Raw genomic sequence first — 115,343 nt, 5'->3', positions numbered from 1 at the left:
GGACGGACGAGACCGGCCACCAGCTCGGCCACGGCCAGCGCGCAGGCCCCCGCGACGAGACCGGCCGTGGCGCCGGGCCACGCCCTGCTGATGATGGTGCGGAAGTTGCTCACGGAGGGGATTCGGAGACCACCGTGCCGCGGATGGGTCCCTCATCCGAAGGAGTGGTAGTCGTCATGTTCCTTGACAACGGGGTCCGTTGGGAGCGGCGAGAGTCGTCAGGAAGGGCGGGACCCGTCGGGAGCGGCGGGAGCCGTCGGGAACGGGGAGGCCCGTCGGGAACGGCGGGACCCGTCGGGAACGGTGGGACCCGTCAGGAACGGAGAGGCCGTCAGGAACGGAAGGAGCCACGCACCGCGCGGGAGAGTGGGAAGGGGCTGCGGGCGGCCGTGGTACCGGCCACCCGCAGCCGACCCCTCCCGGAGTACGGCTCTGCGTGCGGAAGCGGCCCGGCGCCGCTTCCGCCCGTACCCCGGTGGGGCCACCGGCCCGCCCCACCCCCATGGGGTACGGTCCGGAGTCCTGTACTGCCGGTCGGGCGCTCCCGGGGCACCGCCGAACGCGGGGTCCGGCGGACCGGCGACGCCGGCGGCGGTGCCGCGGGCGCCGACCGGGGCGGGGACGGGGACCGGGACCGGGACGCGGGGACCGACACCGGGACTTCGCGGCGGCCCCGCACCCGGTTGGGTCCGAACGGCCGCGTTCCCCCGATCGGACGAGCGGCGGACCCGATAGTGACGAAACGGCACCCATCCGCACGCGTGCCCGCTCCGAAGAACGTGCACAGACACCCCGGCTCCGAGCACCGGGCGCCCGCCCCGCCCGCCGACCAGGGCTCCAGAGACGAAGGACCAGCATGCGACGGACCGCCCCGCCCCGACCGGCCCCGCCCGACGGCCCCGCCAGGGCGTGTTCCGGCACACGCCCCGGGCCGCACCCGGCGGAGGACATCCGGTGAACGGCCCCCTCCCCTTCCGCCGCACCGCGGGGAGCGCCGCCGCCCCCGAACTCCCCGAGGTCATGCGGCGGGTCGCCCAGGGCGACAAGGAAGCCTTCTCCGTCCTCTACGACGCGCTCGCCCCGACGGTCTTCGGAATCGTGCTCAGGATCGTGCGCGACCCCGCGCAGTCCGAGGAGGTCGCCCAGGAGGTCATGATCGACCTGTGGCGCCGGGCGGCCCGTTACCGGAGCGACGCCGGACCGGTCACCGCCTGGGCCGCCACCATCGCCCACCGCCGGGCGGTGGACCGGGTCCGCTCCGCCCAGGCCGCGACCGACCGCGAACACGCCCGGGCGGTCCGCGACCACCACACGCCCTACGACGACGTCGCCGAGCAGGTCGAGACCCGGCTGGAGAGCGAGCAGGTCCGCCGGTGCCTGCGCGGCCTGACCGAACTCCAGCGCCAGGCCGTCACCCTGGCTTACTACGGGGGTCTCACCTACCGTGAGGTCGCCGAGACCCTGCGCGCTCCTCTTCCCACCATCAAGACACGCATGCGCGACGGGCTCGTCCGGCTCCGCGACTGCATGGGGGTGACCACGTGAAACACCACGCGTCCGACATCCACACCCTCGCCGGCGCCTACGCCCTCGACGCCCTCGACACCGGGGAGACCGGCGCCTTCACCCGCCACCTCGACCGGTGCGAGGCGTGCCGGCACGAGGTGGCGGAGTTCCACGCCGCCACCGCCCGCCTCGCCGCCGCCACGGCCAAGGAACCTCCCGCCGCGCTGAAGCGGCGCACCCTGGACGCCGTCGACGGCGTCCGGCAGCTGCCCCCGCGGCTGCACGCCCCGCCCACGGCGGCGAGCACCGGCGCTCGGCTGCGCCGCAGGGCCCTGCCGCTGGGACTCGCGGCGAGCCTCGTCACCGCCGCGGTCCTCGCCGGACTCGCCGTCCGGCAGCACCAGGAGGCCGACCGGGCACGGCAGGAGGCCCGGCAGGTCCGGCAGAGCCTCGACGCCCTCAGCGGCGTCCTGGCCGCGCCCGACGCCGGCACCGTCCACGGCAGAGCCGCCAACGGCGCGCTCGCCACCCTCGTGAGCTCCAGCAGCCGGAACGAGGCCATGTTCACCGCGACCGGTCTCCCGGCCCCCGCGCCGGGCAGGACCTACCAGCTGTGGCTCCAGCACGACGGCACCATGCGACCCGCCGGCTTCGTCCGCGGGGACGGTTCCGTCCTCGTCGACGGCGATCCCGCCCGCGCCACCGCCCTCGGCCTCACCCTCGAACCCTCCGGAGGCTCCCCCCGGCCCACCACCGTCCCTCTTCTCGTGCTGAGGATGCCCGCCTGAGGCCCCCGTGGCCGGGCGGGACGGGCCGACGGTCACCGACCGCCGCCTCCGGGGGTGAACGGGCCGGTCGCGGGGGCCACGCACTTGTCGACGACGGTCTCCCGGCCGGCCGCCGTGCCCTTCAGGCAGAGCCGTCCGCCCTTCTCGCGCAGGTCGAGGAAGAACTGCGTGGTCGCACCGGACTGCTTCACGTCGTGGACGCGTTCGCCGGCGTAGCCGAGGCCGTTCAGGATCGCCCCGACCTTCGCGGGGGTGGGGCTCGCCAGTTCCAGGAGGGCATCGGCGATGCGCTCCTCGTGAAGGTTGCTCGCGCACCAGTCACGCGCGTTCAGCTTCACGTCCGGTCCCGCCGCGGGCGCGGTCGGCACGAGCGCGTCGGCCGGCGCCTCCGTTCCGGGCGGTGCCGCCGCCGGGCTCGGAGGCGCCCCGGCCGGGGAGCCCGGAGGGGGGCACGACCGCTCGATCCGCTCCTGGATCTCCGCGAGGGCCGGAGCGGGCCGCCGGCTTTCCACGGCCTCCGTGCGCACGGTCGGCTCTCCGCCGGCGGTCGTCTTCACGGTGCCGCACGCGCCGAGGGCCAGTACGGCGAGAGCCGTCATGGCCGGGGTGAGCCGGGGGCGGCGCGAGGAACGGGCGAACGGGCGGGCCGGGGAGGACAGTCGTCTCATGTGCACAGCTTCTGATCGGACCGCCCCGCCCCCGTGAGTACGCGTACTCACGGGGGCGGGGACGGGCACTCAACCTCGACGGGACGCGCCCCCGGGCTCCAGCGGGCCGCACCGGGAACGGCGAGCGCCCGCACCCCGGTCACTCCGGCAGCAGCCGTTCCAGCATGAACCGCGACGCCGGGTCGGGAGTGATGGTCAGCGACTGGACGCGGTAGCGGCCCGGCGGCAGTTCGACGCGAAGCGTCTCCGGCTGCCGCCGTGCGTCCCACAGGGAGTCGAGGATCCTGTCGGCCTCGTAGGCGGCGTCGGTCAGGACGTACCGCCCCCCGAGTTCGAGGGAGAGGGCGTCCTTCCATCCGTCGGCTGCCATGGCGGCGTGGACCACGGGCAGCAGTCCCGTGTCGTCGTCGGCGTAGCACCAGCGTGCGAATGTGAGGGGTTCGGCGAGCCAGGTGACGGACAGCGGCTCGGCACCGAGCGTCAGGACGTCGCGGCCGACCAGCCGCAGGGCCGAGACGTACTCGTCGATCACCTCGTCGGCCTCGGTCCCTTCCCATGTCGGGAGGAGTTCCTCCGGGATGAGCGCGTAGCGGGCGAAGTCGGTGCCGTCGAGCCAGGTAGCCATGCGGCGGATCATCACACCCGCGTCTGACAAGCGTCGAGTGCGGCCGCGAGATGGGATCAGAGGGGCTCGGCCGTACCCGGCCCCTCTACTGTGCCAGTTCGCCGGAGACATAGGGAGGAGAAGCCCAGGGCTGGAGACGGCCTTGCAGCCAGTCAACGTAGACGACTGCCCAGAACCCCGACCTCGTGGAGGCGCCCTGTACGGGCAGCGCGACCAGGAGCCCTCCCTCTTGCACCCGATGGACTGGGGCGCCCCCGCCATCTGGCAAGCGACGAGGGTTACTCCACGTCGACCCCGTATCCACGTACGAGGGTCTCCAGACCATGGTCGTAACCCTGGCCGACGGCGCGGAAGCGCCACCTCGGGCCCCGGCGGTAGATCTCGGCGAGGAGCAGGGTGCGTTCGCTGGTGGCGGCGTCCAGAGTGGCCTGGGCCGTGGCCGGAGCGTCGACGTCCGGTGCGAGGGTCACCTGGACGGCTCCGATGTCCCCGAAGGTGGCGGCACCGTCGATGGCGGCGGCGATCGCGATCCTGTGGGCGGCGGGCGGCAGCGCCGCGAGGTCGACGGCGATGGTCTGCTCCGTCGGGCCGTCGCAGAGGAGACGGATGGCTCCGTCGGGGCTTTCCGGCGCGCTGTAGAAGACGAAGTCCCCGTCGCTGGAGACCTGCTCGTCCTCGTCGAGGACGAAGGCGACGACGTCGATCTCGCAGTTCGTCTGTTGCGCCCAGGAGGCACTCACGTGCCAGCGGCCGGCGGTGGGGAGGGTGGGGAGATCGATGACTCCGCCGCGCGGCAGGACGTCGGTCGTCGCACCGCCCTGGGCGGGGACGTCGGCAGCCTCGGAGGCGGGGGATCCGAGCCATCCGTGCGCGTGGATCGGAAGCCTCAACGCGGTGATGCGGGTCATGCGGCGGTCGAGTTCGCCCCCGGGAAAGAGGACGACGTCGGTGACGCTCGCCGAGAGGTTGATGGCGGCGGCCCCACCCAGCTCGACGACCCTGGCCCGGGCTGCGGACGCCTCCTCGTGGGTGCCGCCAAGGATCAGTACCCGCCGACGGCCGAACGGCTTGGCGGAATGCTTGGGCTCGGGTCGCCTGGGCGCCGGCACGTCAGCGACAGCTGTGGTCGCAGCGGGGGTCGGCGTCGGCGTGGTGGGCGGTGTGGCCGGGGCCGCCGCTTCCGGGGTCTTCTTCGGAGTCTGATTCTCGTGCGGTGTTCCGGAACGCACCTCCCCCAGCAGCTTGAGGAACGCGTGCTCGTCGATGACCGTGACGCCTTCGGCGATCGCGCGCCGTGCCTTTGCCGAGCCCGAGGCCGCGTCGTTGGTGACGAGAGCACTGGTGTGCCGACTGACCGACGACATGATGTTCAGGCCCGCGGCGACGGCCCGGGCCACCAGCTCGGCCCGGGAGGTCGCGGTCTCGCCCGTGATGGCGATCTTCATGCCCTGGACGAGCGGATCGCCGGGTGTCAGGCGACCCGGATTTCGGTAGGTGCACGGGGTCTTCGGCGGATTCGGCGCGAACTGGGGATCCTGCCGGGGAGGGCAGGGCACCAGCGGCAGCGGGAGGTCCAGCCGTGCGGCTTCGGAGAGGGAGGAGCGGAAGATTCCCGCGAGGACGCGCGTGTCGTCCAGCGCGTCATGAGCGCTGGTCTGCGGCACGCCGTAATGGGCGGCCAGCGACGCCAGGCTGAGGTCGGCGGCGGGCGGTTCCACACGCCGGTTCAGGGCCAGGGTGCACAGCCGCTGGGTGACCGGGAGATAGAGCCGGGCGCGGGCGAACTCATGGGCCAGGAAGTCATAGTCGAACTGTGCGTTGTGGGCCACCATGACGCGGTCCTGCAGGAGCGCTCCGATCCGTCCGGCCACCTGCTCGAAGGCCGGGGCGCCGCTCAGCCGTTCCGGGGTCAGGCCGTGGATGTGCACGGGGCCGGGGTCGCAGCCCGGGTTCAGCAGGGTGGAGTACGCGTCGGTCTGGCTCCCGTCCGGCCCGAAGGTCAGCACCGCGATCGAGAGGATCCGGTCGCGCCGGGCGATCAGGCCGGATGTCTCGACGTCGACCAGAGCCCAGTCGTACGCGTAGTCGGGCAGGTGTGACACGTCGAGCGTGGCAGCGAGAGACATGACGGTAAGGATGATCCCGGCATGATCGCGGCTTCAACCCGAATGGCGATTTGTCCCCTTGGTCCTGTCGAGAGATCGTCTCGAAGCTTCGGGCCGTTTTCGGACCGAACGGCGCGAAGATCACTTCTGGCCGGTTCCAGCCAGACAGGGCGAGCCGTCCGGGCCGTCTCCCCGGCGATCCCGCTACCGACCGAAAACCACACCTGACCAGCAAAAAGGCCCCTCCCGGAGGAGGGGCCCGCTGTGCGCCCCCGGCAGGACTCGAACCTGCGGCCAAGTGCTTAGAAGGCACCTGCTCTATCCACTGAGCTACGGGGGCCGGGTGGTGATCGTGCGGCGGGAGCCCCTGGTGGGTGGGGTGGGGCCTCGCCGGGACAAGGATAGGGCTCCGTTCGCCTTGGCCCGGTTGCTTCACCTGCGTGGCACGATGTGGAGGTTCGGTGAAGCGGAACGATAATCGCAGGCAGGTGCGATTCGCGCAGCGCTTTTCGCATCGCTCGGGGCGGGTGTTGTGCACTCGTTATGCCCGGGGTTCCGGTCGCCGTCCTTTTCCTCGGCGCGCAGGGCCCCCATACGCTTCAAAAACACTCATAAATTGGGCATTCTTCGCATGTGGTGACCTTGGACGAACGGCCTCAGCTGATCGACGCACTTTCCGCCCTGCGCGACCGTGTCGCCGCCGTGCGTCTCCCGCTCCCCCTCCCCGACGCACCACGCGCCCGCCAGAACCGGACCGAACTGCTGGCCCAGCTCGACGACTACCTGGTCCCCCGCCTGAAGGACCCCGGCGCCCCGCTCCTCGCCGTCGTCGGCGGTTCCACCGGGGCCGGGAAGTCCACGCTCGTCAACTCCCTTGTCGGGCGGCGCGTCAGCGAGGCCGGGGTGCTCAGGCCCACCACCCGGACGCCCGTCCTCGTGTGTCACCCCGAGGACCACCACTGGTTCGCCGGAACGCGCGTCCTCTCGCAGCTCACCCGCGTGTGGCTGCCCCAGGCCGACGAGGACCACCCCGTCGAGGAACCCGCTCCCGAGGAGAACGCCCTGCGCGTCGAGACGGCCGCCGCCGTGCCCCGGGGCCTCGCCCTGCTCGACTCGCCCGACATCGACTCCCTCGTCGTGGAGAACCGTCTCCTCGCCTCCGAGTTGATGTGCGCCGCCGACATCTGGGTCATGGTCACCACCGCCTCCCGGTACGCCGACGCCGTGCCCTGGCACCTGCTCCGTACCGCCAAGGAGTACGACGTCACCCTCGTCACCGTCCTCGACCGCGTCCCCCACCAGGTCATCGGCGAGGTGTCCCGCCAGTACGGGGCGCTGCTCGACAGGGCGGGGCTCGGCGACGTGCCCCGCTTCACCATCCCCGAGCTGCCCGAGTCGACCGGCGGCGGCAGCGGACTGCTGCCCGACAGCGCCGTCGCCGCCCTGCGCGGCTGGCTCGCCCACCGGGCCGGGGACCCCGCCGCCCATCAGCAGGCCGCCGACCGGACCGCCTCCGGCGTCATCGACTCCCTCGACACCCGGCTGCCCGAGCTGGCCGGCGCGGTCGCCGCCCAGTACGCCGCCGCCGTCCGCCTCGGCGGCGTGGTCGAGACCGCCTACCGCGAGCAGGGCCGACGCGTGCGCAAACAGCTCGGCCGCGGCGCCGTCCTCGCCGGCGACGCCCGCACCCGCTGGCGCGCCTACCCCCGCGACAGCACCTCCGAGGAGCTCCTGGACGCCCTGGCCGAATCCCTCGCCGCCCTCCTCCACTGCGCCGTCTCCGCCGCCGAGGAGCGCGTCCGGGACGGCTGGCGCCACGAACCCGCCGCCGACGCCCTCGGCCCGGTGCGGAGCTGCGCCGACCGGGAGACCGGGGAACGGATCGGCGTGGAGGTGCGCCGCTGGCGCCGCGTCCTCGAAGAGCTGGCCGAGGAGGAGGTACGGAACGTCGAACGCCCCGCCGGCGCCCGCGGCGTCCTCCCCGAGGCCGACACCGTCGCCGCCCTTCTCGCCGCCTCCCTCCTCGGCGGACGGCGCGCCCGGCCCGCGGGCGAACGCCTCGCCGAACTCCTCGGCGCCCGGACCGCCCTGCGACTGCGCGACAAGGGCGGCGAACTGGTCCTCGCGTACGTCGACCGCGTCCTGCACGCCGAGCGCGACCGGCGTCTCGCCCCCCTCGACGCGCTCGACGTGACCCCCGAGCCGCAGGCGGAGCTGATCGCCGCGCTCTCCGTACTGCAGAAGGAGAAATGACGTGTTGCTGGACGACAGCCGGGAGAAGAACCCCGGCCGGGAACGGGGTCGCGAGCGTTCGGGAGAGGGGCGCGCAGCGGGTTCCGGGCATGATCGCGGACGGTCGGCGGCCGACCGTGAAAGGGATTCCGGAAGGGGCCGCGAAAAGGATTCCGGACGGAACCGCGAAGGAGCTTCCGGGCGGGACCGCGAGCGTGCGGACGGTGGCCGCGAAGGAGCTTCCGGACGGAACCGGGGAGAAGCTTCCGGACAGGACCGCGAGTACGCGGACGGTGTCCGCGAAAAGGATTCAGGACAGGGCCGTGAGCGGTCGGGCGACGGGCGCGGGAGCCGGGGGCGCCCGGACGGCGGCCGTGAGGGGGACCGGGACCGGGGCCGCTGGGACGACGGACTGATCGCGCGCCGCGCGGCCGAACGCGCGGTCACCCCGGAGGAGCCCCCGGGCGGGACGGGCGGGGGAGCGGACGACGAGGAGGACGCGCTGCCTCCCCCCGGCGGGCACTTCGACGGCCCCCTCCGCGCCCGCCTCGACGCCCTCCACGAGCTCGTCGGCCTCTCCCGTGCCCGCGTCGAGAGCGACGTCCTCGCCGAGGCCGGACGGGTCCTCGACGAGGCGGCCGCCCGCCAGCGGCTCTCCTCCCGGCACACCGTCGTCGCCATCGCGGGACCCACCGGAAGCGGCAAGTCCACGCTCTTCAACGCCTTCGCCGGCGTCCCCGTCTCCGAGACCGGGCTGCGCCGCCCCACCACGTCCGCCCCCCTCGCGCTCAGCTGGTCCGAGGGCGCGGCCGGACTGCTCGACCGGCTCGCCGTCCCCAACCGGCTGCGCCGCCGGCCCCTCGCGGGCGGCACGGCCGACACCGGGCTCCAGGGCCTCGTCCTCGTCGACCTGCCCGACCACGACTCGGCGATCACCTCCCACCGCGACCAGGTCGACCGGGTCCTCGGCCTCGTGGACGCCGTCATCTGGGTCGTGGACCCCGAGAAGTACGCCGACGCGATCCTCCACGAGCGCTACCTGCGCCCGCTCGCCGGGCACGCCGAGGTCACCTTCGTCGTCCTCAACCAGATCGACCGGCTCGGCACCGAGGCCACCGATCTCGTCCTGGACGACCTGCGCCGCCTCCTGGACGAGGACGGCATGGCGCTCGGCGAGCACGGGGAGCCCGGTGCCACCGTCCTCGCCCTCTCCGCCCTGACCGGCGAGGGCGTCCCCGAGCTGCGCGAACTCGTCGCCGGGTTCGTCCAGGAGAAGACCGCCCCCGCGCGCCGGCTCGCCGCCGACATCGACGCCGCCGCCACCCGGCTGCGCCCGGCGTACGTCACCGAGGGACGCTCCGGCCTGGACGAACGTTCCCGGGACGCCTTCACCGACCGGCTCGCCGTCGCCGTCGGCGCCCAGGCGGCCGGCGAGGCCGCCGAGCGGGTCTGGCGCCGGGGTGCCATCCGCGCCTGCGGCACCCCCTGGCTGCGGCTCTACCGCTGGTACGAGCGGCTGCGCGCGCACGGTTCCACCGACCCGCGCCTCGTCTCCCCGGTCGAGGACGAGCTGACGGCGCGCCAGCGCGTCGAGCAGGCCGTGCGGATCGTCGCCGACGACGCCTCGCGCGGGCTCCCGGCGCCGTGGGCGCAGGCGGTGCGCGAGGCGGCGGCGCGCGGCGCGGAGGGGCTGCCCGAGGCCCTGGACGAACTCGCCGTCTCCATGGGGGACCCGGTGGCCCGGCCGCCCCGGCCCGCGTGGTGGCCCGCGGCCGTCCTCGTCCAGGCGCTGATGACGCTTCTGCAGATCTTCGGCGCGCTCTGGCTGCTGGGGCAGATCATCGGTGTCGTGGAGCCGGGGCTGCTTCCGCCGGTCCTCGTGATGATCGCCGGCATCGCGGGCGGCCCGCTCGTCGAATGGGCCTGCGAGGGCGCGGTGCGGGGGCCGGCCCGCCGGTACGGACAGGAGGCCGAACGCCGTCTGCGCGAGGCGGCCGCCGCCTGCGGCCGGGCCCGGGTGCTCGACCCGGTCGCCGCCGAGCTGGTGCGGTACCGGGAGGTGCGCGAGCAGTACGCCACGGTGGTGGGCACGCGGCCACCGGCCCGGATCGTGGGCGGAAGCCGCTCCGGTACGACGCGGTTCGGAGCCACGCGGGCGGGGGCGCGGGGGCGATAGGGCGTGTGTGCCGGGCGGACTGTGCTTTCGGCACACGCCCTGGACCGGGCCCCGTCGTGCGGGCGCGGTCTGCCGCGCCCCCGCCCCCGTGCTCTCCGTCTCCGTCTTCCTCCCGCCTCGCTTCACCCTTCCGGGCGAAGGAGTTGTCCCCCGGCGCGGAGTTGTCCACAGGCGTGAGCGGGATGTGCCGGTCCGCCCCAGCATGGTGTCCATCCGGAGGACGGTCCTCGCGGGGACGGATGGAGGCGGATCATGAACGAGACGACGGTGACGCTCGTCGGCAACGTGGCGACGGCGGTGGAGTACCGGGACACGGTGACGGGCGGGACGGCCCGGTTCCGTTTCGCGGTGACCGCGCGCCGCTGGGACCGGGAGCGGGGCACGTGGAGCGACGGGGCCACCAGCTTCTACACGGTGTCGGCCTGGCGTTCCCTCGCGGCCAATCTCGCCGCCTCGGTCTCGGTCGGGGAACCCCTGGTGGTGCACGGCCGGCTGAGGGTGCGGGAGGACGACCGCGACGGGCAGCGCAAGACCTTCGTGGACGTGGACGCGCTGGCCGTGGGCCACGACCTGAACCGGGGGACGGCGGCCTTCCGGCGCGCGGCGAGGACGGAACGGCGGTCGCGGCCGGACCGGGAGCCGCACTCCGGCCCCCTCCCCGATGCCGGCCCCGGTCGTCCTCCCGTTCCCGAGCCGGACCCGTGGACGACGGCGGTGGCGGCGGTGTCAGCGGTGTCTGCGGTGCCGGGCGCGGCCGGGGAGGCGGTGCCGGGCACGGCCGGGAAGGCGGCTGCGGAGGCGATGGCCGGGCCGGTGTCCGGGATGGGGACGGAAGCGGGGGAAACGGTCGGAATCGATGCGGTGCCGACGGAGGCCGTGGGGAGGGAGGAATCGGGCGCGAAATCCCGGTTGGTGACGACTGGTTGACCTTGTGTCATAACGATTTGTCGACCCGTCAACCGTCCGTGATAACGATTCCGATTCGGAATGGTTATCTGGTCGTATGCCCGGGCACCAGGGGGCCTTTCGTCCCTAGGATTCCCGAGTACTCATGCGGCACGTGCGCCCATCGAGTCTGTGAGTTGTTGGCGTGCGCTCCCCCCACGCGGATCAACGCTGGTTCGCGGAGCCGCTCGCCCGGAGGGGAATTCCATGTTTTCAGTTCGTGGGCGGGGCACTGCGCGCCGCCTCGCCGCTGCCACTCTGGTCTCGGGGCTCGTCGCCACCGGCGCGATAGCCACCGCGGGACCGGCCGCGGCCGAAGACGGCCCGGCCGGCAACGGCGGCGCCACCGCGGTGCTCGGTCACCTGAAGATCTACGCCGAGGTCCAGGTCATCGACAAGGTCAACGGCAAGGAGGAGGTCTCCACCCCCGACGGCGGCCTCTTCGAGATGAAGGTCGACAACGGCGGCACCCTGCAGACCTACTGCATCGACTTCCGGACCGACGCGATCTACAAGAACAGGTACAAGGAAGTCGGCTGGGACCAGTCGTCGCTCCACAACAACCCCGACGCGGGCAAGATCCTCTGGATCCTGAAGAACTCCTACCCGAACGTCCCGGTCGGGTCGCTCGCGGAGAAGGTCAAGGCCAAGGGCCTGAACGAGAAGACCGCCGCCGCCGCCACGCAGGCCGCGATCTGGCACTTCTCGGACAAGGTCGAGGCCAAGCCGACCAACAAGCAGGCGCAGAAGCTGACCACGTACCTGATCGAGAACGCCCAGGCGGTGGCGGAGCCCAAGCCCTCCCTCAACCTGTCCCCGTCCTCCGTCTCGGGCAGGCCCGGTGAGCGTCTCGGCCCGATCAAGGTCGGAGCCGGCCTCCCCAAGAGCGGCGACGAGAAGAACCCCGTCGCCCTGTCCGTGGCGCCGGGCGCCGCCGCCGGCGTCGGCATCGTCGACAAGGACGGCAAGGCGGTCACCACGGCCAAGGACGGCGACGAGATCTTCGTCGACGTCCCGAAGGGCACCGCCGACGGCGGCGCCGAGATCAAGGCCGAGGTCACCACCCAGGTCCCGCTCGGCCGCGCCTTCGTCGCCGCCGGCGACGACCCGAGCCAGACCATGATCCTGGCCGGTTCCAGCAACTCCACCGTCACCGCCGCCGCCAGCGCGACCTGGGCGAAGAAGGGTGCGGTCCCGGCCGTCACGGTCGCCAAGGACTGCGCCAAGGGCGGCCTGGAGGTCATCGCCTCCAACGAGGGCGACGAGGACTGGACCTTCGACCTGAAGGGCACCTCGTACACCGTCGCCGGTGGCGAGACGAAGACCATCGCGGTCCCGCTGGCCGAGGACGAGGCGTACAACTTCACCATCACGGGCCCGAACGAGTTCAAGAAGACCTTCGAGGGCGTCCTGGACTGCAAGACGGCCACGCCCGGCCCGAAGCCCAGCGAGACCCCCGGCACCGAGCCCTCCGCCACGGCCACGCCCTCCCCGTCCGCCCCGGCCGGCACCACCGGCGGTGACACCACGGGCGGCACCACCGGCACCACGGGTACGACCGGCACCACCGGCGGCGGCGACCTCGCCGAGACCGGCAGCTCCAACGCCACCCCGATGATCGCCGGCATCGCCGCCGCGCTCGTCGTGATCGGCGGCGGCGCGGTGTTCTTCCTCCGCAAGAAGAAGACCGCCGGCCAGTGAGCCGGGGCCGCAGGTGCCGGGCCCGTGCCCGGCACCCGGCCGAAGCTCCCCCCGCGGAGTGAGGTGCGTCACACGGCGCCCGTTCCGTGACCCCCGCACGACCCCGGACCGCGCCCGCGGCCGGGGTCGTCGCACGTCCGGGCCCCGGAAGGCCCCGGGCCGCCCCTCCCGCCGTCCGCTCCCCGGATCACCGGTTTCCACCCGGGGGCGGTGGTCAGGCAAGATGGGTGTATCTGCCCACTCACTCTTTGCCGGACGGTTTCTCTTGGCTGAGTACATCTACACCATGCGCAAGGCGCGCAAGGCGCACGGCGACAAGGTCATCCTCGATGACGTGACGCTGAGCTTCCTGCCCGGTGCGAAGATCGGTGTGGTCGGCCCGAACGGCGCCGGTAAGTCCACCGTGCTGAAGATCATGGCCGGCCTGGAGCAGCCGTCCAACGGCGACGCGTTCCTCTCGCCCGGCTACTCCGTCGGCATCCTCATGCAGGAGCCGAAGCTCGACGAGTCCAAGACGGTCCTGGAGAACGTCGAGGACGGCGTCTCCGAGATCAAGGGCAAGCTCAACCGGTTCAACGCGATCGCCGAGGAGATGGCGACCAACTACACCGACGAGCTCATGGAGGAGATGGGCAAGCTCCAGGACGACCTGGACCACTCCAACGCGTGGGACCTCGACGCCCAGCTGGAGCAGGCCATGGACGCCCTGGGCTGCCCCCCCGGCGACTGGCCGGTCACCAACCTCTCCGGTGGCGAGAAGCGCCGCGTCGCGCTCTGCAAGCTGCTCCTGGAGGCCCCCGACCTCCTCCTGCTCGACGAGCCCACCAACCACCTCGACGCCGAGTCCGTGAACTGGCTGGAGCAGCACCTGGCCCAGTACAAGGGCACCGTCGTGGCCATCACCCACGACCGGTACTTCCTGGACAACGTCGCCGAGTGGATCCTCGAGCTCGACCGCGGCCGCGCCCACCCGTACGAGGGCAACTACTCCACCTACCTGGAGAAGAAGGCCGAGCGCCTCAAGGTCGAGGGCCGGAAGGACGAGAAGCGCCAGAAGCGCCTCAAGGAAGAGCTGGAGTGGGTCCGCTCCAACGCCAAGGGCCGCCAGGCCAAGTCCAAGGCGCGTCTCGCCCGTTACGAGGAGATGGCGGCCGAGGCCGACAAGATGCGGAAGCTGGACTTCGAGGAGATCCAGATCCCGCCGGGCCCGCGCCTGGGCTCCGTCGTCGTCGAGGTCGAGAACCTCTCCAAGGCGTTCGGCGAGAAGGTCCTCATCGACGACCTCTCCTTCACCCTGCCCCGCAACGGCATCGTCGGCGTCATCGGCCCGAACGGCGCCGGCAAGACCACGCTCTTCAAGATGATCCAGGGTCTGGAGACCCCGGACTCCGGCTCCATCCGGGTCGGCGAGACCGTCAAGATCTCGTACGTCGACCAGAGCCGCGCCAACATCGACCCCAAGAAGACGCTGTGGGCCGTCGTCTCCGACGAGCTGGACTACATCAACGTCGGCCAGGTCGAGATGCCGTCCCGGGCGTACGTCTCCGCGTTCGGCTTCAAGGGCCCGGACCAGCAGAAGCCGGCCGGCGTGCTCTCCGGCGGCGAGCGCAACCGCCTCAACCTCGCGCTCACCCTCAAGCAGGGCGGCAACCTGCTCCTCCTCGACGAGCCGACCAACGACCTCGACGTCGAGACCCTGTCGTCCCTGGAGAACGCGCTCCTGGAGTTCCCGGGCGCGGCCGTGGTCGTCTCCCACGACCGCTGGTTCCTGGACCGGGTGGCCACGCACATCCTGGCGTACGAGGGCGACTCGAAGTGGTTCTGGTTCGAGGGCAACTTCGAGTCGTACGAGAAGAACAAGATCGAGCGCCTCGGCCCGGACGCGGCCCGTCCGCACCGTGCCACGTACAAGAAGCTGACCCGAGGCTGAGGTCGGTGACCAGGCACCTCTACAGCTGCCCCCTGCGCTGGTCGGACATGGACGCCTTCGGGCACGTCAACAACGTCGTCTTCCTGCGGTACCTGGAAGAGGCGCGGATCGACTTCATGTTCCGGCTGGCGCCGGGGGACGGCTCCCCCTCGTTCTCCGGCGGGTCCGTCGTGGCCCGGCACGAGATCGACTACCTGCGGCCGCTGGTCCACCGGCACGAGCCGGTGACCGTCGAGTCGTGGGTCACGAAGATCGGCGCGGCGTCGCTGACGATCGCGTACGAGATCAAGGACCCCGACGTCGTGTACGTCCGGGCGTCCACGGTCGTCGTGCCCTTCGACCTGGAGGCGCAGCGGCCCCGGCGCATCACCGCCGAGGAGCGCTCCTTCCTGGAGGAGTACGTGGACGACGGGATGACCGCCACCGCATGACCGTCCTCGCGCCGCTGCACTTCGCCGACGCCAGGGAGGCGGCGGCGCTCGCCGCCTTCCTGACCCGGCTCGTCCACTACGACCGGGCCGCCGCCGTCCGCCTCCAGGGCGGCGGCGGGGCGCTGGCCGTCTTCGGGCGGCCCCCGTCGTTCGAGGTGCTCGCCGTCCGCACGGCCCGGCTCGCCGACGCCGCGGACCTCGACGTCACCGTCTCGGCCGGCGAACTCCTCGACGGGATCGAGGAGTCGGCGGGAAAGGCGGTCGTGCCGGACTCCGTCACCGGCCCGCCCTGGGCGGGCGTGCTGCCGCCGCGCGCCGGCTGGCGGCCGGTCGCCGGACTGCCGGACGCCGCCGGGATGCGGGGCGCGGTGGCGGCGGCCGTCGCCGAGTTCCGCGCCCGGGACGAGGAACTGCCCGGGGAGCGGCGCACCCGGACCGAGCGCGACCGGATCGGCCGCGAGATCTGGTCCCGGACCCTCGGCACCACCGGTCTGCCCCTGCGGGCCGTCCACGCCGCGCACTCCCTCGGCTTCCTGCCGCCCTCCGACCCGGACGCCGCCGTCGCGCTGTTCGCCGCCGGGCCGTGGCTGCGGCTCCGCACCCCGTACGGCTCGATCGCCCTGCGCACCGCTCCCGTGTCCCTGTCCGTCGCCCCCGGGCGTCCGGCCCGGCCGGCGGGCGGACCCACGCCGCCGGACGGCTCCACCGGTTGAACCGCCGGACTCACGCCGCCGGACGGCTCCACCGGTTGAACCGCCGGGCCCCCGCCGTGGCGGCGGCCAGCAGGAGCACGGCGAGGACCGCCTGGACCCATGGTGTGCGGGCGCCCGCCAGCACCGGTTCCACCCGTTTCCGGGGGTCGTAGGACACGCGGACCTTCCCGCCGTCGGCGGCGAGGCGGCGGTCCTCCGTGAGGGACGAGGGATAGCCGCCCGGACAGCGCAGCGCGTGGACGTACTGCGTCCTGGTGGCGCCGCCCTCGCCGACCGAGGTGGAGCTCTCCTCCCGGACGTTCACGACGGCGCAGTCGGCGACCGCCCCGCGCGCGGCGGTCCGGTCGGCGACGGCCACCGTCAGCAGGAGCGCGGCGACCAGCGCGAACGCGCCGAAGAGGCCCATGGCCCCGTCGACGAGGCGGTGGTACGCCACCCCCGCCGCGAGGACGGCCGCCCCGCCGGCCGCGACCGCGACCGCGACGGGCGGCGCGGAGTCGCCCCCGAAGCACCAGGCCGACCAGGCGTAGAGCGCGGCCGCGCACAGTACGGGCAGGGCCACGACCCCCCAGGACCGGACCTTCCGTGCCGGGTCCGCCGGCTCCGGCGAGCCCACCGGTTCCGCCCGGTCCGCCCGTCCCGCCGGCTTCGACCGGCCCCTCGGCTCCGTGGATGACATGGACATCACCTCCGGGGAGTGGGACGCGCGCCGCCGCCCCCCGGTTTCACCGGAGCCCGCGCGCCCCGGCCGGTCAGCGCTCCGCGTCGTCCGGCCAGACCCCGATGTGGTCCTGCTCCAGTTCGAGCGCCACGCGGTGCTCCATGCCGAGGGCGTGGGTGTACTCCGCCGGGAGCTGGAGGCGGCCCGCGCGGTCGAGCATCGCGTACTCCCGCGCCACCAGGGACTCCTGGCCCTGGTCGTCCACCTCCGTGCGGCGCAGCACCTCCGAGGAGGTGCGGCCGTCGCGGATGGCGACCGTGCGGCGCACCTCGGAGGCGACCGCCTGGTCGTGGGTGACGATCACGATCGTCGTGCCCAGCTCCTCGTTGGCGCGGCGGAAGGCCGCGAAGACCTGCTCGCCGGTGGCCGAGTCCAGCTCGCCCGTCGGCTCGTCGGCCAGGAGCACGGCCGGGTTGTTGGCCAGGGCGACCGCGATGGCCACCCGCTGCTGCTGCCCGCCGGAGAGCTGGTGCGGCCGCCGGTCGCGGGCCTCCGCGATGCCCAGCATGGCGAGCAGCTCCTCGGCCCGCTCCGCCTTCTGCCGCGCCTTCGACCGGCCCCGCAACTGCATCGGCAGCGCCACGTTCTGGGCCGCCGTCAGGTACGGCAGGAGGTTGCGGGCGGTCTGCTGCCAGACGAAGCCGACGACCTCGCGGCGGTAGCGCAGCCGCGCCCGGCCGTCCATCGCGAGCAGGTCGCACCCCGCGACCCGGGCCGCGCCGGCGGTCGGCACGTCCAGGCCCGCCAGGATGTTCATCAGCGTCGACTTGCCGGAACCCGACGCGCCGACCAGGGCCATCAGCTCGCCCTCCTTCACGAGGAGGTCGAGCCCCTGGAGCGCCTGCACCTCCACCCCGTCCGTGGTGAAGATGCGGACCAGCCGGTCGCAGGCGATGAGCGCGTCATGACCGTACGAGGGCCGGTCGCGCCGTGCCGTCGCCCGCCGCTCCAGCTCCTCCAGCGTGGCGTCCGGGGCGGTCCCCGCCGCTCCGTCCCGGGTCCCGGTCTCCGTCATCGTGCGTCTCCTGCCCTGAGTTCCTTGATCGAGCCCCTGCGCCCCGCCCACCACGCCTGCCCGGCCGCCGCAAGCCCCGTCAGGACGACGACGGCGAGGGCGGGCACGAGCAGCGACCACGTGTCCGCCCGCAGCGGGGCGCCGTCGAGCGGGGCGAGGCCCGGGGCGGTCGCGAGCGCCAGCTGGAACAGGTCGATGCCCGGCGCGAGCAGCGGCACCGTCGCCCAGCCCACCAGCGTGCCGCCGAGCGCCGCGAGGAACGCCTGCGGCAGCGCCTCCAGACCGAGCAGCCGCCGCCCCTGCCCGCGGGTCAGGCCCATCGTCCGCAACCGCGCGAGCAGGGTGTTCCGCTCCGGGGCGTTCTGCAGGAGGGAGAGCAGCACGGCCACCACGGCGTAGCCGGCGCCCACGCCGATCGCGCCCAGGTAGATCCGCTCGGCGCCCGACTGGAGCGGCGAGTCCACGTAGGTGTTCCGCTTCTCGCTCCGCGTCGCCACCGCGAGGGCGTCCGACGTCGCCTTCACCGTGTTCCGCAGCGCGGTCCCGTCCACCGGCCCCGTGACGAGCAGCGCGGTGGCCGCCCGGCGGGTGAGGTCGGCGCCGTTGACGAGGAGGAAGTCCTCGCCGGGCAGGGCCGGGGTGGACGGCCGGACGCCGACCACCTTCACCCGGAACGTGCCGGCCGCCGCCACGATCCCCAGCGGTTCGCGGCCGAGCCGTTCGGCGACCGACGGCGAGGCGATCGCGGGCAGCACCCGGTCGGTGTCGCCCGTGGCGCCCTCGCCGCCCTTCCCCGTCGAGGCGAGCAGCCCCGCCGGGAACGGGCCGAAACCGGTCCGCTCCGCGAGCCGGGTGTACGAGGCGGGATCGACGCCCACGAGGACCGTGCTCATCGGCGGGGCGGAGGTGCCCTCGTGGGACGGCAGGTCCACCCCGTACTCGATCTGCACGGGCGCCAGGTCCCGCACCCCCGCCGTGCCGCGCACGGCCTCGGTGAGGTCCGCCGGCAGCGGGGTCCACTCGACGGAGCCGCCGATCCGGGCGTCCGCGCCGGTCGCCAGGAGCGCCGCCCGGTCGCGGGCGTCGGCGACACCGGCGAGGACGGAACCGCCGAAGGCCGCCGTGGTCAGCGCGAGGACGAGGGCGAGCAGCGGGAGCGTCCCCGCCGAGGGCGAGCGTCCCGCGCGGGCCAGGGCCAGCGGGCCGACCGCCCCGCGCAGCCGCCGGGCCGGGCGGCCCAGCCACCGCAGCGGCAGCGGATAGACCCGTACGAGCACCGTGGCGGCGATCAGGCCGACCAGGACGGGAGCCGCGCTCACCAGGTGGTCGTCCGCGTCGCCCGTGCCGCGCAGCCGCAGCGAGACGACCGCGCCCACGGCCAGGACGAGCAGGGTGAGTTCGAGGACCGTGCGGCGCCGGGAGGGGCGCGCGGTCAGCAGGTCGTCACGGCCGCCGTGCGGGCGCGGGCGCCGGTGCAGCACGACCGCCCGCAGCGGCAGGACCAGCATCGCGACCAGGGCGACGACCGAGGCGGCGAGCAGCGAGGGCCCGAGGGGGACCCCGCCCGTCCCGCCGGTGGGCGGCCGGACGGTCACGACCGCGAGGACGAGGGCGAGGGCGGCGGCCGGCAGGACCACCGCCGAGGTCTCGCCGAGCAGCCGCAGGCCGATGCCGGTGAGGGAGGCGCCCCGGGAGCGGAGCAGCGACAGCTCGCCGTCGCGGCGGGCGGCGAAGAGGCCGCCGGTCATGGCGAGGACGACGGCGGCGACCGCGCCGATGCCGAAGACGGCGACGGCCACGACCGAGTCGATCGCGTCGCGCATCGAACGGTACGAGCCGAGGATCTCGTCGAGACCGGTGGCGAGGGCGCCGTTGCCCCCCATGACCTCGCGCATCCTGACCAGGTCGGGGCCGGCGGCGGCGGAGTCGAGCGCGGCGGCGAGCCGGTCGGTGTCCCGGCCGGTGAGGTGGTCGGCCGTCGGCATGAACCGGAAGAAGGTCTCCTGTTCGCCGGTGGTGGCGGACACCACGGGCGCGGAGACGGGGGAGAGGATCAGCGCCGCCTGCCAGTAGCGCTTCACCTCGCCGTTGACGAAGACGGTGGCCAGCGCCGGGGTCCGCAGCAGCGGCTCCACCGCCCAGTACGCGGTCTCGGGGCCGCGCGGTTCCACGATGCCGGTGACCGTGACGGCGATCTGTTCGCCGCCGGTCCGGCTCGGCACGTGGACGACCGAACCGGGCTTCAGGCGCAGGGACGCGGCGGTCCCCGGGGTGACCACCGCCTCCGGGCGGGAGGGGGTGCCCCCGGCGAGCCGGCCCTGCCGGAGCGTCGCGTGGCGGGTCAGGTCGGACGGGCCGGAGAGCACGAACTCCGGGGGGATGCCGTCGGGACTGGGCAGCCACGGATCGAGCGCCGTGAGCCGGTCGAGCGTACGGATGCCGTGGACGCTCTGACCGGGGTCGGTCCGGATCGGGGCGGGCAGCAGGGTCCGCAGCGCGTCGCGCTGTTTGCGCAGGACGGCCGGGGACAGGACCTCCTCGTACCGGGACGGGCCGATGAGGGGGACCGGCGAGGTCAGTTCGAGAACGCTGTTGCGGGGCGCGGCGGACGCGATGTCGTGCCGGAGGCCCTCCGTCTCGTACCGGTCGACGGCGCGCGGCAGCGCCGCCGCGAGGTAGGCGGTGACCAGGACGAGGAGCGCGAGCGACGCGGCGGCCCGGGGCGCGGTCCGCAGCCGGGTCCGCACCCAGGGCGCCACGGTGGGGGCGGTGCGGACGGGTCCGTCGGGCCGGGAGGGCCCGGAGGACCGGGGCCGGTGCCGGAGCATGTCGGGGGCCTTCCTGCGTGCGTCGGACTTGTCGGTGCCGTCCCCGTGCGGGGCGGTGCCGTCCCCGTGCGGGGCGGGGGCGCGCTTCCCGCGGGGGTCTTCCGGGGCCGGGGGAGGGGTTCCGTCCGCGTCCGGCCTCCCCTCCGCGTCCGGCTTCCCGCCCGCGTCCGGGGACCCCTTCCCGTTCCTGTCCGGCCCCGGCATCACTGGACCCCCTGGTGGCGCAGGGTCACGACCGGGTCCGTGCGGCGCAGGGCGATGGCGGCGACGATGGCCAGCGGGAGGACGGCGACCCCGGCGACCAGCAGGGCGACCCGGCCGAGGGGCAGCTCGACCAGGACCGGCGGGACGGGCCGGGCGGCCTGGCCGGTGAGGACGACGAGCGGGACGACGGCCCGGACCAGGACGGCCCCGAGTCCGATGCCGACGAGCAGGCCGATGACGACGAGCAGTCCCTGCTCGGCGGCGATCAGCCGGGCGAGCCGCCGCTGCGGCGTGCCGAGCGCCCGCAACACCCCGAACTCGGCCGACCGTTCCCGCATCGCGCCGGCCGAACCGACCGCGAAGCCGACGGCGGCGAGCGCGGCGGCGGCCGCGGCCACGGCCATCAGGGCCGCGTGGGGGCCCGCGCCGAGCGGGTCGCCCAGGAGTTCGGCGGCGATCTCGTCCCGTACGAGCACCTGGGACGGGTCCGCGTCGGGGCGGGCCCGCAGGGCCGCGGCGACCTCGTCCGTCCTTCCGGGAGCGGTGGTCAGCCACCACTCGGTGGCCGGCAGGGTCGAGACCCCGTCCCCGGTACCGGCCAGGTACTGGTTGACCGAGGCCAGGTCGAGGAGGATCGCTCCGCCGTCCTCGGGGGTGGCGACGGGCGTGGTGGCGGAGACCGTCCGGGCGCCCGGCCCGGTGGTCGGCAGTTCCCCGACCACCCGGCCGACGGTGACGCGGAGCCGCAGGCCGTCGACGGTGACCTCGACGAGTTCGCCGGGCTTGGACCCCGTCGCCGTCATGAACGCCTCGGTGACCACGGCGGGCAGCCGCTCGGGCGGCTTCGGGGCGGGTGCCTCCATGCGCAGGACGTACGTCTCCGGGGGCACGCGGAAGTCCCCGGCGCGCGCCCCGGTGACCGCGAACGAGACGGAGTACGGGGCGGGGCCGCCGCCGGGTCCGGCCGTGCCGGGGCTGCCGCCCGCGACGCTCTCCTTGCGTCCCTCGCCGTTCTCGGTCTGCTCGACGCCGAAGGACCAGGCGGCCAGGACCCCGGCGGGGGCGTGCGCGCGCGTGCCGCCGTCCGCCCCGGTGGTGGCGAGGCGTTCGACGTGGACGGTCCGGGTGTGGTGCGCGCCGTCGGCGATCCCGCCGTCGAACTCCAGGCCGGTGAGGGTGAGCAGGCCGCCGGAGCCGCGGCCGCCGGCGCCGGGCTCGGCGGTGAGGGCGCCGAGGTCGAGGGCCAGCCGGTGGACACGGTCGTCGGAGGGCAGCGTGCCCAGGGTCCGCCGGTAGGGGACGCCGCTCGGGTCCTCCAGGACGGCCGTCACCCGGGAGTCCCCGCTGCCGGTCGGCGCGGTGGCCCGCAGGTCCACGGTGAGCGCGCGGGTTCCGGCGGGCAGCGGGAGCCCGGGGCGGGTGCCGGCCCGCGGAGCCAGGGGCGCGAGCAGGGCCGGGGCGTCGGTGCCGGCGAGGTCGGGGCGGAGCAGCAGGCCGCCCGCGGCTTTCCGGGTGTCCACGGCGAGGACGGTGGCGTTCCTGCCGGCCACGTCCGTGGTGGCGCGGTGCACGGGGGCCACGGCCTCGACGCCCGGTACGGCGCCCAGCTGCTCGGTCCGCGTGGGTTCGCCGGGGCCGGCGCTCAGGACCCGGACGTCCGTGCCGGTCCGGAAGTCGGCCTGGTCGCGCTGCGAACGCTCCCACGAGCCGCTCTGTCCGATGGCGAGCATGCCCATCGCCACGGCGAGGACCAGGAGGAGGACGGGGCCCGCGCCGCGCAGTGGCCGGCGGCTGAACTGCCAGCCGGCGAGGGCGGCGGAGAGCCCGCGCCCGCCGGCCGCCCGCCGCTCGGCCAGCTTGGCGGCGGGCGGCAGCAGGCGCAGCGTCAGGACGGTGCCGGCGAGCAGGGCGAGGGCGGGGGCGGCGACGAGCACCGGATCGACGGAGCCCCCGCCGGTCTCGTCCGCGCCGAGGGTGCCGCCGGCGGCGCCGGGCCGCTGGAGCTGCCAGTACGCGACGGCGGCGACGGCGAGGAGGCCGAGGTCCGCGCCGGCCCGTACGGGACCGGGCAGCGAGGACGAACGGGCCTTGCGCAGGGAGACGGCGGCACCGTCGCCGGCGGCGAGCGCGGGCGCCACCACGGCCGCCGCGCAGCACAGCGCCACCAGGGCGGCGACCAGCCACACCTGGAGCGAGGGCGAGGTGTCGACGCGCACGCCGAGCGAGGAGAGCGCGGACCGTTCGGCGAAGAGCCGGGTCAGCGGTCCGGAGAGGAGCGGGGCGGCGAGCGCGGCGGGCAGGGCGAGCAGCAGCGCCTCGGTGGCGGCCAGCCCGGCGATCCGGCGCCGCGAACCGCCGCGGGCCCGCAGCAGGGCCGTCTCCCCGGAGCGCTCGGTGCTGAGCAGCCGGGCGACGAGCAGCAGCGCGTACGCGGCGAGCAGCACCAGCTGCACGGCGACGATCAGCAGGGTGGAGCGGGAGACGAGCAGGGCCCGCGCGGTCTGGTCGAGGACGCCGGGGAGCGCGGTGGACACCGAGACCGTCGTGCCGAACGCGGCCCGGTTCTCGGCCAGCGCCTTCGGGACGTCGGTCGCGGCGGCGCGCAGGGAGTCCATCCGGTCGGTGGTGAGACCGGTGAAGTCGGCGGAGCCGAGCCAGGTGGTCTCACCGGGGCTCAGCGCCCCGGAGGCGAGGACGGCCGGGTCGGTGAGCAGCGGGCCGTACGTCGTGAACGCCACGGTCCGCACGCCGCGCCCGCCCGCCGGGTCCAGCTGCCAGTACGGGTCGGTGGTGGCGAGGGGCCGGTAGACGCCGGTGACGCGGGCCCGCACCCGCCGGTCGGTGAGCCGGTCGGCGAGGTCGAGGACGGTGCCGGGGGCGACCCGCAGCCGCCGGACCGCCTCCTCGGGCAGCGCCGTCTCGATCGCGCCGCCGGTCCGGACGGCCGAGGGCCAGGCCCCCCGCACGAGCGCGAGCCGCGAGCGGTCGAGCGCGGCGAAGTGGGCCAGGTCCGGGTCGCCCTTGCGGGCGTCGGGCGGCTGGAGGTCCCGGGGCAGGGCGTACGGCCCCGAGCGTTCGAGCCGCTGTACGGTCACCGGCAGCCCGTCGAAGGTCTTCCGCGTCCCGTCGAGGACGGCGGCGTCGGCGTCCGCCCGCCGGTCGGGGGGCACCTGTCCGCCGACGAGCAGCGAGGCGGCCGCCGCCGACCGGCCCCGCAGGCCGGCCTGGAGCGAGGCGTCACCGATCGCGCCGGAGAAGGCGGCGAGGGCGGCGAGCACCGAGGTGGTCAGGAGCACGGAGAGCAGCGCCGCACCGAGCAGCAGCCGGTGTGCCCTGACGCGCAGAAAAACGAACCCCGTCACCCATCCCCCTGGCCATCACGGTCACGGTGCGCGTGTCGAACGCTTTCCGAACGCTCCCGAAAGACTTCCCGGATGCTTTCAGAGGGGACGGCTCGGTGGAAACCGCTTGCGGACCCACCTTGATGGGATTGTGACCGTTATCCGGCGCCCCGACTCCGGAATGCGCCCGTCCGGCCCTCGGCGTTGCCCCCGGTGGTGCCCTTTCGTACACGCGGCGCCGCCCCCGGCCGTGCCGTGCGGACCGCGCGGCCCGCGCGGCACGAGAGGAGCTCGCGGCCCGAGGGAGGCTCAGCCCGCCGTGTTCACCATCGAGGCGGCGGCGTACGTGAAGTAGCGCCAGAGCTCCGCCTCGTGCGCGGGCGCGAGGCCGAGTTCGTCCAGGGCGGTCCGCATGTGGCGGAGCCAGGCGTCGTGCGCGACCCGGTCCACGGCGAACGGGGCGTGGCGCATGCGGAGGCGGGGGTGGCCCCGGTGCTCGCTGTAGGTGCGGGGGCCGCCCCAGTACTGGATCAGGAAGAGGGCGAAGCGCTCCTCGGCCGGACCGAGGTCCTCCTCCGGATACATCGGGCGCAGCAACGGGTCCGCCGCGACGCCCTCGTAGAAGCGGTGGACGAGACGGCGGAAGGTCTCCTCGCCGCCGACCTGCTCGTAGAAGGTCTGCTCCTGTACGGCTTCCCCGGGAATCTCGTTCACCGTTCCATCGTCTCAGATGCCCGGCCGAGGACCGGAGGTCTAGGACCCCCGGCCCCCCCCGGGGCCCGGACGGCGGTCAGCCCAGGCGGATCGTGATCGTGGTCCAGGCGCCGACGTGCACCCGGTCGCCGTCCTGGAGCTGGACGGGGACGTAGGGCTGGATCGGCTCCTCGCCGCCGTTGATCGTGGTGCCGTTGGTGGAGTTCTGGTCCACCACCGCCCACGAACCGTCCGGCTGCTGCACCAGCACCGCGTGCTGGTGCGAGACGCCCGGGTCCTCCGGTGGCACCGACAGGTCGATGTCGGGGGACTCGCCGGTGGAGTGCCGGCGGCGGCCCACGGAGACCTGGTTGCCCTGGAGCGGCAGGTGCCTGTCCGGCGAGTACGCGGGCAGGTTCAGGCCCGTGGCCTCCGGGCCGCTGCGCTGCATCATCGCCATGAAGTACGCGCGGTCCGGACCGATGACCGCGGTCCAGTTCCGGGGCGGCCGGTGCTGCTGCGGCGGGTCCTGCTGATGGTGCTGCTGGTGCGGCGGCCCCTGGTGCTGCTGGGGGTCCTGGTGCCGGGGCGGCTGCGGCGGACCCTGCTGCTGGTGGTGCTGCTGGTGCTGCTGCGGCGCCTGGTACTGCGACGCCTGGTGCTGCGGGGCGGGCGGCTGCTGCGGAACCCCGGGCGGCGGCCCCTGATGCTGGGGACCCCGGTGCGGGGGCTCCTGGTGCGGCGGCGGGCCCTGGCGCTGGGGGTCCTGGTGCGCCGACGGGGGCGGCAGGACCCAGTCGTCGTCCGCGCGCGGCTGCGGCGGCGCGGGCGGGGCCGGGGCCTGGGCGGACGCCCGGTACGCGGGCGGCTGCTGCTGCGGAGTCCGGTGGTGGGTGGGCTCGGCGCCCAGCGGCTCGGCACCCAGCGGTTCGGCGGGCCGGTTGACCTGCGAGGGCCGCGAGCCCTGGTAGCCGAACGGGTCCGGCTGCTGCTGCGGCGGTCCCGGCGGCGGGGTCTGGAAGCCCGGCGGCAGGTTCGGGCCGGGCGGCGGTCCGGGCCGGCGCGGCGGGGAGTCGGGCGGCGCCACCGGCGTGTACGAGGTCGCCGTGTTCGTGAGGAAGTTCCAGCGGCACTCCTCGCAGAACGGCGCCATGTGCTCGCGCGGCGTACGGCACTGCGGGCAGAGCTGCGCCTGGGCCGTCGCGTTCGGGTCGCCCCCGGGGCCGAAGCCGCCGGGAGCGCCCGGCGGAGGGCCGGCCGGGGGCCGGGGGGAGCCGGGGTGTCCGTACGCGGGGGGCGGCGGGGGAGGCGGCGGTACGGCACCCGTCGGCGCGCCCGCCCCGGCCATGCGATGGCCACAGACCTCGCACCAGTCGTCGGAGACCGACTGGTGTCCGTTCGGGCAGGTCGGCATGTCGGTGCTTCCCCCTCTCGTCGTCCGGCCCGGTGGCCGGGCTACCTCTTGACGCGAACGGTCTTCGTGGAACGGGTCTCGAGTGTCATCTCGTCCGCGTCGGCGACCTTCGCCTTCAACCGCACAGTACCCGCCGCCGCGTCGACCACGTCGACCACCTTCGAAAGCAGTTTCGCCGTATCCGCGTTGCCGGAGGCCGCCGCGAGCTGCACGGCGCGTCCCAGTTTGGCCGTCGCGCCGTCGTGATCACCCGATTTGCGGGCGTCCAGGCCCTCCCTGATGGCGTCCGCCAGTTCGGCCTGGCCGGTGTAGTGCGCGACCTGCGGGTTGATCGACGTGGACATCGCCAGGTCGTCCGTCCACACCGCCCGCACCAGCCCCTGGGCCGACGGACGCGGTTCGCCGCCCACCGGGTCCGGAACGATCAGGGAGACCCGGGCGGCGAGCATCTCCTGGCCGACCGAGGCCCGCGGGACCCGCACGCTCACGTGGTAGTCGCGGGACTCGTCGCCCCACGAGCCCGTCGGGTAGTCCCCGGCGCGCGGCCCGGCCCCGGTGCGTCGGCCGGTGAGGTCCTCGACCGTCGGCGCCACCTGCTTCACGAACGCGATCTCCACCCCGACCGGCGTCCACAGCCGCAGCGCCACGTCCGCCACGCCCTTGCCCATCGCCTGTTCCATCATGGCCGTGAAGTCGGCGGCGAGACCGGCCGGGTCGGCGACGATGTCGGCGGTGCCGAGGAGGGCCGAGGCGATCCCGGTGACCTCCTTGACCTCCCAGTCGGTGCCGACGCCCCGCGCGTCGCAGGTGAACCGGCCGGCGCAGGCGTCGAGCGCGGCCCGCAGTGCCTCCGGCGACTCGTGCTCGTTGCGCCCGTCGGTGAGCAGGATGCCGTGCCGGATGGTGAGTTCGGTGGAGGAGAGCAACCGGTCCGCGAGCCGCAGCCAGGTGCCGATCGCGGTGCCGCCGCCCGCGGAGAGCCGGCGCAGCGCCTCCTTGGCCTCGTCCCGGGTGCGGGCGTCGGCGACGGCGAGCCGCCCGTTCCCCGGGTAGACCTCCTTCGCCACGTGCGTACCGGCGACGACGGCGAAGGAGGTGCCGTCGCGCAGGGTGTCGACGGCGGCGGCGGTCGCCTCCCGCGCCCCGCGCATCTTGGTGGAGGGGTACTCCATCGAGCCCGAGCAGTCGACCATGATCACGACGCCGGCGCCGCCGGAGTCCCCGGTCCCCGCCGGGCCGCCGGTGCCGCCGCCGGTCGAGGTGACGGTGACGATCGCGCTGACGTCCCTGCCGCCCTCCGGCAGGAACTCGTTCTGGTAGACGTCCACCGAGAACCGGGGCGCGGTCGGCTTGGAGAAGTTCGCCATCTGTTCGGCTCCTCGGGCAGGGACGGCGGGGCGGGAGAGGGGAGGGGCGGGACCGGGCCGTTCAGGCCGGGCCCGCTTCCCGGGCGGGGAAGGGGAACGGGACGAGCGCGACCGTGATGTTGTCGTGGCCCCCGCCGTCCAGGGCGTGGCCGACCAGGACCCGGGCGCCGTGCAGCGGGCGGTCCGCCGCGTCGGCCGGGACGATCCGGGCCATGTCGTCGGCGCCCTCCGCGTAGTTCCACAGGCCGTCCGTGCAGACCACCACCACGCCGGAACGGTCCGGCTTGAACGCGGAGGTGTGCGGGTCGAGTTCGTACGCGTCGGCGCCGAGCCAGCCGGTGATCGCGTGGGCGCGTTCGTCCGCGTACGCCTCGGCCTCGCTCATCAGGCCCGCCGCGACCATCTGCGCGGCCCACGAGTCGTCCTCGGTGAGCCGGACGGACGGGACGCTGCGGTCGTCCGGCACCCAGTAGGCGCGGCTGTCGCCGACCCAGCCCACGACGAGCAGGCCGTCCGCGACGACGGAGCCGACGATGGTGCACGCCGGGGCGTTGCGCCGGGTCTGCCCGTCGTCGCCCCCGGGCTCCTCCGCGAGGGTGTTGACGGCCTCGGCGGCGGCGACGATGGCCTCGTGCATCGCCCGGCGCGGGTCCGTGCCCCGGGGGAGCGCGGCGAGCAGCGAGGCCCCGGCCGCCTCGGCGGCGGCGGCGGAGGCGTCGTCGGGCCGGGTCGCCGAGGAGACGCCGTCGCAGACGATGGCCAGGGTGGCGGGAGAGCCGTCGGGCAGGGTGGTCGCGGAGACCGTGAACGCGTCCTCGTTGCGGTGGTGGCGCAGCCCCCGGTCGCTGACGGCGGCCACCCTTTCCAGCTCCCGTTCCACGTGGTCGCGTTCGCGGGGCTGCGCGTGCCCGCAGTTCTCGCAGTACCCGTCGGCGTCCACCCGCCCGGCCCGGCAGGCCACGCAGAACGCGGGGTGCGCGGCGGGAGCGGCCGGGGCCGGGTCCGCCCGCACGGCGGCGCGGGGGTCGGGGGCCGCCAGTTCGAAGTCCCCGCCGGAAGCGGAAGCGGGGACGGGGGCGGGCGCGCCGGGAGCCGGCCGGGCGCCGGGCCCGGCTCCGTCCGCGCGGCCCTCCGCCGCGGGCAGGTCGCGACCACCGGAGTCGGTGCCCGGCAGGTCCCCGGGGTGCTGGGTCGCGGTCGACAGCGAACCGGGGTCGCGCGACGGCGCGTCCGGCCAGGTCACGGGGGTCCCGATCGCCGCGGTCGGGCGGTCGGGCCCGGCTCCGGCGGCCGGTGCGGCCGACAGGTCGTGACCGCACGCCCCGCAGAAACGGTCACCCGCGTCCAGCGGTTCCGCGCAGCCCGGACAGACGGCGAGTCCGTGCGACGGCTTCGGCTTCTGGGACATCCTCACACCCACGTCCGGGGGCGGAAACGGTTGGCCCGCTCCACCAGTTCGATCCTCTCCTCGCCCCGCTGGGCGAGCCTGGCCAGCACCCGGTACGAGCGTTCGAGGGCGAAGCGCAGTCCGCGCTCGTCCAGCTCGCTCCCGAGCAGCAGCGTTCCGCCGCCCGGTGCCGCACCGGGACTCCCGGAGAGTACCCAGTCGAGGGCCGTCCCGAGGACCTCCGCCGTCAACCGCTCCCGGCGCACCGCGTCCAGACCGAAGCCCCGGAGCGCCGAGACCTGCGCCGCGGCCGCCGTCAGGTCGGGGCCGAGCGGCTCGGACGGCGGGCGCCGCCGCAGCCGCGCCCGCACGGCCGCGACCCGGGCCGCCGTGTAGTGGATCGACACCTCCGGGACGGACTCCAGGGTCCGTACGGCCCCGGCGCGGTCGCCCGCCGCGAGCCGCACCCGGGCGAGTCCGAAGGCCGCGCTGACGAAACCGGGGTCGGTCGACCACACCAGGCGGTAGTACTCGGCGGCGTCGTCCGGCCGGCCGAGCACCTCGGCGCAGATCCCCAGGGCCAGCTTCGGCGCGGGCTCGCCGGGGAAGGCGTCGTACACCGCGTCGAAGGCCAGGGCCGCGTGCTCGTGGTCCCCGGCCACCAGGGAGGTGACGCCCCGGTACCAGACGACCCGCCAGTCGTCCGGGTCCCGCTCCTCCAGGCCGGCCAGGGTCCGCGCGGCGGACGACAGGTCCCCCAGCTCCAGCTGGGCCCGCAGGGTACGGAGCCGCAGCTCGGCGGAGGGCGCGGGCGCGGCCCGGAGCGCGCCGAGCAGTTCGCCCGGCGCGGCGGCGGCCAGACCGGCGAGGAAGCCGGCGTTGGGGTCGTCCGGGTCGACGCGCGGCACGGGCAGCGCGAGCGCGGTGGCGGGCGCGTCGACCGGCGCGAGCAGTCCCCCGAGACCGGTCTCCGGCGGCGCGGCACCGGCGCCCGCCGCCCGCGCGGCCCCCCGCCTCCGCCGGGCGCCCAGCAGGGAGACGTCCTGCGTCTGTTCGGCGAACAGGGTGGTGTCCGTGACCCGCGTCTCCGTGCCGAACAGCGTCGAGAGCGCCGGGCGCGGGCGCCCCGTCCGGACCGCCACCACCTCGCGCAGGACGCCGGTCAGCTGCTCGGCCATCTCCTGCGCGGAGGAGAACCGGCGGGCCGGATCCGGATCGGTGGAGCGGACCAGGAAGCGGTGGAACGACTCGTACGTCCGGAAGACCGGAACGTCCTCCGGGTCGGGCAGCGAGTCCGCGAAGACGTTCGTGTAGCCCTGGAAGTCGAAGGTCATCACGGCGAGCGTGCGCGCCACCGTGTACAGGTCGCTCGCCACCGACGGGCCGGTCTCGGCCACTTCGGGCGCCTGGTAGCCGACCGTGCCGTAGATCGCCGACTCGTCGTCGTCCATCCGCCGGACCGCGCCCATGTCGATGAGCTTGAGCTGGTCCTCGGTCTGGATGGCGTTGTCCACCTTGAAGTCGCAGTACAGCAGGTTCCGGCTGTGCAGGTGCCCCAGCGCCTCCAGGGCCTCGATCCCGTACGCACACGCCTGCTCCACCGGCAGCGGGTCGCGCCGGCCGTCGGGGGCCCGCCGTTCGTTGGCGATCTCCTTGAGCGACTTGCCGCCGACGTACTCCATGACGATGTAGCCGTCCAGGGAGCCGGTCCGCTGGTCCAGGTGCTCGACGAAGTTGTAGATGCGGACGATGTTGGCGTGTTCGATCTCGGCGAGGAAGCGGCGTTCGGAGATCGCCGCCGCCATGGCGTCCTGGTCGCCGGTGTCGAGCAGGCCCTTGAGGACGACCCAGCGGTCCGAGACCGCCCGGTCCACGGCGAGGTAGACCCAGCCCAGGCCGCCGTGCGCCAGACAGCCCGCGACCTCGTACTGGCCGCGGACGACGTCCCCGGCCCTCAGCTTCGGCACGAAGGAGTACGGGTGCCCGCAGCCGGTGCAGAAGCCCTCCGTGCGGCCCGGCCGGTAGCCGCGCGCGCGGCCCACCGGGGCCCCGCAGTCGGAACGGGAGCAGAAACGCTTCCGCTCGGGGACCTCGGGGTTCTCCATCACGGCGGTCCGGGGGTCGGGGCGCGGCACCCCGGGCATCGTGACCAGGCCCGCGCCCAGCCGGTTCCGGGCGGACCGCCCGGCCGACGCGCCCGAACTGCGCACCGACACCGAGCGGCCCGCGGAGGCCCCGGACAGGGAGCGCGAGAGGCGGCCGGAGACCGGCCGGCGCGAGGTCGAGGAGCCGGACGAGGCCCGCGAACCGGTCCGGGACGAGGCGGAGTCCGGTCCGCCGGCCCCCGTGCCCGTGCGGGAGGACCGGCCGGGCGCGGCCACACCGGTCGGCATCGAGCCGATCTCACCGCCGGGCGCGACGACCGGCGCGAGCCCGCAGGTGTCGCAGTACAGCTCGCCGCCGCCCATGTCCTCGTACGCTCCGTCGCACGAGGGGCGCTGGCAGCTCCCCCCGCCCTTCTCCCCGTTCACCATCGCCGTCCTCCCGCGCCGTCCACGTCTTCCGTGCTCCCCGTGTCCTTCGCGTCACCGGGCCCGGACAGCACCTCGGCCACCGCCCGCTGGTAGCGCAGGACGGCCTGCTCCGCGACCCGCAGGTCGCAGGGCGCGCTCCACAGCATCCGCCGGGCCGCGTCGTACCGCTCGACGAGCAACGGGTCCTCCGCCGCGCCGAGCCGCGCCACCTTCGCCCGGTACGCGTCGAGCCGGCCGCGCAGCTCGGCCCGGACCGCGAGCGGCGCGGTGACCGCCGTCAACGACGCGCGGGCCCGCTCCAGTTCCTCCTCCGCCTCCCGTTCCAGGGAGTCCAGGAGCGGGGAGAGCCGGTGCCACCGGGCGTGTCTGCGGTGCTCGGCGGCGGCGGCGAGCCGCTCCTGGAGCGCGGTCGGCGGCCCGCTGACGGCCGGCACCTCGGAGGCGGCGATCTTCGCCAGGACCTCGCCGCGCGCGGCCCGCGCCTCGGCGAGCGTCCGGTCCGCCCGCGAGAGCACGTCGCGCAGCCGGAGGAGCCGTTCCTCGGAGTCCTGACGGACCGCGAGGACCGCCTCGATCTCGCGCCGGACGTCCTCCAGGGCCAGGGCGGCGCGGTCGTACCGCGTGGTGTCGGGCCGGCCCCCGCCCGGGGCCGAACTCCCCGCCGCCGGGCGCCAGAAGGCCAGCGGGTCGGTCACCACCCGGGAGCGCAGCCCGGTCAGCTCGGCCGTGATCTCCTCCAGCTCGTCCCCGGCCGGGTGCTCACCGGGCCGTACGCCCACCGAGTGCGCCAGGGAGCGGGTCCGGCCCAGTTCGGCGGCGAGCAGGTCTATCCGGGCGGGCAGCGCCGACCAGACGGCGTCGGCGGTGACGACCAGGTCGAGCGAGGAGGCGTACAGCTCGTTCATCCGCCGGACCAGCCCCTCGAGCGTGAACCGCTCGGTGAGCAGCGCCTGTTCCCCCGCCCCGCCCGGGACGAGGACGCTCTCGCCGCGCAGCCGTTCGGTCAGCTCCGCCAGCTCCTCCCGGCCGGGCCAGCGGCGCCGCGCGCGCACCTCGCGGGCGTCCCGCAGCGCGGCGGTGTACACGTCGAAGCAGGTCCAGAGCAGGGTGATGGTCCGCTCCGCCGCCGCCCAGCGCTCCCGGGTGACGCCGGTCAGTTCGGCCCCTTCGAGGAGTCTGCGGCCCGCGTGGTCCTGGAGTGCGAGGAGCGAGTCCTCGACCGCCTTGTGCTCGGCTCCGAGGCGCGCCAGCACACGGTCCACCTCGTCCCGGTCCATCACCGGCCCAGGGGGTCCCGTGACGCCCATCGGTCACCTCTTCCGCCCTGTGCACAGGGGCTGTTCGTCGGGGCTGTCCGCGGCCCGGTGCCCGGGGCCGCTCGTCCATCGGCGCTACTTGTACGGGATTTCGGGTGGTCCCGTTATGTCGGGCAGGTCCTCCTTCAGCCACTTCTCGTACGCCTGCTGCCAGGGGCCCCGCCGGTAGCCCTCCAGGACGTGGTTGACCCGGCGCACCAGGTCGTCGTTGCCCAGTCTGACCGCCACCCCGTAGTACCCCTCCTGGTCCTTGGGGAACGGCCCGCCCTTGAACGCGAGCGTCGGGTCCTGGGCGACCAGGCCGGCCGCGAGGGCGTCGTCGGTGACGATGGCGTCCACCTCGCCCATCTGGAGCCGGACCAGACAGTCCAACTGGTTGGGGACGGTCAGCAGGTCCTCGTCGTTCTTCGTGCCGTCGCCCTTGTCCTTGTAGAGCGCGCCGTAGGACTCCTTCTCCAGGGTCTCGTGGGCGATGGATTCCTCCGCGGTGCAGACCCGCCTGCCGCGCAGCGAGGAGTCGTAGCCGGTGATGCTCCGGTCGGACCGGGGTGCCAGGACCTGCTGCTTGACCCGGAAGTAGGGGGTGGAGAAGGCGACCTTCCGGAGGCGCTCGCAGGTGATCGTCATGGTGCGCACGACGAGGTCGACCGCTGCGCTCCTCAGGGCGGTGTCCCGCTGGTTGGTGGGAATCGCGCGGAGGACGAGGTGCCCCTTCTCGCCGAAGATGTCCTGGGCGACGGCCTCGGCCAGCGCGATGTCGAACCCCTCCAGGGCGCCCGTCTCCGGGTTCCGGTAGCCCCAGCGGTAGCTGGACTGGTCGACGCCGACGACCAGCTTCCCGCGGTTCTTGATCGCCCGGACCGCCGGGCCGACCTCGGTGGAGGGGGCGAGGGACTTCTCCGGGTCCCGGCAGGTGTCCGCCCTGACCCGTACGCCGGCACCGGCAGCCGTTCCGGACCCGTCCGTCCCGGGCGGGGCCGCGGCGCCGTTCCCGTCGTGCGCCGCCGGGAGCAGGGCGAGCGACCCGGCGGTGAGTGCGCAGGCCAGGGCCATGGCCGCCACCCCGCCCCAGCCACGCGGCCACCGCTCCGTCCGCCGCGCCGGCGGCTCCGTCTCCTCGGACACCTCTCCCCCTCTCACCGGTACTCCGACAGTCTGCGGTTGACGCCGAGCACGGCGCCCGCCGCTCCCAGGACCCCGAGGGCCGCCGCTCCCAGCGGCAGCGGCTCCAGCGCGTCCCGGGCGTCCTCGGCGGAGCGGGTGAACTCGGCCCGTTCGTGGTCGAGGGCCCGGTCCAGGGCCCCGTCGATCCGGCTGAAGGACCGACTGGTGGACTCCCCCGGTCCGACGGTCCGGTCGAGGGCGTCCTGGTAGGAGCCTTCGCGGTCCTTCGCGCGCGCGTCCTCGTGCCGCTCCTCCCACTCCGCCACGCGGCGGACGGAGTCGTCGACCGGGGCCCGCCCGGCCTCGTCGTCGGCGAGCCTCCCCGCCTGGGCGAGCGCCGCCTTCAGGGCGTTCATGCTCGCCGTGTGGTCCACCTCGTACTTGTCGTTCTTGCCGTCCTCGGTGAGGACGGCGCCCCGGGCGACCAGGGCCAGGTTCTCGTTGGCGCGGGCGGTGAGGGAGCTGATCCGGGCGGTGTTCAGGGCCTGGAGGGACTCCTGCCCGTGCGTCCGCGCGTCGTCCAGTCCGGCCCGGGCGACGGCGTGCGCGGCACCGAGCCAGAGCAGGACGCCCGCGGTGGCGGCGGTGGCGGCGAGCAGCCCGTGGTTGAAGACCCGGTGGGTGCGGAGGTACTCGCGGCGCTGGACCCCGCCGAGGGCGGCGAGGGCGAGGAGGCCGAGCGCGAGCGACAGGTACGGCCAGGCGCGGGCCGACCTGTCGTCCCGGTGGAGGCGCTCCGTCTCGGCCTCGTACAGCCGCTTGGCGGCGGGGAGCAGGACGGTGGTCATCCGGTGGTTGGCGTACCGCAGATAGGCGCCGCCCAGCGGCAGGCCCTGCCGGTTGGCCGCCCGGGCACGCTCGACGAGCCCCGTGTAGCGGGGGAGTTGCTCGTTGAGGATGGTGATCTCGCGGATCGACTCCTGCGAACCGCCCGTGTTCGAGGCGGCCTTGACGAGGAGCTGGGAGGCGGTGGCGATGTCCGCGTCGTACCGCTTCCGCGACGCGGTGGGCTCCAGGGAGCCGGCGAGGAAGCCACTGGCGGCGGTGGTGTCGGCTTCGGCCAGGGCGCGGTAGACGGAGGCGGCGTCGTTGCTCAGCAGCCGGCTGCGGCCGGCCACGTCGGTGGTGACGGAGAACCGGTCGTGGACCTCCAGGGCGGTGACGGTCCCGAACGCGACGACGAGCAGCGCCAGTACGGCACCGAGGATCTGGAGCCGGCCGGGTTCGGTCGTCGCGGCCGCCCGCAGCCGCTCCCGCCCCACGGCCCAGGCCCCGCGTCCGGCGGGCGGTGCCCCGGGAAGGACGGGTGAGAGCTGCGCGGGCACACCGACCGGGCGCGCGGGCGCCGGTGCCGTGCTCCGCGCCGCCGGTGCGGCGGACGCGTTCGGCTGGTGCGCCATGTGACCTCCCCCTCGGTCGTCGACATCGGCCGGTCCGCCCGGAGAACCGGCGGGAACCGGCTCCGGCGCAGAACCGCCCGGTCAGCAGTATGGCCGCGGGGAGCCTTCCGCACACCGGGATTGACGCGATCTTGTTCCTGCCCGCCCCCGCCGTGCCTCACGCCTCTTCCGCGTCTGCGGGAGAACCCCTCGTCATGAATACGCCTCCCGGCCGGGATCGGTTCCGCACCGGACATCGCTCGAACAGGTGAACCTGGGTGCCTCTCGGAGGGAATCCCGCACCCGGACCCCCGCCCCACGACGGCGGGGCGCCCCGCCCGACCGGCGGAAACGCCCCGCACCCCCCCGGGGAGGTCACCCCTCCCGTTCCCGCCCCCGGCGGCCCACCGTCCTCACGCCCCGTAGTGCTCCCGCAGCCGGGCCGCCGCCTCCGGCCCCTCCGCCCACTCGTCCAGGGCGAGGAGCCCCGCCCCCAGCACCGGCGGCGCCGTCACGAAACCGACCGCCGCCTTCGGCGCCCGCTCCGCGAAGAGCGCGCGGACGCGCTCCTCCAACTGCGGGTGGCGCGCGGCCAGCACGCTGCCGCCGAGGAGCACCGGGGCCGGCTCGCCGAGCAGCCCGAGCCGCCGGAGCGCCACCGTCGACATGACCACGACCTCCTCGGCCAGCCGGTGCACGAGCGCCAGCGCGACCGGGTCGCCCGCCGCGCTCACCCGGAACAGCACGGGCGTCAGCTCGTGCCGCCGCTCGGCCGGCACCCGGCCCAGGTGCAGCGCCTCGATCAGCGCGTACATCGTGTCCAGACCGAAGTGGGCGGGCAGCGCGCGCGACAGCTCGGTCGGTTCGCCGCGCCCGTCCTCGCCGCGCGCCGCGAACCACAGCGCCTCGTCGGCCATGCCGCCGCCGCCGCCCCAGTCCCCGGAGAGCTTCCCGATCGCGGGGAAGCGCGCGGTCCGCCCGTCCGGCGTCATCCCGACGCAGTTGATCCCGGCGCCGCACACCACGGCCACGCCCCGCGGCTCGTCGATCCCGGCCCGCAGTATGGCGAAGGTGTCGTTGTGCACGCGGACGGACCCGCTCCAGCCCCGGGACAGCACCTCGTCCCGGAGCGCGGTCTCCTCGACGGGCAGGTCGGCGTTGGCCAGGCAGGCCGTGACGTGCGCGAACTCCGGCGGGACACCGGCCTCGGCGCACGCCCGCGCGACGATCTCCGCGAGCGCGTCCACGGCCGTCCCCACCCCCACCACCGGGGGCTGGAAGCCGCCGCCGCGCGCCGCCCCGAGGACGGCACCGCGCCGGGAGACGACCGCCACGTCGGTCTTGCTGTTCCCCGCGTCGATCGCGAGGAGCACTCCGTTCACGCCCACGGGAGGTGCTCCCGGTTGTGGGCGATCAGCCGGTCCGTGAGGCCGTCGGCGTACGCGTACTGGCCCACCAGCGGGTGGGCGAGCAGCGCCTTGAACACCCGGTCCCGGCCGCCGCGCAGCGCCGCCTCCAGGGCCAGGTCCTCGTAGGCCGTGACGTTCGCGATCAGACCGGCGTACAGCGGGTCCACCGGCGCGACCGGCAGCGGCGCGGCACCGTGGGCCCCGACCGCCGCCTGCGTCTCGATGACGGCGTCGTCCGGCAGGAACGGCAGCGTGCCGTTGTTGTACGTGTTCACCACCTGGTACGGCGAACCGCCCCCGCCCAGCAGGGCGGCCGCCAGGTCCACGGCCGCCTCCGAGTAGAAGGCGCCGCCGCGCCCGGCGAGCAGGGCCGGCTTCTCGTCGAGCGCCGGGTCCCCGTACATCTCCAGGAGTTCCTTCTCCATCGCGGCGACCTCGGCGGCCCGCGACGGCTTGGTGCCCAGCTCCCGCACCACCTCGTCGTGCGCGTAGAAGTAGCGCAGGTAGTACGAGGGGACGACGCCGAGCCGGTCCAGGACCGGGCGCGGCAGCCGCAGGTCGTCCGCGATCGCGTCGCCGTGCTCGGCGAGCAGCCTGGGCAGCGCGTTCTCGCCCTCGGGGCCCCCGATCCGCACCGCCCGTTCCCAGGTCAGGTGGTTGAGCCCGACGTGGTCCAGGTGCACGTCCGACGGGGCCACGTCGAGGAGCGCGGCGAACTTCCGCTGGAAGCCGATGGCCACGTTGCACAGGCCGACGGCCTTGTGCCCGGCCTGGAGCAGCGCCCGCGTCACGATGCCGACGGGGTTGGTGAAGTCGATGATCCAGGCGTCCGGGTTGGCGCGCCGGACCCGCTCCGCGATGTCCAGGACCACCGGGACGGTGCGCAGCGCCTTGGCGAGGCCGCCGGCGCCGGTGGTCTCCTGGCCGACGCAGCCGCACTCCAGCGGCCAGGTCTCGTCCCGTTCGCGGGCGGCCTGACCGCCGACCCGCAGCTGGAGCAGGACGGCGTCGGCGCCCTCGACCCCGGCGTCGAGGTCGGAGGTGGTGACGATCCGTCCTTCGTGCCCCTGCTTGGCGAAGATCCGCCGGGCGAGTCCGCCGACCAGCTCCAGCCGGTCGGCGGCCGGGTCGACGAGGACGAGTTCGGTGACGGGCAGGGTGTCGCGCAACCGCGCGAACCCGTCGATCAGTTCGGGGGTGTAGGTGGAACCGCCCCCCACGACAGCGAGCTTCATGTGTGGTTCAGCCCTTCACTCCGGTCAGTGTGACTCCCTCGACGAACGCCTTCTGGGCGAAGAAGAAGACGAGGATCACGGGGGCCATGACCAGGACGGTCGCGGCCATGGTCAGATTCCAGTCGGTGTGGTGCGCGCCCTTGAAGGACTCCAGGCCGTAGCTCAGCGTCCAGGCGCCGGGGTTCTCGGAGGCGTAGATCTGCGGCCCGAAGTAGTCGTTCCAGCAGTAGAAGAACTGGAACAGGGCCACGGCGGCGATGCCGGGCCTGGCCATCGGGACCACGATCCGGAGCAGGGTGCGCAGTTCGCCGCACCCGTCGATCCGCGCGGCCTCCACGTACTCGTCGGGGATCGTGAGCAGGAACTGGCGCAGCAGGAAGACGGCGAAGGCGTCCCCGAACGCCATCGGGACGATCAGCGGCCACAGGGTGCCGGAGAGGTCCATCTGCTTCGCCCAGAACAGGTACATCGGGATGATCACGACCTGCGGCGGCAGCATCATCATCGAGATCACGAGGAGCAGCGACAGGTGCCGGCCGCGGAAGCGGAACTTGGCGAGCGCGTACGCCACGGGGACCGAGGACACCACGACGAGGACGGTGCCGAGGCCGGCGTACAGGAGGGAGTTCCTCCACCAGGTGAGGAAGCCCTCGGTCTCGAAGACCTTGACGTAGTTGTCCCAGTGCCAGGAGTTCGGCGTGAGGTCCCGGGTGAGCGCCTGGTCGTCGCTCATGAGGGAGGTCAGGAGGACGAAGACGAAGGGGAGCACGAAGAACAGGGCGGCGGCGACGCCGAGCGAGTGCACGGCGATCCAGTGCAGCAGGGCCTTGCGGCGGGCCCGCTTCCCGGCGGGGTCCGGGACCGTGGCGGTGGGGGTCATGTGCGGTCACCCGAGCCGATCAGGCCGCCGCGCCGGCGCATCAGGAGCGCGGTGAAGGCCATGGAGAGGACGAAGAGCACCAGTGCCACCACGCAGGACGCGCCGTAGTTGAACTGGCTGAAGCCGAGGCTGTAGACGAGCTGCGGCAGGGTGAGCGTGGAGTCGTCCGGGTGGCCGGGGACGAAGGTGACGCCGGAGCCGCCGATCACCCCCGAGGCGACCTTGGCGGCCACGATCGGCTGGGTGTAGTACTGCATCGCGCCGATGATCCCGGTGACGACGGCGAAGAGGATGATCGGCGAGATGTTCGGCAGCGTGACGTAGCGGAACCGCTGCCACGCCGAGGCGCCGTCCAGCTCGGCGGCCTCGTACTGCTCCTTCGGCACGTCGAGCAGCGCGGCCATGAAGATGACCATGAGGTCCCCGACGCCCCACACGGCGAGGAGCGTCAGGGCCGGCTTGGACCAGGACGCGTCGTTGAACCAGGAGGGGGCGGGCAGGCCGACCGCCTCCAGGAGCGAGTTGACCGGGCCGGTGCCGGGGTTGAGCAGGAAGACGAAGGCGAGCGTGGCCGCCACCGGCGGGGCCAGGTAGGGCAGGTAGAAGAGGGTCCGGAAGATTCCGGCGCCCCTCTTGATCTTCGTGATCAGCATGCCGACGCCGAGGCCGAAGACCACCCGGCAGCCGACCATGACGACGCAGAGCCAGAGGGTGTTCCGCAGGGCCGGCCAGAACTGCGGGAAGCCGGTGAAGACGTACGACCAGTTGTCCGTGCCCCGCCACTCCGGCGGGTTGAGGCCGTCGTACTTCATGAAGGAGAAGTACACGGTGGAGACGAGCGGATAGACGAAGAAGACGCCGAATCCGATCAGCCAGGGCGACATGAACGCCAGGGCGCGCAGCGCGTCGCGGCGGCGCCTGGCCCGTGCCGTGTTCCGTCCCCCGGGGGAGGGGGCGGCCGGGGCGGCCGCCTCCTTCGCGGGCAGGGTGTCCGTGCTCATGGGTGGTGTCCGGCCGTCACTTCGCCGCGGCGATGTCGCGGTCGATCTGGGCGGCCGTGTCGGCGAGCCCCTTCTTCAGGTCGGCGACCTGGCCCTTCTCGTACTGCTGGGCGAACTTCTGGAGGGTGTCCTCGTAGGAGGAGCCGTTGACCGCGCCGTCCGAGGTGCTGGAGGCGGGGTGCCGGGCGATGTCCAGGAAGGTCTTGAAGCGCGGGTCGAGCTTCAGCTTCGGGGACTTCAGCGCCTCCAGGGTGGAGGGGACGTTGCCGATGTCGTTGGCGAAGCCCACCACGGCGTCGGTGTCCGTGGTCATGTACTTGACCAGCTCCCAGGCCGCGTTCTGCTTCCTGCTCTGCGGCGCGATGCCCATGATCGTGCCGGAGAGGTAGCCCTTGCCGTACTCGGCCGCCTCGTCGTCGGCGACCGGCAGCGGCGCGACGCCGATGTCGAAGCCGACCTTGTGCTGCTGGGTGAACTTCAGCCGCCACTCGCCGTCCAGCTGCATGGCGACCTGGCCGGTGTGGAAGGGGTGCTTGGCGCCCCACTCGTCGCCGAAGGAGGTGCGGTACCTGTCGAGCTTCTGGAACCCGCCCAGGGCGTCCACCAGGGACTTCTGGTACGTCATCATCTTCGCGAACGCCGGGTCACGGGCGACGTTCGACTTGCCGTCCTTGTCGAAGTAGGAGTGCTTCCACTGCGACATGTAGTGCGAGAAGGAGGTCTCGTAGCCCAGGTAGTTCGGCATGAAGCCGAGCCGCTCGTAGGAGTCGCCCCTGGGCTTGGTGAGCCTCTTGGCGACCTCGGTGAACTCGCTCCAGGTCTTCGGCGGGGCCTCGGGGTCGAGACCGGCCGCCCGGAACGCGTCCTTGTTGTAGTAGAGCCCGTACGCGTCGGAGAGCAGCGGCAGGCTGCACCGCTTGCCCTCGAACTGGGTGTAGTCCCGCAGGACCTTCGGGAAGGTCTTCTCCAGGTCCAGCTTCGACTTCTCGATGAAGGGCTTGAGGTCCGCGAGCGCGCCCGAGGCGCAGAACTTGCCGACGTTGGACGTGGTGGACGAGGAGATGACGTCCGGCCCGTTCGACCCGCCCGCGCGCAGGGCCTGGCCGAGCTTGGCGTCGTCGATGCCGCCGACGGCCTTCACCTGGATGTTCGGGTGGGCCTTCTCGAAGCGGGCGACGTTGTCCTCGATCGCCTTGACCTCGGCGGGGTCCGACCAGCCGTGCCAGAAGGTGATCGTCGTCTTCGCGTTCGGGTCGTCGGCGGCCGCGTTGTCCGCGGAGCCGGTACAGGCTGAGGCGAGGAGCGCGATCGAGGCGGTGGCGGCGAGCGCGACGGCGGCTCTGCGCGGACGTACGGGCATGGTGGTCTCCCTGGGCGGAGGGGTGTGGGACGGGGGAGGTGCGGGGACGGGGGTGCGGCCCGCCGGGTCAGCGGGAGGTGTCGAAGACCTCGTCACGGGTGGCGGCGAGGGCGCTTTCGAGGGCGCCGCGCAGGACGGGACGGCGGGGTACGGAGGCGAGGACGAGGCGCGGCCGGGAGGCGGCGAGGTCGGCGAGTTCGGACTGCACGCGGGCGCGCAGCGGCTCGCCGCCGGCGACCAGGACGTCGCCGGACAGGACGATCAGTTCGGGGTCGAGGACGGCGACGACGGAGGAGAGCCCGATGGCGACGCGCTCGGCGTAGCGGTCCAGGAGGGCCGCGTACCGGGGGTCCCCGTCCGCCGCTCCGCCCGCGTGCGCGAGCAGTCCGGCCGCCACCGGCGCGTACGGCTGCTCGGGCGTCTCGATGCCGAGCGAGCGGGCGATCCGGGGCACGGCCTGCGCACCCGCCAGTTCCTGATAGCCGCCCGAGTTGGCCTTGGTGACCTGCCGTACGAGCGGGGTCCCGGGCACGGGCAGGAAACCGACCTCGCCGGCGCCGCCGGTGAAGCCCCGGTGGAGCCGCCCGCCCAGGACGAGGGCGGCGCCGATGCCCTCCTCGTTCCAGAGCAGGACGAAGTCGGAGTGGCCCCGGGCGGCGCCCAGGCGCTGTTCGGCGAGGGCGACCAGATTGACGTCGTTCTCGTACTCGAACGGCATGGGCAGGGCGGCGGCCAGTTCCTCCAGGAGGGTGGGGGAGTGCCAGCCGGGCAGGTGGGAGGCGTACCGCAGGCGGCCGGTGGCCGGGTCGAAGGCGCCGGGCGTGCCGATGACCAGGCGCCGCACCTCCTCGCGGGCGATCCCGGCCGCCCCCACGGCCCCGTCGAGCGCTTCGGTGACCTGGCGGACGACCCCGGCGGCGGAGCGTCCGGGGGTCGGCAGCTCGGCCTCGCCGACGATCTCGCCGGTGACGTCGGCGACGGCGGCGCGGACGCGGCGGGTGGTGACGTCGAGTCCGGCGGCGTACGCGGCGCGCGCGTTGACCGCGTAGAGCTGGGCGTTCGGGCCGGGGCGGCCCTCGGTGGTGCCGGTGGCGACGACGAGCCCGGCCGCTTCGAGGCGGGCGAGCAGCTGGGAGGCGGTCGGCTTGGAGAGACCGGTGAGCTTGCCGATCCGGGTGCGCGAGAGCGGGCCGTGCTCCAGGAGCAGGTCCAGGGCGGCCCGGTCGTTCATGGCCCGCAGCACGCGGGGCGTGCCCGGGGTTCCCGGAGTTCCCGGAACGCCCGGGACCCTCTGGGTCGTACCGGCCATGACGATCGCACCTGCCCTTGCACTGTTAGGAAAGTTTCCTATTGCGTGGGAGGAAAATAAGGCGCCCGTCGCGGAGCCGTCAATACCCGGGCACGTACAGGACCCCCGAAGGCAACCGAAGCGTTACCCGCAGGGGCCCGCGCACGGGAAGGCGGCCGGTCCCCCCGCGAGGGACCGGCCGCCCGGAAGGGGCCCCGGCCGGACGGGGACCGCCCGCCGGGAGGACCGGCTACTTGGAGAGGTCCGACCTCGGCAGCGGGGTCGCCGCCGCCGACTGGGGCGAGGACGTGTTGGCGAAGACCGAGGGCGCCGCCACGCCCGCCGACGGGTCGGCCGCCGCCTCCTCGGCCGGCACCGGGAGGCCGCCCACGATCCGGATGCCCGCCTCGTCCAGCCCCCGCTTGATCCGCCAGCGCAGCTCGCGCTCCACGCCCAGCGCCTTGCCCGGCATCGTCTTCGCCGCGACCCGGACCGTCATCGAGTCGATCAGCACCTCGTTGAGGCCGAGCACCTCCACCGGCCCCCACAGGCGCTCGTTCCACGGCTCCTCCTTCGCCATGGACTCCGCCGCCTCGGTGATCACGGACCGCACCCGGTCCAGGTCCTCCGTCGGCCGCACCGTCACGTCCACGGCGGCCGTGGCCCAGCCCTGGCTGAGGTTGCCTATCCGCTTGATCTCGCCGTTGCGCACGTACCAGATCTCGCCGTCCACCCCGCGCAGCTTGGTCACCCGCAGGCCCACCTCGACGACCTCGCCGGAGGCCACGCCCGCGTCGATCGAGTCACCGACGCCGTACTGGTCCTCCAGGATCATGAAGACGCCGGAGAGGAAGTCGGTCACCAGGTTCCGGGCGCCGAAACCGATCGCCACACCGGCCACACCGGCCGAGGCGAGCAGCGGTGCCAGGTCGATCTTGAAGGCGCCGAGGATCATCAGCCCGGCCGTGCCCAGGATCAGGAACGACGCGACCGAACGCAGCACCGAGCCGATGGCCTCCGAGCGCTGCCGCCGCCGCTCGGTGTTGACGAGGAGACCGCCCAGGGCCGTCCCCTCCACCGCCTGCGCCGAACGGTTCATCCGCTCGATCAGCTTCGTCAGGGCCCGGCGGACGGCCATCCGCAGGAGCAGCGCGACGACCAGGATGAGCAGGATGCGCAGCCCGGTGTTCAGCCAGGTGGACCAGTTCTCCTCCACCCAGGTGGCGGCGTTCGTGGCGCGCTCCGCGGCTTCGTCCAGGGTCACCGGCATGGGTTCGGGTTCGGTGGCAGCCGCCAGGGCGGACCAGGACACGGGACAACCTCCAGGCATCGCGTACGCAAGTCATCCACAGTAACGGGGCGGCGGGCGTGGTCCGGCAGCCGTGTTCGAGGGAGAGACGGACCTCACCCGGGCATGAAGGAGGTGATGCCGATGTGGCCGGGAACACCCCGGGGGCCCTCGCTCCGGTCCCGTCACGTGGTGGCGCTCCCGCCCGGCATGAGGAGAGACTGAGAGCAGTTCGTCCCGGCGCGAGCCACGCGCCGCCGGCGTCATAGGAGGCATGCGTGCCGCACGTCCTGGTCCTCAACGCGTCGTACGAGCCGCTCGGCGTCGTACCGCTCCGCCGCGCACTCGTCCTCGTCCTTGAGGACAAGGCCCTCTGCCTGGAGGAGTCCGGCGCCTTCCTGCACAGCGAGACCCAAGTCGTCCCCGCGCCCAGCGTGGTGCGGCTGAAGCGCTTCGTGCGGGTCCCCCACCGGGGGCCCGTTCCTCTGACCCGCAGGGCCCTCTTCGCCCGCGACGGCGGGCGCTGCGCGTACTGCGGGGGCGTCGCGACCAGCGTCGACCACGTCGTCCCGCGCAGCCGGGGCGGCACGCACGCCTGGGACAACGTGGTGGCGGCCTGCCGCCGCTGCAACCACGTCAAGGCCGACCGGCACCTGCGCGAACTCGGCTGGCGGCTGCGCCACCAGCCCGCCCCGCCGACCGGCCCGGCCTGGCGGATCATCGGGACCGGCCACCGGGACCCGCGCTGGCTGCCCTACCTGGAGGCGTACGGCGCGCGGGACGTGATGGCCCGGATCGACTCCGTCGCGGAGACTCCCGCGGGGGCGCTGGCGACGGGGTGAGCCGCCGTGCGCGCGTGCGGGGCGTGCGCGCGGAGCCTTCTCCGTGCGCACGCGGTCTTCCCCGTGCGCGGCGGTCCGCCGGCGGCGCGCCCCTCAGGGGGCGGGCCGCTCCTCCGGCGCGCCCGCTTCCGTGCCGGTGTCCACGCCCACGCCCGTGGCCGTGCCCGGAGGCGGGGGCGCGGCCGTGGCCGCCGGGGTCTTCGGGGCGGCCGTCGCCGGCTTCGCCGCGTCCGCCCGTGACGGCGCCCCCGGCGCCACCGCGTACGCCTCCACCGACCAGAGCGAGTAGCCGAAGCGGGTCGCCCGCTTCTCGCCCCGCACCCGCAGGAAGCGCGTGTCCGGCGCGTCCGTCCGGACCGACTCCCGGCCGCCCCGGCCGTCCGTGACCGCCGCCGCCGTGCGCCACGTCCGGCCGTCCGCCGAGACCTCCACGCGGTAGCGGGAGGCGTACGCGTCCTGCCAGCGCAGCACCACCTCTCCCAGCCGGACCGGCGCGGGCAGTTCGAGCCGCCACCAGGCCCCGTCCTCCGCCGGGGAGGACCAGCGGGTGGCCGGATCGCCGTCCACCGCCGCGGCGGCCGGGAAGTCCGGGGTCTCGTCGCCCGAGGAGGAGGCCGTCCCCGTCCGCGCCAGGTCCGGGCCGCCCGTCGGGGGGAAGGCCCGCACCGTGAGCACCCGCTCCTCGCCGGCGAAGGACACCGGCACCCGGTACGCGCCGACCGGCACGTCCGCCGCCACCGACACCTCCAGGGGGACGCGCGCCCGGGCGCCGCGCCCCACCGAGGCCCGCCCCGGCAGCCGGACCGTGATCCCCTTCGGGGCCCTCGCCGTCAGCGCGCCGCGCACCTCGTCCGTGCGGCGGTTCGTCAGCTCCACGTCCACCCGCCGCGCCGGACCGCCGATCACCGCGTCCGTCTCCGTACGGGCGAGGGCGACGCCGGCGCGCGGCACGTCCGCGAACCACGGCACCAGGGAACGCACCGCGGGCGCGGGCCCGTCGCCGTCCCACACCACCCGCAGCGCCTCGGCCCGCAGCCCCTTCGGCGCGGCCTGCGTCCACCCGGACGGCGACAGCGGGCCGAGCGGCCGCCAGCCCCCGCCGGGCACGTACGCCTCCACGCGCGCGCCCGCGCCCGCCCGTCCGTCCGCCGGGAACGGCTCGGTCATCACCGTCAGGGCCTCCAGGGGCCGCGCCCGGCCGAGACGCACGGTGTACGAGCCGGGGGCCCGCTCGGCCCGTACCGACCGGGCCCGGTCGGCGCCGGTCCAGGCCGCCGCCCCGGCCTCGGCGCGCGCGAGGAACGGGTCGAGCACCCCCGCCCCGACCGTCACCCGGCTCGCCCCCAGGGCCTTCCGCAGCGAGGAGAGCTCCCGCTGCGCCCGCCAGGCCGCCGCGCCGTCGCCGCGTTCCTGGGCGAGCAGCATGTCGACGGCCGTCTCGCCCGCCAGGCCGTACCGGGACAGCTGCTCCAGCCACGGCCCCGCCTCGTCGCCGAGGGCGCCGCCGGCGGTGGCCGCGAGGCGCTCGGGGGCGGTGCGCATCACGGTGAACGCGGCCCGCAGCCCGCGCGCCGTCCTCTCCCGCGCGCGCGTGTCCGGGACCGCCCCGGCGCGCGCGTCCCAGAAGGCGGCCAGGAGCGGCTTCAGATAGGCCGATTCGCCCGCCGGGGCGAGCAGCGAGGAGGCGCCGTTCCCGGCGAGCGCCCGCAGCGCCTCGCGGGCGGCCGGGTCCGGGCCCGCGAGGTCGTCCACGGCGGCCCGCCAGGACTCCTCCGGCCGGTACCCCCTCGGGTTCCACGCGTAGTCGGCGGCAGTGAAGAGCGGGACGCGGGAGGCGGCGGGCTGCTCCATGGCGAGGGCGAGGTAGGCGGCGGACCCGGCGGCCACGGCCGGTTCCCGGCCTGTCGCGGGCCCCAGGAAGAGCCGGTCCTGCGCGTAGTCGTTGACCGGGTAGTTGTCCATGGTGACCAGCGGGTGGCCCAGCGCCTCGCGCGCGCCGGCCAGTTCGCCGCCGGTGATGGCGGGCGGCACGACGCCGACGCCGGTCCACGCCACCCGCACGTCCGCGTCGAGCGCCTCGGCGAGCTTCGCGCGGTACGCGGTCGCCCCGTCCTGGTAGTACTCCGTCGGCATCACCGTCAGCGGGTCGCCGCCCGGGTGCCGTTCGGCCAGGTGCCGGGCCACGGCGTTCGCCACGCGCGCGTGGGCGCCGGCCGCCGCCTCGGGGCCGCGCCCGAAGGCGTCGGCGTCCCGGGAGCAGTGCCACTCGTCGTAGGAGGCGTCCTGGAACTGGAGCTGGAAGAAGCGCACGCCGAGCGCCCACATCGCGTCGAGCTTCCGCGTCAGCGCCGCCACGTCGGCGGCGGAGGCCAGGCACATGGACTGGGCGGGCGACACGGCCCAGCCGAGCCTCACGTGGTGGGCGCGGGCCCGTTCGGCGAGCTCCCGGAACTCCGCCCGCCGCCCGGCCGGGTAGGGCTCGCGCCACAGCGTCTGGCGGTACGGGTCGTCCCCCGGCGCGTACAGGTAGCGGTTCTGCTTGGTGCGGGCCAGGAAGCCGATCTGGGCGAGCCGCTGCTCCCGCGTCCAGGGGCTCCCGTAGAAGCCCTCGGCGACGCCGCGCTCGGCGGTGCCCGGCCAGTCGCGGACGACGACCCCGGGGACCTCCCGGCCGGTGCCGCCCGCGCCGCCGAGGAGCTGGCGCAGCGTCTGCACGGCGTGGAACAGGCCGTCCTCACCCGCCCCGTCCAGGACGACGGTGTCCCGTCCCCGGAAGCGCCCGGTCGCGAGCCGGTAACCGCCGTGCGGCAGGTCGAGGCGTTCGGGCACGCGCAGCGCGGTCAGCACCTCGGCGGCGCCCTCCCCGGAGGGACCGGCGGCCCGGACCACCGGGCCCCGGCCCGGGAGCCCGGTGTGGACGGTCCGCACCCCGGCCGCCCGCAGCAGCCCGCGCAGGGCGTCGAGGGCGTACGGGTCGGCGTCGGCGCTCGCCAGCAGCGTCACCTCGTCCCCGAGCCGTACGGAGGGCCCGGCGGCCGTCAGGGACTGCGGCCGGGGCCAGACGGCGGGCACGCGCGCGGGTGCCGTCCCGGGGCCGGCCGTGCCCGGTCCGGGCGGCGGGGCGGGCGCGGGCACGCGCGCGGGTGCCGCGGGCGCGGAGGCCACCGGCGGCTCCGGGGACGTCCGGGCGCCCGGGAGGGCGTGCGTCCCCGGGAACGCGCGCGCCTCCGGGGACGTCCGGCTCCCCGGGAGCGCGGACGCCCCGGGGAGCGCCTGGGCCGCGCCGGGGGCGCCGCCGCCGAGGAGGCCGCCGACGACGACGGCGACGAGGGCCGTCGCACCGCGCTTCCTGGGTCCGGGGCGCACGGGGTCTCCCTTCGACCGCTCCGCCGTTGGTCACGAGTCGGTCACGAGCCCACCATCCGTCGCACGCACGTGTCAACGCACAGGGCCGATGTGTCGGTTTTGCCCGGTGGGCCGTCGGCGGGGTGACGCCACTTCGTCCCCCTCCGCCGGTAAAACGAGGTGCGGTGGGTAGGTGTCAGAAGTTGCCCAGGCCCCACCCGACGAGACGAACCGGGAGCCCCCGTGACCACGACCGCCCGCCCCGCCGGAGGAATACGGCTTCCCCGGCGGTCGGCACCGGGCGGCACGCCGTCGTCCGCCGCGCCGCCCCCGCCCGCCGCGTCCCCCCTCGCCGGCGAGCCGCCGACCGCGGCGGCCCCCCCGACCAGTGAACCCACCGCCCTCGTCCGCGCGGGCGGCCCGGAGTGCCCCGGAGTGTGAAGTGACCCTGGCCCGTCTCGCCGCCCTGCACGGCGTCGCCACCGTCCACAGCCCCGCCGACGGCGGCGACGTGCCCGTGCCCGACGCCACCGTGGTGGCCGTCCTCGCGGCCCTGGGCGTCGACGCCTCCACGCCGGAGGCGGTCGCCGCCGCCCTCGACGCGGCGGAACGGGCCGCCCGCGAGCGCCTGTTGCCGCCCACCCTGGTCCACTGGCGGGCCCTGGACACGGACGACGGCCCCGGCCCGCGCGGAGCGGAGGGCCCGTACGACGCGCGCGCGGAGACCGATCCGTACGACGGGCCCGGGGCGACGGACCCGTACGACGGACGCGCCGGGGCGGCCCCGTACGAAGAGGTCGCCACCTGCGAGGGGTTCGCCCACCACGACGCCGCGGCCCCGTGGCGGGAGCCCGGCCTCCGCCCCCCGTCCGGCCTGCCGCCCGGCACCCGCCTCCAGGTCACCACCGAGGACGGCGCGGTCGTCATCGGGGAGGACTGGGCGCGGCTGCCGCTCGGCGTCCACACGGTCGAGGCCGAGGCCCCCGACGGGCGCACGGCCACCAGCACCCTGATCGTGAGCCCCGCGCGCGCCCCCGGGCCCGCCCGGCGCGCGTACGGGCTCCTCGTGCAGCTCTACTCGCTGCTCTCCACCCGGTCCTGGGGCATGGGCGACCTCGGCGACCTGCGCGAGCTCGTCACCTGGGCGGGCCGGGCACACGGCGCCGGGTTCGTCCAGGTCAACCCGCTCCACGCGGCCGTGCCCGGCGCGCCGACGGACCCCTCCCCGTACCGCCCCTCCTCGCGCCGCTTCCCCGACCCCGTCCACCTGCGGATCGAGGAGATCCCCGAGTACGCCCTGCTCGGTCCCGGGCACCGCGACGAGCTCGACCGGATCCTCGCGGACGCCGCCGAGCTGCGGGAACGGGTCCTCGGCAAGGGCGCCCTGATCGACCGGGACGCGGTCTGGGAGGTCAAGCGGCGGGCCCTGGAGCTGCTCGTCGCGGGCGTCGAGCCGGGTCCGGGCCGGCGCGCCGACTTCCACGACTTCCTCGCCGCGCGGGGCCGCGCCCTGGAGGACCACGCCACCTACCAGGCCCTCGCGGAGCGCCACGGCCCCCACTGGCGCGCCTGGCCCGAGGCGCTGCGCACCCCGCGCGGGGCGGAGGCGGCCGTGCGCGCCGACCCCGGCCTGGCCGCCCGGGTCGACTTCCACTGCCGGCTCGCCTGGCTGACGGACCGGCAGCTGGCCGACGCCGCCGGGGCCGCCCGCGAGGCCGGGATGGAGATCGGGATCGTCCACGACCTGGCGGTCGGCGTCCACCCGGAGGGGTCGGACACCTGGGCCTGCCAGGACGCCTTCGCGTCGGGCATGTCGGTCGGCGCCCCGCCCGACGCCTTCAACTCCCGGGGTCAGGACTGGGGCCTGCCGCCCTGGCGGCCCGACGCCCTCGCCGCCGCGGGCTACGCCCCGTACCGGGGCGTCCTGCGCGAACTCCTCCGCCACGCGGGCGCCCTGCGCATCGACCACGTCATGGGCCTCTTCCGGCTCTGGTGGGTGCCGGAGGGCCGCGAGCCCACCGAGGGCACGTACGTCCGGTACGACGCCGAGGCGATGCTCGCCGTCCTCGTCCTGGAGGCGCACCGCGCCGGCGCCCTGGTCATCGGCGAGGACCTCGGCACGGTCGAACCGGGGGTACGGGAGGAGCTGGCCCGGCGCGGGGTGTTCGGGACCTCCGTGCTCTGGTTCGAGCGGGACTGGGCGGGCACCGGCGCTCCGCTGCCCCCGGAGGAGTGGCGCGCGGAGTGCGTGGCCACCGCCACCACCCACGACCTGCCCTCCACCGCCGCCCGCCTCTCCGGCGACCACGTCACCCTGCGGCACCGGCTCGGGCTGCTCCCCGGCGGCCTGGAGCGCGAGCGGGCGGCGGACCGGACCGAGACCGCCGAGTGGCGCGGCCTCTTCGAGCGGCTGGGGCTGCTCCCGGAGGGGCCGGGGGAGGAGGCCGAGATCAGGGCCGTCCACCGCTATCTGCTCGCCACCCCGGCCCGGATGGTGGGCGTGTGGCTGCCGGACGCCCTGGGGGACCGCAGGCCGCAGAACCTGCCGGGCACCTGGGACGAGTACCCCAACTGGCGACTGCCGCTCGCCGGCCCCGACGGACAGCCGGTCACCCTGGAGCAACTGGCCGCCTCGCCCCGCGCGCACGCCCTGCTGAGCGAGCTGCACGCCCGTACGGCACCCCCGGGCGCGCGGCCCCTCCGGGCGTTCGCTACGTTTGCTCCGTGGACAAGAAGAACGCCCTGCGCGCCGGCTCCGTCGCGGCCGGTACGACGCTGATGATGCTGCTCATGTCGTCCCCCGCGCTCGCGCTCACCCGCGACGACGGTGACGACCCGGCCCCCAAGCTGGAGGTCGTCGAGACCCTCGGCCTGTTCGTGGCCGCCCCGCTGGTGCTGTTCCTGATCATCGCCGGCCTGGTGATGGTGCTCGACAAGTCCAAGAAGGTCTGACCCCTTCCTCCGTCTCCGTCGAGGGCGCCGCACGGCACGACATGCCGTGCGGCGCCTTCGCGCGTCTCCGGCCGTCCGTCACGCGGTGGCCGCGAGCAGCTTCCGCAGCAGTCCGGAGAGCTGTTCCGCCTCCTCCGGGCCGAGTGCCGCCTCCAGGGCCGCCCTCTGCCGCGCGAGGCCGTCCACGACCGCCAGGTCCACCAGCTCCCTGCCGCGCGCGCTGAGGGTGACCCGCAGTCCGCGCCGGTCGTTCGGGTCGGGGCTGCGGCTGAGCAGTCCTGCCTTCTCCAGCCGGTCGAGGCGGCCCGTCATGCCCCCGGTAGTGATCATCAGGGTCGCGGCCAGCTCGCGCGGCGAGAGCGTGTACGGCTCCCCGGACCTGCGCAGGGTCGCGAGCACGTCGAACTCCCCGAGGCCCATGCCGTAGGGCGCGTACGCCTTGTCCACCGTGCCGCGCATGGCCTGGGAGAGACGGTAGATCCGGCCGAAGACGGCCATCGGCAGGGTGTCCAGATCGGGCCGGACGGCCGCCCACTGGTCGGTGATGGCGTCGACGGCGTCGCGGGCCGGGCCGGGGCCCGGGGGGGTCGTGTTCATCCGTCCAGTCTCTCCTCGCGTGCCGTTCGTCGGCAAAAAAGTTGCTTGCGGATAAGTAGCTTAGTGCTAAGTTAATCAGCGCCAAGCCGCTTTGGCCTCCGGACCGGGCCCCTGCCCCCGGACCCGGCCACCGGCACCCGCACCGAGGGGAACCGCCATGTCCCGCAGAGCCGCCACCGTCGCGCTGACCGCGCTCGCCCCCGTCTCCTGGGGCTCCACCTACTTCGTCACCACCGAGTTCCTGCCGCCCGACCGGCCCCTCTTCACGGGCCTGATGCGCGCCCTGCCCGCCGGGCTCCTGCTCCTCGCGCTGACCCGCAGGCTCCCGCGCGGCGCCTGGTGGGGGAAGGCCGCCGCCCTCGGCGCGCTCAACATCGGCGCCTTCTTCCCGCTGCTCTTCCTCGCCGCCTACCGGCTCCCCGGCGGCGTCGCCGCCGTCGTCGGCTCCGTCGGCCCGCTCTTCGTCATCGGCCTCGCCGCCCTCTTCCTGGGCGACCGGCCGACCGTGCGGACCCTGCTCACCGCCGTCGCCGCCGCCTTCGGCGTCAGCCTGGTCGTCCTCAGGGCCGGGGCCGCGCTCGACCTCGTCGGCGTCGCCGCCGGGCTGCTCTCCGCCCTGTCGATGTCGGCGGGCACCGTCCTCACCAAGCGCTGGGGCCGTCCCGAGGGCGTCGGCGCCCTGACCCTCACCGGCTGGCAGCTCACCGCGGGCGGCCTGGTCGTCCTGCCCGTCGCCCTCCTGGCCGAGGGCGCCCCGCCCGCCCTGACCGGCACCCACCTCGCCGGCTACGCCTACCTCGCCCTCGGCAACACCGCGGTCTCGTACTATCTCTGGTTCCGGGGCATCGAGCGCCTCGGCGCCTCCTCCGCCACCTTCCTCGGCCCGCTCTCGCCCGTCACCGCCGCGATCATCGGCTGGGCCGCGCTCGGCCAGGCGCTCGGCCCGGTCCAGCTGCTCGGCATGGCGATCGCCTCCGGCGCCACCCTGGCGGGCCAGCGGGGGCCCCGCACCCCGGGGGTCCCCGTCCCCCGGACCCCCGGCACGGCCGGCCGCGCCGCGCCGGAACCCGCGGCGGTCACCGCCCGGGAGCGGTGACCGGGCCGGTAGGTCGCGCCCCGTGACCGAGTGGGGCGTCAAGAAGCTCCGCGCCCTCCGCGGCCGCGGCACCGTCACCGCGGCCGCGGAGGCCCGCCCCTGCCCCCCGGCCGTCTCGCAGCGGCTCACCCACCTCGCCGGACAGCTCGGCGTACGGCTCCTGGAGGCCCGGGGCCGCCGTGTGAGAACAAGGTCATGGACGGCCGGGAGACCCGCCGCCGGGTCCGGGACACCCACGACTGGGTCCGCTTCCGGCTCGCCACCCGGGGCGCCGTCCGCGCCGTCGAGGTCGACACCGCCTGCCTCAGGGCAACGCGGCGGACTGGATCGCGCTCCAGGGGCGCGACGGCGAGACGGGCGAGTGGTTCGAGGCCGTCCCCAGGACCCGCCTCCAGCCCGGCACCCTCCACCGCTTCACGCTGCCCGCCGGGGCCGTCGTCACCCACGTCCGCCTCGACGCCTTCCCCGACGGCGGCGTGGCCCGGATGCGGCTCCACGGCTCCCTGAGGGAACGGGGCGCGGCGGACCCGTGCGCCCGTTCCACCGCCCTCGGCGGCTGACCGGCCTCCGCCCGGCGGAGCGGTCGCCCGCCGCCGCCCGCCCGCCGGGCGGACCTCCACCCCGGAAGACACGACGAAGGGGCGCCCCCCGGGGGAGGTCGCCCCTTCTCCATGCCGCTGCCGGCCCGGCGGTCAGACCGCCGCGGCCGCGTCCGCCGCCTGCGCCTTCAGGGCGCGCTCGACGCCCGCGCGGCACTCCGTCACCAGACGCCGCAGCGCCGGGGCCGGCTCGTGCTCCTCCAGCCAGGCGTCCGTCGCGTCCAGGGTCTCCCGCGAGACCTGGAGCGCCGGGTAGAGGCCGACCACGATCTGCTGGATCATCTCGTGGCTGCGGGTCTCCGAGACGCCCTTGATCGCCGCGAAGTACTTCGCCGTGTACGGGGCGAGCAGCTCGCGCTGGTCGGACTGGACGAAGCCGCCGATCACCGCCTCCTGCACGGCGTTCGCCAGCTTGTCGTCCTCGACCACCGACGCCCACGCCTCCGCCTTGGCCGCCTCGGACGGACGGGCCGCCCGCGCGGTCGCCGCGTGCCGCTCGCCCGCCGCCGTGCGGTCGCGCTCCAGCTCGGCCGCGATCTCCGCCTCGTCGTAGACGCCGGCCGCCGCGAGCCGCTGCACGAACGCCCAGCGCAGCTCGGTGTCCACCGCCAGGCCCTTGATCGTCTCGCGCCCCTCCAGGAGGGCGGCGAGCAGATCGAGCTGCTGCGGGGTGCGGGCGGTCGCCGCGAAGGCGCGCGCCCACGCGAGCTGGTGGTCGCTCGCCGGCTCGGCCGCGCGCAGGTGCGCCAGCGTCGCCTCCGTCCAGCGGGAGAGCCCGGTCTCGCGCCACGACGGCGCCGCGTACAGGTCGAGGGCCGCCTTGACCTGGCCCTGGAGCGACTGCACCACGCCGATGTCGGACTCCTTGGCGATGCCCGAGAGCACCAGCTCCAGGTAGTCGCGGGCGGCCAGTTCGCCGTCGCGGGTCATGTCCCAGGCCGAGGCCCAGCACAGCGCGCGCGGCAGGGACTCGGCGAAGTCGCCCAGGTGCTCGGTGACGTTCGCCAGGGACACGTCGTCGAGGCGGACCTTGGCGTACGACAGGTCGTCGTCGTTGAGGAGGACGACCGCCGGGCGGGCCTTGCCGACGAGCTGCGGCACCTCGGTCAGCCCGGCCGCCGCGATGTCCAGCTCCAGGCGCTCGGTGCGCACGAGGCGGCCGGTCCCGTCCAGGTCGTAGAAGCCGATCGCGATCCGGTGCGGGCGCAGGACGGCCTCGCCCTTGGCGCCGGCGGGCAGCGCCGGGGCCTCCTGGCGGACCGCGAAGGCCGTGATGGCGCCGTCCGCGTCGGTCTCGATCTCCGGGCGGAGGATGTTGATGCCGGCCGTCTCCAGCCACGCCTTCGACCAGGAGGCCAGGTCGCGCCCGGAGGTCTTCTCCAGGGCGCCCAGCAGGTCCGACAGGCGCGTGTTGCCGAAGGCGTGCGCCTTGAAGTACGCCTGTACGCCCTTGAAGAACTCGTCCTGGCCGACGTAGGCGACGAGCTGCTTGAGGACCGAGGCGCCCTTGGCGTACGTGATGCCGTCGAAGTTGACGAGCACGTCCTCCAGGTCGTTGATGTCGGCCATGATCGGGTGCGTCGACGGCAGCTGGTCCTGGCGGTAGGCCCAGGTCTTCTCCGCGTTGGCGAAGGTGGTCCAGGCGTTCGGCCAGCGGGTGCCGGGGACGGCGGCCTGGCAGGCGACCGACGTGTAGGTGGCGAACGACTCGTTCAGCCACAGGTCGTTCCACCATTCCATGGTCACGAGGTCGCCGAACCACATGTGGGCCAGCTCGTGCAGGATGGTCTCGGCGCGCCGCTCGTACGCCGCGTCCGTCACCTTCGAGCGGAAGACGTACTGGTCGCGGATGGTGACCGCGCCCGCGTTCTCCATCGCGCCCGCGTTGAACTCCGGCACGAACAGCTGGTCGTACTTGGCGAACGGGTAGTCGTACGCGAACTTCTCCTGGAACCAGTCGAAGCCCTGGCGCGTGACGTCGAAGATGTGGTCCGCGTCGAGGAACTCGGCGAGCGACGGACGGCAGTAGATGCCCAGCGGGACGGTCTGCCCGTCCTTGCCCTCGTACGTCGCGTGCACGGAGTGGTACGGGCCGGCGATCAGGGCCGTGATGTAGGTGGAGATCCGCGGCGTCGGCGCGAACTCCCACACGCCGTCCTCCGGCTCGGGCGTCGGGCTGTTGGAGACGACGGTCCAGCCGGCCGGGGCCTTCACGGTGAACCGGAAGGTCGCCTTGAGGTCGGGCTGCTCGAAGGAGGCGAACACGCGCCGCGCGTCCGGCACCTCGAACTGGGTGTACAGGTAGACCTGGTCGTCGACCGGGTCGACGAAGCGGTGCAGGCCCTCGCCGGTGTTGGTGTACGCGCAGTCGGCGACGACCCGCAGCTCGTTGCGGCCCTCCTTCAGGTGCGGCAGGGCGATCCGGGAGTCCCGGAAGACGGCGGCGACGTCGAGGGCGTGCCCGTTCAGAACGGCCTCGTGGACGGCGGGGGCGACGAGGTCGACGAAGGTCTCGGCGCCCTCCTCGGCGGAATCGAAGCGGACGGTGGTGACGGACCGGTAGGTGCCGCCCTCCTGCGCGCCGGAGAGGTCCAGTTCGACCTCGTACGCGTCCACGGTCAGCAGCGCCGCCCGCTGCCGAGCCTCTTCACGGGTCAGGTTCGTGCCAGGCACCCGGTCAACTCCTCTGTTTCATGACGATGGGGCCCATCCTTCCACGGGGCGGCTCAAGGACGCACGGCGCATTTCCACGGCCCGTCGCCGCCGATCCGCAGCAGCCCGGGGCCCGGGACCGGGACGGACACGCGGACCCCGCCGGTCCCGCCGGCCGCGTCGACCAGCAGGTCCCGCTCCTCGTCGTCGTGGAGCGGGTCCGGCGCCGGGGCGTGCCGGTGCACGGTGAAGCGGGACGCGCCGAGGTGCAGGAAGTCCAGGACCGCGGCCGGCCCGTCGTAGCGCACCAGGTCGTGCGCCAGGCCCTCGACGTGGCTGTCGAACCGGCGCGCCCGGGAGAGCGGCAGCACCCGCAGCGTCCAGGGCGCGTCGGCCTCCACCCGCAGGGAGAGCGGGCGGGCGCGCGGGACGAGGGCGACCGTACGGGCGCGGACGTCGTCCTCGTACGCCGCGAGCAGGTACCCGGTGGGCCGCCCGTACGCGTCGCACGCCTCGACCGTGGTGGAGAGCGAGTGGTACGACTCGATCTCCACGAGCACCCAGCGGCCCGCCGGCAGGTCCGGGCCGCAGCGCACGGTCTCCCGCCCGCGCCCCCGGTACGCGGCGGGCCGGAACTCCCCGCCGTACGGGTCGGACGTCCGCGCGGGCGGGGCGGCGCGCGGCGGGGGAGGAGCGGGCGGCGGGACGTACCCGGGGCCCGGGACGGGAGGCGGCGGGGGCTCCGCCACGATCCCGAAGTCCGTCGCGAGCCCGGCGAGCCCCGACGCGTACCCCCGGCCGGCCGCGCGGAAGCCCCAGCCGCCGCCGTCGCGGCGGAACTCCCCGACGACGAGGGCCGTCCCGGTCGTCGCGCCCCCGAGCGGGCGGTACACGAGGGGCGCCCCGGCCGCGTCGGTGACCCGTAGGTCGAGACCGGGCACCCGTCCGAGGGCTCCCCCGTCGGCGGAGGCGGCGATCACGAGCCGCTCTGTCTCCGGCTCCACGCGCGCGAGGTCCAGCCACAGCCAGTCGGCGGCCGGGCTGCCGGGCGCGCCGGGGGCGGACCGCCCCAGGTGCCGCACGGCCCCGGACGGGTGCCGGGCGTGGTTGTAGAAGACCAGGTCGGCGTCGCCCCGCACCCGCTCCCCGGCCCCCAGGAGCAGCGCCGACACGTCCACGTCGGGCACTCCGCGCCCCGTGCGCCAGCCGACCGCCAGGTGGAGGGCCCCCGGGGGCAGCGGGACGTCGCCCCGCTCGGGTATCCGGTTCATGGGGGAACTCTGGCACGGACGGACACGCCGGAGGGGCGGCTTCCCCGACGGGACGCCGCCCCTCCGGGCGTACGCGCGGGTGTCAGCCCCGCAGCTCGGCCGCGACCAGCTCCGCGATCTGCACGGCGTTCAGCGCGGCGCCCTTGCGCAGGTTGTCACTGGAGACGAAGAGCGCGAGACCGTTCTCGACGGTCTCGTCCACGCGGATGCGGCCGACGTACGAGGCGTCCCTGCCCGCCGCCTGGAGCGGGGTCGGGATCTCGGACAGCTCGACGCCCTCCGCGTCCTTCAGCAGCTCCTGGGCGCGCTCGACGCCGATCGGGCGTGCGAAGCGGGCGTTGACCTGGAGGGAGTGGCCGGAGAAGACCGGGACGCGCACGCAGGTTCCGGAGACCTTGAGGTCCGGGATCTCCAGGATCTTGCGGGACTCGTTGCGGAGCTTCTGCTCCTCGTCGGTCTCGAAGGTGCCGTCGTCCACGATCGAACCGGCCAGCGGCAGCACGTTGAAGGCGATCGGGCGCTTGTAGACGCCGGGCTCGGGGAAGTCCACGGCCCCGCCGTCGTGGGTGAGCGCGGCGGCGTTCCCGGCGACGGCCCTGATCTGGCCGTCCAGCTCGGCGACGCCGGCGACGCCCGAGCCGGAGACGGCCTGGTAGGTGGTGGCGACGAGTGCGGTCAGGCCGGCCTCCTGGTGGAGCGGCTTGAGGACCGGCATCGCGGCCATCGTGGTGCAGTTCGGGTTGGCGATGATGCCCTTGGGGCGGTCCTTGACCGCGTGCGGGTTGACCTCGGAGACGACGAGGGGGACCTCGGGGTCGCGGCGCCAGGCGGAGGAGTTGTCGATCACGACGGCGCCCTGCGAGGCGACCTTCTCGGCGAGGGCCCTGGAGGTGGCGCCGCCGGCCGAGAAGAGCACGATGTCCAGGCCGGTGTAGTCGGCGGTGGAGGCGTCCTCGACCGTGATGCCGTCCACGACGGTGCCGGCGGAACGGGCGGAGGCGAAGAGCCGCAGCTCGTCGAGGGGGAACGCGCGCTCGGCCAGGATGCCGCGCATGACTGTGCCGACCTGACCGGTGGCTCCGACGATTCCGACCTTCACGGGGACTCCTCCGTGCTTGTGGGGCGTATGGGCGGGGTGCTGCCGGACCATGATGCGTGTGCTCACGGCCGGTTTGTCCAATCCATTGTCCAAGGGCCGGACGGCCCCGCCGTCCGGCCCGGCCGCGCCGCGGGGCCGCCCGCCCCCGGGCGCCGGCCCTACCCTCTTCGCATGAAGAGGGACGTGAGGGTGGCGGCCTACGCCGTGTGTGTCCGGGACGGGCGGATCCTCCTCGCCCGCTGGGTGGCGGACGACGGCACCAGGCGGTGGACGCTGCCGGGCGGCGGCATGGACCACGGCGAGGAGCCCGTGCGGACCGTCGTCCGCGAGGTCGAGGAGGAGACCGGGTACACCGCCGAACCCACCGTCCTCCTCGGCATCGACTCCATCCGCCGCAACTGGTCGCGCCGCCTCCGCCAACCCGGTGACTTCCAGGGCCTCCGGATCGTCTACGAGGCCCGGATCACCGGCGGCGAACTGCGCGCGGAGACCGACGGCTCCACGGACCTCGCCGCCTGGCACCCGCTCTCCGCCGTCCCCGGCCTCCCCCGCGTCGAACTGGTCGACATCGGCCTCGACCTGTGGCGCGAACGCCCCCCGACCGGCCGCTCCCGGCTCGGTGACCCGCTCATGCGGGACGACTGAGGGCGGACGGCCGAGAGCGACGGGGAACGACCGGCCCGGGAAGCGCCGCGCGGGGCCGCTCGGGCTCGCGGAGGGCCGGGGAGGGCCGGGGAGGGCCGGGGAGGGCCAGAGAGCGGTCCTCACCGGGGCAGGACGACGACGTACGCGGCGGGGGGCCGGTCCGCCGCGGCCATCAGGGCCGTGCGGACCACGGTGGCCTGCTGGTCCGCCGCCTCGCGCAGCTTGCGCGGGGTGAGGTGGACGACCGTGATCCCGAGCCGCTCCAGGTGCTCGCGCCTGCGGGCGCGCTCGGACCATTCCCCCTCGTCGTCCCGCCGGGGCGCCCGGGTGTCCAGCTCGACCGCGACCGCCTGGTCCGGCCAGTAGGCGTCCACCCCGCCCAGGTGCGGGCCGCCCGGCAGCCGCAGGTCCACGTTCCACAGCGGGTCCGGCAGGCCGAAGTCCCGCACCATCTCGTACAGCCGCTCCTCGGAGAGCGGGCGCCCCTCGGTGAGCAGCACGTCCACCGCGTCCGCCACGTACGGCCGGGAGAGCAGCCGCGACCGGCTCAGCTCCCTCACCACCGCGCCCGGTTCGCAGTGTCCGCCGCGCACGGCCTCGGCCAGGAGCGCGCGGACCTCCCCCGTCTCCGAGAGGCCCGCCACCGCGTCGGCGACGGCGCGGGCGACCGGGGCGACGGGGACGCCGGTCAGCTCCACCGGTTCCGGCGCCTCCGGGGCGCGCACCACCCGCACCCAGCCGGTCGAGCGCGGCCGCCGGGTGCGCGGGACCAGGACGTCGATCCGCTCCAGGGTGGTGAGCGGGGGAGCGGAGGGGAAGCGGTGCAGGGCCAGGGCGGCGAACCCGGTGATCATCGCCTCGGGCTCCTGGCGCGGCAGGGCGCCGGGCCCGCGGGCGTAGAGGAGCGCGGCGCGCAGCCGGTCCTCGCCGGTGGGCGGCCCGGGGTGGAGCAGGAAGACGCCGGGGAGGAGCTGCTGCCAGCCGCCGGGCCGGCACTGCGCGGCGACCTCGGCGGCGGGAATGCCCTGGGCCCTCAACTGGGAGGCGGTGGCGAGGCGTTGCGTACGGCCGGTGCGGGAGGTGAGGGGGAGGGGGCGGGGGGTGAGGGGGGCGTTGTGGTTCATGCCGGGGGTCTTCCGCTTCCGAAGGCTGCCCTAACCTCTGTTACGCATCCGTCGACAATCGGGGACAAGACCGCCCTAAAGGACGCGCGTTCGAATGCCGAGGGGCGGTGCACTCTTCTCCCCGCACCGACGAGGGGAGCTTCCCCACCCCGCACACGCCGGCGGGGGAGCTTCCCCACCGCGCACACGCCGGCGGGGGAGTTTCCCCCGCCCCCGCGCACGCCGGCGGGGGCCGCGGGCCCGGAGCCCGCGACCCCCGCCGTCCCCACCGGGTCAGACCGCCGCGCGGTCGCACTCCTGCGCGCGCAGCGCCCGCGCCAGGTCGTCGCGCGCCTCCAGGACAAGGCGGCGCAGCGCCGGCGCGGCCGACTCGTGGGCCGACAGCCAGGCGTCCGTGGCGGCCAGCGTCGCCGCGTCGTCCTGGAGCGCCGGGAACAGGCCCCGCACCACGTCCATGCCGATCTGGATCGACCGCTCGGCCCACAGGCGCTCGATCGCCGCGAAGTACTTCTCCGCGTACGGGGCGATCAGCTCGCGCTGCGAGGGCTGGGCGAAGCCCGCGATCGTCGCCTCGACGAGCGCGTTCGACAGGGTGTCCGACTCGACCACCTGCGCCCATGCCTGCGCCTTGACCGCCGCCGACGGGCGCGAGGCGAGCAGCCGCACCTGGTGGCGCTTGCCCGTCGCCGTGTCGTCCCGGGCCAGCTCCTCGCCGATCCGGACCTCGTCCGCCCGCCCGTGCGCGGCGAGCGGCGAAAGGAGTGCCCAGCGCAGCTCCTGGTCGACGTCCAGGCCGTCGATCCGCGCCGTACCGTCGAGCAGCCCCTCCAGGAGCTGGAGGTCGGCGTCCGTGGAGGCCGTCGCCGCGAAGAACCGCGCCCAGGTGAGCTGGTGCTCGCTGCCCGGCTCCGCCGTCCGCAGCTCGCGCAGCCCGCCCCCGGCGAGCAACCGGCCGCCCTCCTCGCGCCACTCCGGCGCCGCGTACAGGGTGACGGCCGACCTCACCCAGGCGTGCACCATCTGCAGGACGCCGATCTCGGTCTCCCGGCCCGCGAAGGCGAGCGCGACGGCGACGAAGTCCCGGGCGGGCATCAGCCCGTCACGGGTCAGGTTCCACAGCGCCGACCAGCACAGGGCGCGGGCCAGGGGGTCGGTGACGTCGCCCAGGTGCTTCCGCAGGGTGGCGAGCGAACCCTCGTCGAAGCGCATCTTGCAGTACGTGAGGTCGTCGTCGTTGACGAGCACCAGGTCGGGTCGCTCCTCGCCCGCGAGCGCGGCCACGACCGTGCGGGCGCCGGTGACGTCCGCCTCGGCCCGCGCGTACCGCGTGAGCGCGCCGTCCGCCCCCACCCGGTACAGGCCCACGGCCGTCCGGTGCGGACGCGGTTCGTCGCCCTCCTGGAGGACGGCGAGTTCGGTGATCCGGCCCCCGGCGTCGTAGGTGACGTCCGGCGCCAGGACGTTCACGCCGGAGGTCTGGAGCCAGGACCGCGCCCACGCCCGCATGTCGCGCCCGGAGGTCTCCTCCAGGATCGCGAGCAGGTCGCCCAGGCGCGTGTTCCCGTACGCGTGGCGCTTGAAGTAGCGGCGCGCGCCCTCCAGGAACGCGTCCCGCCCGGCGTACGCCACGAGCTGCTTGAGCACCGAGGCGCCCTTGGCGTACGTGATGCCGTCGAAGTTCAGCTTGGCGTCCTCCAGGTCGCGGATGTCGGCCGTGACCGGGTGGGTGGACGGAAGCTGGTCGGCGCGGTACGCCCAGGACTTGCGGTTGTTGGCGAAGGTCACCCAGCTGTGGGTGAAGCGGGTCGCCTCGGCGTTCGCGAAGGCGCCCATGAAGTCCGCGAAGGACTCCTTCAGCCACAGGTCGTCCCACCACACCATGGTGACCAGGTCGCCGAACCACATGTGCGCCATCTCATGCAGGACGACGTTGGCCCGCGCCTCGTACGACGCCTGGGTGACCTTGCCCCGGAAGACGTACTCCTCGCGGAAGGTCACCAGGCCCGGGTTCTCCATCGCGCCGAGGTTGTACTCGGGGACGAACGCCTGGTCGTACTTCCCGAAGGGGTACGGGAAGTCGAAGTTGTCGTGGAAGAAGTCGAGGCCCTGCTTGGTGATCAGGAAGACGTCGTCCGCGTCGAAGTGCTTCGCGAGGCCCTTGCGGCACATCGCGCCGAGCGGGATCTCCAGGTCGCCGCGCCGGTAGGTGTCGGTGACGTAGTGGTACGGACCGGCCACCACGCAGGTGATGTACGTGGAGACCGGGACCGTCTCCGCGAACCGCCACACCCCCTCGGCGTCCCGCTCCCCGGCGCCGTTCGACCAGACGGTCCACCCCTCGGGGGCGGTCACCGAGAAGCGGTGCGGGGCCTTGAGGTCGGGCTGCTCGAAGGTGGCGTACACCCGGCGGGCGTCGGCCGGCTCGTACTGCGTGTAGAGGTAGACCTCGCCGTCCTCCGGGTCCACGAAGCGGTGCATGCCCTCGCCGGTCCGGCTGTAGGCGCACCGCGCGTCCACCACCAGCGTGTTCTCGTCCTCCAGGCCGTCGAGGGCGATCCGCGCGCCGTCGAAGACCTCCGCCGGGTCCAGGGAGCGCCCGTTCAGGGTGACCGCGTCCACCGAGGGGGCGATCAGGTCCGCGAAGGTGCTCGTGCCCGTCCCCGTGCGGCGGAAGCGGATCGTCGTCACCGAACGGAAGGTGCGCACCGCCTCGTCGGAGTCGCCGACCGCCGAGCGCAGGTCGAGGTCGACCTCGTAACCGTCGACGGACAGCAGCGCGGCCCGCTCGCGGGCCTCGTCGCGGGACAGGTTCTCACCGGGCACGGTCACTCCTTCGTGGCGCGTTCGAAACAGCACCGATCCTCCCATGTGCCACTGTCTCCGGTGCACGGGAATGCCGCCGGGCACCCGCCGTGTTCCTCCCTTTCGGCACACCACCTTCTTTTCACGCGGCCGTACCGAGGAGTGACATGTCCGAGAACAGGACCACCGCCGACTTCTACTTCGACCCGCTGTGCCCCTGGGCCTGGATGACCTCCCGCTGGATGCTGGAGGTGGAGAAGCAGCGCCCGGTCGACGTGCGGTGGAAGGTCATGAGCCTGGCGGTGCTCAACGAGGACCGGATCGACGAGCTCCCGGAGGAGTACCAGGAGATGCTGCGGACCAAGGCGTGGGGCCCGGTCCGCGTCGTGATCGCGGCCCGGGAGCTGCACGGCGACGAGGTCGTCGGCAAGCTCTACACCGCGCTCGGCACCCGCTTCCACAACAACGGCGAGGGCCCCACCCGCGAGGCCATCGCCGGCGCGCTGAAGGACGTCGGCCTGCCCGAGGACCTGGTGGAGTACGCCGACAAGGACACCTACGACACCGAGCTGCGCGCCTCCCACAAGGAGGGCATCGACAAGGTCGGCCAGGACGTCGGCACCCCGGTCATCGCGGTGCCCGGCCCGGACGGCGAGGAGGTTGCCTTCTTCGGCCCCGTCGTCACCCCGGCCCCGCGCGGCGAGGCGGCGGCCCGGCTGTGGGACGGCACGCTGCTCGTGGCGTCCACTCCGGGCTTCTACGAGATCAAGCGCACCCGGACGGCGGCGCCGAGCTTCGAGTAGTCACCGGCCCCGTACGTACGGAAGAACCCCCGCGATTCACGTCATCGCGGGGGTTCTTCCTCGTTCCGCCCGCACGTGAAGGCTGAGAAGACGATCACGAGTGGGGCGACGGGGGGCCGGCGGCGGCCCGGCTCAGAAGGAGATCAGCGGGACCGAGGCCCTGGCGGCGCGGTAGCGCCTGTTCACGTCCTGCCAGTTGACGACCTGCCACATGGCCTCGATGAAGTCGACCTTCTGGTTCTTGTACTGCAGGTAGAAGGCGTGCTCCCAGGCGTCGAAGACCAGGATCGGGACCGAGCCCTGGCCGACGTTGCCCTGGTGGTCGTAGACCTGCTCGACGATCAGGCGGCCGCTGACCGGCTCGTACGCCAAGACGCCCCAGCCGGAGCCCTGGGTGGTCGCGGACGCCTTGGTGAGCTGGGCCCTGAACTTCGCGAAGGAGCCGAAGGACTCGGTGATCGCGTCCGCGAGGTCGCCGACGCCGTCGGCGGCCAGCGGCTCGCCGCCGCCCCCGTCCTTCGGGCTGTTCATGTTGTTCCAGTAGATGGAGTGGAGGATGTGGCCGGAGAGGTGGAACGCGAGGTTCTTCTCCAGGCCGTTGACCGCACCCCACTGGTCCTTGTCGCGGGCTTCCGCCAACTGCTCCAGGGCGTCGTTCGCGCCCTTGACGTAGGCCGCGTGGTGCTTGTCGTGGTGCAGCTCGATGATCTGCGGATCGATCACCGGCTCCAGCGCCGCGTAGTCGTACGGAAGCTCGGGAAGTGTGTAGATCGCCATGCGTCCGGCCCTTCGACTGCTCCTGCTTATTGCAACCTATGTGCAGGTGCAGGCTAACAGTAAATGCGGTGGATGGGTGATCGCTCTTTCACTCCGTGTTCCCGTGTTCTCGTGGCCTCGTGTCCCCCTCGCCGCGTACGGGTCCGGACACGGCGAATCCCCCGGACCGGGCGGGGTCCGGGGGCTCCGGGCGGATCGGGGGCGCGGTCAGGAGGCCCGGCGCTCCGCCGCCCTCTGGCGTACGAGGCCGACGACGGCGAGCAGGACGGTCAGGCCGCCCGTCGAGTACAGCTGCACCCGGGTGCCCTCCTCGCGGGCCATCAGGAAGAAGACCGCCGCCATGCCCGCCAGCGCCGCGCAGGTCAGGTACGGGAAGGCCCACATCCGTACGACCAGCTTCCCGGGCGCCTCGCGCTCGGTGCGGCGGCGCAGCACCAGCTGGGAGGCGGCGATGAAGAACCAGACGACCAGGATGACCGCGCCGATGGTGTTGAGCAGCCAGACGAAGACGTCGTCCGGCCGCCAGTAGCTCAGCAGGACGCAGCCGAAGCCGAAGACGGAGGAGGCGAGCACGGCCGGGCGGGGGACCCCGCCGGAGACGCGGCCGAGCGCCTTCGGGCCCTGGCCGCGCGCGACCAGCGAACCGGCCATCCGGGAGGCGCCGTAGATGTTGGCGTTCATCGCGGAGAGCAGGGCGACGAGCACGACCACGTTCATGATCTGCCCGGCGGCCGGGATGCCCAGGTGGTCGAGGGTGGCGACGTACGGGCCCTTCTCGACGACCGCCGGGTCGTCCCACGGCACCAGGGTGACGATGACCGCCATGGAGCCGACGTAGAAGAGGGCGATCCGCCACATCGCCGTACGGACGGCCTTGGCGACGCCCCGGACCGGGTGCTCCGACTCGGCCGCCGCGATGGTGACCGTCTCCAGGCCCCCGTACGCGAAGACCGAGGCCAGCAGGCCCACGATCAGTCCCTCGGAGCCGTGCGGGAAGAAGCCGCCGTCCCCGGCGAGGTGGGCGGTGCCGGGGGCGTCCGCGCCGGGCAGCAGGCCGGTGATCGCGAGCGCGCCGACGCCGAGGAAGAGGACGATCGCGCCGACCTTGAGCGCGGCGAACCAGAACTCGAACTCGCCGAAGTTCTTCACGGCCGCCAGGTTGGTGACGGTGAAGACCGCCATGAAGAGCGCGACCCAGGCCCACTCGGGGCTGCCGGGGAACCAGCCCGTCATGATCTGCGCCGCGCCGATGCCCTCCAGGCCGACGGCGACGCAGAGCAGGAACCAGAAGGCCCAGCCGGAGGTGAAGCCCGCCCAGGAGCCGAAGGCGCGCTCGGCGTGGACGGAGAAGGAGCCCGAGGCGGGGTTGGCGGCCGACATCTCGCCCAGCATCCGCATCACCAGCATCACGAGGACGCCGGAGAGGGCGTAGGCGATGACGATCGAGGGCCCGGCGGCGGCGATGCCGGCGCCGGAGCCGACGAAGAGCCCGGCGCCGATGACGCCGCCGAGGGCGATCATCGAGAGGTGGCGCTGCTTGAGGCCGGGGGAGAGCCCCTGGCCGGGGGGCGCGGCGTCGCCCTCGCGGTCGACGGGCGCGGGCGCGGTGGTCCGGGTCATGGGCCGCCCTGTTCACTGGCTGAGACGGGGGAACGCGCCTCAGTCTGGGCGGGCGCACCGCCGGGAAGGAACAGGTGTCCGCTATGCGGGCATGGGCTTCACGCAAGGTGAAGATCCGGTTCCGTTTCGTGCGCGCACCCGTGCGCGGGCCGGTTCCGTCACCGGCCCCGCCGCCCGGCCCCGCCCGGCTCCGGCTCCGTCACCCGGCCCCGTCCGGCCCCGGTTCCGTCACCCGGCCCCGCCCGGCCCCGTCACCCGGTTCCGGGCCCCTCCGCCGTCCCGTCCCGGTCCGCGCCCTTCGCGCGCCGCTCCCGCGCCCACGCCACCACCAGCACCGCCCCGGTCGCCGCCCCCGACCACAGCACCTGCGGCCGCGCGCCCCCGTCGCACAGCATCAGGACGAGCACCGCCCCCATCGCCGCGAGCGCCGCCCAGGTCAGCCAGGGGAAGCCCCACATGGGCAGCGTCAGCGCCCCGGGCGCCTCCCGCTCGATCCGGCGCCGCAGCCGCAGCTCCGAGACCGCGATCAGGCCCCACACGAAGAGCAGCACCGCGCCGACCGAGTTCAGCAGGTAGAGGAAGACGGAATCCGGCCACTTCAGATTGAGCAGGACGGAGACGAAGCCGAAGGCCACCGAGGCGAGCACCGCCCGGCGCGGCACCCCTCCGGCCGACACCGTGAGCAGCCCCTTCGGCGCCTCCCCGCGCTCGGCCAGCGAGAACACCATCCGCGAGGAGCCGTACAGGTTGGCGTTGAGCGCCGAGAGCAGCGCCACGAACACCACCACGTTCATGATCCGGCCCGCCGCCGGCACCCCGATCGCGTCCAGGACCGCCACGTACGGCGACTCGCCCGGCCGCATCGACGTCCACGGCAGCAGCGTCACGATCACCAGCATCGACCCCACGTAGAAGAGGAGGATGCGCCACACGGCGCTGCGCACCGCCCGCGCCACGTTCCGCGCCGGGTCGTCCGACTCGGCCGCCGCGATCGTCACGACCTCCAGGCCGCCGAAGGCGAAGACGACGACGAGCACGCCCGACACCACCCCCGACCAGCCGTTCGGCAGGAAACCACCCTGCCCGGTCAGGTTCGCGAGCCCGACCGGGTCCGTGTCCGGGAGCCATCCGACGATCGCGAGGACGCCCAGGACCAGGAAGAGGACGATCGCGCCGACCTTGAGCGCGGCGAACCAGAACTCGAACTCGCCGAAGTTCTTCACCGCCGTCAGGTTGGCGAGGGTGAACACGACCATGAGGACGAGGACCCACCCCCACTGCGGCACCCCCGGCACCCAGCCGTGCGCGATCCGGGCCGCGCCCGTCGCCTCCACGGCCAGGACCACCACGAGCAGGAACCAGTACAGCCATCCCGCCGAGAAGCCCGCCCACCGGCCGAGCGCCCGCTCCGCGTGCACCGAGAAGGCGCCCGAGGCGGGCATCGCCGCCGACATCTCGCCCAGCATCCGCATCACCAGCATCGCGAGCGCGCCGGCGATCAGGTACGAGATCACGATGGCGGGCCCGGCGACGGCGATGCCGGCGCCCGACCCCACGAAGAGGCCCGCGCCGATCACCCCGCCGAGCCCCAGCATCGTCAGGTGACGCCGCTTCAGCCCGTGGGAGAGGGGCTCCGGTTCGGCGGTCGGAGGGGACGGCGGGGCGTCGCGCATGGTGGGAGGCTCGTGTTCTCGGGAGGGGGTGCTTTATGGGGACTCCACAGTCTCCCCGTCAACGCCTCCCGGACGCAAAAGGGACGTCTCCTGACGATCGACCAGTGACGAGGGTCACGTGGCGCCCGGCGTGTGGACCGTTCTTTGTCGGAACTCCATGAAGCGGCCGCCTCCCGCTTTGTCGGCCGCTGACGGTGATCGAACGTTCACTCCTGGCATAGCGTCAACCTGTCCCTTCCACCCTCACCCCCGCGGAGTACCGATGAGCACCGCCGCCGCCCCCGTCCGCTCCCTCCGGGCGGGCACCGTCCTCGCCGACCTGATCCCCGCGAGCCGCGCCCGCGACATCGCCCTGGTCGTCGGCGGCGCCGCCCTCACCGGTCTCGCCGCGCAGATCTCGGTCCCGGTCCCCGGCTCCCCGGTCCCGGTCTCCGGCCAGACGTTCGCCGCCCTGCTCGTCGGCACCGCCCTCGGCGCCCGCCGGGGCTTCCTCTCCCTCGCCGTGTACGCCCTGGTCGGCATGGCGGGCGTCCCGTGGTTCGCCGAGGCGAAGTCGGGCTACGCGATGCCGTCCTTCGGCTACGTCCTCGGCATGCTCCTCGCCGCGACCGTCGTCGGCGCCCTGGCCCGCCGCGGCGCCGACCGCTCGGTGCTCCGCACGGCCGGCGCGATGGTCCTGGGCTCCGCGATCGTCTACGCGGTCGGCGTGCCCTACCTGGCCCTCGCCACCGGCATGACCCCCGGCCGGGCCGTCGCGGCCGGCCTCACCCCGTTCCTGATCGGCGACGCCCTCAAGGCGGCCCTCGCGATGGGCGTCCTCCCGGCCGCCTGGAAGCTCGTGGGCCGCAAGGGCTGAGCCCCGTACGCACGCGAAGAGGGCCCCGGCGGAACGCGCCGGGGCCCTCTTCACGTCCGTACGGACGCGGTTCTCGCACGCGGTGGCGCGGTCACCGCTCCAGGGGGGTCTTCGGGGAGGTCTTCGCGATCCGCTCCCTGACCAGCGCCACCGCGACCACGAGCGCCGCCACGAGCAGCGAGAGGAGGACCTGCTCCCGGGCGCTGCCGCCGTCGTAGACCATGTAGCCGAGGACGAAGACGATCATGCCGATCGTCGCCCAGGTCAGGTACGGGAAGAGCCACATCCGCACGACCAGCTTCTCCGGCGACTCGCGCAGGATGATCCCGCGCATCCGCAGCTGGGTCACGCAGATGACCAGCCAGACGAAGAGCGCCACCGCGCCGGAGGAGTTCAGCAGGAAGGCGAAGACGGTGTCCGGCCACTCGTAGTTGAAGAAGACGGCGACGAAGCCGAAGACGACCGAGCCGAGGATCGCCGCCCGGGGCACGCCCCGCTTGCCGACACGGGCGAACGCCTTCGGCGCGTCGCCGCGCCGCCCGAGCGAGAAGGCCATGCGGGAGGCGGTGTAGAGGCCCGAGTTCAGACAGGACAGGACGGCCGTCAGGACGATCACGTTCATGACCTGGCCGGCGTGCGGGATGCCGATGGAGTCGAGGGCGGCGACGTACGAGCCCTTCTCGACGATCGCCTTGTCGTTCCACGGCAGCAGGGTCAGGACGACGAGGATCGAGCCCAGGTAGAAGACCGCGATCCGCCAGATCACGCTGTTGGTGGCCTGGGAGACCGCGCGCTGCGGGTCCTCCGACTCGCCGGCCGCCAGGGTGACGATCTCGCTGCCCATGAAGGAGAAGACCACCATCAGCACGCCGGTGAGGATCGCGCCCGCGCCCATCGGGAAGAAGCCCCCGGTGTCGGTGAGGTGTGCGAACCCGGTGCCCGGGTTGTCCGAGCCCGGCAGCACCCCGAAGGCCGCGAGCAGGCCGACGACGACGAAGGCGCCGATGGCGACGACCTTGATGCCGGCGAACCAGAACTCGAACTCGCCGTAGGAGGCGACCGAGGCGAGGTTGGTGGCGGTGAGCACCAGCATCACGATCAGCGCCCAGCCCCACTGCGGCACGGCCGGGACCCAGCCCTCCAGGATCTTGGCGCCCGCGGTCGCCTCGACGGCGAGCACGACCACCCAGAAGAACCAGTACAGCCAGCCGATGCTGAAACCGGCCCAGCGGCCGAGGGCCTGGTCCGCGTAGGCCGAGAAGGAGCCGGAGGAGGGCCGGGCGGCGGCCATCTCGCCCAGCATCCGCATCACGAAGACGACCATGACGCCCACGAGGGCGTAGGAGAGGAGGATCGCGGGCCCGGCGGCGGCGATGCCGGAACCGGAGCCGACGAAGAGGCCGGCGCCGATGACGCCGCCGATGGCGATCATCGAGAGGTGGCGGTTCTTGAGGCCCGCCTTGAGGCCGTCGGGGGAGTCGGGCGTTCCGGGGGTGCCGGCCGTCCCGCCGTCCTTCGTCAGGGTCGGTTGCGTGTTCATGGACGCTTCCTCGTGTCTGGGGGGTGCTCGGGTCGCGAGCCCCGGTATTCAACCCCGTGGAGGGGGATGATCGGAATACCTCATTCCGGATTGTTGCGCGGACGGTCTCCCGGAGGGCGAAGGTCCGTACCGGGCCGGACGGAGGACCCGACCCCGCTGCCGGATACCCGGGTCCGGACGTGCCACACTCGGCTCCATGCGCGTCTACATCGGTTCCGACCACGCCGGCTACGAACTCAAGAACCACCTCGTCGAGTGGCTGAAGGCCCACGGCCACGAGCCCGTCGACTGCGGTCCCCACGTCTACGACGCCCTCGACGACTACCCGCCGTTCTGCCTGCGCGCCGCCGAGCGGACGGCCGCCGACCCGGACTCCCTGGGCATCGTCATCGGAGGCTCCGGCAACGGCGAGCAGATCGCCGCGAACAAGGTGAAGGGGGTGCGCGCCGCCCTCGCCTGGAGCGAGCAGACCGCCGCCCTCGGCCGCGAGCACAACAACGCCAACGTGATCTCGGTCGGCGGCCGGATGCACACCCGGGAGGAGGCGACCACGTTCGTGGAGATCTTCCTGAACACGCCCTACTCGGGCGACGAGCGCCACACCCGCCGGATCGACATGCTCACCGCGTACGAGAACACCGGAGAGCTGCCCCCGATCCCGGCCCACCACCCGCAGGAGCCGACCGCCTGATGCCCGAGGGGCACACCATCCACCGGCTGGCCGCCGACCACCGCGAACGGTTCGGCGGCCGGCCCGTGCGCGTCTCCAGCCCCCAGGGCCGGTTCGCCGACTCGGCGGCCCTGCTGGACGGTGCCGTCCTGGAGACCGCCGAGGCCCACGGCAAGCACCTCTTCCTGGGCTTCGCGGGCCTCGGCCAGGTCCACATCCACCTCGGCCTCTTCGGCCGGGTGACCTTCGGGGACGCCCCGGCCCCGCCGCCCGCCGACACGGTCCGGCTGCGGCTGGCGAACCCCGAGGCGTACGTGGACCTGCGCGGCCCCACCACCTGCGCCCTGATCACGGACGACGAGAAGCGGGCGATCCACGACCGCCTCGGCCCCGACCCGCTCCGGGACGGCGACGACCCGGACAGGGCGTGGCGCCGGATAACGAGGTCCCGCACCACGATCGCCGCACTGCTCATGGACCAGAAGGTCGTCGCCGGCGTCGGCAACGTCTACCGCGCCGAGGTCCTCTTCCGGCACGGCATCGACCCGTACCGCGCCGGCAAGGACCTCACGGCGGGGGAGTGGGACGCGATCTGGACCGACCTCGCCGCACTGATGCGCGAGGGCGTCCGGCTCAACCGCATCGACACCGTACGGCCCGAGCACACCCCCGAGGCGATGGGCCGGCCGCCCCGCGTCGACGACCACGGCGGCGAGGTCTACGTCTACCGCCGCGCCCACCTGCCCTGTCTCGTCTGCGGCACCACGGTCCGCACGGCCGGCCTGGCGGCCCGCAACCTCTTCTGGTGCCCCGGCTGCCAGACCCGCTAGCGGACGGCGCCGGTCCGGAGCGGGGGCACGGCGCCCCCTCCGCGTCGCCCTTCCGCGTCCCGTCACCGGGGTACCCCTACGCGACACCGGCCGGGATGGATAGGGTCCAGCCCAATGGGACACCGCACGGGAGTGGACACGTACGCGGCCCGGACGCGCAGGCGCGCACGCCGGGTCCGCACCGTGCTGCGCAGATCCGCCGTCGACCACTTCCGGGGGGACGGCGCCGACTGGCTCGCCTTCGCCGGTCTCCTCCTCATGATCCCGGCCATCGCCTGCGGCACCCTCCTGAACCCCGTCTGGTGCGCGCCCACCGCCCTCGCCCTGCCCATCGTGGCCGGCGGCCTGCTGCTGCGCCCCGCCAGCCTGCTCGGCCTGTACGCGGCCGCCGCCGGCGCCCTCATCGTCGAGTCCGTCGTCCTCGGCCCGTACACCCGGGGCCCCGCCCGGGTCACCCCCGGCACCGTCCTGGTCGTCGCCGCCTGCGGCTTCTTCGGACTCCTCATCGCCCAGTTCCGGGCCCGCGTCGGCGTGCCCTGGCGGCGCGGCGGCACCATGCTCTTCGACCTGCGCGAACGCATCCGCGTCCAGAGCGCCCTGCCCCGGCTCCCCGCGGGCTGGCACCGCGAGATGGCGCTGCGCCCGGCCGGCGGCCAGTCCTTCTCCGGCGACTTCGTCGTCGCCGCCCGCACGCACGACGGACGCACCCTGGAGGTCGTCCTCACCGACGTCTCCGGGAAGGGCATGGACGCGGCCTCCCGTTCCCTGCTGCTCTCCGGCGCCTTCGGCGGCCTCCTCGGCTCGCTCCCGCCGCACGGCTTCCTGCCCGCCGCCAACGGCTACCTGCTGCGCCAGGACTGGGACGAGGGCTTCGCCACCTCCGTCCACCTCGTCCTCGACCTGGAGTCCGGCGACTACGAGCTCTACTCCGCCGGGCACCTGCCCGCCCTCCAGCTCCACGCGGGCAGCGGACGCTGGGAGGAGAAGGCCGCCGAGGGCCCGCTCCTCGGCGTCTACGACGGCGCCGAGTTCCACCCGGTCAAGGGTTCCCTGCGCCCCGGCGACGTCCTCATGCTCTTCACCGACGGGCTGGTCGAGGCCGCCGACCGGGACATCGCCGAGGGCATCGACCGGCTCACCGGCGAGGCCGACCGCTGCGTCGCCGAGGGCTTCGAGGGCGTGGCCCGGCACCTCATCGAGGCCGTCGCCAAGGACGTCAACGACGACCGGGCGCTGCTGCTGATCAGCCGCCGCTCCTGACGGCCTCCCCCGGGCACGATGTGATCTTCCGCTCGACGGTTCGTCACCGGGCAGCGGGGGCATGGGGGTTGGTGGCACGATGGGGACAGCGGGGGGTGTTCCGGGACACGGACTCCCTGGTGGGCAAGGCGGGACCGACCGAGGGTGTGATCTGTTGTGGCCATTTCGCTGTCTGTGGTGTTGCTGTTGGCGATCATCATGGTGGTGCTGATCCGCGGGGGGAGCCTCAAGGGCGGTCCCGCCGTGGTCGCGGTCCTCTTCGGCTTCTTCCTCGCCTCCACCGGGATGGCCGACGACATCCAGCGCTTCCTGGACTCGATAACGCAGACGGTCGCGTCCATCAAGTTCTGACGGGCCCCGGACCGGCCACGGGCCCCGGACCGGCCACGGGCCCCGCCGATTCCGGCGGGGCCCGTGGCGGTGGGGTGCCGCGTGCCGTCAGAAGAAGACGACGCCGTTCCGGTCCGGTACGGACAGTGCCGCCGGGGTGCCCAGCGAACCGTCCTCGGCGGCCGGGTGGAGCAGCAGGGGCCCCGAGCGGCCGCCGCTGACCAGATCGCTCCGCCCGTCACCGTCCAGGTCCCCGACGACAGCCACGAGGGGACGCTGCCGCGCGGTCCAGCCGGACGCGGCGACAGTGGTCGGCGTCCCCAGGACCCAGGGCTCGGCCGTGCCGTACTCGAGGGGGAAGTACTCCAGCGTCCCCCGCCTGGCGTCCCGGGCCCAGAAGAAGGGCATGCCCGACTCGGCGGGCCCGTCCGAGAAGTGGACCGACTTCGCCGCCCAGCCCTTCGCGGCGAGGACGGACGGCTCGCCGACGCTCGGCCGGCCATAGGTGTTCAGGTCGAAGAGGAGGAGCCGGTCGCCCTCCTTGGCCAGCAGCAGGGAGCTCTCGTCCCGGCGGAACGCGACGTCCGTGACGCGCGACCAGTCGTAACCGGTGATCTCCACGGGAGCGCCGAAGCCGCCCTCGCCGTCGCCCGGGTGGACGAAGAGCTTCCCGTCCCGGAGCGCGACGACGTCGTTGCGGACGTCGTTGTCCAGGGCGGGCCCGTCCCGGTGGGTGATCCACCCCGCCCGCACGAGCCGCGCACCCGACCAGTCCCGTTCGTCCGCGACCACGGGCGCGGCGAAGCCGCCGCCCTCCAGGCCGGCCCGCAGCGTCAGCTTCCCGTCCGCGCCGACGCCGAGGAGGTCGGCGCGGCCGTCACTGGTGTAGTCGCCGAAGGGCTCGGCGAACGGGTACGCCACCCGGTACAACTCCTGGAGCGTCTCGGAGACGTTGCCCGCCCGGTCGACCGTCCGGGCGTGGAGGACCGTCGGACCGGGGCGTTCGGGCGAGGCGAAGGAGGCGGTCGCGGTCCCGTCCGCCCCCACGGGCGCCCACTGGCTGTCGCAGTCGTCCTCGGACACCCCTATCATCCGCTCCGGGTTGAAGCAGACGCCCTTCGCCTCGGTCCCCGGCGGCAGGCTGAACCGCACGGTGCGGACGACCCCGGAGGGCGCCCCCTGCGGGTACCGCTCGGCGTCCGTGAACGTGACCGAGGGGGCGGCGGGCGCCGTGTGGTCGGTCCGGAAGCCGCAGGGCGCGGTCCATCCCGAGACGCCGTCGGCGCCCTCGATCCGCGCCTGCCACCAGTACGGTCCCTCCGCCGGCACCTGGTCCCGCAGGACGGAGAGGCGGGCCGTCGATCCGGGAGAGGTGGAGACGGGGACGTCGACGACCGGTGTCTCCCCGGCGCCCTCCCGCCACACCCGGAAACGGGCCTCCAGGTGCTGCCAGGCACCGTCGCCCGCCACTCCGACGGACAGGCTCAGATCCGTGTTCCCCACCCACGGCAGCTCGCCGGCGGTCGCGCACCCGCCCGGCCAGAGCGTGGGCCCGGTCGGCGTGTACGGAAGCTCCGCGGCCCGCGCGGGCCCGGCGCCCAGCATTCCGGCCGCGCAGGCCAGCGCCAGCGCGGTCACCACGACCGGCCGTCTCGCCCTTCCCGTCCCGTTCCCCATGGAATTCCCCTCCCTCGATCCGATGATCATCAGAAGGAACATAGCGACTGCCCGGCCGGCCGCGTGGCGAATAAGGGAGGCGGGAAACGTCACCGGAGCGGCCCGGAGGAACCCGGAAACGACCACGGCCCGGATCGCGCGAGGCGAACCGGGCCGTGGACCTGTGGAGCGGGTGACGGGAATCGAACCCGCGTAGCTAGTTTGGAAGACTAGTGCTCTACCATTGAGCTACACCCGCACAGCATCGCGCCGCAGGTCACCAGGACCGCGGCACGAAGAGCATGGTAGCGGGTCCGCACCCCTCTTCGCACACCCGGAGCACGCTCCGCGAAAGAGGGAGCGCCGGACAGTCCCCGTGCATGTACCCTACGTGTCGCACCGACGGGGTGTGGCGCAGCTTGGTAGCGCGTCCGCTTTGGGAGCGGAAGGCCGTGGGTTCAAATCCCGCCACCCCGACCACGACGACCGTATGCCCGCCCCGGGCGTTCTTGATCATGTTGTGGCCGTCCTCCCGCTTGCGGTTACTATGCAAGCTGCGTGCCCGTGTGTCTTTCTGACCGGGCCGATCGGCCGGAACCGCTTCGCGCGGGCCCGGCGGAATCCAGGAATCAGCCACAAGGAGACCGAACCGTGAAGAGCGCCGTGGAGACCCTGAACCCGACCCGGGTTCGGCTCACTGTCGAGGTGCCCTTCGAGGAGCTCAAGGACAGCCTCGACGCGGCGTACAAGAAGATCAACCAGCAGGTCACGGTCAAGGGCTTCCGCAAGGGCAAGATCCCGGCTCGCGTGATCGACCAGCGGTTCGGCCGCGGCGCCGTGCTGGAAGAGGCCGTCAACGACGCGCTCCCGAAGTTCTACACCGAGGCCGTCAACGAGGCCGAGGTCAACCCGCTCGGCCAGCCCGAGGTCGACATCACCGAGCTGAAGGACGGCGAGCTGCTGGCCTTCACCGCCGAGGTGGACATCCGCCCGGCGATCGAGATCCCGGACTACTCCGGCATCGAGGTCACCGTCGACCCGGTCGAGGTCACCGACGAGGACGTCGAGAAGTCCGTGGAGCAGCTCCGCGAGCGCTTCGCCTCGACCTCCCCGGTCGAGCGCGCCGCCCAGGACGGCGACGTCGTCACCATCGACCTGGAGGCCAAGGTCGACGGCGAGGTCCTGCCCGACGGCGTCGCCAGCGACGTCTCGTACACCATCGGCTCGGGCGAGCTGCTCGACGGCATCGACGAGGCCGTCAAGGGCCTGGAGGCCGGCGGCGAGGCCACCTTCACCTCGCAGCTGAAGGGCGGCTCCGCCGAGGGCAAGGACGCGGAGGTCACCGTCAAGGTCACCGCCGTCGCCGCCCGCGAGCTTCCCGGGCTGGACGACGAGTTCGCGCAGATGGCGTCGGAGTTCGACACCCTCGACGAGCTCAAGGCCGACAGCCGCAAGCGCCTCGAGAACATGAAGCAGTTCGACCAGGCCACCCAGGCCCAGGAGCGCGTCCTCGACGAGCTCCTCAAGCTGGTCGAGGTCCCGATGCCCGAGAAGCTCCTCGAGGACGAGATCAACACCCGCAAGCACAACCTGGAGCACCACCAGCTCGGCCAGATGGGCATCGACCTCGCGAAGTACCTGGAGCTCCAGGGCAAGACCGAGGAGGAGTTCCTGGCCGAGACCAAGGAGCAGGCCGAGAAGGGCATCAAGACCCAGTTCATCCTGGACGAGCTGGTCAACCGGGAGAAGCTCGACGTCTCCCGCGAGGAGCTCACCGAGCACCTGTTCCGCCGTGCCGCCTCCTCCGGCATGAGCCCCGACCAGTTCGCCCAGGCCGTGGCCCAGGGCGGCCAGGTGCCGATGCTCGTCGGCGAGGTCGCCCGCGGCAAGGCCCTCGCGGTCGTCGTCGAGGCCGCCAAGGTCGTCGACACCAACGGTGAGGTCGTGGACCTCTCCGACGACGAGGACGAGGCCGACACCGCCGTCGAGGCCGCCGACGCCGACTCCCCCGAGAACTCCGAGGGCTCCGAGGAGAAGTAGGCCGGGGAAGCGGCGAGGGGCCCCGCGCCCCCGCCCGGTCCCGTCCCGCGGGCCCGTACGCACCGACCGTGCGTACGGGCCCGCGGGCGTACCGGGGGGCCTTCCGGGGACCCGGCGCGGGGCCGGGCCGGGAGGGCCGCGCGCGCCCGCCGGAAGGGCCCTGCGGCGCCCCAACTACCTTGCGCTCCCAGCGAACAGTTCGGGAACCGGGATGGCGTTGTCCCACCTGCGCGTTAGGGTCCATGAATACGGGGCAGTGCCCTCTGAACGAGACGCTGAGACGGCCCCGGGCCGTCGGAGACGAGCAGGTGGATACGTGACGAATCTGAAGCCTTACGCCGCGGGTGAGCCGTCCATCGGTGGCGGCCTCGGCGACCATGTCTACAACCGGCTGCTCGGCGAGCGCATCGTCTTCCTCGGCCAGCAGGTCGACGACGACATCGCCAACAAGATCACCGCCCAGATGCTCCTCCTGGCCGCCGAACCGGACAAGGACATCTACCTCTACATCAACAGCCCCGGTGGCTCGGTGACGGCCGGCATGGCCGTCTACGACACCATGCAGTACATCCCGAACGACGTCGTCACCATCGGCATGGGCATGGCCGCCTCCATGGGCCAGTTCCTGCTGACCGGCGGCACCCCCGGCAAGCGCTTCGCGCTGCCGAACACCGACATCCTGATGCACCAGGGCTCCGCCGGCATCGGTGGCACCGCCTCGGACATCAAGATCCAGGCCGAGTACCTCCTGCGCACCAAGAGGCGCATGGCCGAGATCACCGCGCACCACTCCGGCCAGACCGTCGAGGCGATCATCCGCGACGGCGACCGCGACCGCTGGTTCACCGCGGAGGAGGCCAAGGACTACGGCCTCATCGACGAGATCATCTCTGCCGCTTCGGGCGTTCCCGGCGGCGGCGGCACGGGCGCCTGAGCCCCGCCGGCCAGCTCAAGAGCCCCAGCCCACCGAACGCCACCAGGACGGTGAACACCCAGATGTACAACAACCTCTCCATGAGCGGCCTCCACACCGGCGCGCCGATGGACAACCGTTACGTCGTGCCCCGCTTCGTGGAGCGCACCTCGCAGGGCGTGCGCGAGTACGACCCGTACGCGAAGCTGTTCGAGGAGCGCGTGATCTTCCTCGGCGTGCAGATCGACGACGCCTCCGCCAACGACGTCATGGCGCAGCTCCTGTGCCTGGAGTCGATGGACCCGGACCGCGACATCTCGATCTACATCAACAGCCCCGGCGGCTCCTTCACCGCGCTGACGGCGATCTACGACACGATGCAGTTCGTGAAGCCCGACATCCAGACGGTCTGCATGGGCCAGGCGGCCTCCGCCGCGGCCGTGCTCCTCGCCGCCGGCACCCCCGGCAAGCGGATGGCCCTGCCGAACGCCCGCGTGCTGATCCACCAGCCCTCCGGCGGCACCGGCCGCGAGCAGCTCTCCGACCTGGAGATCGCGGCCAACGAGATCCTGCGCATGCGCAGCCAGCTGGAGGAGATGCTGGCCAAGCACTCCTCGACGCCGATCGAGAAGATCCGCGACGACATCGAGCGCGACAAGATCCTGACCGCCGAGGACGCCCTCGCGTACGGTCTGGTGGACCAGATCGTCTCGACCCGCAAGAGCACGGCCGCCACGGTCTGACGCTCGACCTTCCCCTGGCACGGTGCACACGCCCCGGACGGCCTCGTGGCCGAATCGCGACCATGTGAACCGTGCCAAGGGGGGCCCGAACGGGGGGCCCGGCAAGGTACCGTCGAATATGAGGCACCAGGAGTCGCTGAACCAAGCACTCCCAGGCGAAGGGGAAGCACCTCGTGGCACGCATCGGTGATGGCGGCGACCTGCTCAAGTGCTCGTTCTGCGGAAAGAGCCAGAAGCAGGTGAAGAAGCTCATCGCGGGACCCGGTGTGTACATCTGCGACGAGTGCATCGACCTCTGCAACGAGATCATCGAGGAAGAACTCGCGGAGACGAGCGAGGTGCGCTGGGAGGAACTTCCCAAGCCCCGTGAGATCTACGAGTTCCTCGAGGGGTACGTCGTCGGGCAGGAGCCCGCGAAGAAGGCCCTCTCGGTCGCGGTGTACAACCACTACAAGCGCGTCCAGGCCGGTGAGAACGGCGGCGCGCAGGGCCGGGACGACGCCATCGAGCTGGCGAAGTCCAACATCCTGCTCCTCGGCCCCACGGGCTCGGGCAAGACGCTGCTCGCGCAGACCCTGGCCCGGATGCTGAACGTCCCGTTCGCCATCGCCGACGCGACGGCGCTGACGGAGGCCGGCTACGTCGGCGAGGACGTCGAGAACATCCTGCTCAAGCTGATCCAGGCGGCCGACTACGACGTCAAGAAGGCCGAGACCGGGATCATCTACATCGACGAGATCGACAAGGTCGCCCGCAAGAGCGAGAACCCGTCGATCACGCGCGACGTCTCCGGTGAGGGCGTGCAGCAGGCCCTCCTGAAGATCCTGGAGGGGACCACCGCCTCCGTGCCGCCGCAGGGCGGACGCAAGCACCCGCACCAGGAGTTCATCCAGATCGACACGACGAACGTGCTCTTCATCGTGGGCGGCGCCTTCGCCGGCCTGGAGAAGATCATCGAGTCGCGGGCGGGCGCCAAGGGCATCGGTTTCGGGGCGACCATCCGCTCCAAGCGCGAGATCGAGGCGAGCGACCAGTTCCAGGAGGTCATGCCGGAGGACCTGGTGAAGTTCGGGATGATCCCCGAGTTCATCGGCCGTCTCCCCGTCCTCACCTCCGTCCACAACCTGGACCGCGAGGCGCTCCTCCAGATCCTGGTCGAGCCGCGCAACGCGCTGGTGAAGCAGTACCAGCGCCTCTTCGAACTCGACGGCGTGGAGCTGGACTTCGACCGCCCGGCCCTGGAGGCCATCGCCGACCAGGCGATCCTGCGCGGCACCGGCGCGCGCGGCCTGCGCGCCATCATGGAGGAGGTCCTCCAGTCGGTGATGTACGAGGTCCCGTCCCGCAAGGACGTGGCCCGGGTCGTCATCACCGCGGACGTGGTCCGCGACAACGTCAACCCGACGCTGGTGCCACGGATCGTGAAGAACGACGGCAGGCACGAGAAGTCGGCCTGACGGCACCACGTACGCGTGAGGGGCGCCCCGCCGGACCGGCGGGGCGCCCCTCACGCGTACGGCGCGTCAGAGCTTGACGCGCACCTCCTTGCGGAGACCGGCGGCGATCGCGGCGGTCCCGTCCACGGTGCCCGCCTTTCCGGCCATCAGCTCGGCGAGGTTGAAGTGCATCACGTAGCCGATGGTGCTGTGGTCGCCCCAGACGCACACGGGCATGACCACTTCCTTCGGACCGGCGCCCCCGGCTTCGGAGTCCGGCTTGTACTGCATCTCCTGGCACTTCATCACGGCGCCGTCGAGGCCCGCGGGCGTGACCGCCCTGGGGGTGCCGAGGACCTGGCCCTTGCCCTGGTCCTTCTCGGCCTTGGCCTTGAAGGCGGCGAAGACGTTGTCCACGACCTTCTCGGGATCGTCGATCTGGCCGTACGTGCCGCCGAACGCCAGCATCTTGCCGGCGAGCGGGTTGACCTTGTTCTCGGCCCGCCACGAGCCGCCGACGTCCTGGGGGTTCTTGACCCCGAGCGCCGCCGAGTCCGCGAGGGGATCGTTGTCCGACTTCTTGTCCTTGTCGGGTGCCTTCTTGTACTCGGTGAGCACCGTCTCCGGGGTGACCAGCTTGTGCGGGCCGTCGTCCGCGACGGACGAGCCGCCACTGCCGAGCACGAAGTACGCGCCCACGGCGATCGCCGCGACCACGGCCACCGCGCCGACGACCAGACCCGCCCTGGACTTCTTCGGGGCGGGCGGGGGCGGCGGGTAACCGCCGGGGCCCTGGGGGCCGCCGTACTGCGGCTGCTGGCCGTACGGGCCGGGCTGGGGCGGGTAACCGTACGGGGGCTGCTGCGGCGGAACGCCCTGCGGAGCCTGCTGGGGGTACCCGTAGCCCGGCTGGGCGCCGTACGGCCCCGGCTGCGGCTGCTGGCCGTACGGGCCCGGCTGACCGTAGGGCCCGGGCTGCTGGGGCGGCTGGCCGCCGTACGGTCCCGGCTGGTGGTAGCTCATCGACAGGTTCCCCTCACAGGATGTTTATGCCTGTCCGACATCCTGGCGGAACGATCGGGCACCCGGTGCGGCGGGGGCCACACCGTTACCGAACAATCGAGTTTCGGGGCACCGCCGCGTCCCCCCTAAACTGACCCCGTGACCGAGAACACTCAGCAGCAGACAGCGCCCACCACCGAACTGCCGACCCAGTACGCGCCGGCCGAGGTAGAGGGGCCGCTGTACGAGCGCTGGGTGGAGCGCGGGTACTTCGAGGCGGACGCGAAGAGCGAGAAGCCGGCGTACACCATCGTCATCCCGCCGCCGAACGTCACCGGCTCGCTCCACCTGGGCCACGCCTTCGAGCACACGCTGATCGACGCCCTCACCCGCCGCAAGCGGATGCAGGGCTTCGAGACGCTGTGGCAGCCCGGCATGGACCACGCCGGCATCGCCACCCAGAACGTCGTCGAGCGCGAACTCGCCAAGGAGGGCAAGTCCCGCCACGACCTGGGCCGCGAGGCGTTCGTCGAGCGGGTCTGGGAGTGGAAGGCCGAGTCCGGCGGCCAGATCGCCGGCCAGATGCGGCGCCTCGGCGAGGGCCTGGCCTGGAGCCGGGACCGCTTCACCATGGACGAGGGTCTGTCCCGGGCCGTCCAGACCGTCTTCAAGAAGATGTTCGACGACGGCCTGATCTACCGCGCCGAGCGCATCATCAACTGGTGCCCGCGCTGTCTGACGGCCATCTCGGACATCGAGGTCGACTACCAGGACGACGACGGCGAACTCGTCTCCATGGAGTACGGCGAGGGCGAGGACACCATCGTCGTCGCCACGACCCGCGCGGAGACGATGCTCGGCGACACCGCCGTCGCCGTCCACCCCGACGACGAGCGCTACCGGCACCTGGTCGGCAGGCGGATCAAGCTGCCGCTGACCGACCGTACGATCCCGGTCGTCGCCGACACCCACGTCGACCCGGAGTTCGGCACCGGCGCCGTCAAGGTGACCCCGGCGCACGACCCGAACGACTTCGCCATCGGCCAGCGCCACGGCCTCGAATCCATCGAGGTCCTCGACGAGCGCGGCGTGATCACCGCCCACGGCCCCTTCCAGGGCCTGGACCGCTTCGAGGCCCGCTCCGCGATCGTCGCCGCCCTGCGCGCCGAGGGCCGGATCGTCGCCGAGAAGCGCCCGTACGTCCACTCGGTGGGTCACTGCTCGCGGTGCAAGACGACGCTGGAGCCGCGCCTGTCCCTGCAGTGGTGGGTCAAGGTCGAGACGCTGGCCAAGGCCGCCGGCGACGCGGTCCGCGACGGGCGGGTCGACATCCACCCGGCCGAGATGTCGCAGCGCTACTTCGACTGGGTCGACAACCTCAACGACTGGTGCATCTCCCGCCAGCTGTGGTGGGGCCACCGCATCCCCGTCTGGCACGGCCCGGACGGCGAGCTGGTCTGCGTCGGCCCGGACGAGGAGCCGCCCACCGGCGAGGGCTGGACGCAGGACACCGACGTCCTCGACACGTGGTTCTCGTCCGGCCTGTGGCCGTTCTCCACGCTCGGCTGGCCGGAGCGGACGCCGGACCTGGAGAAGTTCTATCCGAACTCCGTCCTGGTCACCGGCTACGACCTGATGTTCTTCTGGGTCGCCCGGATGATGATGTTCGGCCTGTACGCGATGGACGGTCAGCCGCCGTTCCGCACGATCGCCTTCCACGGCATGGTCCGCGACGAGTTCGGCAAGAAGATGTCGAAGTCGTTCGGGAACACGGTCAACCCGCTGGACTGGATGGACAAGTACGGTTCCGACGCCCTGCGCTTCACCCTGGCCAAGGGCGCCAACCCGGGCGTCGACGTCCCGATCGGCGAGGACTGGGTCCAGGCGTCCCGGAACTTCGCCAACAAGATCTGGAACGCCACCCGCTTCGCGATGATGAACGGCGCGACCGTCGAGGGCGAGCTGCCCGCTCCCGAGAAGCTGTCGGCGGCGGACCGCTGGATCCTCTCGCGGCTGAACAAGGTCGTCGCCGAGGCGGACGCGTACTACGACGACTACCAGTTCGCGAAGCTCGCGGACGCCCTCTACCACTTCGCGTGGGACGAGGTCTTCGACTGGTACGTCGAGCTGTCGAAGACGACGTTCTTCGCCGGCGGCGAGCAGGCCCGGGTCTCGGCCCGCGTCCTGGGCGAGGTCCTGGACGTCGTGCTGCGGCTGCTGCACCCGATCGTCCCCTTCGTCACCGACACCCTGTGGACCACCCTCACCGGCGGCGAGTCCCTCGTCGTCGCGGAGTGGCCGGCCGACTCCGGGTTCCGCGACGAGGCCGCCGAGCAGGAGATCGGGCTGGTCCAGCGGGTCGTCACCGAGGTCCGCAGGTTCCGCTCCGACCAGGGCCTCCAGCCCGGCCAGAAGGTTCCGGCCCGGGTCGACGCGACCGGCACCGCGCTCGCCCCGCACGAGGCCGCCATCCGCCAGATCCTGCGCCTCCAGCCGGAGGGCGAGGGCTTCTCCGCCACCGCCTCCCTGCCGGTCGCCGGGGCCACGGTCGCGCTCGACCTGTCGGGCACGATCGACGTGGAGGCGGAGCGCAAGCGCCTCGCGAAGGACCTCGCGGCGGCCGAGAAGGAGAAGGCGCAGGCCAACGGCAAGCTCGGCAACGAGGCGTTCCTGGCGAAGGCGCCCGACAACGTGGTCGAGAAGATCCGCACCCGCCTCGCCAAGGCGGACGAGGACATCGCCCGCATCCAGGCCCAGCTGGCGAACCTGCCGCAGGCGTGAGGACGGCGGTGGGGGCCCGGAAGACCTTCCGGGCCCCCACCGCCGTGTCCTGCCGCGTCCCGGGGCTTCCGCCGTGCCCCGCCGCGCCCGTCGTGCTCCCGGGCCTCCGGCGGCCCCGGGACCCCCGCCCGGCCGTTCCGGCGCCCCCCGGCCTCTGCCCGGCCCGTTCGGCCCGGCCCGTTCCGCGCGTTCCGCCGTCCCGGAACCACCGAAAGGGGTGGGTCCGCCGTCCCGCCGGAGCGGCTCCGTAGACTGGGCCCGTGAGTGAGCCCCGCGATCCGTCCGACACGCCCGACGAACCGTCCGGCACCCCCGGTGCCCCCGGCACCCCCGACGCCTTCGACGAGATAGTCGACAACGAGACCCACCGCGACCCGGACCTGGCGGTCATCGAGGCCGGCAGCCGCACCCTGCGCACCCAGGCCGGACCGCCCCAGGGCGACCCCGTGCCGGGCCGCCCCGCGGACCCGGAGCTGGACGCGGCGCTGCGCGAGGTCGAGACCGAGCTGTCCACCCGCTGGGGCGAGACCAAGCTGGAGCCCTCGGTCACCCGGATCGCGGCCCTGATGGACGTCCTGGGCGAGCCGCAGCGCGCGTACCCCTCGATCCACATCACCGGCACCAACGGCAAGACGTCGACGGCCCGCATGATCGAGGCCCTGCTCGGCGCCTTCGAGCTGCGCACCGGGCGCTACACCTCGCCGCACGTGCAGACCATCACCGAGCGCATCAGCCTCGACGGCGCCCCGATCTCCGCCGAGCGGTTCATCGAGACGTACCGGGACGTCCGGCCGTACGTGGAGATGGTCGACGCCCGCGAGGAGTACCGGCTCTCCTTCTTCGAGGTCCTCACCGGCATGGCCTACGCGGCCTTCGCCGACGCCCCGGTCGACGTGGCCGTGGTCGAGGTCGGCATGGGGGGCACCTGGGACGCGACCAACGTCATCGACGCTTCCGTCGCCGTCGTCACCCCCATCGACCTCGACCACACCGACCGGCTCGGCGGGACCACCGCCGAGATCGCCGGCGAGAAGTCCGGGATCATCAAGCCGGGCGCGACCGTGATCCTGGCCCAGCAGCCGGCCGACGCGGCGCGGGTCCTGCTGAAGAAGGCCGTCGAGGCGGACGCCACCGTGGCCCGCGAGGGCATGGAGTTCGGCGTCGTCTCCCGCGAGGTCGCGGTCGGCGGCCAGCTCCTCACCCTGCGCGGCCTCGGCGGCGAGTACGACGACGTCTTCCTGCCGCTGCACGGCGCCTACCAGGCGCGCAACGCGGCGGTGGCGCTCGCGGCGGTCGAGGCGTTCTTCGGCATCGGCGCGCAGCAGGCCCGCACCCTGGACGCGGACACGGTCCGGCAGGCGTTCGCACGGGTGACCTCGCCCGGCCGCCTGGAGATCGTCCGCTCCTCCCCGACGGTGCTCCTGGACGCCGCCCACAACCCGCACGGCGCGCGGGCGACGGCCGAGGGCATCGGGGAGGCGTTCGGCTTCTCCCGGCTCGTCGGCGTGGTCTCCACGAGCGCCGACAAGGACGCCAGGGGCGTCCTGGAGGCGTTCGAGCCGATCTTCGCGGAGGTCGTGATCACCGCGAACTCCCACCCGCGCGCCACCGACGTGGACGCGCTCGCCGCGATCGCGGTCGAGGTCTTCGGGGAGGACCGGGTGGTCGTGGAACCGCGGCTGCCCGACGCCATCGAGACGGCGATCACCCTCGCGGAGGAAGAGGCCGAGTACGGCGGCGCGGGCGTGCTCGTGACCGGTTCGATCTTCACGGTCGGCGACGCCCGGCTGCTGCTCCGAAGGGGCTGAATCCCATGCGTACGCTCTGTTCCTCCACGCTCGTCGGCGAGTTCTTCGTCATCGGCTTCGCCGGGCTCGTCGCCATGAAGGACGACAGCCTGTCGATGTCCGCCGTCTGGTGGGTCTGCGGGGCCGCGATGGTCTTCTCCGTACTGCTGTGCGGGATGGTCACCCGGCCCGGCGGCGTGCAGCTCGGCTGGGCGCTCCAGATCGGCCTGATCGCCAGCGGCTTCGTCGTCCCGGTCATGTTCTTCCTGGGGGCGCTCTTCGCCGTCCTGTGGTGGGCCTCCGTGCACTACGGCCGGAAGGTGGACGGGATCAAGGCCCGCTGGGCCGCGGCGCAGGCCGCCCAGGCCCCGGCGGAGCCTGACGCTGCGTAATCGGGGCACGTGCGGGCCCTGTAGCCTCGGAGACCCGCACACCGCTTTCCCGAAGGAGTTCCCCCGTGAGCCAGCGCACGCTCGTCCTGCTCAAGCCCGACGCCGTCCGACGCGGCCTGGTCGGCGAGATCATCGGCCGCATCGAGCGCAAGGCCGGCTGGACGCTCGCGGCCCTGGAACTGCGCGAGCTGGACCAGGAGACGCTGGAGCAGCACTACGGCGAGCACAAGGGCAAGCCCTTCTACGAGCCCCTGATGGGCTTCATGTCCTCGGGCCCCGTCGTCGCGCTCGTCGTGGAGGGCGAGCGGGTCGTCGAGGGCGTCCGGCAGCTCGCCGGCCCGACCGACCCGATCGCCGCCGCGCCGGGGTCCATCCGGGGCGACTTCGGCACCATCGTGCGCGAGAACCTCATCCACGCCTCGGACTCCGAGGAGTCGGCGCTCCGCGAGCTGAAGATCTTCTTCCCCGGCCTCGTCTGACCGGACCCGCCCGGCCGGCCTCGTCCGACCGGGCCCGTCCGACCCGGCGTCAGCCCCGCGAGGACGGCCGAACGAACCACCCTGTGGGGCGACCGAAGGAATTTCGGTCGCCCTCAGGCATATGAACGCGGAACCCGGGAACGGATCGCCGCGTCCTGCCGTCACCTGTACACAGAGGTGGACCACCGCGCGGTATCCGGGCGGGCGGCACTACGATGGAAAACTCCACGCCGCACCACCCTCAGCCATGGGAAATCAAGGGGAACTCAATGTCGTTCATCGGCCGTGACATGGCTGTCGACCTCGGGACCGCCAACACGCTGGTGTACGTCAGGGGTCGGGGCATCGTCCTCAACGAGCCGTCCGTCGTCGCGATCAACACCAACACCGGTGGCATCCTCGCGGTCGGCGCCGAGGCGAAGAAGATGATCGGCCGGACCCCCGGCAACATCGTCGCCGTGCGCCCGCTCAAGGACGGTGTGATCGCCGACTTCGAGATCACCGAGCGGATGCTCCGCTACTTCATCCTCAAGATCCACAAGCGTCGTTACCTGGCCCGTCCCCGGGTCGTCGTCTGCGTGCCCTCCGGCATCACCGGGGTCGAGCGCCGCGCCGTCATCGAGGCGTCGACCCAGGCCGGTGCCCGCCAGGTGCACATCATCGAGGAGCCCATGGCGGCGGCCATCGGCTCGGGCCTCCCCGTCCACGAGGCCACCGGCAACATGGTGGTGGACATCGGCGGCGGCACCACCGAGGTCGCCGTCATCTCCCTCGGCGGAATCGTCACGGCGCAGTCCATCAGGGTCGCCGGCGACGAGCTGGACAACGCGATCATCCAGCACGTCAAGAAGGAGTACTCCCTCCTCCTCGGCGAGCGCACCGCCGAGCAGATCAAGATCACCATCGGTTCGGCCTTCGACCTGGACCAGGACGAGCACACCGAGATCCGCGGCCGCGACCTGGTGTCCGGGCTCCCCAAGACCGTGGTCATCTCCGCCGCCGAGGTCCGCAAGGCCATCGAGGAGCCGGTCAACGCGATCGTGGACGCGGTGAAGACCACCCTCGACAAGTGCCCGCCGGAGCTGTCCGGCGACGTCATGGACCGCGGCATCGTCCTCACCGGCGGCGGCGCCCTGCTGCGCGGCCTGGACGAGCGCCTGCGCCACGAGACCGGCATGCCGATCCACATCGCCGAGGACCCGCTGGACTCGGTGGCGCTCGGCTCCGGCAAGTGCGTGGAGGAGTTCGAGGCCCTCCAGCAGGTCCTCGACGCGCAGCCGCGCCGCTGACGCCGGAACACCACGGCACCGTGCCGGTGCGGTAGAACTGCCGCACCGGCACGGTCGCGGGAACACCCGCACCGGCCCCGCCCACGGACCGGCCCGCCGCACGGGGACGACCGCGCGGCGGAACGGACCACCCCGCGGAACAACCGCACCACGGAACGACCGAACCACGAGGAAAGGCACGGCCGCCGCACGTGAGGGACACACGAGAGAGCCGGCTGCTCCTGGTACTGCTGATCGCCATCGCGTTCGCGCTGATCACGGTGGACATCCGCGGCGGCCGGGAATCACCCGTCGACGGCGCCCGCAGGGCCGCGGCGGCGGTCTTCGGACCGGTCGAGAACGGTGTGGCCGCCGCCGTCGACCCCGTGGGCAACGCCATAGGGGCGGTACGCGACTCCGGCGAGCGGCACACCCGGATCGCGGCCCTGGAGAAGGAGAACGCCGAACTCAAGGCGAGGCTCGGCAGCGACGACCGCAACCGCAGCCGGCTGAACGAGCTCGACACCCTGCTCAAGACCGCCGGCGCCGGCCAGTACGGCATCAAGGGAGCCCAGGTCGTCGCCATAGGAGCGGCCCAGGGCTTCTCCTGGACCGTCACCATCGACGTCGGCGCCCGCGACGGCATCGAGCGGGACATGACCGTGCTCAACGGCGCCGGTCTCGTCGGACGCGTCACCACCGTCGGCCCCTCCACCTCCACGGTCCTCCTCGCCAACGACCCCGACTTCACCGTCGGCACCCGCATGGAGAAGAGCGACGAACTCGGCTTCGCCACCGGCCAGGGCAACAGCCCGCTCGTCGTCCAGCTCCTCAACGGCAAGGCCAAGGTCAAGCCCGGCGACCGGCTCGTCACCTTCGGATCGAGCGGCGACAAGCCCTTCGTGCCCGGCGTCCCGGTCGGCGAGATCGTCCGCGTCGACCCGGCGGGCGGCGGCCTGACCCGCAACGTCTACGTCCGCCCGTACGCCGGCTTCACCAAGCTCGACATCGTCGGCGTCGTCGTCCAGGCCCCGCGCTCCGACCCGCGCGACGCGGTCCTGCCGCGGAAGCCCGCGCCCGCGCCGACCGTCACCGTCACCGCCTCGCCGCCCCCACCGGACGGACAGCGGGCGGGACAGAAGCCGGACGGGGAACAGAACCAGGCCCAGAACCAGGGGGACGCGACACCGTGAAGATCAACCGCATCCTCCTCTCCGCCGCCCTGATCGTGGTGGCCCTGGTCGTCCAGGTCTCCGTCCTGGCCCGCCTCCAGCTCCCCGGCGCCGTCCCCGACCTCGTCCTGCTCACCGTCGTCGCCCTCGCCCTCGTGTACGGGCACGTCACCGGCGCCCTCGCCGGCTTCTCCGCCGGCCTCCTCGCCGACCTCGCCCCGCCCGCCGACCACGCCGTCGGCCGCTACGCCCTCGTGCTCTGCCTCGTCGGCTACCTCGTCGGCCTGGCCCGCCCCGAGAACGGCCGGACGACCTCCGCGGCCGGCCCCATGGCCGTCGTCGCCGCCGCGGCCGTCGGCTCCACGCTCCTCTACGCGGGCGTCGGCGCCCTCGTCGGCGACACCGCCGCCCGCCACGTCGGCCTGGGCTTCCTGCTGTTCACCGCGGTCCTGTACGACCTGCTCCTCGCGCCCTTCGTGGTGCCGCTCCTCATGGCCCTGGCCCGCCGCGCCGACAACGACCCGCTCGCCGACACCGGCGGCGGCACCGACGTCGCCTCCGGCTGGCTCTCCTCCGGAACCGGCCTGCGCATCGGCACCCAGCGCGGCGGCCTGCGGGTGAAGGCCGCGAAGAACCGCGCCTCACGGGCCGGACGCATCAAGGGAGTCAAGCGACTGTGACCGAGGGGGCAACGGCAGCATGAGCAACATCCCCGAGACCGGCCGGACCCCCCGGGTCCGGATCCGGCTCGTCGTCATCCAGATCCTCGTCTTCTCCCTGCTCCTCACCCTGGGGGGCCGGCTCTGGTACCTCCAGATCCGCAACGGCAAGGAGTACACGGACGAGGCCAAGAACAACCACGTCCAGCAGGTCGTCCAGCCCGCCGTCCGGGGCTCCATCCTGGACGCCCGCGGCGTCCCGCTCGCCGACAACGAGACCCGGCTCGTGGTCTCCGCGTCCCGCACCGAGCTGATGAAGATGAAGGACGACGGCAAGGCCGTCCTCACCCGGCTCGCCGGCGTCCTCGGGATGAACCCCCAGGACGTCATCAACAGCATCCGGCTCTGCGACTCCAAGACCCCCAAGCCCTGCTGGAACGGCTCCCCCTACCAGCCGATCCCCGTCACGGACGAGGCCACCACCCAGCAGGCGCTGACGATCCGTGAGAGCGCGGAGGACTTCCCCGGCATCACCGCCGAGCCCACCGCCGTCCGCCGCTACCCGGCGCCCGGCAAGGCCCGCACCGCGCAGGTCCTCGGCTACCTCTCGCCCGTCACCGACGACGAGATCAAGAAGGCCAAGGACACCGACTCGCCGTTCCTCCGCTCCGACCAGATCGGCCGCTCCGGGATCGAGCGCACGTACGACAAGGAGCTGCGCGGCAAGGCCGGCGTCACCCGCTACGAGGTCGACAACCTCGGCCGCGTCATGGGCCGGACCGAGTCCGACCCGGGCGTGGCCGGCTCCACCCTCGTCACCAGCATCGACGCGCGCGTCCAGGCCGTCGCCGAGTACGAGCTCCACGAGGCGATGAAGACCGTCCGCAAGGAGACCGACAAGGTCACCGGCCGCAAGTACGAGGCCGACTCGGGCGCCGTCGTCGTCATGGAGACCAAGACCGGCCGGGTCGTCGCGATGGCCTCCCAGCCCGACTACGACCCCAACGCCTGGGTCGGCGGCATCTCCGCCAAGGACTACGCCACGCTGACCGGCAAGAGCTCCAACTACCCGCTGCTCAACCGGGCCATCCAGGGCCAGGCCCCCGCCGGCTCCATCTTCAAGGTGGTGTCGGCCAGCGCCGCCGTACGGGCCGGGTACGACTTCAACGACAAGTACAACTGCAGCAGCTCCTACAGCATCGGCGGCCGCAGCTTCGCCAACTTCGAGTCCAAGGGGCACGGCCCCATCACCCTCGGCGACGCCCTCAAGTACTCCTGCAACACCGTCTTCTACGCCCTCGGCCACCAGGAGTGGCAGCGCGACGGCGGGCTCAAGCCCAAGAAGGACGCGAAGGACTGGTTCTACCGCACCGCCCGCGACTTCGGGCTCGGCGCCGAGACCGGCGTCGACCTGCCGAACGAGGTGACCGGCCGCATCCCCGACCGCCGGTGGAAGCAGAACTTCTGGGCGGCCAACAAGGACGTCTGGTGCAAGCAGGGCAAGAAGGGCGGCACCTACGTCCAGCAGATCGCCTACGAGAGCTGCCTCGAAGGCAACCAGCTGAAGGCGTACGACAGCGTCAACTTCGCCATCGGCCAGGGCGACGTCCTCGTCACCCCCATCCAGATGGCCACCATCTACGCCGCCCTCTCCAACGGCGGCACCCTCTACAACCCCACCGTGGGCAAGGCCGTCATCAGCCCCGACGGCAAGAAGGTCCGCGAGATCGAGCCCACGCCCCACGGCAGGCTCCCGATCAGCGCCCAGACCGTCCGGGACCTCGACAAGGGGCTGCGCTCCGTCGTCGAACCCGGCGGAACCGCCGCCTGGCGGTTCGGCGGCTGGCCCCAGGACAAGATCCCGATGCGGGCCAAGACCGGCACCGCCCAGGTGTACGACAAGCAGACCACCTCCTGGCTGGCCACCTACACCGACGACTTCACCATCGTCATGACGATCTCCCAGGGCGGCACCGGCTCCGGCGCCGCCGGCCCCGCCGTGCGCAACATCTACGACGCCCTCTACGGCCTCGACGACGAGGGCAACCAGGACCTCCGGCGGGCCCTGCTGCCCCACCCGCAGAAGACCCTGCCGAAGATCAACCGCTACGGCACCATCGACGCCCCCGCGGTCAAGCCGTACGACCCGGCGTCGCAGAAGGTCGACCCCGCGAAGAAGGCCGACCCCGCGAAGAAGGGTGACGGACAGCCGCCGCTCGCGGGCCCGCCCCCCGTCTGGAGGGACTGACCCGATGACGACCCGCACCGACTTCTCCGTCTCCCGTTACGCCCCCCGGCGCGGGCCGCTGGTGAAGCTCACCGCCCGCGACTCGGTGCTGCGCCGCCTCGACTGGCCGATGCTGCTCTCGGCGCTCGCGCTCTCCCTCATCGGCTCCCTGCTCGTCTGGTCCGCCACCCGGGGCCGCACCCAGCTCAACCAGGGCGACCCGTACTACTTCCTCTTCCGGCACCTCCTCAACACCGGCATCGGCCTCGCCCTGATGGTCGGCACGGTCTGGCTCGGCCACCGCACCCTGCGCGGCGCCGTGCCGGTCCTCTACGGCATCTCGATCCTGCTGATCCTCGCCGTCCTCACCCCGCTCGGCGCCACCATCAACGGCGCCCACGCGTGGATCGTGATCGGCGGCGGCTTCTCCCTCCAGCCCAGCGAGTTCGTCAAGATCACGATCATCCTGATCATGGCGATGCTGCTCGCGGCCAAGGTCGACGCGGGGGACCAGCTCCATCCCGACCACGGAACGGTCGCCAAGGCCCTCCTCCTCGCCGCCCTCCCCATGGGCATCGTCATGCTGATGCCCGACCTCGGCTCGGTCATGGTGATGGCCGTCATCGTCCTCGGCGTGCTCCTGGCCTCCGGGGCGTCCAACCGCTGGGTCCTCGGCCTGATCGGCGCGGGAGTCCTCGGCGCCGTCCTCGTCACCGCCCTCGGCATGCTGGACGAGTACCAGATCAACCGCTTCGCCGCCTTCGCCAACCCCGACCTCGACCCCGCCGGCGTCGGCTACAACACCAACCAGGCCCGCATCGCGATCGGCTCCGGCGGCCTGTACGGCACCGGTCTCTTCAAGGGACACCAGACCAGCGGCCAGTTCGTGCCCGAGCAGCAGACCGACTTCATCTTCACCGTCGCGGGGGAGGAGCTGGGCTTCCTCGGCGCCGTCCTCATCCTCCTCCTCCTGGGGACCGTGCTCTGGCGGGCCTGCCGGATCGCCCGCGAGACCACCGAGCTGTACGGCACGATCGTCGCGGCCGGGATCGCCGCCTGGTTCGCCTTCCAGTCCTTCGAGAACATCGGCATGACCCTCGGCATCATGCCGGTCGCGGGCCTGCCGCTGCCGTTCGTCTCGTACGGCGGCTCCTCGATGTTCGCGGTGTGGGTGGCGATCGGACTCCTCCAGTCGATCCGCGTCCAGCGCCCGATGACGGCCTGACGAACGCCCGGCGGGTCCGGCGGGGGCCTGATTTCTCCCGGAAACCGAGTAAGCGCCCCCGCCGGCGGTTAGACGCCGGACATGGCCGAGACGAAGCGCGAGACCGAGCGGAAGTACGAAGCCACGCCGGAGACCGACGTCCCGGACCTCACCGGGGTCCCGGGCGTCGCGACCGTCGTCGACGACGGCGTCACGGAGCTCGACGCCGTCTACCACGACACCTCCGACCTGCGGCTGGCCGCCGACTCGATCACCCTGCGCCGCCGCACCGGCGGCGCGGACGAGGGCTGGCACCTGAAGTTCCCCGTCGCCGCCGGCGTCCGCGACGAGATCAGGGCCCCCCTCCCGCCCACCGGAACCGACACCCTCCCGCCCGACCTGGCGGTCCTCCTGCGCTCCCGCGTCCGCCGCGGCGAGGTCGTCCCCGTCGTCCGCCTCCGCTCCGCCCGCGACGTCCGCCGGCTCCTCGACGCCGACGGCGCCCCCCTCGCCGAGCTCTCCGTGGACACCGTCCACGCCGAACGCCTGCCCGACGGCCCCCGGACCTCCTGGACCGAGATCGAGGTCGAGGCGGCCGAGGGTGCCGACCCCCGCGTCCTCGACGCCGTCGGCAAACGCCTCGGAAAGGCGGGCATCCGCCCCGCGCAGCACTCCTCCAAACTGGCCAGGGCCCTCGCGGAGACCGCCCCGGAGGACCGCGGCGGTCGCGGCGGCCACGGCGGGGGCCCCGCCCCCGGCACCGCCGGAGCCGCCGTCCTCGCCTACGTACGGGAACAGGCCGGGGCGATCGTCGCCCTCGACCCCGCCGTCCGCCGCGACCTCCCCGACGCCGTCCACCGGTTCCGCATCGCCTGCCGCCGCCTGCGCGGCGCCCTCAAGACGTACCGCTCCGTCCTCGACCGGAAGGCCACCGACCCCCTCGGCGACGAGCTGAAGTGGCTGGCCGGCGAGCTGGGCGCCGCCCGGGACCAGGAAGTCCTCACCGAGCGGCTGCGCGCCCTCCTCGCCGACGTCCCCCGCCCCCTGCGCCGCGGCCCGGTCAAGGCCCGGCTCCGGGTCTGGGCCGCCGCCCGCGCCGACGACGCCCGCCGCCGGGCCGTCACCGCCCTCGACTCCGACCGGTACCTCGCCCTGCTCGACGCGCTGGACGCCCTGCTCACCGACCCGCCCCTGCGCAGGGCCGCCTCCCGCGACGCCGCCGGGGTCCTCGCCCGCGCCGTCCGCAAGGAGCACGACCGCCTCGCCGCCCGCGTCGACCGCGCCCTCTCCCTCGCCCCCGGCCGCGAACGCGACCTCGCCCTCCACGAGGCCCGCAAGGCCGCCAAGCGCGCCCGCTACGCCGCCGACGCCGCCCGCCCCACCCTCGGAAAACCCGCCAAGAAGTTCTCCGGACGCGTGAAGGCGGTGCAGTCCCTCCTCGGGGAACACCAGGACGGCGTGGTCGCCCGGAAGGCCCTGCTGGAGATCGCCGCCCAGGCCCACGCGGCCGGTGAGACCGCCTTCACCTGGGGACTCCTGCACGGCCGCGAGGAGGCGGCGGCCGGGGCGACCGAGCGCGACCTCCCCCGCGTCCGGTCCCGCGCCACCGTCCCCCGGTCGCTGCGGCGCTGAGCCCACCGGGCACCGGGGTACGCTTGAGAGTCGCCCCCCTGCCAGCTCACGAAGGTTCGAGATGTCTGCTGCCGAGTCTGTCTTCCCGCAGCTCGAAGCTCTGCTCCCGCACGTGCAGAAACCGATCCAGTACGTCGGCGGAGAACTCAACTCCACGGTCAAGGACTGGGACGAGTGCGACGTCCGCTGGGCACTGATGTACCCGGACGCGTACGAGGTCGGCCTGCCCAACCAGGGCGTCATGATCCTCTACGAGGTACTGAACGAGCGCGAGGGCGTCCTCGCCGAGCGCACCTACAGCGTGTGGCCGGACCTCGAAGAGCTGATGCGCGAGCACGGGGTCCCGCAGTTCACGGTCGACTCGCACCGCCCCGTCGGCGCCTTCGACGTGTTCGGCCTCTCCTTCTCCACGGAGCTCGGCTACACGAACATGCTCACCGCCCTCGACCTCGCGGGCATCCCGCTGGAGTCGAAGGACCGGACCGTCGACCACCCCATCGTGCTCGCGGGCGGCCACGCGGCCTTCAACCCCGAGCCGATCGCCGACTTCATCGACGCGGCGGTCATCGGCGACGGCGAGCAGGCCGTCCTCGACATGACCGGCATCATCCGCGCCTGGAAGGCGGAGGGCCGGCCGGGCGGCCGCGAGGAGGTCCTCTTCCGCCTCGCGAGGACCGGCAACGTCTACGTCCCGCGCTTCTACGACGTCGAGTACCTGCCGGACGGCCGCATCGGACGCGTCGTGCCCAACCGGTCCGGCGTGCCGTGGCGCGTCTCCAAGCACACCGTCATGGACCTCGACGAGTGGCCCTACCCCAAGCAGCCCCTCGTCCCGCTCGCGGAGACCGTCCACGAGCGCATGTCCGTCGAGATCTTCCGCGGCTGCACCCGCGGCTGCCGCTTCTGCCAGGCCGGCATGATCACGCGCCCCGTGCGGGAGCGAAGCATCACCGGCATCGGCGAGATGGTCGAGAAGGGTCTGAAGGCGACGGGCTTCGAGGAGGTCGGCCTCCTCTCGCTCTCCTCGGCGGACCACTCCGAGATCGGCGAGATCGCCAAGGGCCTCGCGGACCGCTACACCGAGGACAAGGTGGGCCTGTCCCTCCCCTCCACCCGCGTGGACGCCTTCAACGTCGACCTGGCCAACGAGCTGACCAGGAACGGACGCCGCTCCGGCCTCACCTTCGCCCCCGAGGGCGGCTCCGAGCGCATGCGCAAGGTCATCAACAAGATGGTCTCGGAGGAGGACCTCATCCGGACCGTCTCCACCGCGTACGGCAACGGCTGGCGCCAGGTGAAGCTGTACTTCATGTGCGGCCTGCCGACGGAGACCGACGAGGACGTCCTCCAGATCGCCGACATGGCGATGAACGTGATCGCCGAGGGCCGCAAGGTCTCCGGCCAGAACGACATCCGCTGTACCGTCTCCATCGGCGGCTTCGTGCCCAAGCCGCACACCCCCTTCCAGTGGGCCCCGCAGCTCTCGGCCGAGGAGACGGACGAGCGCCTGCGCAAGCTCCGCGACAAGATCCGCGGCGACAAGAAGTACGGCCGCTCGATCGGCTTCCGCTACCACGACGGCAAGCCCGGCATCGTCGAGGGCCTGCTCTCGCGCGGCGACCGCCGCGTCGGCGCCGTCATCCGCGCCGTCTACGAGGACGGCGGCCGCTTCGACGGCTGGCGCGAGCACTTCTCGTACGACCGCTGGATGGCCTGCGCCGAGAAGACGCTGCCCGCGTACGGCGTGGACGTCGCCTGGTACACCACCCGCGAGCGCTCCTACGAGGAGGTCCTGCCCTGGGACCACCTGGACTCCGGTCTCGACAAGGACTGGCTCTGGGAGGACTGGCAGGACGCCCTCGACGAGACCGAGGTCGAGGACTGCCGCTGGACCCCGTGCTTCGACTGCGGCGTGTGCCCGCAGATGGACACGCACATCCAGATCGGCCCCACCGGCAAGAGGCTGCTCCCGCTGACGGTCGTGAAGTAGGCCGGTCGCGCGGCCCCGGGCGACGGCCCGGCGGAGGGTCCACCCTCCGCCGGGCCGTCGCGCCGTTTCCGCCGCCGCCGCCGCCGGCGCGGCCCGGGCCGCGCCCGGTCCCGGTCCCGGCCCGGGCGACCGCCCGGGACGCCCGGCGCGTCCCGCGCGGACCGGCCCGGTCGGCCGAGCCCCGGGAACCCGCGGCGGCCCGTGCGCGTACTCTGGGTAGTACAACGAACGTCCCCGGCGCGGCGCCCGCCCCCGAGATCTCCCCGCCGAGGCGGGGGTGAACCGGGCGGGCCCCCCGGGGCCAGCCGTACGTCTCGTGGGCGGCGCGCACCCGCGCCGCCCCGCACCGAGGAGAAGAACCACTGGGCAAGCGACAGCCCGAAGGCCCGCCGCCCGCACCGGCGGTGCAGCGCATCCGACTGCGCTACACCAAGCGCGGCCGCCTCCGGTTCACCAGCCACCGCGACTTCCAGCGCGCCTTCGAGCGCGCACTGCGCCGCGCCGAGGTACCCATGGCGTACTCGGCCGGCTTCACCCCGCACCCCAAGGTGTCGTACGCCAACGCCGCCCCGACGGGGACGGGGTCCGAGGCCGAGTTCCTGGAGATCGCCCTCACCGAGGCGCGTGACCCGGAGACCCTGCGGGCCCTGCTCGACGAGTCCCTGCCGGCCGGCCTCGACATCACCGACGCCGTCGAGGCCCGCACCCCGGGCCTGGCCGACCGGCTCACCGCCTCCGTGTGGGAGCTGCGGCTCGAAGGCGTCACCACCGAGGACGCGGAGAAGGCCGTCGAGGCGTTCCTCGCGGCCGAGACCGTGGAGGTGCAGCGCAAGACCAAGAACGGCGTCCGCACCTTCGACACCCGCTCCGCCGTCACCGGGCTGACGGCCGTCCGTCCCCAGGGCGATCCCCGGGACGATGGGCCGCTGGACAGCGCCTGTGCGATACTGCGGCTGGTCGTTCGGCACATGACACCCGCCGTACGACCCGACGACGTCCTGTCCGGTCTCCGAGCCGTGGCCGACCTGGCGCCGCCGGTCCCCGCAGCGGTGACCAGGCTGGCGCAGGGGCCCTTCGACGAGGAGTCCGGCACGGTGACCGACCCGCTCGCGCCCGACCGCGAGGCAGTCACGGCCGCTTCACCCACGGCCGCCGCGACCGCCCCGGCGACGGCGCCGGGTACGGACACCGCGTAGGGAGCGGTCGTCGCAGCGCAGCCCTGGCACTCGGGAGCCACCTGGGCCGGGCCGCGCACTGACCAGGAGACTTTCGCCAGGCCGTCCGCACAGGGCGTACGGAACCGGCGAGCCAGACACAGAGCTCCCGTGCGGCGCCCGCGCCCCGGACGGCGGCACCGCGCCCCAGGCGCGGCCGTGCCGCCGGACCGGAACCAGACGCGGCGCCCGGGAGCGTGACGGGAGAACCCCGCATGCTCGAGTCCAACGAAGACACCAATGCCCCCGGTGACAAGCTGCCGCCGCGCCGCAGGCGCCGCGCCGCTTCCCGCCCCGCCGGTCCGCCGGTGACGGGCGGAGCCGCCGACACCACCGACACCACCGAGAACGCGCCGGCCGACACGCCGGTCGCGGAGGCCGCGCCCGAGGCCGCCGCGCCCGCCGGGACGGCTCCCGAGACGGCCTCCGAGGCCGCTCCCGCGCCGCGTACCCGCCGCCGGGCCACCCGCAAGGCCGCCGCCCCGGTCGCGGAGGCCCCGGCCGAGGAGACGGCAGAGGCACCGGAACCGGCCGCCGAGACCGCGCCCGAAGCCGTCGCGGAGGCCCCCGAGGCAGCCCCGGCGCGCCCGGCCCGTCGCCGCGCCACGCGCAAGGCCACGTCGCCGGTGACCTCCCCGGCCGCCGCCGGGGAGGCGTCCGTCGCCGACACGCCGGTCGCGGAGGCCGCGCCCGAGGCCGCCGCGCCCGCCGGGACGGCTCCCGAGACGGCCTCCGAGGCCGCTCCCGCGCCGCGCACCCGCCGCCGGGCCACCCGCAAGGCCACCGCCCCGGCCGGCGCGCCCGCCGCCGCGGAGGCGCCCGCCCCCGCCGCCGAGCCGGTCGCCGCCGAGCCGGTCGCCGAGACCGCGCCCGAGGCCGTCGCGGAGGCCCCCGAGGCCGCTCCCGCGCCGCGCACCCGCCGTCGGGCCACCCGCAAGACCGCCTCGCCCGAGCCGGACGCCGAGACGCCCGCCGGCGAGTCGCCGCCCGAGGCCGCCGTCGCGCAGATCGCCGCCGACGAGCCCGAGGTCGCCGCCGCCGAGACCGCCGCCACGCGCGGCCGGGGCCGCCGCCGCGCCGCCTCCCCGCAGTTCACCTCCGAGCCGGCCCCGGCCCGCGAGCCGCGCCGCGCCGCGCGCCCCGCCGTCGCCGTCTTCCAGGCCCCGGTCTTCACCGAGCCGATGTTCCAGACCCCGGAGACCGCCGCGGCCGCCGCCGCCGCTGCCCCGGTGGAGCCGGAGGACGAGGAGACGGCGGACGAGACGGTCGAGACCGTCGAGGCCGTGGAGACCGCCGAACCCGCCGAGCGGGCCGAGTCCGGGTCCCGCCGTCGCCGCCGCCGTCGTGGCGAGCCCGTCGCCGTCGAGCCCGTCCCGGCCACCGTCGCCGACGAGCCCGAGGTCGAGGCCGCCGCCGACGAGGTGGAGGAGGCCGAGGAGAACGACGAGACCGGCGAGTACGAGGACCGTCCGTCCCGCCGTCGCCGTCGCGGCGGCCGTCGCCGCCGCCGCGGTGAACTCGCCGAGGCCGAGGAGACCGAGGAGGACGAGGAGCCGCACGCCGAGGACGAGTCCGACGACGCGGACTCCCACGACGCCGACGACTCCGACCACGACGAGGAGGAACAGGACGAGGCCGGGGCCCACGCCGGCGGTTCCAGCAGCTCCCGCCGCCGCCGTCGCCGTCGCCGTCGCAGCGGGGACGCCGCCGAGGCCGAGGCGGGCGACGAGGACGGCGTCCGTACGGTCGTCAAGGTCCGCGAGCCCCGCCCGGCCCGTGAGAAGGCCGAGCCGGGCACCGGGGCCGACGAGGTCCAGTCCATCAAGGGCTCGACCCGCCTGGAGGCCAAGAAGCAGCGCCGCCGCGAGGGCCGCGAGCAGGGCCGCCGCCGCGTCCCGATCATCACCGAGGCCGAGTTCCTGGCCCGCCGCGAGGCCGTCGAGCGCGTCATGGTCGTCCGCCAGAACGGCGAGCGCACCCAGATCGGCGTCCTGGAAGACAACGTGCTGGTCGAGCACTACGTCAACAAGGAGCAGGCCACCTCGTACGTCGGCAACGTCTACCTGGGCAAGGTCCAGAACGTCCTGCCGTCGATGGAGGCCGCCTTCGTCGACATCGGCAAGGGCCGCAACGCCGTCCTGTACGCCGGCGAGGTCAACTTCGAGGCGCTCGGCATGGCCCACGGGCCGCGCCGCATCGAGACCGCCCTCAAGTCCGGCCAGCCGGTCCTCGTCCAGGTGACGAAGGACCCGATCGGCCACAAGGGCGCCCGTCTGACCAGCCAGGTCTCCCTGCCCGGCCGCTACCTCGTGTACGTGCCCGAGGGCTCGATGACCGGCATCAGCCGCAAGCTCCCGGACACCGAGCGCGCCCGCCTCAAGACCATCCTCAAGAAGATCGTCCCCGAGGACGCGGGCGTCATCGTGCGCACCGCCGCCGAGGGCGCGAGCGAGGACGAGCTGCGCCGCGACGTCGAGCGCCTGCAGGCGCAGTGGGAGGAGATCCAGAAGAAGGCGAAGAGCGGCAACGCCCCGACGCTGCTCTACGGCGAGCCGGACATGACCGTCCGGGTCGTCCGCGACATCTTCAACGAGGACTTCTCCAAGGTCATCGTCAGCGGCGACGACGCGTGGGAGACCATCCACGGGTACGTCAGCCACGTCGCCCCGGACCTGATCGACCGCCTGTCCAGGTGGACGAGCGAGGTGGACGTCTTCGCGACGTACCGGATCGACGAGCAGCTGATGAAGGCGCTCGACCGCAAGGTGTGGCTGCCGTCCGGCGGCTCGCTGGTGATCGACAAGACCGAGGCGATGATCGTCGTCGACGTCAACACCGGCAAGTTCACCGGCCAGGGCGGCAACCTGGAGGAGACCGTCACCAGGAACAACCTGGAGGCGGCCGAGGAGATCGTGCGCCAGCTCCGTCTGCGCGACCTCGGCGGCATCGTCGTCATCGACTTCATCGACATGGTCCTGGAGTCCAACCGCGACCTGGTGCTGCGCCGCCTCCTGGAGTGCCTGGGCCGGGACCGGACCAAGCACCAGGTGGCCGAGGTCACCTCGCTCGGCCTGGTGCAGATGACCCGCAAGCGGGTCGGCCAGGGCCTCCTGGAGTCCTTCTCCGAGACCTGCGTCCACTGCAACGGCCGCGGCGTCATCGTCCACATGGAGCAGCCGACCACCTCCGGTGGCGGTGGCGGCGGCAAGCGCGCGAAGAAGCGCGGCCGTGGCGGGGACGGGCACGAGCCCACCCACGAGCACGAGCACGAGCAGGACGAGGCCGTGGAGTCCGGTTCGGACGCCGCGACCCAGGAGGTCGAGACCGAGGCCGAGGTGGCGGCGGAGCTGGCCGCCCCGGTGGCCCTGCCGGAGCCGATCGCCCCGGACGAGGAGCTGTACGGCTCCATCGCCGAGGCGGAGGCCGCCGCGTCGCGCGGTGGCCGTGGCCGCCGCCGCGCCACCCGCCGGGCGACCGCCCAGGCCGCCCCGGCGGCTCCGGCGCCCGAGGCTCCGGCGGCCCCGGCGGCCCCGGCGGCCGAGGCTCCGGTCGTGGAGGCCGGGACCGTCGTGGCCGAGCCGACCGCGCAGCCCGCACCCGCTCCCGTGGTGGAGGCGGAGACCGTGGCCGAGGAGGCCCCGGCCCCGCGCCGCCGCCGTGCCACCCGCCGGGCGACCTCCCCGGTCGTCTCCACCTCGGAACCGGCCGAGCCGGTCACCGTCGTGGAGCCCGCCCCGGAGCGGGCACCGGAGCCGGCCGCTCCCGAGCGGACCGCCCCGGAGCCCGCCGTGACCGAGGAGCCCGCCGCCGCGCCCGCCGCCGAGGAGGTCCCCGCGGCCGCCCCGCCGCGCGCCCGCCGCCGGGTGGTCCGCAAGGCCACCGCCCCCGCCGGTTCGCCCGCGGGCGCCGAGGAGGCCGCCGTCGTCGTGGTCACCACGGCCCCGGCCGTGTCCGGGACCCCGGAGAGCGGTGCCGAGGCCGGTACCGAGGCCGAGCCCGCCCCCGCCAAGAAGACGGCGGCGCGCAAGACCGCGGCGAAGAAGGCCACGGCCAAGAAGGCCACCGCCAAGAAGACGGCGGCGACCAAGAAGACCGCGGCGAAGAAGACGACGACCGCCAAGAAGACCGCGGCCAAGAAGACGGCGGAGAAGCCCGCCGCTCCGGCCCAGGACTGACCGGCGGGTGCGGGCCGCTCCCCCTCCCCGGAGGGGGAGCGGCCCGCACCGCTCGGGCGGATTTGACCCCTCGTGGCAGCCGCCCGTACCCTTGACCGTCGGCGTGTCTCTTGACACGCCGCGCCTCTGAGCACCTCCCTCCCGCCCGCCGGGAGAGGCCGCTCGTCCGATTCCGGAACGCCACGGACCCCCGGGTCCGTGTGGGCGGCTGGCGTCAGAGGTTTCATCCCGAGTGAGAGAGAGATCCGCGTGTACGCCATCGTGCGCAGCGGTGGTCGCCAGCACAAGGTTGCTGTCGGCGACATCGTTGAGGTTGACAAGATTTCCACTGCCAAGGTCGGCGACACGGTCGAGCTCTCGACCCTGCTCGTTGTCGACGGCGATGCCGTGACCAGCGACCCGTGGGTCCTCGACGGCATCAAGGTCACGGCCGAGGTCGTGGACCACCACAAGGGCGCCAAGATCGACATCCTGCGCTACAAGAACAAGACCGGCTACCGTCGTCGCCAGGGTCACCGTCAGCAGTACACGGCGATCAAGGTCACCGCGATCCCGTCGGCCGCGAAGTAAAGAGGGACTGAGCAATGGCACACAAGAAGGGCGCATCGTCCACCCGGAACGGTCGTGACTCCAACGCCCAGCGCCTCGGCGTGAAGCGTTTCGGCGGTCAGGTCGTCAACGCGGGTGAGATCCTGATCCGCCAGCGCGGCACTCACTTCCACCCGGGCGCGGGCGTCGGCCGTGGCGGCGACGACACGCTGTTCGCCCTGCAGGCCGGTTCGGTGCAGTTCGGCACCCACCGTGGCCGCAAGGTCGTGAACATCGTTCCGGTCGCCTGATCGGAATACTTTGCGGAGGCGGACCTCACTTCCCGGAAGGGAAGCGGGTCCGCCTTTCGCGTGTTACTAGATAGACATCCCGCACGTATTTCTCTGGAGGCACCCCCATGACCACCTTCGTGGACCGCGTCGAGCTGCACGTCGCCGCGGGTAACGGAGGCCACGGCTGCGCCTCCGTTCACCGGGAGAAGTTCAAGCCGCTCGGCGGCCCCGACGGCGGCAACGGCGGCCGTGGCGGTGACGTGATCCTGGTCGTCGACCAGGCGGTCACCACCCTGCTCGACTACCACCACTCGCCGCACCGCAAGGCCACCAACGGCCAGCCGGGCGCGGGCGACAACCGTTCCGGCAAGGACGGTCAGGACCTGGTCCTGACCGTGCCCGACGGCACCGTCGTCCTCGACAAGCAGGGCAACGTGCTCGCCGACCTGGTCGGCCAGGGCACCACCTTCGTCGCGGGCCAGGGCGGACGCGGCGGCCTCGGCAACGCGGCGCTGTCCTCGGCGCGCCGCAAGGCCCCCGGCTTCGCGCTCCTCGGCGAGCCCGGCGAGGCCCGGGACATCGTCCTGGAGCTCAAGACCGTCGCCGACGTGGCCCTCGTCGGCTACCCGAGCGCCGGCAAGTCCTCCCTCATCTCGGTCCTGTCGGCCGCCAAGCCGAAGATCGCGGACTACCCCTTCACGACGCTCGTCCCGAACCTGGGCGTCGTCACCGCCGGCGCGACCGTCTACACCATCGCGGACGTGCCGGGCCTGATCCCGGGCGCGAGCCAGGGCCGCGGCCTGGGCCTGGAGTTCCTCCGCCACGTGGAGCGCTGCTCGGTCCTCGTCCACGTCCTGGACACGGCGACGCTGGAGTCCGACCGCGACCCGCTCTCCGACCTCGACGTCATCGAGGAGGAGCTGCGGCAGTACGGCGGTCTGGAGGACCGGCCCCGGGTCGTCGTCCTCAACAAGATCGACATCCCGGACGGCCAGGATCTCGCGGACATGATCCGCCCGGACCTGGAGGCCCGCGGCTACCAGGTGTACGAGGTCTCCGCCGTGGCCCGCACCGGTCTGAAGGAGCTCTCCTTCGCCCTCGCCGGCATCGTGGCCGAGGCGCGCGCGGCCAAGCCGGTGGAGGAGGCGACCCGCATCGTCATCCGCCCGAAGGCCGTCGACGAGACGGGCTTCACGGTCACGTACGACGAGGCCGAGGACGTCTACCGGGTGCGCGGCGAGAAGCCGGAGCGCTGGGTCCGCCAGACCGACTTCAACAACGACGAGGCCGTGGGCTACCTGGCCGACCGCCTCAACCGCCTCGGCGTCGAGGACGCGCTGATGAAGGCGGGCGCCCGCGGGGGCGACGGCGTCGCGATCGGCCCCGAGGAGAACGCGGTCGTCTTCGACTGGGAGCCCACCATGATGGCCGGAGCCGAGATGCTCGGCCGCCGCGGCGAGGACCACCGTCTGGAGGCCCCGCGCCCCGCGGCGCAGCGCCGCCGGGACCGCGAGGCGGAGCGCGACGACCCGCAGCGCGAGTTCGACGAGTTCAACCCGTTCTAGGGCGTCCGTCGAAAGCCCCGCCTGCGCGGTACGTCCCCCGGGCCGGGGCACTCCGGCCCGGCCCCGCGGCGACGCCGTGGGACCGGGCCGACCCCGTACCGCCGTCGGGGCCCGGCCGGCGGCGCCCACGGCCCGGGTCCGGGGAGGTTTCCCGGACGGTTTCCGCGCGGTCCCGCGGCCGTCCCGGCGGGGGAGGCGCTCCCGTAGGATTCACGGGTGAGTGAGACCCCCCGGCCGCAGGACCCGGCCCGTGTCAGTGTCGTCGTCATCGCCTACAACGACGCGGTCCACGTCGGCGACGCGATCCGCTCCGCCCTCGCGCAGGGCGACGCGGTCGGCGAGGTCGTCGTCGTCGACGACGCCTCCGGGGACGACACGGCCGCGGTGCTCGCCGGGTTCGCCGACGAGCCGCGGGTGCGGTCGCTGGTCCGCAAGGAGAACAGCGGCGGTTGCGGCACTCCCCGCAACGACGGAGCCGAGGCCGCCGTCCACCCGTACGTCCTCTTCCTGGACAGCGACGACCTGCTGGTGCCGGGCGCCGTCGACGGGCTGCTCGCGGTCGCCGTCGAGCGGCGCGCGGACGTCGTCGCCGGCGTCTGTGTGCGGCGCGAACTCCCGGAGGGCCGCGAGACCGTCTGGGCGCCCTCGCTGTACGACGTCTCCCGGGGCGCCACGCTCCCGGGCACCGTCCTCGACGGCATCGAGGAGCATCCCGAGTTCCTCCTCGACACCCTCTCCGTCAACAAGCTCTACCGGCGCGACTTCCTCGACCGGCACGCGATCCGCTTTCCCGACGGGGCCTTCCACTACGAGGACTTCGTCTTCAGTGCCCGCGTCCAGGCCGCCGGGCCCCGGCTCGCCGTCACCGACGTGCCCGTGTACGTGTGGCACGTGCGGCGGCGGGCCGCGACCCTGTCGATCTCGCTGCGCCGCGCCTCGCTCGCGAACTGGGAGCACCGGATCGCCGCGCACGCCGCCGTCGTCGAGGTCTTCCGCGAAGCCGGCCGGCCCGCGCTCGCCCGTGCCGCGCAGACGAAGTTCCTCGATTACGACCTTCCCATGTACCTGCGCGAACTGCCCCAGCGGACCGCCGCCTACCGGGCCGGCTGGTGGTCTGCGAGCCGCGACCACCTGGCCGGGTTCGACACCGCCGCGATCGACGCCGCCGAAGCGCCGTCACGCTGGCTGTGCGCCGCTCTCGGGGCGCTCGCCGCCGTGCCCGGGGGACGGGAGCTGACGCGGCTCGTCGAACTGGCGTCCCCCCGGCCCCGGCTCGTCCCCCCGTACGCGCACGCCGGGGACGGTTCCCCCGTCCTCGCCGCGGCCCCCGCCGACGTCCCTCTGGACGGCTTCGCGGAGCTGGCGCCCGCCGGACTTCCCGTCGCCGTCGACGGCTCGGTGGCGGTCGGCGCGACCACTCGCCTGACCCTGACCGTCCACGAGCTGTACGGGCGCGTGGGCGCGCTGCGTCCCGTCGCCGTCCGGGCCGTGTTCACCGAGCGCGTCTCGGGCGCCGAACTGCCGGCCGAAGCCCCGTTGCTGACGGTGGAAGGAGGCTGGACCGCGACCGTACGGGTGCCGACCGCGAAGCTGCTCCGCGCCGGCCGGCTCGCCGCGTGGTCGCTCGTGGCCGAGATACGCTACGCCGACGGCTCGACGGGTTCGGCCGAGGTGAGGGTCCCCGAGGGGTTCGCGGGCCGGCGCGGCGTGGTCCTCGGACGTCTGGGCCGGGTGCTGCTCGTCCAGGTGGTGGCCTCCGCGCGGCGCGGTCTCGTCCTCCGGTTCGCGGGGGGTGCGCTGGGGGCCCGTCAGGTGGTCTCGGGACGTCTCAAGAGGCTTTTCGCGATGCGGTGAACATCACCGAAGGTGCGAGAGACCAGGTATGGAACAATTCCTCCTGCCGGGTAGTCTTTCCGGTCGCCGGGTGGCGCCCTTCGAACGCTCGTAGCGGCACCCACCACCATCGAAGGCAGTAGTGCGCCACTGATCCTGGCGCAGGCAGCGCAGCCATCGGCCCAGACGCGTGCCGGATGTTGCCGCCCGCATTTGTGAGAGGACTTGGATGCCGACTAGCGACGTCCCCGATGTGAGCGTCGTCGTCATCGTCTACAACGATGAGGAACGGCTCCCCCGAGCGGTCCGGTCCCTGCTCGACCAGACCCTGAACAACCTCGAAGTGATCATCGCCGACGACTGTTCGACCGATGGCACCGAGGGCGTCGCGCGGGCTCTGGAGGCATCCGACCCGCGTGTGCGCTACGTGCGCCTCGAACAGAACAGCGGCGGTTGCAGTGCCCCCCGCAACCGCGGCATCTCGGTCGCGCGCGCGCCGTACATCATGTTCCTGGACAGCGACGACCAGCTGCCGCGCCACGCCTGCAAGAGCATGCTCCTCGTCGCCGAGGAGACGGGCGTCGACTTCGTCACCGGCGAGGTCACCCGCCTCTTCGAGGAGACGAACACCACCGGTCTCTGGTACCCGCACCTCTTCACCGAGAAGCGGGTCGTGAACGGCATCGCCGAGCACCCCGAGTACTTCTTCGACCACCTGTCGACGAACAAGCTCTACCGGACCGCCTTCATCCGGGACAACGGCCTCACCTTCCCCGAGGGCATCCACTACGAGGACCAGCTCTTCTCCGCGCAGGCGTTCTCGCTCGCGGAGACCTTCGCGGTCGTCCCGTGGTCGGTCTACACCTGGCGCCTCGCCCCGGCGAGCGTCTCCATCTCCTCCAGCCGTCACAAGATCCAGAACGTGGCGGACCGCATCGGCGTGGCCCGGCTCATCGACACCTGGTTCGAGGAGAACGGACGCGCGGAGCTGCGCGCGGAGAAGGACTACAAGTTCCTCCGCCACGACTTCCGGCTGTACCTGGGCGACCTGCCGTTCCGCGACCTCGAATGGATCGCCGAGTTCGCGGAGGTCGTCAACCCGTACCTGGACGAAATCTCCGCCGAGACCTACGCGCGCCTCTCCCGCGAGGAGCGGATCTGCATCCACCTGCTGCGCACCGGCCGCCTGGAGGAGCTCCGGGTCGCCGCGCGGCAGCTGGGCCGTCCGGCGCTCGCCCCCCGCTTCGTCACCGAGCAGGACGGCGTGACCTACTGGGGCGCCGTCGCTCCCGCCGACGAGGCGACCCGCGGCGAGCTGGACATCACCGAATGGCACGTGCGCGACCAGGCGCTCGCCACCGGCCGGCTCCGGCACGAACTCACCTCGGTGTCGATGCGCGGACCGGTCATGCACCTGGAGATCCGCACGTACGACCCTGCCGGCCTGATCACCGGGGGCACCAGGGCGTCGGTCAAGCTGGCCGCGCACAGGACGCCGCTCACCGTGCCGCTCACCCTCCGCCCGGACGGCGAGGGGCAGTACGTCTCCGCGGCCGCGCTCGACCTCCGCAAGGTGCCCGTGGGCAGGGTCGGTGTGGCGACCCGACGCCACCCGGTGGTCGCCCTGGAGCGTGACGGCGAACGCCGCACGGACATCCTGCTGGCCGAGCACGACCAGCCCGACTTCCGCGCCACCGTCGTCTACCACAAGTTCGGCATCCACCACCTTCGCGTCGGGGCGGAGCAGAAGGGCGCCGGCCGCCTCGAGGTGACCTGGCGGCGGTCCGGTGTCCTGAAGTCCCTGGAACCGCTCGGCCCCTACGCCCGCAAGGCCAAGGGCAAGGTCGGCAAGGTCCGGAAGATCCTCGTCGGCAACGAGGGCAAGGCCACCGCGTACGACGCCGTCTCCAAGCTGCCGCGCAAGCGCAGCCTGGCCGTCTTCGAGGCGATGGAGGGCCGCGGCTACGCGGACAGCCCGCGCTACATCTACGAGGAGCTGAAGCGCCGCAACCTCCCGATCGACGTGGTCTGGTCGTACTCCGGCGACCGTTCCTCCTTCCCCGACGACATCACGCTCGTGAGGCGCGGCAGTTTCGCCTACGGCCGCGCGCTGGCCCGGGCCACCTACTGGGTCGACTCGCACAACCTGCCGTACCTCTACCCGAAGCCGAAGGGCACCCGGTACCTGCAGACCTGGCACGGCCAGACCTTCAAGGCGATGGGCTTCGACGTCCCCTCGATGCGCGCCGCCTCGGACATCGAGAAGGAGCGTTTCCGCGCGGCCGTGGGCCGCTGGGACGCGCTCGTCTGCCCGAGCGCCGAGTTCGAGCGGACCTTCGTCCCCGCCTTCGAGGTCTCGGCCGACCTGATCCGCTCCGGCTACCCGCGCAACGACGTGCTGGTGCGCTGGGCGGAGCCCGAGCAGAAGGCGAGGGCCGCCGCCGTGCGTGAGGCCCTGCGCATCCCGGCCGACAAGAAGATCCTGCTCTACGCCCCGACCTTCCGCGACGCGGCCCGCCGCACCGGCCAGTCGGTCCGGGTGGACCTCGAAGCGATGGCCCCGCAGCTTTCCGGCGACTGGGTCGTCATCGTACGCACCCATCCGTACGACCGGTTCAAGATCACCCCCGAGCTGGGGCACTTCCTGCGCGACGGTTCGGCCTACGCCGACATCAACGACGTGATGCTGGTCTCGGACGCCGTCCTCACGGACTACTCGTCGCTGATGTTCGACTACGCCAACACCGGCCGCCCGATCCTGCTCTACACGGACGACTACGAGACGTACCGGGGCGGTGACCGCGGCACCTATTACGACCTCCAGGACATCGCGCCCGGTCCGATGCTGACGACCACCGAGGAGCTCGTCGCCGCCGTGCGGGACCTGGAGGGCGTCCAGGAGCGGCACGCGCAGCAGTACGCGCGCTTCCAGGAAATGTTCTGCTCGTACGAGACCGGCCATGCCAGCAAGATGGTGGTCGATGCTTTTTTCGAAGGCGGCACCCATGACTGAGGCGACCCCCGCCCGCAAGAACGTGTTCTTCGTCGGTATCGACGTGGACTCGATGGGCGGCTCCCAGCGGGTGCTGCACACCCTCGCGCAGGGAATGGGCGAGCGCGGCCACCGGGTCGAGCTGATCGGCATCCGGCCCAGCTCGGAGCCCTTCCCCTACAACGCCACGCGCGCGTACCGGCACACGACGCTCTACCCGGCTCCCTCCGCGCCCAAGCCGCCCGTGCGCACGGTCGGCGACCGGCTCAGCCTGGCGCGGCGCGCCGACGCCCGGCGGGCCCGGACCGACCGCGACAACGCGCGGGCGGAGATGCAGCGGAAGCTGGCGGCGGTCGAGGACGGCTACATCGTCTTCGGCTCGCCGTGGGCCGTGGACTGGGTGATGCCGCTGAAGTGGCGTCACCTCAAGGGCATCGGGCAGTACCACGAGTCCTTCGCGCAGGCGAAGCGCAGTGCCAACCTGGGGCTGATCCGGCGTCACTACCCCGAACTGGAACAGACCCTGGTCCTCTCCGAGGGGGACGCGGTCGAGTTCGTCAACCAGCGCGTGCCCAATGTGCGGGTCATGCCCAACCCGCTGCCGTTCTACCCCGACGAGCCGGCCCCGCTGGACACCCGCAGGATCGGCGCGGTCGGGCGGCTCGACCCGATCAAGCGGTACGACCGGATGATCGAGGCGTTCGCCCAGGCTCACGAGGGACGCGACGGCTGGGAGCTGCACCTCTTCGGCGAGGGCCCGTTGGAGGCCGAGCTGCGGATGAAGGCCGAAGACCTCGGAGTCGCCGAGCAGGTCGTCTTCCGGGGAACCGCCGAGGACATGGCCTCCGCCTACCGCGAGCTGTCGGTCGTGGCGATCAGCAGCGAGCGCGAGGGCCGGCCGATGGCGCTGGCCGAGGCCGCCGCCTGCGGTGTGCCGTGCGTCAGCTTCGACGTCTCCGGCGGTGTCCGGGAACTCGTCGCGGACGGCGTCACCGGCACCCTGGTGCCGCCGGCCGACGTACCGGGCCTCGCCACCGCGCTCGGCGCGCTGATGGACGACGCCGAACTGCGGCAGCGGTACGGCAGGGCCGGGCGGGAGCACGTCGCGCATCTGGCGCTGCCGCACATTCTGGACCGCTGGGAAGCCGCGTTCGAGGAGATCGAGCGCTAGGACGCGTCCCGGGAGCCCCGTCCGGACCGGTGTCCGGGCGGGGTTTCGCGCGTTCCGGTCCCGTTCGCGGACCCCGGGGAGCCCCGAAGGAGGTCGCTACACTGTCGGAATGACCTGGCTCATCACCGGCGGTGCCGGTTACATCGGTTCCCACGTCGTCAAGGCAATGACCGAGGGCGGCGAACGCGTCGTCGTGGTCGACGACCTCAGCACGGGAAACCCGGCGCGGGTCCCCGGGGGCGTCGTCATCGAGAAGGGCACGGTTCTCGACAGGGAGTTCCTCGACCGGGTGCTCCGGGAGCACGAGGTCGAGGGCATCGTGCACCTGGCCGCCAAGAAGCAGGTCGGCGAGTCGGTCGAGAAGCCGCTCTTCTACTACCGCGAGAACGTGACGGGGCTGCAGACCGTCCTCGACGCGGCCGTCGCCGCCGGCGTGAAGAGCTTCCTCTTCTCCTCCTCCGCCTCCGTGTACGGCATGCCCGACGTGGACCTCGTCACCGAGGAAACCGAGTGCCTGCCCCTCAGCCCGTACGGCGAGACCAAGCTCGTCGGCGAGTGGATGGCGCGCGCGGTCGGCCAGGCGCACGGCCTGTCCACCGCCTGCCTGCGTTACTTCAACGTGGCGGGCGCGGCGGCCCCCGAGCTGGCCGACACCGGCGTCTTCAACCTGGTGCCGATGGTCTTCGAACGGCTCGACAACGGCGAGGCCCCGCGCATCTTCGGCGACGACTATCCGACGCCGGACGGCACCTGCGTCCGTGATTACATCCACGTCGCCGACATCGCGGACGCCCACCTGGCCGCCGCCCGGGCGCTCGCCGCGGCCGGTGAGGCGGGTGAGACGGCCACGCTGACCCTGAACATCGGGCGGGGCGAGGGCGTGTCGGTGCGCGAGATGGTGAATCTCATCAACGAGATCACCGGTCACGACGCCGAGCCCGTCGTGACCCCGCGCCGGCCGGGCGACCCGGCCCGCGTGGTCGCGTCCGCGGAGCGCATCGCGTCGGAGCTGGGCTGGAAGGCGCAGTACGACGTCCGCTCCATGATCGCCTCCGCCTGGGAGGGCTGGGTCGCCCACCGCGCCGCCCGCTGACGGCCCGACAGCGCAAGGGGTGCCCCGGGACTTCCCGGGGCACCCCTTCCGCTTGGCTCCGTGGGGCTTCACGCCCCCCGGGTCAGGGCTTCGACGGCTTCCCCGGCCGGTGGATGCGTTCCACCTGGTAGTACTTGGCCGCGCACTGCGCCGCCCAGTCCCGCTTGTACGAGGAGACGAACAGCGGCTCGCTGAGGCCGCCGATCAGAACGGGCTGGTACGCCACGTCCTGGGCGCCCTTCGCGACCTCGGCCTTGATGCGCGCGTTCTGGCGGTCCCAGAAGGCGCTCCGCGTCACCGTGATCGTGGTCATCGAGTACACCGGCTGCACCAGGGCGACCACGCTGCTCAGGGCGAGCGCGCCCACCACGGTCAGCGTGGCGGCGCGGGCGGCCGGGCGGCCGGGGGCCAGGAGCAGGCGGCCGAGGCGGTACCCGCCCCACGCGCCGTACGCGCAGAGGACGAGCAGCATCGGGACGACGAAGTTCGTCCAGGTGCGGCCGTACGTCCAGCCGGTGGCCCCGTAACCGCTGCGCAGCCCGTACGTGACGCCCAGGCTCGCGAGGGCGATCAGCGGCACGGGCAGGAGCGCCACGGTCCACGTCCGCGGACGAGGACGGCCGGCTCCGGCGGAGGCGCCGGCGTCGCGTGCCCCGGACGGTTCGACGAAGGCGAGGCCCAGGCCCAGGAGGGCACCGACGCCGAGGGCTCCCAGGTAGGCCCACTGGTCGCCGATGGTCTGCCAGACGAGCCACCAGTCGTGGAACGTCTCACCCACCTCGTCGAGGGTCACGGGCTTCTTCGGGTTCTGGGAACGGCGCCACTGCGCACCCGGGGAGGTGTAGAGGGTGGCGAGCCCGACGGCGAGCCCGACGCAGGCCGCGGCGCACCACGTGGTGACGTACCAGTCCTTCGCCCGGCCGAGGCGCGGCAGGAAGACGATTCCGGCGGTGGCCGCGAAGAGGCCGGCCACCATGGTGAACGGCTCGCTGAGCATGCCGATCGCCAGACCGGTCAGGGCCACCGAGACCACGGCGGCCTTCCGGGCCCACGGGCGCCGGGAGCGGGCCGCGACCACCGCGACGAACACGGCCCAGAGACCGATCACGCTCGGCAGGGTGTGGGAGATGGTGGCCGGGGCCCAGAGCAGCACCTGGTACGCGCGCGTACCGGCGAAGAACAGCAGCGCCTCGAGGAGCGCCACGGCGGCCACGAGCAGCACCGTGGGGGGCTGGGGGCGGCCCAGGGCGCGCAGCGCGGCGCGGGCGAGCAGGAAGAGGACGACGCCGAGCGCGATCACCAGGAACGTGGGCAGCAGTTTCGGGCCCAGCATGTCGTCGAAATAGATCAGACCGGTGAGGAAGGCGTTGGTGACGCGACCGTTCTGGGTGTTGTAGAAGTCCGCGGTGATGCCCAGGGCGCCCATGTCGCGGGTCTTCCAGAGAGCGCACCAGTCGTCGGACGTGGGGCGCACGTAAAGGCCGAGGAAGGCCCCGACCGCGAGCAACACCCCCGATCCGACGGCGACGGCGAACGAGATCCCGCTCAGCGCCCGGCGGAACCCGCTCCCGCCGGGGGCGCCGGTTCCGGCCTCTCCTTCCGCCGTCCGTGCCTCATCGTGTTCTGGGATGGTGGTCCTGCTCACCGGCGGTAGCTCCTGCTGGCCCGAGGCCGTTTCTCCGGGTGGCAAAAGGGTGGAATGCCACGTATTTTCAAGGTCTTTCGCGCATGCTTTATTGTATGGACGACTGCCGACCGGGGCGGCCACGCGGGGCACGCCGGGCGGCCATCACCACCTTGTACCGCATGGTGCCGCTCGAAGAAGAGTCCGGTGGTGGCCCCTCAGAGCGAACTCTCGCCCATCTCTCTGGAGTGACCGTTCCATGACCAAACTTTCCGTCGTCGTTCCCTGTTTCAACGAGGAAGACGTCGTCGAACTCTTCGACGCACGGATGCGTGAGGTGCTCGACACCCTCCCGGTCGACTACGAGATCTGTTACGTGGACGACGGCAGCTCCGACGGGACGCTGGGCAAGCTGCGTGGAATCGCCGCCCGGCACCCGAATGGCACACAGTATGCCTCCTTCAGCCGCAACTTCGGCAAGGAGGCGGCCATGCTCGCGGGCCTGCGCAAGGCCGCCGGCGACGCCGTGGTGATCATGGACGCGGACCTCCAGCACCCGCCCGAGCTGCTCGGACGCATGCTGGACCTCTACCACCAGGGCCACGACCAGGTGATAGCGCGGCGCACCCGCGAGGGCGACAAGAAGATCCGCAGCGCCCTCAGCCGCACCTACTACCGGGCGGTCAACCGCTGGGTGGACGTGGAGATCATGGACGGTGTCGGGGACTTCCGCCTCCTCTCCCGTCCCGCCGTCGACGCCCTGCTCTCGCTCCCCGAGTACAACCGCTTCTCCAAGGGCCTCTTCTCCTGGATCGGCTTCGACGCCGTCACCTTCGACTACAAGAACGCCGCGCGCGAGGGCGGTGAGACGAAGTGGAAGTTCAGCTCCCTGGTCAACTACGGCATGGACGGGCTGATCTCCTTCAACAACCGTCCGCTGCGCATCGCCCTCTGGCTCGGCATGATGCTGACCGGCCTCGCCGCCCTGTACGCGGTCTGGGTGGTCGTCAACGCCCTCACCCAGGGCGTCACCTCGCCCGGATACGTCACCCTGGTCGCGATCATCGTCGGCCTCGGGGGCGTGCAGATGATGATGCTGGGCCTGATCGGGGAGTACATCGGCCGCATCTACTACGAAACGAAGCGCCGTCCGCACTTCCTCGTCAAGGAGACCCACCGCTCGCCCGCCCGTTCCGCCGTCGAGCGCACCCGTCTCGCCGCCACCGAGCGGGAGCACTGATGGGCACGGACCGCCGCGGGGAGGACGGTGCCGCGGAGCCGCACGGCACGGGCGGTGCCCCCGGGGTGTCCGGGACGGGCGGGACGTCCGGGACCGTCGGCGCGACCGGCGCGACCGGCGCGACCGGCGCGACCGGCGCGACCGGCGCGACCGGCGCGACCGGCGCGACCGGCGCGACCGGCGCGGCCGGGGCGACCGGTTCCGGCGGGCAGGCCGCCGCGCGGCGGGCGCGGCTCGCGGAGATCTTCCGCTTCGGCCTGGTCGGCGGGGTCAACACCGGCACGTTCTTCGGGTGCTACCTGCTCCTCCACCCGTGGATGCCGTACTTCGCCGCGTACTCCCTCGCCTTCGTCCTCAGCATGATCGGTTCCTTCTTCCTCAACACCTACTTCACCTACCGCACCCGCCCCACCTGGAAGAAGTTCGCCCTCTTCCCCCTCACCAACGTCACCAACTACCTCGTCCAGAGCGTCGGTCTCTACGCGCTCGTCACCTGGGCCGGCATGGACGACCGGATCGCGCCGCTCGCGGCGGCCGTCGTCGCGATCCCCTTCACCTACCTGATCTCCCAGCGCATCCTGGTGCCGCGCGGCACCGGCCAGGACCCCGCCGGGACCGGTCCGGAGAGCGAAACGGACGAGCGGCAGCCCTCCCGGCTCGCGTAGATTGCCCGGCAGCCGCGGCGCGGAGCGCGTGGCGGGACGGGCGAGCGAGGACGGCACGGGTGACGACGCAGGTGACGGGTCAGACGGACAGGTCGAGGCAGTACGTGACGGAGGCCCGCAGGATCGTCGTCAAGGTCGGGTCCTCCTCGCTCACCACGGCCTCCGGAGGTCTCGACGCCGACCGGGTCGACGCCCTCGTCGACGTGCTCGCCAGGGTGCGCGACGGCGGCGAGAAGGAGATCGTCCTCGTCTCCTCCGGCGCCATCGCCGCCGGCCTCGCCCCGCTCGGCCTCACCCGCCGCCCCAAGGACCTCGCCCGCCAGCAGGCCGCCGCCAGCGTCGGCCAGGGCCTCCTCGTCGCCCGCTACACCGCCTCCTTCGCCCGCTACGGCGTCCGCGTCGGCCAGGTCCTCCTCACCACCGACGACACCAGCCGGCGCGCCCACTACCGCAACGCGTACCGGACCCTCGACCAGCTCCTCACCATGGGCGCGCTGCCGGTCGTCAACGAGAACGACACCGTGGCCACGGACGAGATCCGC

Annotated in this window: 83 protein-coding genes, 3 tRNA genes and 2 pseudogenes (2 of these 88 only partly in view); 49 read left to right on the top strand and 39 right to left on the bottom strand. The window is 73.4% G+C overall.

Translation table 11 applies throughout. From position 1 onward, the window contains the following. A protein-coding gene (locus tag ACZ6AQ_RS12185) for a molybdopterin-dependent oxidoreductase (RefSeq protein ID WP_468759812.1) crosses the window boundary here: on the bottom strand, positions 1-122 show its 5' portion. The gene continues 1,468 nt to the left of window position 1, outside the view; only the first 122 of its 1,590 coding nucleotides appear in the window; the start codon lies at positions 120-122; the stop codon falls past the left edge of the window. 832 nt (positions 123-954) lie between these two features. Between ACZ6AQ_RS12185 and sigK the strand changes: the two genes are divergently transcribed. Both sigK and ACZ6AQ_RS12175 read left to right on the top strand, forming a co-directional pair. Then, positions 955-1,545, top strand: a complete 591-nt coding sequence (sigK, locus tag ACZ6AQ_RS12180) for an ECF RNA polymerase sigma factor SigK (protein WP_468759504.1) — start codon at positions 955-957, stop codon at positions 1,543-1,545. Next, positions 1,542-2,294 carry an anti-sigma factor gene (locus tag ACZ6AQ_RS12175; RefSeq protein ID WP_468759502.1) on the top strand — a complete coding sequence of 251 codons (753 nt, stop codon included), beginning with the start codon at positions 1,542-1,544 and terminating at the stop codon, positions 2,292-2,294. The genes sigK and ACZ6AQ_RS12175 overlap by 4 nt, the downstream gene beginning before the upstream one ends. 32 nt (positions 2,295-2,326) lie before the next feature. Here the strand turns inward: ACZ6AQ_RS12175 and ACZ6AQ_RS12170 are convergent, their stop codons facing one another. The 4 genes from ACZ6AQ_RS12170 to ACZ6AQ_RS12155 all read right to left on the bottom strand — a co-directional run bounded on the left by ACZ6AQ_RS12170 (position 2,327) and on the right by ACZ6AQ_RS12155 (position 6,032). Continuing rightward, positions 2,327-2,962 carry a hypothetical protein gene (locus tag ACZ6AQ_RS12170; RefSeq protein ID WP_468759500.1) on the bottom strand — a complete coding sequence of 212 codons (636 nt, stop codon included), beginning with the start codon at positions 2,960-2,962 and terminating at the stop codon, positions 2,327-2,329. Positions 2,963-3,101: 139 nt separating this feature from the next. After that, the gene (locus ACZ6AQ_RS12165) at positions 3,102-3,587 is read right to left on the bottom strand and encodes an Imm21 family immunity protein (protein WP_468759498.1); all 486 of its coding nucleotides are present in this window, start codon (positions 3,585-3,587) and stop codon (positions 3,102-3,104) included. Positions 3,588-3,865: 278 nt separating this feature from the next. Beyond that, positions 3,866-5,713, bottom strand: coding sequence for a TerD family protein (locus tag ACZ6AQ_RS12160; RefSeq protein WP_468759496.1), 1,848 nt, complete (start codon positions 5,711-5,713; stop codon positions 3,866-3,868). Between the two features lie 246 nt (positions 5,714-5,959). Next, positions 5,960-6,032: transfer RNA gene (locus ACZ6AQ_RS12155), tRNA-Arg, on the bottom strand. A gap of 293 nt (positions 6,033-6,325) precedes the next feature. On the opposite strand from ACZ6AQ_RS12155, the gene ACZ6AQ_RS12150 reads away from it, so the two are divergent. The 7 genes and pseudogenes from ACZ6AQ_RS12150 (at position 6,326) to ACZ6AQ_RS12120 (ending at position 15,820) form a co-directional block, all read left to right on the top strand. Further along, entirely contained in the window at positions 6,326-7,945 is a 1,620-nt protein-coding gene (locus ACZ6AQ_RS12150) for a dynamin family protein (protein ID WP_388693022.1), read from the top strand. 4 nt (positions 7,946-7,949) lie between these two features. Next, a complete protein-coding gene (locus tag ACZ6AQ_RS12145) occupies positions 7,950-10,100 on the top strand; it encodes a GTPase (RefSeq protein WP_468759811.1) in 2,151 nt (716 codons plus the stop codon). Between the two features lie 252 nt (positions 10,101-10,352). Then, positions 10,353-10,754 (top strand): annotated as a pseudogene (locus ACZ6AQ_RS12140) (single-stranded DNA-binding protein); the annotation flags it as partial. 498 nt (positions 10,755-11,252) lie between these two features. Further along, positions 11,253-12,746: a Cys-Gln thioester bond-forming surface protein gene (locus tag ACZ6AQ_RS12135; protein WP_468759494.1), complete on the top strand. Its 1,494-nt coding sequence runs from the start codon at positions 11,253-11,255 to the stop codon at positions 12,744-12,746. Positions 12,747-13,011: 265 nt separating this feature from the next. Further along, the gene (gene ettA, locus ACZ6AQ_RS12130) at positions 13,012-14,676 is read left to right on the top strand and encodes an energy-dependent translational throttle protein EttA (RefSeq protein ID WP_388693027.1); all 1,665 of its coding nucleotides are present in this window, start codon (positions 13,012-13,014) and stop codon (positions 14,674-14,676) included. A 5-nt stretch (positions 14,677-14,681) separates the two neighbouring features. Then, positions 14,682-15,107, top strand: coding sequence for an acyl-CoA thioesterase (locus ACZ6AQ_RS12125; protein ID WP_468759492.1), 426 nt, complete (start codon positions 14,682-14,684; stop codon positions 15,105-15,107). Further along, complete coding sequence (locus ACZ6AQ_RS12120; protein WP_468759490.1) at positions 15,104-15,820, top strand: DUF8010 domain-containing protein; 717 nt, start codon at positions 15,104-15,106, stop codon at positions 15,818-15,820. Before ACZ6AQ_RS12125 ends, ACZ6AQ_RS12120 begins: the two co-directional genes overlap by 4 nt. A 10-nt stretch (positions 15,821-15,830) precedes the next feature. Here ACZ6AQ_RS12120 and ACZ6AQ_RS12115 read toward each other — a convergent pair whose 3' ends face one another. The 19 genes from ACZ6AQ_RS12115 to ACZ6AQ_RS12025 all read right to left on the bottom strand — a co-directional run bounded on the left by ACZ6AQ_RS12115 (position 15,831) and on the right by ACZ6AQ_RS12025 (position 43,686). Then, positions 15,831-16,499, bottom strand: coding sequence for a hypothetical protein (locus tag ACZ6AQ_RS12115; protein WP_468759489.1), 669 nt, complete (start codon positions 16,497-16,499; stop codon positions 15,831-15,833). Positions 16,500-16,572: 73 nt separating this feature from the next. Next, the gene (locus ACZ6AQ_RS12110) at positions 16,573-17,556 is read right to left on the bottom strand and encodes an ABC transporter ATP-binding protein (RefSeq protein ID WP_468759487.1); all 984 of its coding nucleotides are present in this window, start codon (positions 17,554-17,556) and stop codon (positions 16,573-16,575) included. Continuing rightward, positions 17,553-20,384 carry an FtsX-like permease family protein gene (locus ACZ6AQ_RS12105; protein WP_468759485.1) on the bottom strand — a complete coding sequence of 944 codons (2,832 nt, stop codon included), beginning with the start codon at positions 20,382-20,384 and terminating at the stop codon, positions 17,553-17,555. The genes ACZ6AQ_RS12110 and ACZ6AQ_RS12105 overlap by 4 nt, the downstream gene beginning before the upstream one ends. Before the next feature lie 203 nt (positions 20,385-20,587). Continuing rightward, positions 20,588-23,950, bottom strand: a complete 3,363-nt coding sequence (locus tag ACZ6AQ_RS12100) for an ABC transporter permease (RefSeq protein ID WP_468759483.1) — start codon at positions 23,948-23,950, stop codon at positions 20,588-20,590. Between the two features lie 288 nt (positions 23,951-24,238). Continuing rightward, positions 24,239-24,643 carry a globin gene (locus tag ACZ6AQ_RS12095; protein ID WP_468759481.1) on the bottom strand — a complete coding sequence of 135 codons (405 nt, stop codon included), beginning with the start codon at positions 24,641-24,643 and terminating at the stop codon, positions 24,239-24,241. 76 nt (positions 24,644-24,719) lie between these two features. Beyond that, positions 24,720-26,036, bottom strand: coding sequence for an FHA domain-containing protein (locus tag ACZ6AQ_RS12090; RefSeq protein WP_468759480.1), 1,317 nt, complete (start codon positions 26,034-26,036; stop codon positions 24,720-24,722). A gap of 41 nt (positions 26,037-26,077) precedes the next feature. Continuing rightward, positions 26,078-27,403, bottom strand: a complete 1,326-nt coding sequence (locus ACZ6AQ_RS12085; RefSeq protein WP_468759478.1) for a vWA domain-containing protein — start codon at positions 27,401-27,403, stop codon at positions 26,078-26,080. A gap of 61 nt (positions 27,404-27,464) precedes the next feature. Then, positions 27,465-28,811, bottom strand: coding sequence for a PP2C family serine/threonine-protein phosphatase (locus tag ACZ6AQ_RS12080; RefSeq protein ID WP_468759476.1), 1,347 nt, complete (start codon positions 28,809-28,811; stop codon positions 27,465-27,467). Positions 28,812-28,813: 2 nt separating this feature from the next. Continuing rightward, on the bottom strand, positions 28,814-31,324 hold the full coding sequence (locus ACZ6AQ_RS12075; RefSeq protein WP_468759474.1) for a serine/threonine-protein kinase: 2,511 nt from the start codon (positions 31,322-31,324) through the stop codon (positions 28,814-28,816). Further along, a complete protein-coding gene (locus tag ACZ6AQ_RS12070; RefSeq protein ID WP_468759472.1) occupies positions 31,318-32,631 on the bottom strand; it encodes a coiled-coil domain-containing protein in 1,314 nt (437 codons plus the stop codon). Before ACZ6AQ_RS12070 ends, ACZ6AQ_RS12075 begins: the two co-directional genes overlap by 7 nt. Positions 32,632-32,715: 84 nt before the next feature. Continuing rightward, a complete protein-coding gene (locus ACZ6AQ_RS12065; RefSeq protein WP_468759471.1) occupies positions 32,716-33,765 on the bottom strand; it encodes a glutamate ABC transporter substrate-binding protein in 1,050 nt (349 codons plus the stop codon). Positions 33,766-33,776: 11 nt separating this feature from the next. Beyond that, complete coding sequence (locus ACZ6AQ_RS12060; RefSeq protein ID WP_468759469.1) at positions 33,777-35,204, bottom strand: hypothetical protein; 1,428 nt, start codon at positions 35,202-35,204, stop codon at positions 33,777-33,779. Between the two features lie 392 nt (positions 35,205-35,596). Continuing rightward, positions 35,597-36,571 (bottom strand): N-acetylglucosamine kinase, encoded by a 975-nt coding sequence (locus ACZ6AQ_RS12055; protein ID WP_468759468.1) that lies wholly within the window; start codon positions 36,569-36,571, stop codon positions 35,597-35,599. Further along, positions 36,562-37,827, bottom strand: coding sequence for a 6-phospho-beta-glucosidase (locus tag ACZ6AQ_RS12050; protein WP_468759466.1), 1,266 nt, complete (start codon positions 37,825-37,827; stop codon positions 36,562-36,564). The genes ACZ6AQ_RS12055 and ACZ6AQ_RS12050 overlap by 10 nt, the downstream gene beginning before the upstream one ends. A gap of 7 nt (positions 37,828-37,834) precedes the next feature. Beyond that, on the bottom strand, positions 37,835-38,707 hold the full coding sequence (locus ACZ6AQ_RS12045) for a carbohydrate ABC transporter permease (RefSeq protein ID WP_468759464.1): 873 nt from the start codon (positions 38,705-38,707) through the stop codon (positions 37,835-37,837). Beyond that, positions 38,704-39,708, bottom strand: a complete 1,005-nt coding sequence (locus tag ACZ6AQ_RS12040) for a carbohydrate ABC transporter permease (protein WP_468759462.1) — start codon at positions 39,706-39,708, stop codon at positions 38,704-38,706. The genes ACZ6AQ_RS12045 and ACZ6AQ_RS12040 overlap by 4 nt, the downstream gene beginning before the upstream one ends. Positions 39,709-39,724: 16 nt before the next feature. Continuing rightward, positions 39,725-41,068, bottom strand: a complete 1,344-nt coding sequence (locus ACZ6AQ_RS12035) for an ABC transporter substrate-binding protein (protein WP_468759460.1) — start codon at positions 41,066-41,068, stop codon at positions 39,725-39,727. Between the two features lie 67 nt (positions 41,069-41,135). Continuing rightward, positions 41,136-42,377: an ROK family transcriptional regulator gene (locus tag ACZ6AQ_RS12030; protein ID WP_468759458.1), complete on the bottom strand. Its 1,242-nt coding sequence runs from the start codon at positions 42,375-42,377 to the stop codon at positions 41,136-41,138. A 229-nt stretch (positions 42,378-42,606) separates the two neighbouring features. Then, entirely contained in the window at positions 42,607-43,686 is a 1,080-nt protein-coding gene (locus ACZ6AQ_RS12025; RefSeq protein ID WP_468759456.1) for a mechanosensitive ion channel family protein, read from the bottom strand. 236 nt (positions 43,687-43,922) lie between these two features. Here ACZ6AQ_RS12025 and ACZ6AQ_RS12020 point away from each other — a divergent pair, with 236 nt between their 5' ends. Continuing rightward, positions 43,923-44,486, top strand: coding sequence for an HNH endonuclease (locus tag ACZ6AQ_RS12020; RefSeq protein ID WP_468759454.1), 564 nt, complete (start codon positions 43,923-43,925; stop codon positions 44,484-44,486). Positions 44,487-44,579: 93 nt separating this feature from the next. Here ACZ6AQ_RS12020 and ACZ6AQ_RS12015 read toward each other — a convergent pair whose 3' ends face one another. Beyond that, the gene (locus ACZ6AQ_RS12015; RefSeq protein ID WP_468759453.1) at positions 44,580-47,852 is read right to left on the bottom strand and encodes a beta-N-acetylglucosaminidase domain-containing protein; all 3,273 of its coding nucleotides are present in this window, start codon (positions 47,850-47,852) and stop codon (positions 44,580-44,582) included. Positions 47,853-48,273: 421 nt separating this feature from the next. Between ACZ6AQ_RS12015 and malQ the strand changes: the two genes are divergently transcribed. Together malQ and ACZ6AQ_RS12005 are read left to right on the top strand one after the other, a co-directional pair. Next, positions 48,274-50,610 carry a 4-alpha-glucanotransferase gene (gene malQ, locus ACZ6AQ_RS12010; protein ID WP_468759451.1) on the top strand — a complete coding sequence of 779 codons (2,337 nt, stop codon included), beginning with the start codon at positions 48,274-48,276 and terminating at the stop codon, positions 50,608-50,610. Continuing rightward, a complete protein-coding gene (locus tag ACZ6AQ_RS12005) occupies positions 50,556-50,783 on the top strand; it encodes a hypothetical protein (protein ID WP_468759449.1) in 228 nt (75 codons plus the stop codon). Before malQ ends, ACZ6AQ_RS12005 begins: the two co-directional genes overlap by 55 nt. Positions 50,784-50,861: 78 nt before the next feature. On the opposite strand, the gene ACZ6AQ_RS12000 is transcribed toward ACZ6AQ_RS12005, so the two are convergent. Further along, positions 50,862-51,380, bottom strand: a complete 519-nt coding sequence (locus tag ACZ6AQ_RS12000; RefSeq protein ID WP_468759447.1) for a MarR family winged helix-turn-helix transcriptional regulator — start codon at positions 51,378-51,380, stop codon at positions 50,862-50,864. 157 nt (positions 51,381-51,537) lie between these two features. Between ACZ6AQ_RS12000 and ACZ6AQ_RS11995 the strand changes: the two genes are divergently transcribed. After that, positions 51,538-52,476 carry an EamA family transporter gene (locus ACZ6AQ_RS11995; protein WP_468759445.1) on the top strand — a complete coding sequence of 313 codons (939 nt, stop codon included), beginning with the start codon at positions 51,538-51,540 and terminating at the stop codon, positions 52,474-52,476. A 189-nt stretch (positions 52,477-52,665) separates the two neighbouring features. Next, positions 52,666-53,036, top strand: a pseudogene (locus tag ACZ6AQ_RS11990) (allantoicase); the annotation flags it as partial. A 132-nt stretch (positions 53,037-53,168) separates the two neighbouring features. Here ACZ6AQ_RS11990 and pepN (ACZ6AQ_RS11985) read toward each other — a convergent pair. From pepN (ACZ6AQ_RS11985) to ACZ6AQ_RS11975, 3 genes are all read right to left on the bottom strand, one after another. Further along, positions 53,169-55,748, bottom strand: a complete 2,580-nt coding sequence (gene pepN / locus ACZ6AQ_RS11985; protein ID WP_468759444.1) for an aminopeptidase N — start codon at positions 55,746-55,748, stop codon at positions 53,169-53,171. A 53-nt stretch (positions 55,749-55,801) separates the two neighbouring features. Further along, positions 55,802-56,998, bottom strand: coding sequence for a TerD family protein (locus tag ACZ6AQ_RS11980; protein ID WP_468759443.1), 1,197 nt, complete (start codon positions 56,996-56,998; stop codon positions 55,802-55,804). A gap of 82 nt (positions 56,999-57,080) precedes the next feature. Beyond that, positions 57,081-58,097 carry an aspartate-semialdehyde dehydrogenase gene (locus ACZ6AQ_RS11975; RefSeq protein WP_468759441.1) on the bottom strand — a complete coding sequence of 339 codons (1,017 nt, stop codon included), beginning with the start codon at positions 58,095-58,097 and terminating at the stop codon, positions 57,081-57,083. Positions 58,098-58,268: 171 nt separating this feature from the next. On the opposite strand from ACZ6AQ_RS11975, the gene ACZ6AQ_RS11970 reads away from it, so the two are divergent. Then, a complete protein-coding gene (locus ACZ6AQ_RS11970) occupies positions 58,269-58,742 on the top strand; it encodes an NUDIX hydrolase (protein WP_388693085.1) in 474 nt (157 codons plus the stop codon). Positions 58,743-58,861: 119 nt separating this feature from the next. On the opposite strand, the gene ACZ6AQ_RS11965 is transcribed toward ACZ6AQ_RS11970, so the two are convergent. Both ACZ6AQ_RS11965 and pepN (ACZ6AQ_RS11960) read right to left on the bottom strand, forming a co-directional pair. After that, complete coding sequence (locus ACZ6AQ_RS11965; RefSeq protein WP_468759440.1) at positions 58,862-59,866, bottom strand: hypothetical protein; 1,005 nt, start codon at positions 59,864-59,866, stop codon at positions 58,862-58,864. 273 nt (positions 59,867-60,139) lie between these two features. Then, the gene (gene pepN / locus ACZ6AQ_RS11960; protein ID WP_468759438.1) at positions 60,140-62,689 is read right to left on the bottom strand and encodes an aminopeptidase N; all 2,550 of its coding nucleotides are present in this window, start codon (positions 62,687-62,689) and stop codon (positions 60,140-60,142) included. 146 nt (positions 62,690-62,835) lie between these two features. On the opposite strand from pepN (ACZ6AQ_RS11960), the gene ACZ6AQ_RS11955 reads away from it, so the two are divergent. Further along, positions 62,836-63,471 carry a mycothiol-dependent nitroreductase Rv2466c family protein gene (locus ACZ6AQ_RS11955; RefSeq protein ID WP_388693091.1) on the top strand — a complete coding sequence of 212 codons (636 nt, stop codon included), beginning with the start codon at positions 62,836-62,838 and terminating at the stop codon, positions 63,469-63,471. A gap of 132 nt (positions 63,472-63,603) precedes the next feature. Here the strand turns inward: ACZ6AQ_RS11955 and ACZ6AQ_RS11950 are convergent, their stop codons facing one another. The 3 genes from ACZ6AQ_RS11950 to ACZ6AQ_RS11940 all read right to left on the bottom strand — a co-directional run bounded on the left by ACZ6AQ_RS11950 (position 63,604) and on the right by ACZ6AQ_RS11940 (position 67,541). Further along, a complete protein-coding gene (locus tag ACZ6AQ_RS11950) occupies positions 63,604-64,248 on the bottom strand; it encodes a superoxide dismutase (protein ID WP_468759437.1) in 645 nt (214 codons plus the stop codon). A 207-nt stretch (positions 64,249-64,455) separates the two neighbouring features. Beyond that, the gene (locus ACZ6AQ_RS11945; RefSeq protein ID WP_468759436.1) at positions 64,456-65,868 is read right to left on the bottom strand and encodes an amino acid permease; all 1,413 of its coding nucleotides are present in this window, start codon (positions 65,866-65,868) and stop codon (positions 64,456-64,458) included. A gap of 251 nt (positions 65,869-66,119) precedes the next feature. Continuing rightward, positions 66,120-67,541 carry an amino acid permease gene (locus ACZ6AQ_RS11940; protein ID WP_468759434.1) on the bottom strand — a complete coding sequence of 474 codons (1,422 nt, stop codon included), beginning with the start codon at positions 67,539-67,541 and terminating at the stop codon, positions 66,120-66,122. Between the two features lie 262 nt (positions 67,542-67,803). Here ACZ6AQ_RS11940 and ACZ6AQ_RS11935 point away from each other — a divergent pair, with 262 nt between their 5' ends. Beyond that, positions 67,804-68,397, top strand: a complete 594-nt coding sequence (locus tag ACZ6AQ_RS11935) for a biotin transporter BioY (RefSeq protein WP_468759433.1) — start codon at positions 67,804-67,806, stop codon at positions 68,395-68,397. Positions 68,398-68,488: 91 nt separating this feature from the next. Here ACZ6AQ_RS11935 and ACZ6AQ_RS11930 read toward each other — a convergent pair whose 3' ends face one another. Beyond that, positions 68,489-69,937 carry an amino acid permease gene (locus tag ACZ6AQ_RS11930; protein WP_468759431.1) on the bottom strand — a complete coding sequence of 483 codons (1,449 nt, stop codon included), beginning with the start codon at positions 69,935-69,937 and terminating at the stop codon, positions 68,489-68,491. 196 nt (positions 69,938-70,133) lie between these two features. On the opposite strand from ACZ6AQ_RS11930, the gene ACZ6AQ_RS11925 reads away from it, so the two are divergent. From ACZ6AQ_RS11925 to ACZ6AQ_RS11910, 4 genes are all read left to right on the top strand, one after another. Next, positions 70,134-70,628, top strand: coding sequence for a ribose-5-phosphate isomerase (locus ACZ6AQ_RS11925; RefSeq protein ID WP_468759429.1), 495 nt, complete (start codon positions 70,134-70,136; stop codon positions 70,626-70,628). Next, positions 70,628-71,437 carry an Fpg/Nei family DNA glycosylase gene (locus ACZ6AQ_RS11920; protein ID WP_468759427.1) on the top strand — a complete coding sequence of 270 codons (810 nt, stop codon included), beginning with the start codon at positions 70,628-70,630 and terminating at the stop codon, positions 71,435-71,437. Before ACZ6AQ_RS11925 ends, ACZ6AQ_RS11920 begins: the two co-directional genes overlap by 1 nt. A 114-nt stretch (positions 71,438-71,551) precedes the next feature. Next, positions 71,552-72,697, top strand: a complete 1,146-nt coding sequence (locus ACZ6AQ_RS11915) for a PP2C family protein-serine/threonine phosphatase (protein ID WP_468759425.1) — start codon at positions 71,552-71,554, stop codon at positions 72,695-72,697. 156 nt (positions 72,698-72,853) lie between these two features. After that, complete coding sequence (locus ACZ6AQ_RS11910) at positions 72,854-73,048, top strand: hypothetical protein (RefSeq protein WP_190156661.1); 195 nt, start codon at positions 72,854-72,856, stop codon at positions 73,046-73,048. Positions 73,049-73,135: 87 nt separating this feature from the next. Here the strand turns inward: ACZ6AQ_RS11910 and ACZ6AQ_RS11905 are convergent, their stop codons facing one another. Both ACZ6AQ_RS11905 and ACZ6AQ_RS11900 read right to left on the bottom strand, forming a co-directional pair. After that, the gene (locus ACZ6AQ_RS11905; RefSeq protein ID WP_468759423.1) at positions 73,136-74,734 is read right to left on the bottom strand and encodes a hypothetical protein; all 1,599 of its coding nucleotides are present in this window, start codon (positions 74,732-74,734) and stop codon (positions 73,136-73,138) included. Positions 74,735-74,868: 134 nt separating this feature from the next. Continuing rightward, positions 74,869-74,942, bottom strand: a tRNA-Gly gene (locus ACZ6AQ_RS11900). 144 nt (positions 74,943-75,086) lie between these two features. Between ACZ6AQ_RS11900 and ACZ6AQ_RS11895 the strand changes: the two genes are divergently transcribed. The 5 genes from ACZ6AQ_RS11895 to clpX all read left to right on the top strand — a co-directional run bounded on the left by ACZ6AQ_RS11895 (position 75,087) and on the right by clpX (position 79,836). Continuing rightward, positions 75,087-75,163, top strand: a tRNA-Pro gene (locus ACZ6AQ_RS11895). Between the two features lie 171 nt (positions 75,164-75,334). Beyond that, positions 75,335-76,723, top strand: a complete 1,389-nt coding sequence (gene tig, locus ACZ6AQ_RS11890) for a trigger factor (RefSeq protein ID WP_468759422.1) — start codon at positions 75,335-75,337, stop codon at positions 76,721-76,723. A 316-nt stretch (positions 76,724-77,039) separates the two neighbouring features. Then, a complete protein-coding gene (locus tag ACZ6AQ_RS11885; RefSeq protein WP_388693112.1) occupies positions 77,040-77,657 on the top strand; it encodes an ATP-dependent Clp protease proteolytic subunit in 618 nt (205 codons plus the stop codon). A gap of 62 nt (positions 77,658-77,719) precedes the next feature. After that, entirely contained in the window at positions 77,720-78,379 is a 660-nt protein-coding gene (locus ACZ6AQ_RS11880) for an ATP-dependent Clp protease proteolytic subunit (RefSeq protein ID WP_388693221.1), read from the top strand. A 173-nt stretch (positions 78,380-78,552) separates the two neighbouring features. Then, a complete protein-coding gene (gene clpX / locus ACZ6AQ_RS11875) occupies positions 78,553-79,836 on the top strand; it encodes an ATP-dependent Clp protease ATP-binding subunit ClpX (protein ID WP_030210686.1) in 1,284 nt (427 codons plus the stop codon). Between the two features lie 66 nt (positions 79,837-79,902). On the opposite strand, the gene ACZ6AQ_RS11870 is transcribed toward clpX, so the two are convergent. Next, positions 79,903-80,838: a hypothetical protein gene (locus ACZ6AQ_RS11870; RefSeq protein ID WP_468759420.1), complete on the bottom strand. Its 936-nt coding sequence runs from the start codon at positions 80,836-80,838 to the stop codon at positions 79,903-79,905. Positions 80,839-80,976: 138 nt separating this feature from the next. Between ACZ6AQ_RS11870 and ACZ6AQ_RS11865 the strand changes: the two genes are divergently transcribed. From ACZ6AQ_RS11865 to galE, 20 genes are all read left to right on the top strand, one after another. Beyond that, positions 80,977-83,598: a valine--tRNA ligase gene (locus ACZ6AQ_RS11865; protein WP_468759419.1), complete on the top strand. Its 2,622-nt coding sequence runs from the start codon at positions 80,977-80,979 to the stop codon at positions 83,596-83,598. 260 nt (positions 83,599-83,858) lie between these two features. After that, complete coding sequence (folC, locus tag ACZ6AQ_RS11860; protein ID WP_468759417.1) at positions 83,859-85,406, top strand: bifunctional tetrahydrofolate synthase/dihydrofolate synthase; 1,548 nt, start codon at positions 83,859-83,861, stop codon at positions 85,404-85,406. Positions 85,407-85,411: 5 nt separating this feature from the next. Next, entirely contained in the window at positions 85,412-85,777 is a 366-nt protein-coding gene (locus ACZ6AQ_RS11855) for a DUF4233 domain-containing protein (protein ID WP_388693121.1), read from the top strand. A gap of 65 nt (positions 85,778-85,842) precedes the next feature. Then, on the top strand, positions 85,843-86,256 hold the full coding sequence (gene ndk / locus ACZ6AQ_RS11850; RefSeq protein ID WP_388693123.1) for a nucleoside-diphosphate kinase: 414 nt from the start codon (positions 85,843-85,845) through the stop codon (positions 86,254-86,256). 269 nt (positions 86,257-86,525) lie between these two features. Then, positions 86,526-87,545 (top strand): rod shape-determining protein, encoded by a 1,020-nt coding sequence (locus tag ACZ6AQ_RS11845; protein WP_388693124.1) that lies wholly within the window; start codon positions 86,526-86,528, stop codon positions 87,543-87,545. A gap of 191 nt (positions 87,546-87,736) precedes the next feature. After that, positions 87,737-88,717 (top strand): rod shape-determining protein MreC, encoded by a 981-nt coding sequence (gene mreC / locus ACZ6AQ_RS11840; RefSeq protein ID WP_468759416.1) that lies wholly within the window; start codon positions 87,737-87,739, stop codon positions 88,715-88,717. Beyond that, positions 88,714-89,376 carry a rod shape-determining protein MreD gene (gene mreD, locus ACZ6AQ_RS11835; RefSeq protein ID WP_388693128.1) on the top strand — a complete coding sequence of 221 codons (663 nt, stop codon included), beginning with the start codon at positions 88,714-88,716 and terminating at the stop codon, positions 89,374-89,376. Before mreC ends, mreD begins: the two co-directional genes overlap by 4 nt. A 19-nt stretch (positions 89,377-89,395) precedes the next feature. Continuing rightward, positions 89,396-91,603, top strand: a complete 2,208-nt coding sequence (gene mrdA / locus ACZ6AQ_RS11830) for a penicillin-binding protein 2 (protein WP_468759414.1) — start codon at positions 89,396-89,398, stop codon at positions 91,601-91,603. 4 nt (positions 91,604-91,607) lie between these two features. After that, positions 91,608-92,807, top strand: a complete 1,200-nt coding sequence (gene rodA, locus ACZ6AQ_RS11825; RefSeq protein ID WP_388693132.1) for a rod shape-determining protein RodA — start codon at positions 91,608-91,610, stop codon at positions 92,805-92,807. 81 nt (positions 92,808-92,888) lie between these two features. Then, positions 92,889-94,418 carry a CYTH and CHAD domain-containing protein gene (locus ACZ6AQ_RS11820; RefSeq protein ID WP_468759412.1) on the top strand — a complete coding sequence of 510 codons (1,530 nt, stop codon included), beginning with the start codon at positions 92,889-92,891 and terminating at the stop codon, positions 94,416-94,418. Positions 94,419-94,479: 61 nt separating this feature from the next. Next, on the top strand, positions 94,480-96,408 hold the full coding sequence (locus tag ACZ6AQ_RS11815) for a TIGR03960 family B12-binding radical SAM protein (protein WP_468759411.1): 1,929 nt from the start codon (positions 94,480-94,482) through the stop codon (positions 96,406-96,408). Between the two features lie 404 nt (positions 96,409-96,812). Next, entirely contained in the window at positions 96,813-97,604 is a 792-nt protein-coding gene (locus tag ACZ6AQ_RS11810; RefSeq protein ID WP_468759410.1) for a TIGR03936 family radical SAM-associated protein, read from the top strand. Between the two features lie 233 nt (positions 97,605-97,837). Continuing rightward, a complete protein-coding gene (locus tag ACZ6AQ_RS11805; protein WP_468759408.1) occupies positions 97,838-101,797 on the top strand; it encodes an Rne/Rng family ribonuclease in 3,960 nt (1,319 codons plus the stop codon). A 249-nt stretch (positions 101,798-102,046) separates the two neighbouring features. Then, positions 102,047-102,367 (top strand): 50S ribosomal protein L21, encoded by a 321-nt coding sequence (gene rplU, locus ACZ6AQ_RS11800; protein WP_388693140.1) that lies wholly within the window; start codon positions 102,047-102,049, stop codon positions 102,365-102,367. Positions 102,368-102,381: 14 nt separating this feature from the next. Continuing rightward, positions 102,382-102,636 carry a 50S ribosomal protein L27 gene (gene rpmA / locus ACZ6AQ_RS11795; RefSeq protein ID WP_073807354.1) on the top strand — a complete coding sequence of 85 codons (255 nt, stop codon included), beginning with the start codon at positions 102,382-102,384 and terminating at the stop codon, positions 102,634-102,636. 107 nt (positions 102,637-102,743) lie between these two features. After that, a complete protein-coding gene (gene obgE / locus ACZ6AQ_RS11790) occupies positions 102,744-104,183 on the top strand; it encodes a GTPase ObgE (protein ID WP_388693143.1) in 1,440 nt (479 codons plus the stop codon). Positions 104,184-104,399: 216 nt separating this feature from the next. Continuing rightward, positions 104,400-106,037: a glycosyltransferase family 2 protein gene (locus tag ACZ6AQ_RS11785; protein WP_468759407.1), complete on the top strand. Its 1,638-nt coding sequence runs from the start codon at positions 104,400-104,402 to the stop codon at positions 106,035-106,037. 208 nt (positions 106,038-106,245) lie between these two features. After that, positions 106,246-109,029: a bifunctional glycosyltransferase/CDP-glycerol:glycerophosphate glycerophosphotransferase gene (locus ACZ6AQ_RS11780; RefSeq protein ID WP_468759406.1), complete on the top strand. Its 2,784-nt coding sequence runs from the start codon at positions 106,246-106,248 to the stop codon at positions 109,027-109,029. Continuing rightward, positions 109,022-110,179 (top strand): glycosyltransferase, encoded by a 1,158-nt coding sequence (locus ACZ6AQ_RS11775; protein WP_468759405.1) that lies wholly within the window; start codon positions 109,022-109,024, stop codon positions 110,177-110,179. The genes ACZ6AQ_RS11780 and ACZ6AQ_RS11775 overlap by 8 nt, the downstream gene beginning before the upstream one ends. Before the next feature lie 109 nt (positions 110,180-110,288). Then, on the top strand, positions 110,289-111,272 hold the full coding sequence (galE, locus tag ACZ6AQ_RS11770; RefSeq protein WP_468759403.1) for a UDP-glucose 4-epimerase GalE: 984 nt from the start codon (positions 110,289-110,291) through the stop codon (positions 111,270-111,272). A gap of 82 nt (positions 111,273-111,354) precedes the next feature. Here the strand turns inward: galE and ACZ6AQ_RS11765 are convergent, their stop codons facing one another. Further along, entirely contained in the window at positions 111,355-112,917 is a 1,563-nt protein-coding gene (locus ACZ6AQ_RS11765; RefSeq protein WP_468759402.1) for a DUF6056 family protein, read from the bottom strand. A gap of 238 nt (positions 112,918-113,155) precedes the next feature. On the opposite strand from ACZ6AQ_RS11765, the gene ACZ6AQ_RS11760 reads away from it, so the two are divergent. From ACZ6AQ_RS11760 to proB, 3 genes are all read left to right on the top strand, one after another. Then, on the top strand, positions 113,156-114,136 hold the full coding sequence (locus tag ACZ6AQ_RS11760) for a glycosyltransferase family 2 protein (RefSeq protein WP_468759400.1): 981 nt from the start codon (positions 113,156-113,158) through the stop codon (positions 114,134-114,136). Positions 114,137-114,378: 242 nt separating this feature from the next. After that, positions 114,379-114,801 carry a GtrA family protein gene (locus ACZ6AQ_RS11755; protein WP_388693225.1) on the top strand — a complete coding sequence of 141 codons (423 nt, stop codon included), beginning with the start codon at positions 114,379-114,381 and terminating at the stop codon, positions 114,799-114,801. A gap of 104 nt (positions 114,802-114,905) precedes the next feature. Then, positions 114,906-115,343, top strand: the beginning of a protein-coding gene (gene proB / locus ACZ6AQ_RS11750) for a glutamate 5-kinase (RefSeq protein WP_468759809.1). The gene runs 666 nt beyond the window's last position; only the first 438 of its 1,104 coding nucleotides appear in the window; the start codon lies at positions 114,906-114,908; the stop codon falls past the right edge of the window.

It is taken from the genome of Streptomyces sp. NPDC041191, from assembly GCF_055591945.1.
This window is presented reverse-complemented; position numbering and strand designations above follow the sequence as displayed.

Coding starts and splice junctions, on each gene's coding strand:
- ACZ6AQ_RS12170 (WP_468759500.1), bottom strand. CDS start 2,962: ATGAGACGACTGTCCTCCCCGGCCCGCCCGTTCGCCCGTTCCTCGCGC.
- ACZ6AQ_RS12165 (WP_468759498.1), bottom strand. CDS start 3,587: ATGGCTACCTGGCTCGACGGCACCGACTTCGCCCGCTACGCGCTCATC.
- ACZ6AQ_RS12160 (WP_468759496.1), bottom strand. CDS start 5,713: ATGTCTCTCGCTGCCACGCTCGACGTGTCACACCTGCCCGACTACGCG.
- ACZ6AQ_RS12135 (WP_468759494.1), top strand. CDS start 11,253: ATGTTTTCAGTTCGTGGGCGGGGCACTGCGCGCCGCCTCGCCGCTGCC.
- ACZ6AQ_RS12120 (WP_468759490.1), top strand. CDS start 15,104: ATGACCGTCCTCGCGCCGCTGCACTTCGCCGACGCCAGGGAGGCGGCG.
- ACZ6AQ_RS12115 (WP_468759489.1), bottom strand. CDS start 16,499: ATGTCATCCACGGAGCCGAGGGGCCGGTCGAAGCCGGCGGGACGGGCG.
- ACZ6AQ_RS12110 (WP_468759487.1), bottom strand. CDS start 17,556: ATGACGGAGACCGGGACCCGGGACGGAGCGGCGGGGACCGCCCCGGAC.
- ACZ6AQ_RS12105 (WP_468759485.1), bottom strand. CDS start 20,384: ATGCTCCGGCACCGGCCCCGGTCCTCCGGGCCCTCCCGGCCCGACGGA.
- ACZ6AQ_RS12090 (WP_468759480.1), bottom strand. CDS start 26,036: ATGCCGACCTGCCCGAACGGACACCAGTCGGTCTCCGACGACTGGTGC.
- ACZ6AQ_RS12085 (WP_468759478.1), bottom strand. CDS start 27,403: ATGGCGAACTTCTCCAAGCCGACCGCGCCCCGGTTCTCGGTGGACGTC.
- ACZ6AQ_RS12080 (WP_468759476.1), bottom strand. CDS start 28,811: ATGTCCCAGAAGCCGAAGCCGTCGCACGGACTCGCCGTCTGTCCGGGC.
- ACZ6AQ_RS12075 (WP_468759474.1), bottom strand. CDS start 31,324: ATGGTGAACGGGGAGAAGGGCGGGGGGAGCTGCCAGCGCCCCTCGTGC.
- ACZ6AQ_RS12070 (WP_468759472.1), bottom strand. CDS start 32,631: ATGGGCGTCACGGGACCCCCTGGGCCGGTGATGGACCGGGACGAGGTG.
- ACZ6AQ_RS12060 (WP_468759469.1), bottom strand. CDS start 35,204: ATGGCGCACCAGCCGAACGCGTCCGCCGCACCGGCGGCGCGGAGCACG.
- ACZ6AQ_RS12050 (WP_468759466.1), bottom strand. CDS start 37,827: ATGAAGCTCGCTGTCGTGGGGGGCGGTTCCACCTACACCCCCGAACTG.
- ACZ6AQ_RS12045 (WP_468759464.1), bottom strand. CDS start 38,707: ATGACCCCCACCGCCACGGTCCCGGACCCCGCCGGGAAGCGGGCCCGC.
- ACZ6AQ_RS12040 (WP_468759462.1), bottom strand. CDS start 39,708: ATGAGCACGGACACCCTGCCCGCGAAGGAGGCGGCCGCCCCGGCCGCC.
- ACZ6AQ_RS12035 (WP_468759460.1), bottom strand. CDS start 41,068: ATGCCCGTACGTCCGCGCAGAGCCGCCGTCGCGCTCGCCGCCACCGCC.
- ACZ6AQ_RS12030 (WP_468759458.1), bottom strand. CDS start 42,377: ATGGCCGGTACGACCCAGAGGGTCCCGGGCGTTCCGGGAACTCCGGGA.
- ACZ6AQ_RS12025 (WP_468759456.1), bottom strand. CDS start 43,686: ATGCCTGGAGGTTGTCCCGTGTCCTGGTCCGCCCTGGCGGCTGCCACC.
- ACZ6AQ_RS12000 (WP_468759447.1), bottom strand. CDS start 51,380: ATGAACACGACCCCCCCGGGCCCCGGCCCGGCCCGCGACGCCGTCGAC.
- ACZ6AQ_RS11995 (WP_468759445.1), top strand. CDS start 51,538: ATGTCCCGCAGAGCCGCCACCGTCGCGCTGACCGCGCTCGCCCCCGTC.
- ACZ6AQ_RS11980 (WP_468759443.1), bottom strand. CDS start 56,998: ATGAACCGGATACCCGAGCGGGGCGACGTCCCGCTGCCCCCGGGGGCC.
- ACZ6AQ_RS11970 (WP_388693085.1), top strand. CDS start 58,269: ATGAAGAGGGACGTGAGGGTGGCGGCCTACGCCGTGTGTGTCCGGGAC.
- ACZ6AQ_RS11965 (WP_468759440.1), bottom strand. CDS start 59,866: ATGAACCACAACGCCCCCCTCACCCCCCGCCCCCTCCCCCTCACCTCC.
- ACZ6AQ_RS11955 (WP_388693091.1), top strand. CDS start 62,836: ATGTCCGAGAACAGGACCACCGCCGACTTCTACTTCGACCCGCTGTGC.
- ACZ6AQ_RS11950 (WP_468759437.1), bottom strand. CDS start 64,248: ATGGCGATCTACACACTTCCCGAGCTTCCGTACGACTACGCGGCGCTG.
- ACZ6AQ_RS11945 (WP_468759436.1), bottom strand. CDS start 65,868: ATGACCCGGACCACCGCGCCCGCGCCCGTCGACCGCGAGGGCGACGCC.
- ACZ6AQ_RS11940 (WP_468759434.1), bottom strand. CDS start 67,541: ATGCGCGACGCCCCGCCGTCCCCTCCGACCGCCGAACCGGAGCCCCTC.
- ACZ6AQ_RS11935 (WP_468759433.1), top strand. CDS start 67,804: ATGAGCACCGCCGCCGCCCCCGTCCGCTCCCTCCGGGCGGGCACCGTC.
- ACZ6AQ_RS11930 (WP_468759431.1), bottom strand. CDS start 69,937: ATGAACACGCAACCGACCCTGACGAAGGACGGCGGGACGGCCGGCACC.
- ACZ6AQ_RS11925 (WP_468759429.1), top strand. CDS start 70,134: ATGCGCGTCTACATCGGTTCCGACCACGCCGGCTACGAACTCAAGAAC.
- ACZ6AQ_RS11920 (WP_468759427.1), top strand. CDS start 70,628: ATGCCCGAGGGGCACACCATCCACCGGCTGGCCGCCGACCACCGCGAA.
- ACZ6AQ_RS11915 (WP_468759425.1), top strand. CDS start 71,552: ATGGGACACCGCACGGGAGTGGACACGTACGCGGCCCGGACGCGCAGG.
- ACZ6AQ_RS11905 (WP_468759423.1), bottom strand. CDS start 74,734: ATGATCATCGGATCGAGGGAGGGGAATTCCATGGGGAACGGGACGGGA.
- ACZ6AQ_RS11880 (WP_388693221.1), top strand. CDS start 77,720: ATGTACAACAACCTCTCCATGAGCGGCCTCCACACCGGCGCGCCGATG.
- ACZ6AQ_RS11870 (WP_468759420.1), bottom strand. CDS start 80,838: ATGAGCTACCACCAGCCGGGACCGTACGGCGGCCAGCCGCCCCAGCAG.
- ACZ6AQ_RS11855 (WP_388693121.1), top strand. CDS start 85,412: ATGCGTACGCTCTGTTCCTCCACGCTCGTCGGCGAGTTCTTCGTCATC.
- ACZ6AQ_RS11845 (WP_388693124.1), top strand. CDS start 86,526: ATGTCGTTCATCGGCCGTGACATGGCTGTCGACCTCGGGACCGCCAAC.
- mrdA (WP_468759414.1), top strand. CDS start 89,396: ATGAGCAACATCCCCGAGACCGGCCGGACCCCCCGGGTCCGGATCCGG.
- rodA (WP_388693132.1), top strand. CDS start 91,608: ATGACGACCCGCACCGACTTCTCCGTCTCCCGTTACGCCCCCCGGCGC.
- ACZ6AQ_RS11820 (WP_468759412.1), top strand. CDS start 92,889: ATGGCCGAGACGAAGCGCGAGACCGAGCGGAAGTACGAAGCCACGCCG.
- ACZ6AQ_RS11815 (WP_468759411.1), top strand. CDS start 94,480: ATGTCTGCTGCCGAGTCTGTCTTCCCGCAGCTCGAAGCTCTGCTCCCG.
- ACZ6AQ_RS11805 (WP_468759408.1), top strand. CDS start 97,838: ATGCTCGAGTCCAACGAAGACACCAATGCCCCCGGTGACAAGCTGCCG.
- rpmA (WP_073807354.1), top strand. CDS start 102,382: ATGGCACACAAGAAGGGCGCATCGTCCACCCGGAACGGTCGTGACTCC.
- obgE (WP_388693143.1), top strand. CDS start 102,744: ATGACCACCTTCGTGGACCGCGTCGAGCTGCACGTCGCCGCGGGTAAC.
- ACZ6AQ_RS11780 (WP_468759406.1), top strand. CDS start 106,246: ATGCCGACTAGCGACGTCCCCGATGTGAGCGTCGTCGTCATCGTCTAC.
- ACZ6AQ_RS11775 (WP_468759405.1), top strand. CDS start 109,022: ATGACTGAGGCGACCCCCGCCCGCAAGAACGTGTTCTTCGTCGGTATC.
- galE (WP_468759403.1), top strand. CDS start 110,289: ATGACCTGGCTCATCACCGGCGGTGCCGGTTACATCGGTTCCCACGTC.
- ACZ6AQ_RS11760 (WP_468759400.1), top strand. CDS start 113,156: ATGACCAAACTTTCCGTCGTCGTTCCCTGTTTCAACGAGGAAGACGTC.